General features: G+C 56.0%; 99 protein-coding genes and 1 pseudogene (1 of these 100 running past the window's edge). 29 read left to right on the top strand and 71 right to left on the bottom strand.

What is annotated here, in order from left to right; translation table 11 throughout:
• The 5 genes from BV390_RS19880 to dapA all read right to left on the bottom strand — a co-directional run.
• Positions 1–197: the 5' portion of a tRNA(Met) cytidine acetyltransferase TmcA gene (locus tag BV390_RS19880; protein WP_085397248.1), read on the bottom strand. 1,804 nt of this gene lie to the left of the window's left edge; only the first 197 of its 2,001 coding nucleotides appear in the window; its start codon is at positions 195–197; its stop codon lies beyond the left edge, outside the window.
• Positions 198–209: 12 nt separating this feature from the next.
• The gene (ypfJ, locus tag BV390_RS19875; RefSeq protein WP_032686532.1) at positions 210–1,079 is read right to left on the bottom strand and encodes a KPN_02809 family neutral zinc metallopeptidase; all 870 of its coding nucleotides are present in this window, start codon (positions 1,077–1,079) and stop codon (positions 210–212) included.
• A gap of 121 nt (positions 1,080–1,200) precedes the next feature.
• Positions 1,201–1,914 (bottom strand): phosphoribosylaminoimidazolesuccinocarboxamide synthase, encoded by a 714-nt coding sequence (gene purC / locus BV390_RS19870; RefSeq protein ID WP_004866167.1) that lies wholly within the window; start codon positions 1,912–1,914, stop codon positions 1,201–1,203.
• Positions 1,915–2,023: 109 nt separating this feature from the next.
• Positions 2,024–3,058 (bottom strand): outer membrane protein assembly factor BamC, encoded by a 1,035-nt coding sequence (gene bamC, locus BV390_RS19865; protein WP_032686530.1) that lies wholly within the window; start codon positions 3,056–3,058, stop codon positions 2,024–2,026.
• A gap of 16 nt (positions 3,059–3,074) precedes the next feature.
• Positions 3,075–3,953 carry a 4-hydroxy-tetrahydrodipicolinate synthase gene (dapA, locus tag BV390_RS19860; RefSeq protein ID WP_032686529.1) on the bottom strand — a complete coding sequence of 293 codons (879 nt, stop codon included), beginning with the start codon at positions 3,951–3,953 and terminating at the stop codon, positions 3,075–3,077.
• A 153-nt stretch (positions 3,954–4,106) separates the two neighbouring features.
• Between dapA and BV390_RS19855 the strand changes: the two genes are divergently transcribed.
• Both BV390_RS19855 and bcp read left to right on the top strand, forming a co-directional pair.
• Positions 4,107–4,676: a glycine cleavage system transcriptional repressor gene (locus BV390_RS19855; protein ID WP_004866176.1), complete on the top strand. Its 570-nt coding sequence runs from the start codon at positions 4,107–4,109 to the stop codon at positions 4,674–4,676.
• 3 nt (positions 4,677–4,679) lie between these two features.
• Complete coding sequence (gene bcp / locus BV390_RS19850) at positions 4,680–5,150, top strand: thioredoxin-dependent thiol peroxidase (RefSeq protein ID WP_032686528.1); 471 nt, start codon at positions 4,680–4,682, stop codon at positions 5,148–5,150.
• A 79-nt stretch (positions 5,151–5,229) separates the two neighbouring features.
• Here bcp and BV390_RS19845 read toward each other — a convergent pair whose 3' ends face one another.
• Entirely contained in the window at positions 5,230–6,300 is a 1,071-nt protein-coding gene (locus BV390_RS19845) for an AI-2E family transporter (RefSeq protein ID WP_032686527.1), read from the bottom strand.
• Between the two features lie 226 nt (positions 6,301–6,526).
• Between BV390_RS19845 and bepA the strand changes: the two genes are divergently transcribed.
• Complete coding sequence (gene bepA / locus BV390_RS19840; RefSeq protein WP_032699033.1) at positions 6,527–7,990, top strand: beta-barrel assembly-enhancing protease; 1,464 nt, start codon at positions 6,527–6,529, stop codon at positions 7,988–7,990.
• 9 nt (positions 7,991–7,999) lie between these two features.
• The gene (gene arsC / locus BV390_RS19835) at positions 8,000–8,359 is read left to right on the top strand and encodes an arsenate reductase (glutaredoxin) (RefSeq protein ID WP_032699032.1); all 360 of its coding nucleotides are present in this window, start codon (positions 8,000–8,002) and stop codon (positions 8,357–8,359) included.
• A gap of 90 nt (positions 8,360–8,449) precedes the next feature.
• Here the strand turns inward: arsC and BV390_RS19830 are convergent, their stop codons facing one another.
• The 5 genes from BV390_RS19830 to bglK all read right to left on the bottom strand — a co-directional run bounded on the left by BV390_RS19830 (position 8,450) and on the right by bglK (position 13,776).
• Entirely contained in the window at positions 8,450–9,151 is a 702-nt protein-coding gene (locus BV390_RS19830) for a DnaA inactivator Hda (protein ID WP_071824600.1), read from the bottom strand.
• A 94-nt stretch (positions 9,152–9,245) separates the two neighbouring features.
• A complete protein-coding gene (gene uraA, locus BV390_RS19825; RefSeq protein WP_032686524.1) occupies positions 9,246–10,535 on the bottom strand; it encodes a uracil permease in 1,290 nt (429 codons plus the stop codon).
• A 96-nt stretch (positions 10,536–10,631) separates the two neighbouring features.
• Positions 10,632–11,258, bottom strand: coding sequence for a uracil phosphoribosyltransferase (gene upp / locus BV390_RS19820; RefSeq protein ID WP_032686523.1), 627 nt, complete (start codon positions 11,256–11,258; stop codon positions 10,632–10,634).
• Positions 11,259–11,441: 183 nt separating this feature from the next.
• The gene (locus BV390_RS19815; RefSeq protein ID WP_046851974.1) at positions 11,442–12,872 is read right to left on the bottom strand and encodes a 6-phospho-beta-glucosidase; all 1,431 of its coding nucleotides are present in this window, start codon (positions 12,870–12,872) and stop codon (positions 11,442–11,444) included.
• Between the two features lie 10 nt (positions 12,873–12,882).
• Entirely contained in the window at positions 12,883–13,776 is an 894-nt protein-coding gene (gene bglK, locus BV390_RS19810; protein WP_032686520.1) for a beta-glucoside kinase BglK, read from the bottom strand.
• 265 nt (positions 13,777–14,041) lie between these two features.
• Between bglK and purM the strand changes: the two genes are divergently transcribed.
• From purM to ppx, 4 genes are all read left to right on the top strand, one after another.
• The gene (gene purM, locus BV390_RS19800; RefSeq protein WP_047663369.1) at positions 14,042–15,079 is read left to right on the top strand and encodes a phosphoribosylformylglycinamidine cyclo-ligase; all 1,038 of its coding nucleotides are present in this window, start codon (positions 14,042–14,044) and stop codon (positions 15,077–15,079) included.
• Positions 15,076–15,717, top strand: coding sequence for a phosphoribosylglycinamide formyltransferase (gene purN, locus BV390_RS19795; RefSeq protein WP_004866205.1), 642 nt, complete (start codon positions 15,076–15,078; stop codon positions 15,715–15,717). The genes purM and purN overlap by 4 nt, the downstream gene beginning before the upstream one ends.
• Positions 15,718–15,990: 273 nt before the next feature.
• Positions 15,991–18,051: a polyphosphate kinase 1 gene (gene ppk1 / locus BV390_RS19790; protein ID WP_032686518.1), complete on the top strand. Its 2,061-nt coding sequence runs from the start codon at positions 15,991–15,993 to the stop codon at positions 18,049–18,051.
• A 3-nt stretch (positions 18,052–18,054) separates the two neighbouring features.
• Complete coding sequence (gene ppx, locus BV390_RS19785; RefSeq protein ID WP_032686517.1) at positions 18,055–19,593, top strand: exopolyphosphatase; 1,539 nt, start codon at positions 18,055–18,057, stop codon at positions 19,591–19,593.
• A 42-nt stretch (positions 19,594–19,635) separates the two neighbouring features.
• On the opposite strand, the gene BV390_RS19780 is transcribed toward ppx, so the two are convergent.
• A complete protein-coding gene (locus BV390_RS19780) occupies positions 19,636–21,864 on the bottom strand; it encodes a sensor domain-containing phosphodiesterase (protein ID WP_046851972.1) in 2,229 nt (742 codons plus the stop codon).
• A gap of 370 nt (positions 21,865–22,234) precedes the next feature.
• Between BV390_RS19780 and BV390_RS19775 the strand changes: the two genes are divergently transcribed.
• Positions 22,235–22,408, top strand: coding sequence for a YfgG family protein (locus BV390_RS19775; protein ID WP_032686514.1), 174 nt, complete (start codon positions 22,235–22,237; stop codon positions 22,406–22,408).
• A 42-nt stretch (positions 22,409–22,450) separates the two neighbouring features.
• Here BV390_RS19775 and BV390_RS19770 read toward each other — a convergent pair.
• Positions 22,451–23,370 (bottom strand): annotated as a pseudogene (locus BV390_RS19770) (LysR family transcriptional regulator).
• 73 nt (positions 23,371–23,443) lie between these two features.
• Here BV390_RS19770 and BV390_RS19765 point away from each other — a divergent pair.
• The gene (locus BV390_RS19765; RefSeq protein ID WP_049268411.1) at positions 23,444–24,646 is read left to right on the top strand and encodes an MFS transporter; all 1,203 of its coding nucleotides are present in this window, start codon (positions 23,444–23,446) and stop codon (positions 24,644–24,646) included.
• Positions 24,647–24,672: 26 nt separating this feature from the next.
• Here the strand turns inward: BV390_RS19765 and BV390_RS19760 are convergent, their stop codons facing one another.
• Positions 24,673–25,557 (bottom strand): LysR family transcriptional regulator, encoded by an 885-nt coding sequence (locus BV390_RS19760; protein WP_032686511.1) that lies wholly within the window; start codon positions 25,555–25,557, stop codon positions 24,673–24,675.
• A gap of 94 nt (positions 25,558–25,651) precedes the next feature.
• Between BV390_RS19760 and BV390_RS19755 the strand changes: the two genes are divergently transcribed.
• Positions 25,652–26,644 (top strand): nitrilase family protein, encoded by a 993-nt coding sequence (locus BV390_RS19755; protein WP_032695546.1) that lies wholly within the window; start codon positions 25,652–25,654, stop codon positions 26,642–26,644.
• 65 nt (positions 26,645–26,709) lie between these two features.
• Here BV390_RS19755 and guaA read toward each other — a convergent pair whose 3' ends face one another.
• Both guaA and guaB read right to left on the bottom strand, forming a co-directional pair.
• Positions 26,710–28,287, bottom strand: coding sequence for a glutamine-hydrolyzing GMP synthase (gene guaA / locus BV390_RS19750; RefSeq protein WP_032686509.1), 1,578 nt, complete (start codon positions 28,285–28,287; stop codon positions 26,710–26,712).
• 65 nt (positions 28,288–28,352) lie between these two features.
• A complete protein-coding gene (guaB, locus tag BV390_RS19745) occupies positions 28,353–29,819 on the bottom strand; it encodes an IMP dehydrogenase (protein ID WP_032686508.1) in 1,467 nt (488 codons plus the stop codon).
• A 158-nt stretch (positions 29,820–29,977) separates the two neighbouring features.
• On the opposite strand from guaB, the gene xseA reads away from it, so the two are divergent.
• Positions 29,978–31,348, top strand: coding sequence for an exodeoxyribonuclease VII large subunit (gene xseA, locus BV390_RS19740; RefSeq protein ID WP_032695547.1), 1,371 nt, complete (start codon positions 29,978–29,980; stop codon positions 31,346–31,348).
• Positions 31,349–31,354: 6 nt separating this feature from the next.
• Here the strand turns inward: xseA and BV390_RS19735 are convergent, their stop codons facing one another.
• The 12 genes from BV390_RS19735 to BV390_RS19675 all read right to left on the bottom strand — a co-directional run bounded on the left by BV390_RS19735 (position 31,355) and on the right by BV390_RS19675 (position 49,485).
• Positions 31,355–31,573 carry a zinc ribbon domain-containing protein gene (locus BV390_RS19735; protein WP_032686505.1) on the bottom strand — a complete coding sequence of 73 codons (219 nt, stop codon included), beginning with the start codon at positions 31,571–31,573 and terminating at the stop codon, positions 31,355–31,357.
• Positions 31,574–31,622: 49 nt separating this feature from the next.
• Positions 31,623–32,714, bottom strand: a complete 1,092-nt coding sequence (locus tag BV390_RS19730; protein WP_085397247.1) for a Gfo/Idh/MocA family oxidoreductase — start codon at positions 32,712–32,714, stop codon at positions 31,623–31,625.
• 125 nt (positions 32,715–32,839) lie between these two features.
• Positions 32,840–34,318 (bottom strand): ribosome biogenesis GTPase Der, encoded by a 1,479-nt coding sequence (gene der, locus BV390_RS19725; RefSeq protein ID WP_004866324.1) that lies wholly within the window; start codon positions 34,316–34,318, stop codon positions 32,840–32,842.
• Positions 34,319–34,510: 192 nt separating this feature from the next.
• On the bottom strand, positions 34,511–35,689 hold the full coding sequence (bamB, locus tag BV390_RS19720; protein ID WP_004866328.1) for an outer membrane protein assembly factor BamB: 1,179 nt from the start codon (positions 35,687–35,689) through the stop codon (positions 34,511–34,513).
• Positions 35,690–35,699: 10 nt separating this feature from the next.
• Entirely contained in the window at positions 35,700–36,320 is a 621-nt protein-coding gene (locus tag BV390_RS19715; RefSeq protein WP_032686503.1) for a YfgM family protein, read from the bottom strand.
• Positions 36,321–36,354: 34 nt separating this feature from the next.
• Positions 36,355–37,629 (bottom strand): histidine--tRNA ligase, encoded by a 1,275-nt coding sequence (gene hisS, locus BV390_RS19710; protein WP_032695549.1) that lies wholly within the window; start codon positions 37,627–37,629, stop codon positions 36,355–36,357.
• Positions 37,630–37,720: 91 nt separating this feature from the next.
• Positions 37,721–38,842, bottom strand: coding sequence for a flavodoxin-dependent (E)-4-hydroxy-3-methylbut-2-enyl-diphosphate synthase (gene ispG, locus BV390_RS19705; protein ID WP_032695550.1), 1,122 nt, complete (start codon positions 38,840–38,842; stop codon positions 37,721–37,723).
• Between the two features lie 26 nt (positions 38,843–38,868).
• Entirely contained in the window at positions 38,869–39,846 is a 978-nt protein-coding gene (gene rodZ / locus BV390_RS19700; protein WP_085397246.1) for a cytoskeleton protein RodZ, read from the bottom strand.
• A gap of 272 nt (positions 39,847–40,118) precedes the next feature.
• Entirely contained in the window at positions 40,119–41,285 is a 1,167-nt protein-coding gene (gene rlmN / locus BV390_RS19695) for a dual-specificity RNA methyltransferase RlmN (protein ID WP_004866345.1), read from the bottom strand.
• A 332-nt stretch (positions 41,286–41,617) separates the two neighbouring features.
• A complete protein-coding gene (gene ndk / locus BV390_RS19685) occupies positions 41,618–42,049 on the bottom strand; it encodes a nucleoside-diphosphate kinase (protein ID WP_004866348.1) in 432 nt (143 codons plus the stop codon).
• Between the two features lie 161 nt (positions 42,050–42,210).
• Positions 42,211–44,535 (bottom strand): peptidoglycan glycosyltransferase PbpC, encoded by a 2,325-nt coding sequence (gene pbpC / locus BV390_RS19680; protein ID WP_064794216.1) that lies wholly within the window; start codon positions 44,533–44,535, stop codon positions 42,211–42,213.
• Entirely contained in the window at positions 44,536–49,485 is a 4,950-nt protein-coding gene (locus BV390_RS19675; protein WP_085397244.1) for an alpha-2-macroglobulin family protein, read from the bottom strand.
• A gap of 211 nt (positions 49,486–49,696) precedes the next feature.
• Here BV390_RS19675 and sseA point away from each other — a divergent pair, with 211 nt between their 5' ends.
• Positions 49,697–50,545 (top strand): 3-mercaptopyruvate sulfurtransferase, encoded by an 849-nt coding sequence (gene sseA / locus BV390_RS19670; protein WP_085397243.1) that lies wholly within the window; start codon positions 49,697–49,699, stop codon positions 50,543–50,545.
• 32 nt (positions 50,546–50,577) lie between these two features.
• Here the strand turns inward: sseA and sseB are convergent, their stop codons facing one another.
• The 11 genes from sseB to trmJ form a co-directional block, all read right to left on the bottom strand.
• Positions 50,578–51,354, bottom strand: a complete 777-nt coding sequence (sseB, locus tag BV390_RS19665; protein ID WP_032686493.1) for an enhanced serine sensitivity protein SseB — start codon at positions 51,352–51,354, stop codon at positions 50,578–50,580.
• 85 nt (positions 51,355–51,439) lie between these two features.
• Positions 51,440–52,726 carry an aminopeptidase PepB gene (gene pepB / locus BV390_RS19660; RefSeq protein ID WP_085397242.1) on the bottom strand — a complete coding sequence of 429 codons (1,287 nt, stop codon included), beginning with the start codon at positions 52,724–52,726 and terminating at the stop codon, positions 51,440–51,442.
• 178 nt (positions 52,727–52,904) lie between these two features.
• Complete coding sequence (gene iscX, locus BV390_RS19655; protein ID WP_004866369.1) at positions 52,905–53,105, bottom strand: Fe-S cluster assembly protein IscX; 201 nt, start codon at positions 53,103–53,105, stop codon at positions 52,905–52,907.
• Between the two features lies 1 nt (position 53,106).
• On the bottom strand, positions 53,107–53,442 hold the full coding sequence (fdx, locus tag BV390_RS19650; RefSeq protein ID WP_004866372.1) for an ISC system 2Fe-2S type ferredoxin: 336 nt from the start codon (positions 53,440–53,442) through the stop codon (positions 53,107–53,109).
• Position 53,443: 1 nt separating this feature from the next.
• Complete coding sequence (hscA, locus tag BV390_RS19645) at positions 53,444–55,294, bottom strand: Fe-S protein assembly chaperone HscA (protein ID WP_085397241.1); 1,851 nt, start codon at positions 55,292–55,294, stop codon at positions 53,444–53,446.
• A 15-nt stretch (positions 55,295–55,309) separates the two neighbouring features.
• Entirely contained in the window at positions 55,310–55,825 is a 516-nt protein-coding gene (gene hscB / locus BV390_RS19640) for a co-chaperone HscB (protein ID WP_032686491.1), read from the bottom strand.
• A gap of 193 nt (positions 55,826–56,018) precedes the next feature.
• Complete coding sequence (gene iscA, locus BV390_RS19635) at positions 56,019–56,342, bottom strand: iron-sulfur cluster assembly protein IscA (protein WP_004866380.1); 324 nt, start codon at positions 56,340–56,342, stop codon at positions 56,019–56,021.
• Between the two features lie 15 nt (positions 56,343–56,357).
• Positions 56,358–56,744: a Fe-S cluster assembly scaffold IscU gene (gene iscU, locus BV390_RS19630; protein ID WP_004866383.1), complete on the bottom strand. Its 387-nt coding sequence runs from the start codon at positions 56,742–56,744 to the stop codon at positions 56,358–56,360.
• Between the two features lie 26 nt (positions 56,745–56,770).
• Positions 56,771–57,985, bottom strand: a complete 1,215-nt coding sequence (gene iscS / locus BV390_RS19625; protein WP_032686490.1) for a cysteine desulfurase — start codon at positions 57,983–57,985, stop codon at positions 56,771–56,773.
• A gap of 177 nt (positions 57,986–58,162) precedes the next feature.
• Positions 58,163–58,654 carry a Fe-S cluster assembly transcriptional regulator IscR gene (iscR, locus tag BV390_RS19620; RefSeq protein ID WP_004866388.1) on the bottom strand — a complete coding sequence of 164 codons (492 nt, stop codon included), beginning with the start codon at positions 58,652–58,654 and terminating at the stop codon, positions 58,163–58,165.
• A gap of 235 nt (positions 58,655–58,889) precedes the next feature.
• Positions 58,890–59,624, bottom strand: a complete 735-nt coding sequence (gene trmJ, locus BV390_RS19615; RefSeq protein WP_032686489.1) for a tRNA (cytosine(32)/uridine(32)-2'-O)-methyltransferase TrmJ — start codon at positions 59,622–59,624, stop codon at positions 58,890–58,892.
• Between the two features lie 120 nt (positions 59,625–59,744).
• On the opposite strand from trmJ, the gene suhB reads away from it, so the two are divergent.
• Positions 59,745–60,548: an inositol-1-monophosphatase gene (gene suhB / locus BV390_RS19610; protein ID WP_004866394.1), complete on the top strand. Its 804-nt coding sequence runs from the start codon at positions 59,745–59,747 to the stop codon at positions 60,546–60,548.
• A gap of 39 nt (positions 60,549–60,587) precedes the next feature.
• On the opposite strand, the gene BV390_RS19605 is transcribed toward suhB, so the two are convergent.
• On the bottom strand, positions 60,588–61,568 hold the full coding sequence (locus BV390_RS19605; protein ID WP_085397240.1) for a nickel/cobalt transporter: 981 nt from the start codon (positions 61,566–61,568) through the stop codon (positions 60,588–60,590).
• The gene (locus BV390_RS19600; RefSeq protein ID WP_085397239.1) at positions 61,559–62,197 is read right to left on the bottom strand and encodes a DUF1007 family protein; all 639 of its coding nucleotides are present in this window, start codon (positions 62,195–62,197) and stop codon (positions 61,559–61,561) included. The genes BV390_RS19605 and BV390_RS19600 overlap by 10 nt, the downstream gene beginning before the upstream one ends.
• A gap of 124 nt (positions 62,198–62,321) precedes the next feature.
• Between BV390_RS19600 and csiE the strand changes: the two genes are divergently transcribed.
• Entirely contained in the window at positions 62,322–63,599 is a 1,278-nt protein-coding gene (csiE, locus tag BV390_RS19595; RefSeq protein ID WP_032686486.1) for a stationary phase inducible protein CsiE, read from the top strand.
• Here csiE and BV390_RS19590 read toward each other — a convergent pair.
• The 7 genes from BV390_RS19590 to BV390_RS19560 form a co-directional block, all read right to left on the bottom strand.
• The gene (locus tag BV390_RS19590; RefSeq protein WP_032699023.1) at positions 63,596–64,729 is read right to left on the bottom strand and encodes a 3-phenylpropionate MFS transporter; all 1,134 of its coding nucleotides are present in this window, start codon (positions 64,727–64,729) and stop codon (positions 63,596–63,598) included. The genes csiE and BV390_RS19590 overlap by 4 nt on opposite strands.
• 90 nt (positions 64,730–64,819) lie before the next feature.
• The gene (locus BV390_RS19585; protein ID WP_032695558.1) at positions 64,820–65,701 is read right to left on the bottom strand and encodes an aldose 1-epimerase; all 882 of its coding nucleotides are present in this window, start codon (positions 65,699–65,701) and stop codon (positions 64,820–64,822) included.
• Positions 65,702–65,710: 9 nt separating this feature from the next.
• A complete protein-coding gene (locus BV390_RS19580) occupies positions 65,711–66,772 on the bottom strand; it encodes a zinc-dependent alcohol dehydrogenase family protein (RefSeq protein WP_032686483.1) in 1,062 nt (353 codons plus the stop codon).
• A gap of 26 nt (positions 66,773–66,798) precedes the next feature.
• Positions 66,799–67,797, bottom strand: a complete 999-nt coding sequence (locus BV390_RS19575) for an ABC transporter permease (RefSeq protein WP_032686482.1) — start codon at positions 67,795–67,797, stop codon at positions 66,799–66,801.
• A gap of 27 nt (positions 67,798–67,824) precedes the next feature.
• Positions 67,825–69,339 (bottom strand): sugar ABC transporter ATP-binding protein, encoded by a 1,515-nt coding sequence (locus BV390_RS19570; protein WP_085397238.1) that lies wholly within the window; start codon positions 69,337–69,339, stop codon positions 67,825–67,827.
• A 32-nt stretch (positions 69,340–69,371) separates the two neighbouring features.
• Complete coding sequence (locus BV390_RS19565) at positions 69,372–70,355, bottom strand: substrate-binding domain-containing protein (protein WP_085397237.1); 984 nt, start codon at positions 70,353–70,355, stop codon at positions 69,372–69,374.
• 140 nt (positions 70,356–70,495) lie between these two features.
• The gene (locus tag BV390_RS19560; RefSeq protein ID WP_085397236.1) at positions 70,496–73,774 is read right to left on the bottom strand and encodes a DUF5107 domain-containing protein; all 3,279 of its coding nucleotides are present in this window, start codon (positions 73,772–73,774) and stop codon (positions 70,496–70,498) included.
• A 115-nt stretch (positions 73,775–73,889) separates the two neighbouring features.
• Between BV390_RS19560 and BV390_RS19555 the strand changes: the two genes are divergently transcribed.
• Both BV390_RS19555 and BV390_RS19550 read left to right on the top strand, forming a co-directional pair.
• Positions 73,890–75,083, top strand: a complete 1,194-nt coding sequence (locus BV390_RS19555; protein WP_085397235.1) for an ROK family transcriptional regulator — start codon at positions 73,890–73,892, stop codon at positions 75,081–75,083.
• A 73-nt stretch (positions 75,084–75,156) separates the two neighbouring features.
• On the top strand, positions 75,157–75,579 hold the full coding sequence (locus BV390_RS19550) for a DoxX family protein (protein ID WP_032686477.1): 423 nt from the start codon (positions 75,157–75,159) through the stop codon (positions 75,577–75,579).
• A gap of 68 nt (positions 75,580–75,647) precedes the next feature.
• Here BV390_RS19550 and glyA read toward each other — a convergent pair whose 3' ends face one another.
• Positions 75,648–76,901, bottom strand: a complete 1,254-nt coding sequence (gene glyA / locus BV390_RS19545) for a serine hydroxymethyltransferase (RefSeq protein ID WP_004866418.1) — start codon at positions 76,899–76,901, stop codon at positions 75,648–75,650.
• Positions 76,902–77,224: 323 nt separating this feature from the next.
• On the opposite strand from glyA, the gene hmpA reads away from it, so the two are divergent.
• Positions 77,225–78,415 (top strand): NO-inducible flavohemoprotein, encoded by a 1,191-nt coding sequence (gene hmpA, locus BV390_RS19535; protein WP_085397234.1) that lies wholly within the window; start codon positions 77,225–77,227, stop codon positions 78,413–78,415.
• 93 nt (positions 78,416–78,508) lie between these two features.
• Here hmpA and glnB read toward each other — a convergent pair whose 3' ends face one another.
• The 5 genes from glnB to purL all read right to left on the bottom strand — a co-directional run bounded on the left by glnB (position 78,509) and on the right by purL (position 87,019).
• Positions 78,509–78,847: a nitrogen regulatory protein P-II gene (gene glnB, locus BV390_RS19530; RefSeq protein WP_002914032.1), complete on the bottom strand. Its 339-nt coding sequence runs from the start codon at positions 78,845–78,847 to the stop codon at positions 78,509–78,511.
• 65 nt (positions 78,848–78,912) lie between these two features.
• The gene (gene glrR, locus BV390_RS19525) at positions 78,913–80,250 is read right to left on the bottom strand and encodes a two-component system response regulator GlrR (protein WP_032686475.1); all 1,338 of its coding nucleotides are present in this window, start codon (positions 80,248–80,250) and stop codon (positions 78,913–78,915) included.
• On the bottom strand, positions 80,237–80,941 hold the full coding sequence (gene qseG, locus BV390_RS19520; RefSeq protein ID WP_085397251.1) for a two-component system QseEF-associated lipoprotein QseG: 705 nt from the start codon (positions 80,939–80,941) through the stop codon (positions 80,237–80,239). Before qseG ends, glrR begins: the two co-directional genes overlap by 14 nt.
• Before the next feature lie 17 nt (positions 80,942–80,958).
• Positions 80,959–82,395 carry a sensor histidine kinase gene (locus tag BV390_RS19515; RefSeq protein ID WP_139156002.1) on the bottom strand — a complete coding sequence of 479 codons (1,437 nt, stop codon included), beginning with the start codon at positions 82,393–82,395 and terminating at the stop codon, positions 80,959–80,961.
• A gap of 736 nt (positions 82,396–83,131) precedes the next feature.
• Entirely contained in the window at positions 83,132–87,019 is a 3,888-nt protein-coding gene (purL, locus tag BV390_RS19510) for a phosphoribosylformylglycinamidine synthase (RefSeq protein ID WP_085397250.1), read from the bottom strand.
• Positions 87,020–87,193: 174 nt separating this feature from the next.
• Between purL and mltF the strand changes: the two genes are divergently transcribed.
• Positions 87,194–88,807 carry a membrane-bound lytic murein transglycosylase MltF gene (gene mltF / locus BV390_RS19505; protein WP_032686473.1) on the top strand — a complete coding sequence of 538 codons (1,614 nt, stop codon included), beginning with the start codon at positions 87,194–87,196 and terminating at the stop codon, positions 88,805–88,807.
• Here mltF and tadA read toward each other — a convergent pair.
• Positions 88,804–89,310 carry a tRNA adenosine(34) deaminase TadA gene (tadA, locus tag BV390_RS19500; protein ID WP_032686472.1) on the bottom strand — a complete coding sequence of 169 codons (507 nt, stop codon included), beginning with the start codon at positions 89,308–89,310 and terminating at the stop codon, positions 88,804–88,806. The two genes, mltF and tadA, sit on opposite strands and share 4 nt — an antisense overlap.
• Before the next feature lie 59 nt (positions 89,311–89,369).
• Positions 89,370–90,005: a phosphatidylglycerophosphatase C gene (gene yfhb / locus BV390_RS19495; protein WP_032686471.1), complete on the bottom strand. Its 636-nt coding sequence runs from the start codon at positions 90,003–90,005 to the stop codon at positions 89,370–89,372.
• 218 nt (positions 90,006–90,223) lie between these two features.
• Here yfhb and BV390_RS19490 point away from each other — a divergent pair, with 218 nt between their 5' ends.
• Both BV390_RS19490 and BV390_RS19485 read left to right on the top strand, forming a co-directional pair.
• Positions 90,224–91,072 carry a MurR/RpiR family transcriptional regulator gene (locus BV390_RS19490; RefSeq protein ID WP_032695564.1) on the top strand — a complete coding sequence of 283 codons (849 nt, stop codon included), beginning with the start codon at positions 90,224–90,226 and terminating at the stop codon, positions 91,070–91,072.
• A gap of 56 nt (positions 91,073–91,128) precedes the next feature.
• On the top strand, positions 91,129–91,389 hold the full coding sequence (locus tag BV390_RS19485) for a YfhL family 4Fe-4S dicluster ferredoxin (RefSeq protein ID WP_004866440.1): 261 nt from the start codon (positions 91,129–91,131) through the stop codon (positions 91,387–91,389).
• Between the two features lie 18 nt (positions 91,390–91,407).
• Here BV390_RS19485 and acpS read toward each other — a convergent pair whose 3' ends face one another.
• From acpS to rpoE, 11 genes are all read right to left on the bottom strand, one after another.
• Complete coding sequence (gene acpS, locus BV390_RS19480; RefSeq protein ID WP_004866442.1) at positions 91,408–91,788, bottom strand: holo-ACP synthase; 381 nt, start codon at positions 91,786–91,788, stop codon at positions 91,408–91,410.
• Entirely contained in the window at positions 91,788–92,519 is a 732-nt protein-coding gene (gene pdxJ, locus BV390_RS19475; RefSeq protein ID WP_032686469.1) for a pyridoxine 5'-phosphate synthase, read from the bottom strand. The genes acpS and pdxJ overlap by 1 nt, the downstream gene beginning before the upstream one ends.
• A gap of 8 nt (positions 92,520–92,527) precedes the next feature.
• The gene (gene recO, locus BV390_RS19470; RefSeq protein WP_032686559.1) at positions 92,528–93,271 is read right to left on the bottom strand and encodes a DNA repair protein RecO; all 744 of its coding nucleotides are present in this window, start codon (positions 93,269–93,271) and stop codon (positions 92,528–92,530) included.
• Between the two features lie 131 nt (positions 93,272–93,402).
• Entirely contained in the window at positions 93,403–94,308 is a 906-nt protein-coding gene (gene era / locus BV390_RS19465; RefSeq protein WP_004866448.1) for a GTPase Era, read from the bottom strand.
• Positions 94,305–94,985 carry a ribonuclease III gene (rnc, locus tag BV390_RS19460; RefSeq protein ID WP_004866451.1) on the bottom strand — a complete coding sequence of 227 codons (681 nt, stop codon included), beginning with the start codon at positions 94,983–94,985 and terminating at the stop codon, positions 94,305–94,307. The genes era and rnc overlap by 4 nt, the downstream gene beginning before the upstream one ends.
• 295 nt (positions 94,986–95,280) lie before the next feature.
• A complete protein-coding gene (gene lepB / locus BV390_RS19450; protein WP_032686467.1) occupies positions 95,281–96,255 on the bottom strand; it encodes a signal peptidase I in 975 nt (324 codons plus the stop codon).
• 14 nt (positions 96,256–96,269) lie between these two features.
• The gene (lepA, locus tag BV390_RS19445; protein WP_004866454.1) at positions 96,270–98,069 is read right to left on the bottom strand and encodes a translation elongation factor 4; all 1,800 of its coding nucleotides are present in this window, start codon (positions 98,067–98,069) and stop codon (positions 96,270–96,272) included.
• 186 nt (positions 98,070–98,255) lie between these two features.
• Complete coding sequence (gene rseC, locus BV390_RS19440) at positions 98,256–98,735, bottom strand: SoxR-reducing system protein RseC (protein ID WP_032686466.1); 480 nt, start codon at positions 98,733–98,735, stop codon at positions 98,256–98,258.
• On the bottom strand, positions 98,732–99,688 hold the full coding sequence (rseB, locus tag BV390_RS19435; protein ID WP_032686465.1) for a sigma-E factor regulatory protein RseB: 957 nt from the start codon (positions 99,686–99,688) through the stop codon (positions 98,732–98,734). The genes rseC and rseB overlap by 4 nt, the downstream gene beginning before the upstream one ends.
• Positions 99,688–100,338: an anti-sigma-E factor RseA gene (gene rseA, locus BV390_RS19430; RefSeq protein WP_004866460.1), complete on the bottom strand. Its 651-nt coding sequence runs from the start codon at positions 100,336–100,338 to the stop codon at positions 99,688–99,690. The genes rseB and rseA overlap by 1 nt, the downstream gene beginning before the upstream one ends.
• Before the next feature lie 31 nt (positions 100,339–100,369).
• A complete protein-coding gene (gene rpoE, locus BV390_RS19425) occupies positions 100,370–100,945 on the bottom strand; it encodes an RNA polymerase sigma factor RpoE (protein ID WP_004866461.1) in 576 nt (191 codons plus the stop codon).
• A gap of 421 nt (positions 100,946–101,366) precedes the next feature.
• Here rpoE and nadB point away from each other — a divergent pair, with 421 nt between their 5' ends.
• The gene (nadB, locus tag BV390_RS19420) at positions 101,367–102,986 is read left to right on the top strand and encodes an L-aspartate oxidase (RefSeq protein WP_032686464.1); all 1,620 of its coding nucleotides are present in this window, start codon (positions 101,367–101,369) and stop codon (positions 102,984–102,986) included.
• On the opposite strand, the gene trmN is transcribed toward nadB, so the two are convergent.
• Complete coding sequence (gene trmN, locus BV390_RS19415) at positions 102,971–103,708, bottom strand: tRNA(1)(Val) (adenine(37)-N(6))-methyltransferase TrmN (protein ID WP_064794228.1); 738 nt, start codon at positions 103,706–103,708, stop codon at positions 102,971–102,973. The genes nadB and trmN overlap by 16 nt on opposite strands.
• A 131-nt stretch (positions 103,709–103,839) precedes the next feature.
• Here trmN and srmB point away from each other — a divergent pair, with 131 nt between their 5' ends.
• Entirely contained in the window at positions 103,840–105,165 is a 1,326-nt protein-coding gene (srmB, locus tag BV390_RS19410; RefSeq protein ID WP_004866469.1) for an ATP-dependent RNA helicase SrmB, read from the top strand.
• A gap of 48 nt (positions 105,166–105,213) precedes the next feature.
• On the opposite strand, the gene grcA is transcribed toward srmB, so the two are convergent.
• On the bottom strand, positions 105,214–105,597 hold the full coding sequence (grcA, locus tag BV390_RS19405; RefSeq protein ID WP_004866471.1) for an autonomous glycyl radical cofactor GrcA: 384 nt from the start codon (positions 105,595–105,597) through the stop codon (positions 105,214–105,216).
• A 316-nt stretch (positions 105,598–105,913) separates the two neighbouring features.
• Here grcA and ung point away from each other — a divergent pair, with 316 nt between their 5' ends.
• A complete protein-coding gene (gene ung, locus BV390_RS19400; protein WP_032686462.1) occupies positions 105,914–106,603 on the top strand; it encodes a uracil-DNA glycosylase in 690 nt (229 codons plus the stop codon).
• A gap of 66 nt (positions 106,604–106,669) precedes the next feature.
• Here the strand turns inward: ung and BV390_RS19395 are convergent, their stop codons facing one another.
• Positions 106,670–107,740 carry a tRNA/rRNA methyltransferase gene (locus tag BV390_RS19395; RefSeq protein WP_032686461.1) on the bottom strand — a complete coding sequence of 357 codons (1,071 nt, stop codon included), beginning with the start codon at positions 107,738–107,740 and terminating at the stop codon, positions 106,670–106,672.
• Positions 107,741–107,943: 203 nt separating this feature from the next.
• Here BV390_RS19395 and trxC point away from each other — a divergent pair, with 203 nt between their 5' ends.
• The 5 genes from trxC (at position 107,944) to BV390_RS19370 (ending at position 113,666) form a co-directional block, all read left to right on the top strand.
• Entirely contained in the window at positions 107,944–108,369 is a 426-nt protein-coding gene (gene trxC, locus BV390_RS19390) for a thioredoxin TrxC (RefSeq protein ID WP_032686460.1), read from the top strand.
• A 70-nt stretch (positions 108,370–108,439) separates the two neighbouring features.
• Positions 108,440–109,138: a tRNA-uridine aminocarboxypropyltransferase gene (gene tapT / locus BV390_RS19385; RefSeq protein WP_032699013.1), complete on the top strand. Its 699-nt coding sequence runs from the start codon at positions 108,440–108,442 to the stop codon at positions 109,136–109,138.
• Between the two features lie 35 nt (positions 109,139–109,173).
• Complete coding sequence (locus BV390_RS19380) at positions 109,174–111,831, top strand: bifunctional acetate--CoA ligase family protein/GNAT family N-acetyltransferase (protein ID WP_032686458.1); 2,658 nt, start codon at positions 109,174–109,176, stop codon at positions 111,829–111,831.
• Positions 111,832–111,945: 114 nt separating this feature from the next.
• The gene (pssA, locus tag BV390_RS19375; RefSeq protein WP_032686457.1) at positions 111,946–113,301 is read left to right on the top strand and encodes a CDP-diacylglycerol--serine O-phosphatidyltransferase; all 1,356 of its coding nucleotides are present in this window, start codon (positions 111,946–111,948) and stop codon (positions 113,299–113,301) included.
• A gap of 41 nt (positions 113,302–113,342) precedes the next feature.
• A complete protein-coding gene (locus tag BV390_RS19370; protein ID WP_032686456.1) occupies positions 113,343–113,666 on the top strand; it encodes a YfiM family lipoprotein in 324 nt (107 codons plus the stop codon).
• A 2-nt stretch (positions 113,667–113,668) separates the two neighbouring features.
• Here the strand turns inward: BV390_RS19370 and BV390_RS19365 are convergent, their stop codons facing one another.
• A complete protein-coding gene (locus tag BV390_RS19365) occupies positions 113,669–114,967 on the bottom strand; it encodes an MFS transporter (protein ID WP_032695568.1) in 1,299 nt (432 codons plus the stop codon).
• Positions 114,968–115,343: the final 376 nt, after the last annotated feature.

Here is a 115,343-nt window from a genome sequence, read left to right as displayed (position 1 = left end):
AGGAGAGATTTGAGGGCTTGCGGCGAGATACAGGGCTCTTCCATAGGCTGCGGCCCCACCCACAGACCATCGCCGGCCAGCCGTTTACGCAGCAGCAGCGCCTGCTGCAGGCACCACGCGTCGTCGCCGCTGAGCACCAGCAGACGACGAATGCCCTGCTGCGCCATCCGCGCCGTCAGGTTAAGTAATTCATCCATTTACAGCGGCGGTCAGAGCGCATGACCAAATGTATTGCACTGCGCCGGGTCTCCACTGTCAAAACCGCGCTTAAACCAGGTATAGCGCTGCTGCGAAGTCCCGTGGGTAAAGCTGTCCGGGACAATGCGCCCCTGGCTTTGCTGCTGCAGGCGATCGTCGCCGATAGCCTCTGCGGCATTCAACGCTTCCTGCAGATCGCCGGTCTCCAGCACATCCTGATTCTGCATGCTGTGCCCCCAGACGCCGGCAAAGCAGTCCGCCTGCAGCTCCATTTTCACCGACAGGCGATTAACTTCAGCCTGCGACGCGTGTTGCTGCAACTGACGCACTTTGGATTCAATACCCAGCAGCTTCTGCACGTGATGCCCGACCTCGTGAGCAATCACGTAGGCCTGCGCAAAATCGCCATCCGCGCCGAGCTTGTTTTTCATCTCATCATAGAACGAGAGATCGATGTAGACCGTGCTATCAGCCGGGCAGTAGAACGGTCCCATAACGGACTGGCCGGTACCGCAGCCGGTCCGCGTGGCGCCGCGATAGAGCACCAGCTTCGGCTGCGGGTACTGACGGCCCATCTTTTGGAAGATAGCGCCCCAGGTATCTTCGGTATCGGCAAGAATCACCTTCGTAAACTTCGCGGCCTGCTCTTCCTGCGGGCTGACAGAACGTTGGGTGGTGGTTTGCTGCTGTGAAACGGGCTCTCCGGTCAGCATGCCGGTCAAATCCACGCCGTAATAGCCCGCAACCAGCACGATAATCAACAGGACGATACCGCCCTTCCCGCTGGGAAGACGGAAACCACCGCCGCCGCCCAGGGGCGAGCCGGAATCATTACGTCGATCTTCTACATTGTCGCTTTCGCGACGTCCTTGCCAGCGCATAGGCACCTCAATCCATCAAATTCTCGAATATGAGAGATCGTAGGCGGTTCGGCGTAGAATTACCACTGGAAACAACAAGAAGAGCGCCAGAAGGTAGAGCGACCTTCTGGCGAAGGGAGGATTAGTCGAGCTTAACGCCAAGGCGATGGGCCACTTCTTCGTAGGCCTCAATCAGGCCGCCGAGGCTCTGGCGGAAGCGGTCTTTGTCCATTTTGTCGAGGGTATTTTTATCCCACAGACGGCTGCCATCTGGCGAGAACTCATCGCCCAGCACCACTTCGCCCTTGAACAGACCAAACTCAAGCTTGAAATCGACCAGGATCAGGCCGGCATCATCAAACAGCTTTTTCAATACGTCGTTGGCTTTAAAAGTCAGTTCCTGCATGCGCGCGAGGTTCTTTTTGCTTACCCAGCCAAAAGTCTCGCAGTAAGACTCGTTGACCATCGGATCGTGCATCGCATCATTTTTCAGGAACAGATCAAACAGCGGCGGATTGAGTTCAATCCCTTCTTCAATACCCAGACGCTTAACCAGAGAACCGGCGGCGCGGTTACGGACTACGCACTCCACCGGAACCATCTCCAGTTTTTTCACCAGACATTCGGTATCGGAGAGCAGCGCTTCCATCTGAGTCGGGATACCGGCTTCTTCCAGTTTGCTCATAATGAAATGGTTAAATTTGTTGTTCACCATGCCTTTACGATCGAACTGCTCAATGCGCGCGCCATCCCCTGCTGAAGTATCGTTACGGAATTCGAGTACCAGCAGATCCGGATTCTCCGTGCTGTAAACGGTTTTCGCTTTACCACGATACAACTCAGCTTGCTTTTGCATCTTTGTCACTCCAGTGAAGATATAGACGATAAAAATTGCGCTTTCCTGCCGACGCACACGTTTGCGTCACTATACATGAAAAAGGGCTGGATTGCTCCAGCCCTGTTTATTACTTACTGAATGCGGCCTGGAATACGGCTACCAGGGCGTCATTCTGCGACTGCGTCAACGTATGGCCTTTCGGATCGATGAACTGCAGACTGCTGCGGTTATCGAGGTCACCGACCTGCAGTTTGTAGTCACCTGAAACCAGCTGCGGATCGCTGGCGCCCAGCGCCTGCCAGCTGCTGTCAGACAGCGGCTTGTAGGTCAGCGCCATGCTGCCTTGCGAGCGGGTGCTATCCGTCACCTTCATGCCCACTTTTTCCAGTGCGCCCGGCAGACGTTGCCACACCATGTTGAACGGTGCGCGAACAACCAGCATTGGCAGCCCCGTATCGTCGGCAGCGCTCTGCACATCGAAGGTGGCGCCGGCATTTTTCTGCGCCGCATTCTGCGCATTGGTGGCGTTCATATCCAGACCTTCGGAAATGACGTTCAGCATTGAGGTGCTATAGCGTTGCAGAGAAGCCGGATCGGATACCGGTTTCCCGGCCTGCTCCAGATTCACCAGCTTCACGATAACCGCCTGCTGATAACCCTGCGGTTTCACTGAGATTTGATAGCGACCACGATACTGCTGGTCTTCATCGAGGCGATTCCATTCAACCCAGTCGGTATTCAGCGTCTGGCTGGCATCGTCACGTTTGGTGATGACATAGTTCTTAGACTGTATGATGCTGGCTACCTGCGCCCACAGCGAACCACTACGACCGTTCTCGACCATCAGCGTGGCGGTATCACCATTGAACTGAGTACGAGCGCCGCTCACCAGTGCCAGAGGCTGAGCCGGTGGGCGGATGTCCAGAGCTTTGCCCACTGCGCCTGTGCTGGTCGCAACCGGAATATTATAATCACCAACCTGAACCGGCAGAATCATACCCGCAGGTGCGTGAAGTTCACTGAGCGGCGTAGCTTGCAGATAGACCTCATCGCCTCCCACCTGACGTTTGTAGCGTGAGTCGGAACTACAGGCCGCGAGAAGCAGGACCAATGAAACACCCGCAACCTTCGTCAGGCGCGACTTCTGTACTGAGTAAGCCATCAAATCTCCCTAAACTTTACAGCAAACCGGCATGCTTCAGCGCTGCGGTAACGGCCTGAGTACCCTGTTCGGTAATCGGCGTCATCGGCAGGCGCAGCGTATCGGTTGCCACAAGACCCAACGCCTTACATGCCCATTTCACGGGGATCGGGTTGGGTTCGACAAATAATTTTGTATGCAATGGCATCAGACGTTGGTTAATTGCACGAGCTTGCGCAAACTGGCCTTCTGCAGCCAGTCGGCACATATCCGCCATTTCGCGAGCCGCAACGTTCGCCGTTACGGAAATCACGCCCTGACCGCCGAGCTGCATAAAGTCCATTCCGGTGGCATCATCGCCGCTCAACAGAATAAAGTCATCTGAAACCAGCTCTTTGATCTGATGAACACGACTTAAGTTCCCCGTCGCTTCCTTAATACCAATAATATTTTTTACTTCCGCCAGGCGACCGACGGTTTCCGGCAGCATGTCGCAACCGGTACGGGACGGCACATTATACAGAATTTGCGGCAGGTCGGTGTGTTCTGCGATGGCTTTAAAGTGTTGGAACAGCCCTTCCTGGGTCGGACGATTGTAATAAGGAGTGACCGTCAGGCAACCGACAACACCGCTATTGTTAAAACGTTTGGTCAGGCTAATCGCCTCTGCGGTTGCATTTGCACCGGTACCTGCGATGACCGGGATACGCCCGTCAGCAAGTTCAAGCGTCATCATCACGACATCGCCATGCTCTTCATGGCTGAGGGTCGCGGATTCTCCGGTAGTCCCTACCGAAACGATCGCCGAGGTTCCGCTGGCGACATGGTAATCAATCAGTTTTTTCAGGCTTGACCGGCAGACATTACCGTTTTCATCCATCGGCGTGACAAGCGCTACAATACTTCCCGTGAACATGGGCCATCCTCAGAGCTGAAGTGCGACAAGATTCTCAATGTTACGTTTGGTGCCGTAATAAAAGCAAGAGACCCGATGCCATCAGGGATGTTGTATGCCGGTTTTTTTTATGCTTTCCTAATGTTACCTCACCTTTTTAAAGGAAGAACAGGTTTGACCGCCTCATTACAACACTATCTGGTTATTACCGCTTTGGGCGCTGACCGTCCCGGCATCGTGAACACCATCACCCGCCACGTCAGCAGCTGCGGCTGTAATATCGAAGACAGCCGGCTGGCCATGCTTGGTGACGAATTTACGTTTATCATGCTGCTTTCAGGTTCATGGAACGCGATTACGCTTATCGAATCGACCCTGCCGCTGAAAGGTGCTGAGCTGGATTTGCTGATCGTGATGAAGCGGACGACCGCGCGGCCTCCTCAGGCCATGCCAAACACCGTCTGGGTCCAGGTTGAGGTACCGGACTCGCCGCATATTATCGAGCGTTTCACTGCCCTGTTTGACGCGTGGAATATGAACATCGCCGAACTGGTTTCTCGTACCCAGGTCAGCGGTGATGACGATTCAGCGCAGTTGTTTATTCAGATAACCGCACACAGCCCTGCAACACAAAATGCATCAAATATCGAACAAGCGTTCAAAGCCCTATGTACAGAACTGAACGCACAAGGCAGTATTAACATCGTTAATTATTCACAACATGATGAACAGGATGGAGTTTGAGTAATGAATCCACTGAAAGCCGGTGATCTTGCACCGAAATTTAGCTTACCGGACCAGGACGGCGAGGAAGTAAATTTGACCGACTTCCAGGGACAGCGTGTTCTGGTTTATTTTTACCCGAAAGCCATGACCCCGGGTTGTACAGTTCAGGCCTGCGGCCTGCGCGATAATATGGATGACTTAAAAAAAGCGGGCGTTGAGGTGCTGGGTATCAGCACTGATAAACCGGAAAAACTCTCCCGTTTCGCCGAAAAAGAGTTGCTGAACTTCACGCTGCTGTCTGATGAAAATCACCAGGTGTGTGAGCAGTTTGGCGTCTGGGGCGAAAAATCGTTTATGGGGAAAACCTACGACGGTATTCACCGCATTAGCTTCCTGATCGATAGCAACGGCAAAGTCGAACACGTGTTTGATAACTTTAAAACCAGCAATCACCACGATGTGGTGCTGAACTGGTTGAAAGAAAACGGCTAACGTTCTACCTGACGCAGGACGCCGGGTCGCAATTCACTGACCCGGCGTCCGTTTTCTTCCCTGCGTTTTCCAGCGCGGACTATTTCTTCTCGTCTTCCACCGCCAGGCCATCCGGCCACGCATGCACCACCGCTTTGATCAGGGTTGCCAGCGGAATCGCAAAGAAGACGCCCCAGAATCCCCACAGCCCACCGAAGATAACCACCGACAGGATAATCACCAGCGGATGCAGGTTGACGGCTTCTGAAAACAGCACGGGTACCAGCAGGTTACCGTCCAGCCCCTGAATAATCAGGTACACCGCAAACAGGCTCCAGAACTCCGGGCCTGCGCCAAACTGGAACAGCGCCACGCCGACCACCGGAATGGTCACCACGAAGGCGCCGATGTAGGGAATCAGTACCGAGAAGCCGACCAGCACCGCCAGCAGCAGCGAATAGTTGAGATCAAACAGGATAAAGCCAATCCACGTTGCCACGCCGACGACAATCATCTCCAGCACCTTACCGCGGATATAGTTGGTAATCTGCTGGTTCATCTCTTTCCATACCTGCCCCGCCAGCCCGCGGTTGCGCGGCAGCACGCGGCGCACGGCATTCAGCATCTGCTCTTTATCTTTTAACAGAAAGAACACCATCAGCGGCACCAGCACCAGATAGACCGCCAGAGTCAGTAAACCGACCAGCGAAGCCAGAGAGTATTTGACCACCGAATCGCCGACGGTGAGCACGCGGTTGCGCATATTATCCGCCATGGCGTCGATAATCCCGGCGTCCATCAGCGCCGGGTAACGGCGCGGAACCGTGGCAGCAAAATCGGACAGCTTATTGAGCATGCCAGGCATATCGCGAATCAGATAGATACCCTGCTGCCAGGCAACGGGCATCACCACAAACGCCATCAGCAACAAGACGCCCACGAACAGAATCAGCACGAACGAGGTTGCCCAGGTTCGCGAAAGCCCTACGCGCTCCAGCCTGACGGTTGGCCATTCCAGCAGATAAGCCAGCACGATGGCGACCAGCAATGGCGCCAGCAGGCCGCTGAAAAAGAACATGATCCCGAACCCGGCCAGCAAAATAACCAGCAGCGCTATCGCTTCCGGATCGCTAAACCGACGACGGTACCACTGCATTAACATCTCAAGCATAAAACCCTTCCCTGAAGCGCGTAGCGGCAAAAAAACCGAGGGAATTGTATCTAAATGTCACCTGAAAGACTTCGCTTTTATTAGCAAAGCCACAAACATTCACGCTGGTGTGAATATCATATTTTCAATAGCCTCAACGCCAGCTAAACTCGCATGACGCGCGGAAATGGAACATTACGCCGCCCAATCGGTCAAACTGGCACACCCACATTACAGGACAGAGGTTATGTTCAGGCAGTTAAAGAAAACGCTGGTGGCAACCGTCATAGCGTCGCTGACGCTGGGTTCGATTTTGCCTGCTTTTGCTGACTCCGCAGATACCCTGCCCGATATGGGAACCTCTGCGGGAAGCACGCTCTCTATTGGCCAGGAAATGCAGATGGGGGACTACTATGTGCGCCAGCTACGCGGTAGCGCGCCGCTCATCAACGACCCTCTGCTGGTGCAATATATTAACGGATTAGGTATGCGTCTGGTCTCACACGCTAACTCTGTTCGCACCCCTTTCCACTTTTACCTGATTAATAACGACCAGATAAACGCCTTTGCTTTCTTCGGCGGCAATGTCGTGCTGCACTCCGCTCTGTTCCGCTATTCAGATACCGAAAGCGAACTGGCGTCGGTCATGGCGCACGAAATCTCACACGTCACCCAGCGCCACCTCGCGCGGGCAATGGAAGACCAAAAGCGCAACGCCCCGCTGACCTGGGTCGGTGCGCTGGGCTCGATTCTGCTGGCGATGGCCAGCCCGCAGGCCGGGATGGCGGCACTCACCGGTACGCTGGCGGGAACCCAGCAGGGGATGATCAGTTTTACCCGTCAAAACGAAGAAGAAGCTGACCGCATCGGGATTCAGGTGCTGCAGCGCTCCGGTTTTGATCCGCAGGCGATGCCGGCCTTTATGGGGAAACTGCTCGACCAGTCGCGTTACTCTACCCGTCCGCCGGAAATGCTGCTGACTCACCCCCTGCCGGAAAGCCGTCTGTCTGACGCCCGCAACCGCGCAAACCAGATGCGTCCTGTGGTTGTCCAGTCTTCCGCCGATTTTTACCTGGCCAAGGCCAGAACCCTGGGAATGTATAACTCCGGGGAAAATAAGCTTGGTGACGATCTGCTGAACGCGTGGGCGAAAGGCAATATCCGTGAACAGCACGCCTCCCAGTACGGGCGAGCGCTGCTGGCCATGGGAAGCAATAATTACGATCTGGCGCGCAAAACGCTGCAGCCTCTGCTGAGCGCCGATCCGCAGAACGCCTGGTATCTCGACCTGGCGACCGATATCGATCTCGGACAGAAGAAAACGGCCGATGCGATTAACCGGCTGAAAAATGCTCGCGAAATTCGTACCAACCCGGTTCTGCAGCTGAACCTTGCCAACGCATACTTACAGGGCGGACAAGCGGCGGAAGCGGCGCAAATCCTTAACCGCTATACCTTTAGCTACAAAGATGACAGCAACGGCTGGGATCTGCTGGCGCAGGCTGAAGCAAGCCTCGGCCATCGTGACCAGGAGCTGGCGGCGCGTGCAGAAGGTATGGCGCTGGTTGGCCAGCTCGATCAGGCGATTACTCTGCTGAGCAGCGCCAGCTCGCAGGTGAAACTGGGCAGTTTGCAGCAGGCGCGCTACGATGCGCGTATCGACCAGCTGCGCCAGCTGCAGGAACGATTCCGCCCCTATCAAAAAATGTAAGGAGACGACATGTCTGACGCGGTAAAAATCTATCACAATCCCCGCTGCTCCAAGAGCCGCGACACCTTAAGCCTGTTGAAGGCTAACGGTATCGATCCTGAAGTCGTGCTCTATCTGGAGACGCCGCCGGATGCAGACACGCTGCGCCAGCTGTTGAAAATGCTCGGCATGGTCAGCGCCCGCGAACTGATGCGCCAGAAAGAGGATCTGTATAAATCCCTGGAGCTCGCTGACCCGCAGCTTAGCGAGGACGCGCTGATTCAGGCCATCGTCGATAATCCGAAGTTGATGGAGCGCCCGATTGTCGTCAGCCATGGTCAGGCGCGGATCGGCCGACCGCCGGAGCAGGTTCTGGAAATCGTCAACTGATGCCGATGCGCCATCGTGGTTTTACCGTGATGGCGCAGCGAGTGAACGACGAGGGACGCGGATTTGGCAGATAGCCGAGATCCAGCCCGGCTAGAGCTTGAGGATCTCTTTCACGAAAGGAATGGTCAACTTACGTTGCGCGGTAATCGAAGCGTGATCGAGCTGATCGAGCGTCATAAACAGTGAGCGCATTTCACGATCTAACCGTTTAAGCAAGAAACGACAGACGTCTTCCGGCATCTCAAAACCCCGCAGACGCGCGCGCAGCTGTAGCGCCTGCAGCTTATCTTCATCCGACAGCGGCTGTAGCTTGTAGATTTGCCCCCAGTCGAGGCGCGACGCCAGATCCGGCAACCCGAGATTCAGCTGGCGCGGCGGACAATCGCCGGTAATCAACAAACGCGTTTTACCCGATTCGAGGATCCGGTTATAGAGGTTGAAAATGGCCATTTCCCACGGCTCGTCGCCGGCCACGCACTCGATATTGTCAATGCAGACCAGCGAAAGCTGCTCCATCCCGTCGAGCACTTCCGGTACAAACCACGTACGCTTATCCAGTGGAACATAGCCCACCGCGTCGCCGCGCTGGGAAAGCTCCGCACAGGCGGCATGTAACAAGTGACTGCGCCCCGCCCCTTCGCGTGACCAGATATAGATGTACCCGCTATGTTCCTGCCGCAACACATTCTGTAAGGCAGCAAGAAGAGAAGGATTATCACCCGGCCAAAAACTCGCGAAAGTTTCATCATCGGGAAGATACAGTGGCAGAGAGAGCTGTGCCGGTGCGTTCAGATGGACCTCATCATAGGCTTACAGAAAAACGCGAAGAGTTTATCACGAAGTATGCCTCGAGAGAACCGGGCGGGATCGCCGCCCGGTTGCAGGATCAATGTTTTACTTCTTCACTGTCGGCCGCATCCAGCACAACCTCTTCCGGACGCAGGACGCTGATCAGTTTGAAAATCAGACTCAGACCCACGCCGACAATTGTCGCCAGCGCCATGCCTTTCAGCTCCGCCGCGCCAATGTGCACTTTCGCGCCGCTGACGCCAATGATCAGAATCACGGAGGTCAGAATCAAATTCTGCGCCTTGTTGTAGTCCACTTTCGACTCGATCAACACGCGGATACCGGATGCGCCGATCACCCCGTACAGCAGCAGAGAAACGCCGCCCATTACCGGCAGCGGGATAATCTGAATCGCCGCCGCCAGTTTACCCACGCAGGAGAGCAGAATCGCGAAGACTGCCGCCCCGCCGATAACCCAGGTACTGTAGACGCGGGTGATCGCCATCACGCCGATGTTCTCGCCGTAAGTGGTGTTGGGCGTCGACCCAAAGAAGCCGGAGATCATCGTCGACAGGCCGTTCGCAAACATCGAACGATGCAGCCCGGGATCGCGGATCAGATCTTTTTTAACGATATTCGCCGTCACCACCAGGTGGCCGACGTGCTCGGCAATCACCACCAGCGCAGCAGGCAGAATGGTGAAGATAGCAAACCATTCAAAACGCGGCGTGTAGAACGTCGGCAGGGCGAACCAGTGCGCCTCGGCGATCGGCGTAGTGTCGACAACGCCCATCACGAAAGAGAGCGCGTAGCCGACCAGTACGCCGATGAGAATCGGGATAATGGCCATGAAACCGCGAAACAGCACCGAACCGAAAACCGTCACCGCCAGCGTCACCATCGAAATAATGATGGTTTTACTATCCGGCGACTGCCCGTCAGCCGGCAGCAGGCCGGCCATATTGGCAGCGACGCCCGCCAGTTCGAGGCCGATAACCGCGACAATGGCCCCCATGGCCGCCGGCGGGAACATCACGTCCAGCCAGCCGGTGCCGGCTTTTTTGACAATAAAGGAGACGATGCAGAACAGCGCGCCGCACATAATGAAGCCACCCAGCGCCACTTCATACCCCAGCGGCAACAGCAGCAGAACCGGGGAGATAAACGCGAAGCTCGATCCGAGATAGGCCGGGATTTTTCCCTTACAGATGAAAAGATACAGCAATGTCCCAATACCGTTAAACAGCAGGACGGTAGCCGGGTTGATATGAAACAGAACGGGCACCAGAACCGTTGCGCCAAACATAGCGAACAGATGCTGCAAACTCAGTGGGATAGTCTGTAAAAGCGGCGGTCTTTCACTCACCCCGATTGCGCGGCGCGTCATAGCGTTTTCCTCTAAGAGTCGTTTATTAGTTGCTGTGAGTTTGTTTTATTCAAAAAAAAGCCGACTCTTAAAGTCGGCTTCTTATTATCTATGCAATCACTTGGTACCAAAAATCTTATCGCCGGCATCGCCGAGCCCCGGAATAATGTATCCGTGCTCGTTGAGGCCCTGGTCAATGGATGCGGTATACATCTCAACATCCGGATGCGCTTTCTCCAGCGCGGCAATCCCTTCCGGCGCCGCCACCAGAACCAGCACCTTAATGCTGGAGCAGCCCGCTTTTTTCAGCAGGTCGATAGTGGCGATCATCGAACCACCGGTTGCCAGCATCGGGTCAACCACCAGCGCCATGCGTTCGTCGATATTCGACACCAGCTTCTGGAAATAAGGAACCGGCTCCAGCGTCTCTTCGTCACGATAGATCCCCACCACGCTGATACGCGCGCTCGGTACGTGCTCCAGAACCCCTTCCATCATCCCCAGACCGGCGCGCAGAATTGGCACAACGGTGATTTTCTTCCCTTTGATCTGCTCGATTTCTACCGGACCATTCCAGCCCTCGATGGTGACTTTCTCGGTCTGCAGATCGGCAGTGGCTTCATAAGTCAGCAAGCTACCTACCTCTGAGGCAAGTTCACGGAAGCGTTTGGTGCTGATGTCGTGCTCACGCATCAGGCCCAGCTTGTGTTTGACGAGCGGGTGTTTCACTTCCACAATCTTCATTCTCTTTCTCCTCTGAGGGGCAGCCACAAAAAAAATCGCGGGATTATACCGCTTTTTTCCATTTGCGCCATAGCCGATATGTTTGACCGGGATCAACCAAAATGCTTTGCGCTGCCTGAGCCAGTATAAAACAAAATAAAAAAACCCCGCGCAGGCGGGGTCGCACAAGGCTTGAGGGGAGTTTTACAGCGTTTCGCCGTTGCTGCTGATAACCTGTTGATACCAGGAGAAAGATTGCTTCCGGCTACGGTCCAGCGTTCCGTTGCCTTCGTTATCTTTATCGACGTAGATAAATCCGTAGCGTTTCTTCATTTCACCGGTACCGGCGGAAACGAGGTCGATACATCCCCATGGGGTATAGCCCATCAGGTCAACGCCGTCCTCAACCACCGCTTTTTTCATCTCGGCAATATGCGCGGAGAGATAATCGATACGGTAGCGATCGTTCACCGTGCCGTCAGCTTCGCGCACGTCGATGGCCCCAAAGCCGTTCTCAACAATAAACAGCGGCAGCTGGTAGTGATCCCAGAACCAGTTCAGGGAGTAGCGCAGACCCACCGGGTCAATCTGCCAGCCCCAGTCTGACTTCTGCACGTACGGGTTAGAGACCAGGCTTTGGGTCTCGTCATAATCCAGCAGCGGATTATCATCGGTCGCTTTAGTGGCAAACGACATATAGTAGCTAAAGCCAATATAGTCGACGCAGCCCTCGGCCAGCGCCTGACGATCTTCTGCGGTGATATCCAGCGCAAAACCGCGGCGCGCGAAGTAGTTCAGCAGATGCTGCGGGTACTTACCGCGGACGTGAACGTCGGTAAACCAGTAACGGCGATGCATGGCGTTCATTGCCATCATCATATCGTTCGGGTCGCAGGAGAACGGATAAATCGGGCACATGGCAATCATGCAACCCACCTGCAGCGATGGATTTATCTGGCGAGCGGCTTTTACCGCCAGTGCGCTGGCAACCAGTTCATAGTGCGCCGCCTGATACATCACTGGCTCGCGATCTTCATCCGGCAGATACTTCAGACCTGAGTTGGTAAACGGGGCAAAATCTTCATGGAAGTTAGCCTGGTTATTGATCTCATTAAAGGTCATCCAGTACTTCACTTTGTGCTGATAGCGATCGAACACCACTTTCGCAAAGCGGACGAAGAAATCGATCAGCTTACGGTTACGCCAGCCGCCATACTCGGTCACCAGATGGTAAGGCATCTCGAAGTGAGAGAGCGTAATCACCGGTTCAATGCCGTACTTCAGACATTCATCAAACAGGTCGTCATAGAACTGGAGCCCTGCTTCGTTAGGCTCCAGCTCATCACCCAGCGGGAAGATACGTGTCCAGGCAATCGAAGTGCGGAAGCATTTGAACCCCATTTCAGCAAACAGCTGAATGTCTTCTTTATAACGATGGTAAAAATCAATCGCCTCATGATTGGGGTAATTTTTCCCCGGCAGTACGCCATCGGTGATTTCACGCGGCACGCCGTGTGCGCCGGCGGTCATCACGTCGGCCACGCTGACGCCTTTCCCCCCTTCCTGCCAGCCGCCTTCCAGCTGATGCGCCGCCACCGCGCCGCCCCACAGAAAACCTTCTTTAAATCCAGACATGTTCTCTTCCTTATGAGCGATCGCCGTTAAGCGATCGGTTTTGCTGATTAAAATGGTAAACCGCCCCCATCAAACCGGCATCGTTGCCGTGGCTGACGGTGTCGAGATAGTCCGCGATACCGAACCAGGCCAGATGTTCGCGCAGCAGCGCCAAAAAGCCCGGCCGTTCCACAATGCCGCCGCCGATGAAAATGGCCTGCGGATCAAAAATGTTCACCAGGTTATACAGACCGGTACCGAGACCGTTGAAAAAGTCAGCCACCAGCCGCTGGCAAACCGCATCGCCCGCCTCGTAGCGATCGAAGATCTCTTCACCGGTTACCGCTTCCAGCGATTTACCGACATGCCCGGCATAGCGGTCGCGCAATACGCGCATCGTGCAGTTTTCATTCATTGAAGAGCGGCGCACATCGCGGGCGCCGGGGCGTTCGGTCTGCATATAGCCGAATTCGCCCGCGCGAAAACGCGCGCCATGCACCAGTTGGTTGTGACAAAAAATCGCGCCGCCGACGCCGGTGCCGATTGTCAGGACCAGAAAGTCACTCATGTCGACCGCCTTACCCTGCCAGCGCTCGGCAAGCAGGACGCAGTTAGCATCGTTTTCGATGGCGACCGGAAGCCCGGTCTGTTGTTCCAGCCAGCGCTTAATCGCAAAATTATCGAACTGACGGATTGCGCCGCCCATTTCGATAAAGCCGGTGTGCGGGTTGACATAGCCAGGCGCGCCGATCGCCACGCCTTCACACGTCGGGTGAGCGGCAATCCACGCCAGCATCGCTTGCAGTATCTGGTCGCCGTCGCTGTCAATAATCGACTGCTTACCTTTTTCAAGCAGTTCGCCCGCAGCGGTGCTGACGCCCATTTTTAACGCCGTTCCACCGATATCAAATGCGGCAATGTTCATCCCGTCTCTTCCTCCTGAATCCCCGCAGAATCAACCTTCGGCTCTCCTGAACAAAAAAAGAAACCGGTTTCAGTGGCATGATGGCTATTCCCGATGTCAGAGGCAAGTACAAGAATGTACCCGGTTTCATTTTCGTGAACCGCTTCAAATTTGTTCATATCACAGCCGATTAACGCCGACTGCAAAGCAGGCTCGCAAACGTTTGCTTTCCCTGTTAGAATTGCGCCGATTTTTCTTGCTACCGCAAATGTGTGGAGATTTCGCAGTGACCGATAAAACCTCTCTCAGCTATAAAGATGCCGGCGTAGATATTGATGCAGGCAACGCGCTCGTCGACCGTATCAAGGGTGTGGTGAAGAAAACCCGACGCCCGGAAGTGATGGGTGGACTGGGCGGATTCGGCGCACTGTGCGCATTGCCGCAAAAATACCGCGAGCCGGTTCTGGTTTCCGGCACTGACGGCGTCGGCACCAAGCTGCGGCTGGCGATGGACCTGAAGCGCCACGATACTATCGGTATTGACCTGGTGGCGATGTGCGTCAATGACCTGGTGGTCCAGGGGGCAGAACCCCTGTTTTTCCTCGACTACTATGCAACCGGTAAACTGGATGTCGATACGGCAGCCAGCGTCATCAGCGGCATCGCAGAAGGCTGCCTGCAGTCAGGCTGTGCGCTGGTTGGCGGCGAAACGGCGGAAATGCCGGGCATGTACCACGGCGATGACTATGACGTCGCGGGCTTTTGCGTCGGCGTAGTAGAAAAATCAGAAATTATCGATGGTAGCAAAGTTGCCGATGGCGACGTGCTGGTCGCGCTGGCCTCCAGCGGTCCACATTCCAACGGCTACTCGCTGGTGCGCAAAATTATCGAAGTCAGCGGCGTCGATCCGCAGACTACCGATCTGAATGGTTCGCCGCTGGCTGACCATCTGCTGGCGCCGACCCGCATCTACGTTAAGTCGGTGCTGGACCTGATTGCTAACGTTGAAGTCCACGCGATTGCCCACCTGACCGGCGGCGGCTTCTGGGAAAACATTCCGCGCGTTCTGCCGGATAACACCCAGGCGGTCATCGACGAGTCCTCCTGGCAATGGCCAGAAGTCTTCAACTGGTTGCAGCAGGCCGGTAACGTCAGCAGCCATGAAATGTACCGTACCTTTAACTGCGGCGTCGGCATGGTTATCGCCCTGCCGGCAGACGTCGCCGACAGCGCCATCGCGCTGCTGAGCGAGAAAGGTGAAAACGCGTGGAAAATCGGCTATATCAAAGCTTCTGATTCCGAACAGCGTGTGGTCATTGAATGAAAAACATTGTGGTGCTGATTTCCGGTAACGGAAGCAATTTGCAGGCGATAATTGATGCCTGCGCCCGAAAGCAGATTAACGGCACCCTGAGAGCGGTATTCAGCAATAAGGCCGACGCGTTCGGCCTTGAACGCGCGCGTGAGGCCGGTATCCCGGCCCATGCGTTGTCGGCCAGCCAGTTTGCCAATCGCGAAGCCTTCGATCGCGAGCTGATGCATGAGATCGATGCTTATGCGCCGGATCTGGTGGTGCTGGCAGGCTACATGCGGATCCTTAGTCCGGCGTTTGTCGCCCATTATCAGGGGCGCCTGCTGAATATCCACCCGTCGTTGTTGCCAAAATACCCGGGGCTGCATACGCATCGCCAGGTACTGGAAAACGGTGATGAGGAGCACGGTACCTCGGTGCATTTCGTCACCGATGAGCTCGACGGTGGTCCGGTCATTCTGCAGGCCAAAGTGCCGGTTTTTGCCGGGGATAGCGAAGACGAGATTACCGCCCGCGTGCAGACTCAGGAACATGCCATCTATCCGCTGGTGGTGAGCTGGTTTATGGACGGTCGTCTGCGCATGGAGGGGAATCAGGCCTGGCTTGATAACGCCCCTCTGCCGCCGCAGGGCCATGCGGCCGAAGAATAATCATCAGCGTCTCCGGCACTCGCCAGAGGCGCCTTTTATTGGTTCAGCGCCAGCCGCTTTCCCTCGGTTTTGTTCAAATCAGCGATGATTTTTGCCCTGTATATCTCCAGGCACGGCCTCGCTTTGCACACAATATGGGCACTCGCTCGCCATCGTTTTTGTTCACAGCACATTGAAAGAAAACTGTCATACTTCTTTGACATAGTTGGACATTCAATGGCAAAGCTCGCCATAATGAAAAAGCAACATCAATCAACCGGAGTGTGAGTTGTAATGGGCCAGGAAAAGCTATATATCGAGAAAGAACTCAGCTGGTTGTCCTTTAACGAACGCGTACTTCAGGAAGCGGCGGATAAAAGCAATCCACTGATTGAGCGCATGCGCTTTTTGGGCATCTACTCCAACAACCTCGATGAATTTTATAAAGTGCGCTTCGCTGAACTTAAGCGCCGCATCATAATTAGCGAAGAACAAGGGAGTACCGCCCATTCTCGCCATTTGTTAGGCAAAATTCAGGCCCGCGTTCTGAAGGCCGATCAGGAATTTGACAGCCTGTATAATGAGCTGCTGCTGGAAATGGCGCGTAACCAGATCTTTTTGATCAATGAACGCCAGCTCTCGGTGAATCAGCAGTCCTGGCTACGCAACTATTTTAAACAGTACCTGCGTCAGCACATCACCCCGATCCTGATTAACCCTGAAACGGACCTGATCCAGTTCCTGAAAGATGATTACACCTATCTGGCGGTCGAAATCATCCGCGGGGAGACCATCAACTACGCCCTGCTGGAGATTCCGTCAGATAAAGTCCCGCGGTTCGTCAATCTGCCGCCGGAAGCACCGCGTCGCCGCAAGCCAATGATCTTGCTTGATAACATCCTGCGTTACTGCCTCGATGATATCTTTAAAGGCTTCTTTGACTACGATGCGCTGAACGCCTACTCGATGAAAATGACCCGTGACGCCGAGTACGATCTGGTGCACGAGATGGAGTCGAGCCTGATGGAGCTGATGTCTTCAAGTCTGAAACAGCGTCTGACGGCGGAACCGGTGCGTTTTGTTTATCAGCGCGATATGCCGGACACCATGGTTGAAATGCTGCGTGAGATGTTCTCCATTTCACGCTACGACTCAATGCTGCCCGGCGGGCGCTATCATAATTTTAAAGACTTTATCGGCTTCCCGAACGTCGGTAAGGCTAATCTGGTCAACAAGCCGCTGCCGCGCCTGCGCCACACCTGGTTCGATAAGTTCCGCAACGGGTTTGATGCCATTCGCGAACGCGACGTGCTGCTGTACTACCCGTATCATACCTTTGAGCACGTGCTGGAACTGCTGCGCCAGGCCTCATTCGATCCGAGCGTGCTGGCAATCAAAATCAATATTTATCGCGTTGCCAAAGATTCACGCATCATCGACTCGATGATCCACGCAGCCCATAACGGGAAAAAAGTCACCGTGGTGGTGGAGCTGCAGGCGCGTTTCGACGAAGAAGCCAACATTCATTGGGCGAAACGTCTGACCGAAGCGGGGGTACACGTTATCTTCTCCGCGCCGGGGCTGAAAATTCACGCCAAGCTGTTCCTGATCTCGCGCAAAGAGGGAGACGAAGTCGTCCGCTACGCGCATATCGGGACCGGTAACTTCAACGAAAAAACCGCCCGTCTGTACACCGACTATTCGCTGCTGACGGCAGATGCACGTATCACCAATGAAGTGCGCCGCGTCTTTAACTTTATCGAAAACCCATATCGCCCGGTGAGCTTCGATTACCTGCTGGTTTCACCGCAGAACTCGCGTCGCCTGCTGTATGAAATGATCGACAGAGAAATCGCCAACGCCCAGAACGGTCAGCCTTCTGGCATCACGCTGAAGCTGAACAACCTGGTCGATAAAGGACTGGTGGATCGACTTTATGCCGCGTCAAGCTCCGGGGTTCCCGTTAACCTGTTGATTCGTGGCATGTGCTCTTTGATTCCTGGGCTGGAAGGGATCAGCGAAAATATTCGCGTCACCAGTATCGTCGACCGCTTCCTTGAGCACGACCGCGTCTATGTTTTCGAAAATGGCGGCGACAAACAGGTTTGGCTCTCCTCTGCTGACTGGATGACGCGTAATATTGACTACCGTATTGAGGTCGCCGCGCCGCTGCTGGATCCGCGTTTGAAGCAGCGCGTACTGGATATTTTTGATCTCTTATTCAACGATACGGTCAAAGCACGCTATCTTGATAAAGAACTGAGTAATCGCTATGTGCCGCGCGGCAATCGCCGTAAAGTGCGCGCACAGCTGGCGATTTACGATTATCTCAAATCACTCGAACAACCCGACTAACCTATGCCAATAAACGAAAAAACCCCTCGTCCGCAGGAGTTCGCTGCGGTCGACCTTGGTTCAAACAGTTTTCATATGGTGATCGCTCGCGTCGTCGACGGAGCCATGCAGATCATCGGCCGCCTGAAACAGCGGGTTCACCTGGCCGATGGACTGGATGAAAATTCCGTGCTCAGCGAAGAGGCGATCGCCCGCGGGCTTAATTGCCTGTCGCTGTTTGCCGAACGCCTGCAGGGTTTTTCTCCCTCCAGCGTCTGCATCGTCGGGACACACACCTTACGCCAGGCCGCCAACGCCGCGGAATTTCTCAAGCGCGCGGAAAAGGTGATTCCCTATCCGATAGAGATAATCTCCGGTAACGAAGAGGCGCGTCTGATTTTTATGGGCGTCGAGCATACGCAGCCGGAACGGGGCCGTAAGCTGGTCATCGATATCGGCGGTGGGTCGACAGAGCTGGTGATTGGCGAGGATTTCGAACCGCGTCTGGTTGAGAGCCGTCGTATGGGCTGCGTCAGCTTCTCGCAGATCTATTTCCCCGGCGGCACCATCAACAAAGAGAATTTCCAGCGCGCGCGTCTGTCGGCCGTGCAGAAGCTGGAAACGCTGGCGTGGCAGTTCCGCATCCAGGGCTGGAATGTGGCGCTGGGCGCCTCCGGCACCATTAAAGCTGCGCAGGAAGTGCTGGTGGCGATGGGTGAGAAAGACGGTTTTATCACCCCGGAACGCCTTGAAATGCTGGTGGATGAAGTGTTGAAGTATAAAAACTTTGACGCGCTCAGCCTGCCGGGTCTGTCGGAAGAACGCAAAGCGGTGTTTGCTCCTGGGCTGGCTATCCTCTGCGGCGTTTTCGATGCGCTGGCGATCAAAGAGCTGCGCTTGTCTGATGGCGCGCTGCGTGAAGGCGTGCTGTATGAGATGGAGGGACGTTTTCGCCATCAGGATATCCGCAGCCGCACCGCGCAAAGTCTGGCAAACCAGTACAACATTGACCGCGAGCAGGCGCGTCGGGTACTGGAAACCACCACCCATATATTCGAGCAGTGGCAGGAACAGAACCCCAAACTGGACAACCCGAATCTGTCGGCGTTGTTGAAATGGGCGGTGATGCTGCACGAAGTGGGGTTGAATATTAACCACAGCGGAATGCACCGCCACTCGGCTTATATTCTGCAAAACAGCGATTTGCCGGGCTTCAATCAGGAGCAGCAAATGCTGATGGCGACGCTGGTTCGCTATCACCGTAAAGCGATCAAGCTGGATGATTTGCCCCGCTTTACGCTGTTTAAGAAAAAGCAGTTCCTGCCGCTCATTCAGCTTTTACGCCTTGGTATTTTGCTGAACAACCAGCGTCAGGCGACCACCACACCGCCCACGCTCAGGCTGAAGACCGAAGCCAATCACTGGACGCTGGTCTTCCCGCACGACTGGTTCAGCCAGAATGCGCTGGTGCTGCTCGATCTGGAAAAAGAACAGCAGTACTGGGAAGGCGTTCCTGACTGGCTATTGAAAATCGCCGAAGAAGAGCCGGACAGCAAAAACTAGTCCCGAGGCCGGGTTGCTCTCACCCGGCCCGTTTCTTCCCCGTCAACTCGCTTCAGCCGTCACCAGAGACGCCAGTGGAACCGGTTGGCCAATCTCATACCCCTGCAGATAATCAATCCCCAATGACAGCGCCGCCTGTCGAATCTCCGGCGTTTCCACATACTCCGCAACCACCTGCATATTCTTCATCCGCGCCAGATGGCAAATCGATGCCACGACCTGATAATCAAGACTGCTGGAGTGCAAATTACGAATAAAGCTGCCGTCAATCTTCAGCAGATCAACGTTCAGAGTTTTCAGGCGCGCGTAGCTGGCATAGCCGGTACCAAAGTCATCGATTGCCACCCGACACCCCAGCGCCTGCAAATGCGCCAGCGTTTGCCGTGCCTGCTCAGGGTTGCTGAGCGAATGGTTTTCCGTTAACTCAAATAGTAACTGCCACGGTTCAACATGATACTGCGCCAGCAGTCGTTCCACCTCGCCAGGGAACTGGCTCCTGCTGACGGAGGCCGGCGAAAGATTCACCGCCAGCCGCAGCCCGGGTAAAACTTTTCGGTGCTGGTTCATAAAGGCGAGCGTATTCTCCAGCACCCACAGGTCAATACGGGATGACAGGCCAAACTCATGCGCCACCGGGAGAAAATCATCCGGGTAAATGAGCTTCCCGTCATCTCCCGCCATGCGCAGCAGAACTTCATAATAGTTGTCACCGCGAATACCGACGATCGGCTGCGCCATCAGACAAAAACGATTCTGCTCCAGCGCCTGCTGGATCTGGTTCATCATCGCCACTTTATCCCGTAAGCCATGCTGAATATGCACCGCCCCGCGACGCTGCATATTTTCTGGCTGGCCGCTGGTCAGAGACAGATCTGCAATATTATTCAGCTCGCCTAAAAGCAAATAGAGGTGCTTCACCGGTGAGCGGACGCTGCAGTAACTCATCCCTACCGCAGGCTGCAGAGGTATACCATCCCAGATAAAGCGAAACTGTCGTATACGCTCATCCAGCGCGGCAATACGCGCCTTATGATCGCCGCTGTTCAGACGGAGTACCAGCTCGTGTCCTGACAGATGGTGAACGGCCTCGTTCGGCTGGAGTAAGTCGCCCAGATGTTCAGCCAGTTTTTGTTTATATTGAATGCGCAGCATAACGCCATAATGGCGCCCCAGCAGCTCCAGCTCAGGAATGCGTAAAAAGCACAGCACCGACCACATTGAACTGTCCAGCGACCGACTCAGCGCCCGTAAATTGGGCATATGGACAACCGGATCGAGAAACGCCATCCGCCGTACCCTGGCATGAATCAGACGCTGCTGGGTCGCCAGCATGGCCATATAAGTAATAATAAATGAGAACACCAGATAGCTCGAAGAGGTAATGGCCAGCTGATTGTCATATCCCGGAGAAAAAGGCAAATAGCGATAATGAAAGTGAATAATGATGATTAAAACCGGCGTCCAAATCATTGCGATACAGCGATAGCCAAAGCGCATCGCTCCCCACAACATTACCGGCATGAGTAATGACAATGTATAGTTTGTGCTAAATATCGTACTCTGACCATTCAGCGGTATTAATAACAAACCCAATAACATTAACAATGTTATCGACCATAAAACAAATTCACCACATTTTATTTTTGGATCAACCTGTAACTTCGCTTGTGAAATAAAACTACGCAGATAAAAAGGATTGCGAAGAATACGAATCAAGAAATAGCACAGCGGAACACCGGTTAAACCGCCCACCATCAAGGCCTGAAAAGTAATCAGCGAGCGTAAACTTAACGGATCAACCCCAGCCAGTTCCGTCATCCGCGGGTGCATGCCAAGATACTCGGCAACCTGAGAAAGCACGAGAAAAATGAACGAAGGCAGCAGCATCTGCCAGAACAGACGATACGGCATCAGGCTCACGTTACCATGGTAAATATGCTGCCGGCGCGGCACAAAAATCCGATAGCCGCCCCAGCACAGAACCGCCGGGATAAGAAAATGAAAAACGACCACAATGGCTTCCCACGGACTCATTCCCCGGGCCACGGTGCACAGCAGGCCGATGATAATGCCGGGCAGCGCCGCCACATCAAAAAACAGCATAAGACTCTGGACCAGCGCCAACGGCAAATAGTAAAGCGAAACTTCACTACCGCCCAGCTCAGCATAGGTATTTGCCCCTCGTGCCAGAGGCAGTAAAAGCAGGGGTAAAATCAGCGGCAGCGCCCACCATTTATCCCGATATTGTCTGTATCGTTTAATTATTTTCATTGATGCTCGACAGATAACCCAAATTCCCGCAGGGTATATTCAGGCAGGCATCCAACCTAACCATCCTAGCCGCATAAGGAATACCTACGCGGAACAGGCAAGAGATTTTAGTTATCAGCACACGCGGACTGTTGATATAAATCAATAAACCTTTTAGCTATGATTAATAAAGCTTATTTTTATGCGTCTGTTCGAATGAAAGAAAAAGGATGTGAATGTGATAATTATCTTACATAACATTAAGTAATGTTTGAGCGGCGGATTTTTACATCCTCATCAATTGACCCTGCTGCATTCCTGTGCCTTAATACCCTTATCGCCCCAGTTGTGGGTATACCTCAAGGAACCTTTTGTGAGTCAGGCACCCAGTATGCGTAAACGACATCGATTTAACCGTCGCATGACCCGTATCGTACTGCTTATCAGCTTTATCTTCTTCTTTGGACGCTTTGTCTACTCTTCTATTGGCGCCTGGTATCATCATCAGGACAAGATCGAGTCCCAGCAATCGACGCTCCCGGTTGATACCACGCCGCGGGAATAAGCCAGCACATTACGGTGCCAGCCAGTACGGCATGACATTGCTTTAAACGGTAAACTGCACCTCTCGCAGCAGGCGCAGCATTTCGCCGATCCCTTTGCTGAGAATTTTATCCTGACGCATCACGACCCCCAACTGACGGTGGAGTACTGGCGTCAGCGATTGAACGCGTAACCCCTGCCGATCGTCATGATGCGCCACCGCCATGCGTGGAACAATGCTGTATCCCAGTCCGGCACGCACCATTCGCTTGATGGCTTCAATGCTGCCCAGCTGCATCACCGGCGAAATATCGCGCCCGCTAGCACGAAACCAGCCATCAATCAGCTCCCGGGTTCCGCTCCCGGCCTCAAAGGCAATCAGCGGCAGCGCCTGCAGCACCTCCGGCGTCAGCTCCAGCGGCAGCGCATCCTGTCCGCAGGCAAAAATAAACACAAACTCCTCTTCCACCAGCGGAGCTATTGCCAGGTTGCGCCCGTGCGCCGGAAGCGTGACCAGTCCGAGATCGAGTCGGTTCTCCTCCACGGCACGCACGATATCCAGCGTATTGCCGGTCGTCACGCCTACCGTCAGCAGCGGATGCGCCTGCCGCAACTGCTGTAAGACAGGCGGTAACAGATGAATGCAGGCCGTGGCCCCCGTTCCGAGCGTTATCGCGCCGCTGATTTCGCGACTAAACTCGCTGACCGACAGCACCGCCGCGCTGACCGCTCGTTCAATATTGTCACCGTGAGCCAGCAGAGCCATACCGGCCGCCGTCGCTTTAATCCCCCGTCCGGTCCGCTCAATCAACCGGGTCTGCAGAAACTGTTCCAGCTGACGGACCTGCAGGCTGACCGCGGGCTGCGATAGACCCAGGATATCCGCAGCAGCAGAGAAGCTCCCCCGCTGTACCACCAGCCGAAAAGTAGCCAGGTTTCCCAGATTAAGCGTCGTCATCTCAAAGTTTCTCTTATAAGGGTCATAAACGAACGAGTCTGCCTGCACAATAGCGCGCAGGTTATGCTGCCGACAACTGCATAACAGACTGAGATACGAATGAAAAATACGGAAAACAGACGCGCCGCGCCCGCCATGCTGACGCTTGCCGCTGGATGCAATCAGCTGATTAACTGGGGGATTTCATTTTATATGCCGGGCACTTTTGCCCGGGCTATCGGGCAGGACACCGGCTGGCCAGAGACACAAATCTACCTCGGCCTGACGATCGCCATGTTGATAATGGCGCTAATCTCCCCGTTTGTCGCCCGCCTGCTGGCCCGCTTTGGCGGCCAGCAAATTGTGGTCAGCGGCACGCTGGCGATCGCCGCAGGCTGTTTCATGATGGCCGCTGTACCTACCCTATCCGGTTGGCTGGGCGCCTGGCTACTTACCGGTATCGGAATGCGTCTGGCGCTGTATGATGCGCTGTTCGCCGCGCTGGTGAATCTGTACGGACAACAGGCGAGACGAACCCTTTCCCGCGTGACGCTGGCTGGCGGCCTGGCTTCCGCTCTGTTTTGGCCACTGGGCGCATTTTTGTTGACGATGATGAGCTGGCGGGAGGCGTTGCTGGTTTATGGCCTGCTGGGCCTGTTCAGCGCGCTGTTGCTCTGGCGAATGCCGAATGCCAGGCGACCGGCGGCGATACCCCCGAAAGCGCATCGGCCCACTTCTCACCAGCAGAGACGCGTTGGTCTGCTGTATGCGGCGCTGATCGCGCTGGTGACGTTTGTTTCTAACGGAACCTCCACCCATTTGCCGGAATTTATTGCCCACTACGGTCTGCCAGTGGCGGCGGGGATGCTCTGGGGCATTGGCCAGACCGGCGCCCGTTTTCTGGAGGTCGCCTCGGGTTCGGTGCTCACGCCGCTTCGACTTACGCTGCTGACCACGTTGCTGATGCCGGTCTGTTTCGCCCTCGGTCTGAGCGGGCCATATCTCATCTGGGCGGCCGGCGGATTTGTGCTGGGCTATGGCGCCATCAATGGGTTAACGACCGTGTTTAAGGCCACGCTACCGCTACAGCTTTTTGCCGCCGAGGATTACGCCAGCCGCACCGGTATCCTGTTGATCCCCGCCCAGCTGCTGGCCGCCGCCTCGCCGTTTGTCTACGCCTGGTTAAATCAGCAGTTCGGGGTGCAGGGGAGCTTAGGTGTTTCCGCTGCGCTGACGCTGGTGGTCGCCGGGCTGGCGCTGGCCATTGCCCGGAGCCAGTCCGACCAGCCTCCAGAGGCGATGCCGGCAGCCATTGATTCCTGAACTTCGTGGCGATACCTGCACGCGCCTTAGCGAGGAGGTATCTCCCCGTTCTTCCGACAGACCATCGCGATAAAACGATCGCGGACGGCGTCCACTACCTGTGGATTCCAGGCAACGCCAACCTGCCATTGCGCGCCCTCCCCCGTCACGGTAACGAGCGTTATGCCCGCCGGCAGGAGATGACATGCGCCGGCGGGAAGCAGCGCAACACCATTTCCGGCGGCAACCAGCGCCAGCAGCGTATGAATATCGTCAGCATCCGCCACAATGTCAGCGGTCAGGCGGTTGATTTGCAGGAAATGCGCCGTTTGCTGTGCCAACCCACGGCCGCGCCTTGGGTTAATTTGCAGCAGCGGGAACTGTCGGAGCACCGAGGCGATATCCGGGAGCGCCTGCGTTGCGCCAGCGGGCACGGCAAGCACCAGGCTCTCTTCCATCAGCGCCTGGGCCTCCAGCGCGTCCGGAACGGGCATCCGCACGAACCCGGCATGCAGCTGCCCCTCCAGCAGCATTCGATACTGCTCGTGGGAAGCGATATCGTTGAGGGAGACGTCAATATCGGGAAACTGCTGGCGAAAGGCTTTAACTTGCGCCGGGGCCAACTGGAAGGTTGAGATGCCGAATCCCAGCGCCAGCGTGCCGACGTTTCCGCGCCGGACCTGCTCCGTCCAGGCACAAAACTGGTCATGCTGCGCCACAAAATGGCAGGCCTGAGAATAGATAGCCTCCCCCGCCGCGGTTAGCTGTGCTCCCTGCCGACCCCGCTGAAAAAGGGTCATGCCCGTCAGATGCTCCAGGGTCTGGATTTGTTTCGTCAGCGCCGGTTGGGTCAAACAAAGCCGCTCCGCCGCCGCATGGTAGCGCCGCTGCTGGGCCAGGGTGACGAACGCCCGTATTAATCTGATGTCCATTCCAGTCCCTTATCAAACGCGGAGAAAGCGTGATTATACATCCTGTGTCTCTGCTGGCGTAATGCGCTCAGTTTTTAGCAACGAGAAGAGACCTATGAACAACGAACTTCAGGTAGCTACGGTACAGTTCTGCCACCGCGCTAATGATAAGTCCTATAACCTGGGCATTATGGAACGCTTTATTCATCAGGCAGCCGGCGAAGGTACCCGCATTCTGGCCTTTCCCGAAATGTGCATTACCGGCTACTGGCACGTTATCGATCTCAGCGCCGAAGAGGTGGGGTCGCTCGCCGAGCCCATTGACGACAGTCCTTCCCTGGCGAGAATTGCCCGCCTGGCACAAAGTTACCAGATGGCCATTGGCGTGGGGCTGATTGAAAGAGCGAGTGACGATCGCCTGTATAACACCTACGTCGTTTGTATGCCGGATGGCCAGAGACATATCCACCGCAAGCTGCACGCCTTTGAACATCCGGCGATAGACCAGGGGGATAGCTTCACCGTCTTCGATACGCCGTGGGGAGTGAAAGTTGGCGTTCTGATCTGCTGGGACAATAATCTGACGGAAAATGCACGAGCTACCGCGCTGCTGGGCGCGGATATCCTGCTGGCCCCTCATCAAACCGGCGGTACGAACTCCCGCAGCCCGTTCGGGATGAAGCCCGTACCCGTAGCCCTTTGGGAGAACCGGTATCAGGATCCTGACGCGCTGAAAGCCGCGTTCCAGGGCCGTAACGGTCGGGAATGGTTGCTCCGCTGGCTGCCCTCAAGAGCGCACGATAACGGGATGTTTATCTTATTCAGCAATGGCGTCGGGCTCGACAACGGGGAGGTGCGTACCGGCAATGCGATGATTATCGATCCCTATGGCCGTATTATTGCAGAAACCGATGCGTTTGAAGACACCCTGGTCTGCGCCACGCTGGATTTAAGCCTGCTGACCATGTCCACGGGCCGACGCTGGATTCACGGCAGACGCCCCGAGCTCTATGCGATTCTGAGCCAGAATCAGGGTTATGAACGCGATGCTCGCAGCGCGCGTTTCTCAACGGAAGTGCCCCAGTTCAGCGATAAAACTCAGCATTAATCCGGCGGCAGAAAAGAAAAAGCCCCCTGTAAAAACAGAGGGCTTCGTTTAACAACGCCGGGGAGTTATTCCCACTCGATCGTTGCCGGCGGCTTGCCGCTGATGTCATAGACGACGCGGGAAATGCCGTTGACTTCGTTGATGATGCGGTTGGAGACGCGGCCAAGGAAGTCATAGGGCAGGTGCGCCCAGTGCGCGGTCATAAAGTCGATGGTTTCGACCGCACGCAGGGAAACGACCCAGTCGTACTTACGGCCATCGCCCATGACGCCTACAGAGCGGACCGGCAGGAACACGGTGAACGCCTGGCTCACTTTGTTGTAGAGGTCGGCTTTATGCAGCTCTTCGATGAAGATAGCATCCGCCCGACGCAGCAGGTCGCAGTACTCTTTCTTCACTTCGCCCAGTACGCGCACGCCGAGACCCGGCCCCGGGAACGGATGACGGTACAGCATGTCGTACGGCAGGCCCAGCTCCAGACCAATCTTACGCACTTCGTCTTTGAACAGCTCACGCAGCGGTTCAACCAGCCCCATCTTCATCTCTTTCGGCAGGCCGCCCACGTTGTGGTGAGATTTGATGACGTGCGCTTTACCGGTTGCAGACGCGGCGGATTCGATGACGTCCGGGTAGATGGTACCCTGCGCCAGCCATTTAACGTCTTCCAGCTTCAGCGCTTCTTCGTCGAACACTTCGACGAACACGCGACCGATGATTTTGCGTTTGGCTTCCGGATCGTTCTCGCCTTTCAGCGCGTCCAGGAAACGCTTCTCGCCTTCCACGTGAACGATGTTCAGACCGAAGTGGTCACCGAACATGTCCATAACCTGCTGGGCTTCGTTCAGACGCAGCAGACCATTGTCCACGAATACGCAGGTCAGGTTTTTCCCGATAGCACGGTGCAGCAGCATTGCGGTCACGGAGGAGTCCACGCCGCCGGAGAGGCCGAGGATCACTTTGTCATTGCCAACCTGCTGGCGGATACGCTCAACGGCATCGTCGATGATTTTTGCCGGCGTCCACAGAGCTTCACACTGGCAGATGTCGCGCACGAAGCGCTCCAGCATACGCATACCCTGGCGGGTGTGGGTCACTTCCGGGTGGAACTGCACGCCGTAGAAGCGTTTTTCTTCGTTCGCCATAATGGCAAACGGGCAGGTTTCTGTGCTGGCAACGGTAACAAAGTCAGACGGGATCGCGGTAACTTTGTCGCCGTGGCTCATCCAGACGTCGAGCAGCGGCTTGCCTTCAGCGGTCAGGGAGTCTTCAATACCGCGCACCAGCGCGCTATCGGTAACAACTTCAACCTGCGCATAGCCGAACTCGCGCTCATTAGAACTTTCTACATGGCCGCCCAGCTGCATTGCCATGGTCTGCATACCGTAGCAAACGCCAAACACCGGTACACCGGCTTCGAACACATACTGCGGCGCGCGCGGGCTGTTATGTTCAGTGGTGCTTTCCGGGCCGCCGGAAAGAATGATGCCGCTAGGATTGAACTCACGAATCTGAGCTTCCGTTACGTCCCAGGCCCACAGCTCGCAATAAACCCCTAATTCACGTACGCGACGCGCAACCAACTGGGTGTACTGAGAACCGAAGTCCAGGATTAGAATGCGATGTTTATGAATGTTATCCGTCATTGACGTTTATTCCAGAGCAGTAGCGATTAAATAAAATCGCCCGGCGCATGACCGGGCGATGAAAATCAGGAGCCCATGCGGTAGTTCGGGGATTCCTTGGTGATCGTCACGTCGTGAACGTGACTTTCCTGGATGCCAGCACCGCTGATACGCACGAATTCCGCTTTGGTACGCAGGGTGTCGATGGTACCACAACCGGTCAGTCCCATACAGGAGCGCAGGCCCCCCATCTGCTGGTGAATGATCTCTTTCAGGCGACCTTTATAGGCAACGCGGCCTTCGATACCTTCCGGTACCAGTTTGTCCGCAGCGTTGTCGCTCTGGAAGTAACGGTCAGAGGAGCCTTTGGACATCGCACCCAGAGAACCCATCCCGCGATAAGATTTGTAAGAACGCCCCTGGTAGAGCTCGATTTCACCCGGGGACTCTTCGGTACCCGCCAGCATGGAGCCGACCATCACGGCAGCAGCGCCAGCAGCGATTGCTTTCGCGATATCGCCGGAGAAACGGATACCGCCATCGGCGATAACCGGAATGCCGGTACCTTCCAGCGCTTCTACCGCGTCGGAGACGGCGGTAATCTGCGGGACACCAACGCCGGTGACGATACGGGTAGTACAGATAGAACCAGGGCCAATACCTACTTTCACCGCGCTCACGCCCGCTTCAGCCAGGGCACGTGCGCCGGCACCGGTGGCCACGTTGCCGCCGATGATTTGCAGGTCAGGATATTTAGCACGGGTTTCACGAATGCGCTGCAGAACGCCTTCAGAGTGGCCGTGGGAGGAGTCGATCAGCAGAACGTCAACGCCTGCAGCAACCAGCGCATCTACGCGCTCTTCGTTGCCTGCGCCTGCGCCAACCGCTGCGCCGACGCGCAGACGACCATGCTCATCTTTACACGCATTCGGTTTACGTTCCGCTTTCTGGAAATCTTTAACGGTAATCATGCCGCGCAGATGGAAGCCATCATCAACAACCAGCGCTTTTTCAACGCGTTTTTCGTGCATTTTGGCAAACACGACTTCGCGGCTTTCGCCTTCGCGCACGGTAACCAGACGCTCTTTCGGCGTCATGTAAACGCTGACAGGCTGGTTCAGGTCGGTCACGAAGCGGACGTCGCGACCGGTGATGATACCGACCAGTTCGTTGTCTTCGGTCACCACCGGATAACCAGCAAAGCCGTTACGCTCGGTCAGCACTTTTACTTCACGCAGGGTGGTTGTAGGCAGTACGGTCTGCGGGTCGGAAACCACGCCGGACTCATGTTTCTTCACGCGGCGAACTTCTTCCGCCTGACGCTCGATGGACATGTTTTTGTGAATAAAGCCGATGCCGCCTTCCTGTGCCAGGGCAATTGCCAGGCGCGCTTCTGTTACGGTATCCATGGCTGCGGAGAGCATAGGAATATTCAGACGAATGGTCTTCGTCAGCTGGGTGCTGAGATCGGCAGTATTCGGCAGAACGGTAGAATGAGCGGGAACGAGGAGGACGTCGTCAAACGTCAGAGCTTCTTTAGCGATACGTAGCATGGGCAATATCTCGACCAGGGTGGATAAATATTGCCGTGGCATTATACAGAGCGTAACCGATTGCATCTACCCTTTTTTGAAAATAATACTTGCGATCGTCTATCATCAGGTTACTATCGACTGAATAACCTGCTGATTTAAAATTTGATCTTGCTCACATGTTGCCATCTCAATCCCCTGCAATTTTCACGGTCAGCCGCCTAAACCAGACGGTTCGCCTGCTGCTGGAACAGGAAATGGGCCAGGTCTGGATCAGCGGCGAGATCTCAAACTTCAGCCAGCCCTCTTCCGGCCACTGGTACTTCACCTTAAAAGACGATAACGCCCAGGTGCGCTGCGCGATGTTCCGCAATAGCAACCGTCGGGTTACTTTTCGCCCGCAGCACGGACAGCAGGTACTGGTACGCGCCAATATCACGCTGTATGAGCCGCGCGGCGACTATCAGATTATCGTCGAGAGCATGCAGCCTGCCGGTGAAGGGCTGTTACAGCAAAAGTATGAACAGCTAAAAGCGCTGCTGGCGGCGGAAGGTCTTTTCGATCAGCAGCATAAGCAAGCGCTCCCCTCCCCTGCGCGCTGCGTAGGCGTCATCACCTCGAAAAGCGGCGCGGCGCTACACGACATTCTGCAGGTGCTGAAAAGACGCGATCCGTCGCTGCCGGTGGTTATCTACCCAACGTCGGTTCAGGGCGACGATGCGCCAGGGCAAATCGTTCGCGCCATACAATTAGCCAACCTTCGCGAAGAGTGTGATGTGCTGATCGTTGGCCGCGGCGGCGGTTCTCTGGAAGATTTATGGAGCTTCAACGATGAACGGGTAGCGCGGGCGATTTTTGCCAGCCGCATTCCGGTCGTCAGCGCCGTCGGCCATGAAACCGACGTCACCATCGCCGATTTTGTCTCCGACCTGCGGGCGCCAACTCCTTCAGCCGCTGCAGAGATTGTCAGCCGCAATCAGCAGGAGCTGCTGCGCCAGCTGCAGTCCGGCCAGCAACGTCTGGAAATGGCGATGGACTATTTTATCGCCAACCGTCACCGTCGTTTTACCCAGCTGTTCCATCGTCTTCAGCAGCAGCATCCGCAGCTGCGATTAGTACGCCAGCAAACGGCGCTGGAAAGGCTACGCGAGCGGATGCGCCTTGCGCTTGAAACGCAGATGAAACGCGCCGATCAGCGTCAACAGCGCGTCATTCAGCGGCTGAACATGCAAAACCCGCAGCCGCGCATCCACCGTATTCAGTCACGCATTCAGCAACTCGAGTACCGCCTCGCCGAGAGCATCCGCTCGCGTTTAAGCGAGCGCCGCGAGCGCTTCGGCAACGCGGTTACCCATCTGGAGGCCGTGAGCCCGCTGGCAACGCTGGCCCGCGGCTATAGCGTAACCTCCGCCAGCGACGGCAAAGTGCTGAAGCAAACCAAACAGGTGAAGACAGGCGATCTGCTGACCACTCGTTTAAATGACGGCTGGGTCGAAAGCGAAGTCAGAACGATTACGCCGGTGAAGAAAACCCGGGCGAAGAAAAAGTAACACCGGTTATTCTACCGCCGCCCACTCCACGCGTTTTTTCGAAATCAGCCCGTGCCCGTTCTGGCAAAAATAATCCACTGCGCCACACGCTTTTAAAACCTCCAGCGGCTTGTGGCAATCCGGACAGCGGGCTTCCAGGGCAAAGTCTTTCGCACAGTGCTGACAGTGTGCATTGTGATCCTGTCGTGCCAGCGGCGCGCGACAGATGGGGCATGCGAGTTCCATGATGATTCCTTACCGAATGTTCGTCTATCCAGTTTACCACGGCGGCGGTTCAGTGTGGCCCACGTAATTGCTGCTGTAATTCAAGCAATAGCGCCACTTCGCCGATCCGTCGCTGCGTTAACCGGGACACCTCCTCGGGAGCGCGAACAAACAGGCTGTCTTTCCCCAGAATATGCTCGCCCAGGCAATGCTCATAGATAGCGCCCGGCCGCCGCCAGCGCTCAATACGATCGCCATCAATCAGCTCCACCACTTCGCAATTATCGCGCCGGTCCTGATTGATAATGCGTCCATCGCGTAACCAGATGCGCACTCCTTTTTGTCCTCCCGCCGGTCCGGCATATTTGTTTAGCCAGATATTGAGCGGGATACCGCTGAGTTCCCCCTGCAGATGGGCATTGCCTTCCGCGGTTTGCGTATCACCACGGGCAATGGCATGACCCAGCCGATCGCTGGCCTGCCGGATTTCAAGGTGCATCTCATCCGTGCCACCACAGTAGCGGATTGTTTCGCGCAACATCGCCAGCACATGCGTACCAATATCAAGAATCACGCCGTCAGGATGGCGCAACTGGCGCGTATCCGGCTCACCGGTGGCAAAATTGAGCGCCACGGGTTCGCCCTGGTCGTTAAATCCGCTGGGCTCCTGCAAAAAGCCGTCAATACGCACGATATCCTGGATTGACGACAGCAGAGGCCGACGGGACTGCAGCTCATCTTCCCCCTGCCAGCGATCGTCCAGCTCACCCAATGCCCGCTTCAGCGCGCCGTCCCGCGCCATCCAGTGATCGAGCGCCAGTACCCGCCGCGCATGCTGCGGCTCGCTGAGCAGCTCACGCAGACGGGTCATTTGTTCAAGGGTCGCCACAACCGGTTTTTCCACCACAATGCGCGGACAGGCTGATGCCAGCGCCGCCTCCAGCACCGGAAGATGCTGCAACGACGCGGTGGTGATAAATAGCAGATCTAACGGTTTTCCGAGCAGTGCCGCTAATGACTCACAGCGGGTTATCCCCGCTAATCTCCTGGCAGGATTCACATCGAAGCCCCAGCATTCGCTCATGGGGTTCCCCAGATGCCTCAGCGCGGGAAGATAAGCGGTTTCGACTACCGCGCCCAGCCCAACAAATCCAGTCTGCATAGTGACCTGCCAGTAAATTGGTGGAAATAATAGGGGTATTATACACATCGAACGGGCGACGAACGTGATTCACCAATATCACGGGTTGTTGAGAGATAAAAAAACCCGCCAGCGGCGGGTTTCTCTTATTTGCTTTTCTTGATGTGTTTAATCAAGCGCTTACGCTTACGCATCTGGTTCGGCGTCAGGGTATTGCGTTTGTTGGCAAACGGGTTTTCCCCTTCTTTGAACTGGATACGAATCGGCGTCCCCATGACGTCCAGCGACTTGCGGAAGTAGTTCATCAGGTAACGCTTATAGGAGTCCGGCAGGTCTTTTACCTGGTTACCGTGGATGACCACAATCGGCGGGTTATAACCACCGGCATGGGCGTATTTCAGCTTCACGCGACGGCCGCGCACCAGCGGCGGCTGATGATCTTCTGCCGCCATGGTCATGATACGGGTCAGCATCGCCGTCCCGACGCGACGGGTTGCGCTGTCATACGCTTCGCGTACGGATTCGAACAGGTTACCGACGCCGCTACCGTGCAGTGCGGAGATAAAGTGAATCCGTGCAAAGTCAATGAAGCCCAGACGGAAGTCCAGCGTCTCTTTAACCTGCTCTCTCACTTCCTGGCTCAGGCCATCCCACTTATTGACCACAATCACCAGCGAGCGGCCGCTGTTGAGGATAAAACCGAGCAGAGAAAGATCCTGGTCGGAAATCCCTTCACGCGCATCGATAACCAGCATCACCACGTTGGCATCTTCAATGGCCTGCAGCGTTTTGATGACCGAGAATTTTTCGACCACGTCGGTAATTTTACCGCGCTTACGCACGCCCGCGGTGTCGATGAGCACGTATTCACGTTCGTCGCGCTGCATCGGAATGTAGATACTGTCGCGCGTCGTCCCCGGCATGTCGTAGACCACCACGCGGTCTTCGCCGAGAATACGGTTGGTCAGCGTGGATTTACCCACGTTCGGACGGCCGACAATCGCCAGCTTAATCGGCAAATCTTGCGGGTTGAAGTCGTCTTCTGGCTCTTCCGCTTCTTCACCGTTCTGTTCCGCTTCAAACTGCGCCCAGTACGCCGCATCTTCATCGACCTCTTCCGACGGGTCGATCTCTTCGGCCCACGGCAGCAGGACGTGCTCCAGCAGGCTGGTCACGCCGCGACCGTGAGACGCAGCGATCGGATGGATATCGCCGAGGCCCAGTGACCAGAAGTCGGCAATCGCCTGATCGGCATCAATGCCGTCGGTTTTGTTCGCCACCAGGAAAGTCGGCTTTTCACGGGAGCGAAGATGTTTGGCGATCGCGGTATCAGCAGGCATCAGGCCCGCACGCGCATCGACCATAAACAGCACGACGTCCGCCTCTTCAATCGCCAACAGCGACTGTTCCGCCATTCGGGTTTCAACGCCATCTTCTGTGCCATCGATACCGCCGGTATCGATACAGATAAATTCACGACCTTCAACTTCAGCACGACCGTACTTACGGTCACGAGTCAGCCCCGGGAAATCCGCGACCAACGCATCACGAGTGCGCGTCAAACGGTTGAAAAGCGTGGATTTTCCAACATTAGGGCGCCCGACAAGCGCGACCACAGGTATCATGTTAAATGCCTCTTACAAATTGCTATGCAACATCGATTTAACGACGTTTTTAAAAAAGTCAAAACGGCCCCTGTCTGCCAGGAGCCGTTTCTCAATTCGCACTATACCCGTTGTCTCTCAGTGAACTTCGCTACCGGCTGCGTTGCCGGCCGCCGCGAAGAAACTCAAGAGCCGCGGGGTAAGCCGCCACGACTAACGCGTAATAGAATACAGCGTGCCGTCTGTTGCCTGGATCAGCAGTCGACCATCGGCTACCACCGCGTCGGTACGGAAGCCGGAGCTATCCACTTTCTGCTGAGCCACAAAGTGACCATCTTCCGGGTTCACCCAGTGCATATAGCCTTCGCTATCACCGACCACCAGGTTGCCATTATACAACACCGGCGCAGTCAACAGGCGATGCAATAGATCGCTTTGCGTCCACAGCGTCACGCCACCTTCGGTGGAGAGCGCCAGGATGCGGTCATTCTGATCGACCAGGTAGATACGGTTGCCGTCAACGATAAAGTCGTTCACGGAACCCAGCTCACGCTTCCACATGATCTGGCCGCTGCGCAGATCCAGCGCGGTCAGGTTGCCATTATACGCCAGCGTGTATACCACACCGTTGACGATAACCGGGGTCGTATCGACATCATTCAGACGATCGATTTCCGTCGGTCCGGTCGCTTGGGAGATACGCTGTTGCCAGATAATCTGCCCTTGTTGCATCAGCACGGCGCTCACGCGGCCGTTATCGCCGCCAACGATGGCTGCGCCATAGGCGGTCGCCGGTGCCGATTCACCGCGCAGAGACAGCGCCGGCATATCCAGGTTAACGGTCCACTTCACCGCCCCATCCGCTTCATTCAGCGCCTGCAGCTGACCGTTGCTGGTGTGAACCAGAACCATGCCGTCGCTGACTACCGGACGAGAAATCGCTTCGCCCGCAACGCGAGCCTGCCACGCCACGGTACCATCGCTGGTATTCAGGGCGAACAGCTGCGCTTTTTCGCTGCCGATATAGACATGACCGCCGGAAACGGTGATGCCGCCAGAGAGCAGCGCAGGCGTGCGAGAGAACCAGCCGTCTTTTTCAGCCAGGTTAACCGACCATACCTCTTTACCGTCATCAGCGTTCAGCGCTTTGACGGTGCCCTTACGATCGGCCGCATAGACGACGCCGTCGGCGAAAGCCGGGTGCAGGTTAGAATAGAAATCGCCGATACCATCGCCAACAGAGGTGCTCCAGGACGTGGACGGCGTAAACTGATTTTCCACCGTCGGCAGCGGTGACATTTTCACCACATCTTCTTCGCTGTTAAACAACGAACAACCGCTTAATAAGGTAACGGAAAGCAGCCCTGGCAAAAGTAATTTACGCAATTGCATCGAGTCCCTCTCAGATGGACAGATTATTTATTTTCATACGCATCATTTCGCTGAGCGCAGGTGAAGCATCGCTTTTCACGCCAGCTTCCCAGGCTGCGCGAGCGCCTTGCTTATCGCCTTTGTTAAGCAGAATCTCACCACGGAGATCGGCGACAATAGCGGCCCAGCCTTCACCTTTAATACCCTCAAGGGTTTTCAGCGCTTCATCAGGTTTCTTCAGCTGCAGCTGTACACGCGCAAGACGCATATTGATAACCGACTTCAGGTTATCATCCGGCGCGGCGGCCAGGCCCTGCTGAAGCTGCTTTTCGGCATTTTGCAGATCGTTCTTATCGACAAAACGCTGGGCCAGCTCCAGAGAAGCAAACGCGCCATAGCTGTTTTTGCTATCGGCGGCAAATTTTTCCGCCGAACCGATCGCTTCCGGCTTGTCTGATTTGAGCGCGGAAATGGCGTTTTCATAGGCTAAAGAGGATTCTCTCGCCGTATCCTGCTGATGAGAACTCCAGTAGCGCCAGCCAACCAACGCGCCAATCCCTAAAATCACACCAACGGCCAGCGCTTTGCCATTTTCGGCAAAGAAACGCTTGAGCGCATCGACCTGATCGTTTTCGTTGTTATACGTTTCCACGCAGTCCTTCTCCTGACTAATGATTCCCGGGAGATTAACCCAGAAGTGCGCGCAAATGCGCAGCAACGCTATCCTGCGTTACGGTAGTTTGCTCACCTGAGCGTAAATCCTTCACTACCACGTTTCCGTCAGCAATTTCTGATTCACCGACCACCAGAGCAACGCGAGCGCCCCATTTATCCGCGCGGGCAAACTGTTTCTTAAAGTTGCCGCCGCCGTGGTTGGTCATCAGCTTAGCGCCGGGCAGCTCATCGCGAACCCGCTCAGCCAGACGCATCGCTGCAGACTGGGTATCGGTTCCGGAAGCCACCAGGTATATATCGACAACAGGATCGGCTTTAAATTCCGGATTTACTGCCTGAACCAGTAAAACAAGACGCTCCAGCCCCATAGCGAAGCCTACGGCCGGCGTTGCACGCCCGCCCAGCTGCTCTACCAGACCATCATAACGACCGCCGGCACAGACCGTTCCCTGGGAACCGAGGCTGGTGGTGACCCACTCAAACACGGTACGGTTATAATAATCCAGACCGCGCACCAGACGCTGATTGACGGTATAGCGAATACCGGCATCGTCCAGCAGGGCACACAGGCCCGCGAAATGCGCTTTGGAGTCTTCATCCAGATAGTCGCCCAGCGCAGGTGCGTCGTTGAGCAGCGCCTGCACCTGCGGATTTTTGGAATCCAGGACGCGCAGCGGGTTGGTATACATGCGGCGTTTGCAGTCTTCGTCGAGCTTATCTTTAAACTGCTCAAGATAGGCAACCAGCGCATCGCGATAGGTTGCACGCGCTTCCAGCGAACCGATGGAGTTCAGCTCCAGCGCAACGTGGTCAGCGATGCCCAGCTCACGCCACCAGCGAGCGGTCAGCATGATCAGCTCAGCATCGATATCCGGGCCCTGCAGGCCAAAGACTTCAACGCCCATCTGGTGGAACTGGCGATAGCGCCCTTTCTGCGGACGTTCGTGGCGGAACATCGGCCCGACGTACCACAGGCGCTGTTCTTGATTGTACAGGAGACCATGTTCGATGCCGGCACGTACGCAGCCCGCCGTCCCTTCCGGACGCAGCGTCAGGCTATCGCCATTGCGGTCCTCAAAGGTGTACATCTCTTTTTCAACCACGTCGGTTACTTCACCGATCGCGCGTTTGAATAACGGGGTCTGCTCTACAATCGGCAAACGGATTTCGCTGTAACCGTAGCTGCCGAGCACCTGTTTCAGTGAGCCTTCAATGCGCTGCCAGAGAGCGGTCTCGCCCGGCAGATAATCGTTCATGCCACGGATGGCTTGAATGTTCTTTGCCACGTTTATTCTCTTTATCTATATACAAAAATGAACCCCGACGCCGCGCGTCTGCGGGTTCAATCATACACGGGAAGTGATACACCGCCCCGGATTATTTCTCTTCGACCTGCTGAACATTGATGCGACGCGCTTCATCGAGCATCGAGGCTTTCGCACGGATCCGCGCTTCCAGCTGATCGATCATATCGTCGTTGTCCAGCCTGTCTCTACGCACGCCATCTTCATAGAGGCCGCTTTTTTTATTGCCGCCGGTCACGCCAAGCGTCGAAACCAGCGCTTCGCCCGGACCGTTCACCACGCAGCCGATAATCGAAATGTCCATCGGCGTAATAATGTCTTCCAGACGTTGTTCCAGCGCGTTAACGGTGCCGATAACGTCAAACTCCTGACGCGAACAGGTCGGGCAAGCGATGAAGTTGATCCCGCGAGCGCGGATGCGCAGGGATTTCAGAATGTCGAAACCGACCTTGATCTCTTCAACCGGATCCGCCGCCAGGGAAACGCGCAGGGTGTCGCCGATCCCTTCAGACAGCAGCAGCCCCAGGCCGATCGCCGACTTCACCGCGCCGCTACGCGCGCCGCCGGCTTCAGTGATCCCAAGGTGCAGCGGCTGATCGATCTGTTTCGCCAGCAGACGATACGATTCTACCGCCAGGAAAACATCGGAGGCCTTCACACTGACTTTAAACTGATCAAAATTGAGACGATCGAGATGATCGACATGGCGCATAGCTGATTCCAGCAGCGCCTGCGGCGTTGGTTCGCCGTACTTTTCCTGCAGATCTTTTTCCAGCGAACCGGCGTTGACGCCGATACGGATAGGAATGTTTTTATCGCGGGCGCAATCAACCACCATGCGGATACGTTCTTCGTTACCGATGTTGCCCGGGTTGATACGCAGACAATCCACACCGTACTCCGCCACTTTCAGGGCGATACGGTAGTCAAAGTGGATATCGGCGACCAGCGGGACGTTGACCTGCTGCTTGATAAGCCTGAACGCTTCCGCTGCATCCATCGTCGGAACGGAGACGCGGACGATATCCGCGCCTACGCGCTCTAAGGCTTTGATTTGGTTTACCGTCGCAGCCACATCGGTGGTGCGAGTATTGGTCATCGACTGTACGGCGATGGGAGCACCATCGCCAATCGGCACATTCCCAACGTAAATACGTTTTGATTTTCTACGTTGAATCGGAGCCTGGTTATGCATGAAAAATCTCCCGCGTTACCCGTCTGTTACTGCGCCGGTGATGTTTCGGCATTAAGGGTCAGACGCGCAACCTGGTTAGTTCTGATAAAACGACTTAAATCGACGGGTTTACCCAGATACTGAATCTGTACCGCTGCCGGTGCGCCAATTTTCAGTTTATAAGGCGCCTGACCGCTCAGGTTCAGATTACCGCCCTTACGTTGCAAACCGCTGAACAGTTTCTTGCCGGTTGCATCGCTCACTTCCAGCCAGCAGTCGGCAGAGAAGTTCAGAACCAAATCCTGGGCCGCAGCGGCCGCAGCGGCCGTAGCGGCTGCATTAGCCGGGGCGGTTGGCAGTGGAGAAGTCGGCGCCGCGGCAGCCGGTGCGCTATCGACATTGGCCTGAGACGGCGCCACAACGGCGTTATTATCAACCGGTGCCTGGGTAGAGGCCGTCGGTGCAGGGGTGGTATCAACCGGCGCGCTGTTGGCAGTGCTATCCGGCGCCGTATTGCTGGCGCCGGTATCCAACGGAATACTCTGGCTGCTGTCGCCCGCATTCAGTTCAGCGGTTGACTGGTCGGCCATCGAGGTAATTTCTTCCTGCTGGGCCTTATGGTCTTGCCACCACCAGGCGCCGCTGAGGCCAATGACCACAAACAGTACCAGCCAGGTGAAGCTCATCAGCCAGCCGTCACGCTTTTTACGGCGTTTTCCCAGGGAGAAGCTCTGCATCGGCGCAACTTTCGCGGCACGAATCGGGGCCTGTTTTGCCATCATTGGCAGCAGTTCATCTTCCGGAATGTGCACAAGGCGCGCATAGGAGCGGATGTAGCCGCGCAGGAAGGTAGAGGCCAGGTCGGCCGGCGCCTTGTCGTCTTCAATATCACGAACCGTGGAAACTTTCAGGCATAAGCGCTCCGCCACCGCTTGCTGGCTGAGTCCGAGTTGTTCACGGGCATGACGTAGACGCGTGCCCGTCGTATTTGCTTCTTGATGGTCTTGAGTGGCTTCAGTGTTCATTCGACAACTACTGGTACGTGAATTTAAAGTTCAGCGCCGGTTTACCCCGCGCCGCGAAACATCTGCTAAACGTCACACGAAGAGTATAAGTCCGTATGACCCACTATCACAGATACTTATCAATATTGAATGCTAAGCGGTTGTAGTGCCGCTACATACTGCCTCAAAGTCGACAAAAACGCACCGTAATTATTGCCCGAATCAGCGTATTTCGCCTGGCGATTAGGCATAAATCCGCAGCGCATGCTTCATGGCGTGCGCTGCGTCATTTATCAGACCGTCTTCACATCAATGGCTTCGCCCTGCATGCGTTTACGCAGCGTACGTTTGGTCCGGTCGATAACGTCGCCGGCCAGCTGTCCACAGGCGGCGTCAATGTCATCGCCGCGCGTTTTACGCACGATAGTGGTAAAGCCATATTCCATCAGCACCTTGGAGAAACGGTCGATACGGCTGTTTGAACTACGGCCGTAAGGCGCGCCCGGGAACGGGTTCCAGGGAATGAGGTTGATCTTGCACGGCGTATCTTTCAACAGCGCCGCCAGCTCATGGGCATGCTCGGTACCATCATTGACGTGATCCAGCATGACGTACTCAATGGTGACGCGACCCTGGTTGGCATTGGACTTCGAAATATAGCCGCGGACCGAGTTCAGGAAGGTCTCAATGTTATATTTCTTGTTGATCGGCACGATCTCATCACGAATGGTATCGTTGGGCGCGTGCAGAGAAATCGCCAGCGCCACGTCAATCATATCGCCGAGTTTATCCAGCGCCGGGACCACGCCTGAAGTAGAAAGCGTCACGCGACGTTTCGACAGGCCAAAACCGAAATCGTCCAGCATGATTTCCATCGCCGGGACGACGTTAGTCAGGTTCAGCAGCGGTTCGCCCATCCCCATCATCACCACGTTGGTGATCGGACGTTGGCCGGTAATTTTGGCCGCACCGACGATTTTCGCCGCACGCCATACCTGGCCGATAATTTCTGAAACCCGCAGATTACGGTTAAAGCCCTGCTGCGCCGTCGAGCAGAATTTACACTCTAAAGCACACCCAACCTGCGACGAAACGCACAGCGTCGCACGATCGTCTTCCGGAATATAAACCGTTTCCACACGCTGATCGCCGACGGCAATCGCCCATTTAATGGTACCGTCGCTGGAGCGTTGCTCCTCAACGACTTCCGGCGCGCGAATCTCCGCGACTTCCTTCAGCTTGTTGCGCAGCACCTTGTTGATATCGGTCATATCATCAAAGTTGTCGCTGCAGTAGTGATACATCCATTTCATCACCTGATCGGCGCGGAAGGGTTTTTCACCCATGTTTTTGAAAAACTCGCGCATCTGCTGACGGTTCAGGTCCAGCAGGTTGATTTTGGCATCTTTGTTCGGCACCGTCAGAGCGGCGGTATCAGGTGTGACAATATGTTCAGACATAATCTATTCCGGCCTCGTTGTTACACGTTATGGCCCCAGGAGGGTTGAAAAAAGAAACGCCCCTATGAACGAGTGCTCGTCCAGGGGCGCTGCATTGTACAAATTCTGCTGCATCAATACCACGTTTGCACGCGGCAATGATGAAAAAATCTGTTACTGCGTACTTGAGCCTCTATGGCTTTTCGATTGTCGAAAAGATGAGGCTCTGAATCTCCAAAGTATTTCACGTCACGGCGAGGCGGTAAGTTCGCAAATCCCCGGGAGCATAGATAGCTATGTGACCGGGGGCGCGAATGAAGCCAACAAAGCGGTGGCGTGAAAGACGCAGGAGATTAACGAGTGCGCGGGCAAACCTCGCCTTCAGCGAAGAAGAACGCGATTTCGCGAGCGGCAGATTCAACGGAGTCGGAACCGTGGGTGCCGTTCTCGGTGAAGCTGTCGGCGTAGTCTGCGCGCAGAGTGCCTGCCAGCGCGTTGTCCGGGTTGGTTGCGCCCAGCAGGTCACGGTGACGCTGAACGGCGTTTTCGCCTTCCAGAACGGAGACCACGATCGGGCCGGAAGTCATGAACTCAACCAGACCGTCAAAGAACGGGCGACCTTCGTGCTCAGCGTAGAAACCGCGAGCCTGTTCAACGGTCAGGTGCAGCATTTTGGTGCCGACGATTTTGAACCCTGCAGCTTCAAAGCGAGAAAAGATGCTGCCAATAACGTTTTTTGCCACCGCGTTTGGTTTGATGATGGAAAAAGTACGTTCAATAGCCATGATTACCTCTAATAAAGTGTTCTGTTGTTGCGCATACGATCGTATGGCCTGGCGCGCATTATAATGAGCAACACCGACGCTGCCTATGGATGAAGGTAACATTTTGTTAAAATAAGACGAGTTTTAGCAACACATAAAACAGGGGAATTGGGCATCTGCCGCTATTGCAGCGTAAAATTCGCCGTCACCACCTGGCCACTCTCGTCCATAACCACCAGTTGATAACGATCGGGTCGCGCCAGCGGAAGCGTCGCACTGGCGCCGGCGGCGGTCTGGGGTTCACCATTAATAAACCACCAACGCCGCCCTTCGCCACCGGTTGTCTGCAACGCCAGCATGACCCGCGTCGTTCCCGGTAAACGTTTAATCACCGCCCCCTCGCGCACGCCCGACAGCACCAGCGGCGCCACGTCCGTCGCCTGCGGCGGCGGGCAGTCCGGTGAAACCGCGCCTGAGCGGGCAGCCCGCCGCTCCGCAGGAGGCAGCCAGGGCTCCAGCGGCAGCGGCCAGACATCGACGACCTTCCGCACCGCGCCAGGGCAATCCGCCGCCACCCGCCGTCCCTGTTCATCTAACCAGACAGGGAAGCGAATACCGCGCCCCTCTTCCTGGCCCGGTAACAGCAGCGTCGGCGGCTGGCTGTCATCCAGCAGCCATGTCGCCAGTCGACGTCGACAGTTGCTATCGCCTGGCGCCAGGCTCTGCCCGCCAGGCCAGCAGATCGTTGCCGCGCTGACCGTCTGCGGACGCGGGTCGGTGGGCAGGCCGCCGCGCCCCATAGCCGGTCGCGCCAGCAGCATATTATTGACCTGATTCAGTAGAGGCACCGCGCTGGCGAAACCAAACTGCCCCACCACCGGGGTGCCATCCGGCCGCCCGGTCCAGATCCCGATCAGGTAGCGGGCATTGACGCCAACGGCCCAGGCATCGCGGTAGCCGTAGCTGGTCCCGGTTTTCCACGCCAGCGGAACCACCTGCACCAACGAAGCGTCCGGCACCGGCTGGGCTTCGCCAGCCAGAATTCGCCGGATTATCCATGCCGCGCCCGGCGACAACAGCGGTCTTTCCACCAGCGGGTCGTCCGGCGTCATCCGCAATCGCGCGACCTTGCCATGGCGGGCGAAGGCGCTATATCCGGCCACGATATCTTCCAGTTTTGTTCCCGTCCCGCCGAGGATCAGCGACAGGTTGGGTTCCGCACCGGCCGGTAATGTCAGCGGCAAACCGGCATTGCGTAGGGTGGCGGCGAAGCGCTTCGGCCCGTAGGCTTCAAGCACCTGAACCGCCGGAAGGTTCAGCGAGCGCACCAGCGCTTCGCTGGCGCTGACCGGCCCATGAAAACCGCTATCAAAATTTCCGGGACGGTAATCGCTAAAGCGGCGCGGCACATCCTGTAATAAAGATGCCGGATGAATCAGCCCGTCATCCAGCGCCATACCGTACACAAACGGTTTTAAGACCGAACCCGGCGAACGCAGCGCCGAGACCATATCGATATGCCCGAAGCGGCTATCGTCGGAAATATCCGCCGAACCGACCCAGCCCCGCACTTTCATATTGGTGTGGTCGACGACCACCATCGCCAGCGAACTGCGCGGCGGCAGGCGCGCCTTCCAGTTGAGCGCCAGATCTTCCAGCTGACGCTGGAGCCCGGCATCCAGCGTCGTCACCACTTTCTCTTTACGGCTGCTCGCCAGTAGCCGACGGGAAAACAGCGGGGCCAGCTGCGGCATCTGTCGTGGAAACAGCCATACCGGTTCTTCAATTGCCTCTTGTACCGCCTTATCGGACCAGACGCCCTGACTGCGCATCCGCGCCAGGACTTTATCGCGCGCGGCCTGAGCCCGCAGCGGCCAACGGTCCGGACGTAAACGACTCGGCGCCTGCGGCAGCACCGCCAGCAGGGCCGCTTCGCCATAGCTCAGCTGCGCGGGGGGTTTACCGAGATAGGCCCAGCTGGCAGCGCCAATCCCCTGCAGCGTCCCGCCAAAGGGGGCGCGGTTAAGATACAGCGTCAGGATCTCGCTTTTTGATAAATGCCATTCCAGCTGCAGCGCGCGCCAGAGCTGACGCAGCTTGCCGCCGAAGGTACGGGGATGGGGATCGAGCAGCCTCGCGACCTGCATGGTCAACGTGCTGCCACCGGAGACGACTCGCCCGGCGGTCAGGTCTTGCCAGGCCGCGCGAATAACCGCAAACGGGTTCACGCCCGGATGCCGCCAGAACCAGCGATCTTCATACTGGATCAGCGCCTGCAGATAGCGCGGTGACACATCATCGAGAGCGACCGGATAGCGCCAGACCCCCTGCTTATCCGCAAAGCGCCACAGTGGCGTGCCATCTTCCGCTACCACCACCCGGGCCGGCGCCACTTCATGCAGCGGTAACGGCCACAGACGATCGGCCGCCAACACCGCCAGCCATAGCATAACGACCAACGCCGCCAGCCAGCGCCAGCGGCGTTTTACCTGTCGCAGCGGCCGCATTTACGGGGTAACAGTCAGCGGGCCGCTGGCCGTGCCGGTCGCCCGCCACTGCGGAATATACATCGACTCTACCTGCGGCTGCGGAACCTGATATGTTCCCGGCGTGACCGCGCGCGCCAGATACACCAGCGTCACTGGCTGCCCTTCGTTAATCGCCACGGCGGCGACGAAGCGATCGTCGCGGAACTCGATGTGCTGAATATCCGCCTGCTGCATCTGGTTAAGCAGGTTCTGTACCGCGTCGCCGTTCTCCTGCAGGCTGGCGCTGCTGTTCGCCAGGTTCTGGTTTTCCAGCTCGAGCCCCGCCGGTAGCAGGTCCACCACCAGCGCATCCGGAACGTTGCGTTTGGCGGTGACTTCCAGCTTCACCAGCACCAGCTCGCCGCTACGCAGCGAGGTCAGGGACTTCTGCTGACCGCGGGTATCAAAGATTTGGCGTTCAATGCCCAGTACGTTTCCCGTGGCCTGCGGCGCAGTGAGCGGGTATCCGCTGCTATCGAGACGCAACCAGAGCGGGCGATCGCCGGTGTTGCTGACCTGCAGGGTCGCCAGCTGTTCAGCGCTCAGAGTGCGGGTCTGCGCTTTATCCGCCGAGAGCGGCTGCGCCTGTAGCGACGTTTGCGCCTGCCAGCTGCCGGGTAAGTCCTGTAATGTCCGGCCGGCCAGGAACAGCGCATTGGTCTCCTGGGTTGAGAGCCAGCGCTGACCGTAGGCCTCTTCCGCAAGGTTGCTCAGTAAGGTGTTCTGCGCATCCGGCAGCAGTTGATTCTCCTCCAGCAGGGCCAGCTTCAGCGCATCATCGCGCAGCGCGCTGCCATAATCACCCAGCCAGCGGTCCGTATCCTGACGCGGCGTACTCATCGCCAGCGTCAACGCCTGCTCGGCGCGCGGCGCATCGCCCATCGCTTTGAGGGCGATCCCCAGCTGCAGCAGAGGCAGGCCAGAACGCGCCTGCTCATGACGGCTCCAGATTTCGCGGAGGGCGCCAAGGGGCGCTTTTTGCTGGCGGGCCAGCACCAGGGCGGCATAGGCCTGCGCGGCGAAACGGCTGGCCGCCGCGTCATCGCTGTAACGAACGGTCATCAGTCCCGGTTCCTGCAGATAGCGCAGCAGACGCTGGTTACCGTTATTCATCGCCTGAGCCGGTACGCTATAGCCCTGCTCACCTGCTCTCACGAGGAAATCCATAGCATAGGCGGTCAGCCAGTACTCTTCCGGCCCCTCTTTGTCCCACAGGGCAAATCCGCCATCGTCACGCTGCATATGCAGCAGTCGGGAAATACCGATGTCCACCGCCGCACGGCGTTTTTCATCGCTGTCGCCGGCGATGCCCAATGCTTTGAGCTGAGCGGCGTTGGTGTAAAGCGACGGGAACAGACCGCTGGCGGTCTGTTCCAGGCAGCCATACGGATAGGCTTTCAGGTCGCGAATATAGCGGGCGAGATTCAACGGCGGCTTACCGCTGAACACCAGTTGCCCCTGCAGCGTCGCCGGTGAGAAGCCCTGCGTCTGCCCGGCTGGCGCCTGCCAGCGTTCCCCCGGTTGCAGCACCGCGCCGCTATTCACGGTTTGCGCCGGGTAGGCCGGACGCACGCCAATTTTCCACTGTTTCTGCATCGGGGTGAAGGTCTCACCCGGCAGAGCCACGCCGGTAATCGTGGCGTTCACCTGACCATCGCCAAAACCATCGCGGGCGCTCACCGGGACAAACAGCGTACTGCGCGCGCCGGGCGCCAGCTGTAGCGGAGGAATGGCCGCGCCATCGAGCTGCAGCAAACCGCTGGCGCTCAGCGCCACGTTCAGCGTTTGCGGCCTGTCGGTGAGATTACGCAGATCCAGCGCCAGCCGGGTTGCATCGCCGCTGGCAAGGAAGCGCGGCGTATTCAGCTCGGCAATCACCGGCGCGGCCACCACCACTTTCTCGTCGCTGCTGCCAAAATCATCGGCGGTCCACGCCTGCGCCATCACCCTCAGCTCGCCGTTGAAATCGCCAATCGGCAGCGTTACAACCCCTTCACCACGCTCATCCAGGACCACCGGCTGCGCCTGTTGGGCAATAATCGTGACGTGGTTAACCGGCGGTTTACCGCCGCGTTTGAGTTCATCGCCGTCGCCGCCGAAACGCAGGCTGGCGAGACGCCCCTGCCCTTCAATCACCTGACCGTAGATATCATAAATATCCGCGCCGTAACGCTTCTGACCAAAGAAAGCCTTCCACGGATCCGGAGTGGCGTAATCGGTGATATTCAGCACGCCGCTGTCCACAGCGGAGAGCAGCACATTGACCTGTTTTGGTACTTCCCCCTGCGCCACGCTGGCTTTGATTTTCACCGTCAGCGGCTGATTCGGACGTATTTTTTCTGGTGCATCCAGCGCAAGCGTCAGGCGACGGTTTTCATCGCCCAGCGGCAGGTGCAGCAGACCCACCGCCCGTTTCGGCGTCGCCGAGCGAGATTTATCTCCGGGGCGAATCACCAGGGTGCTGAGGTAGAGATCGTGACGGTTCCAGGCTTTATCGACCGGAATCGATAGCGCCATGCCCTCCGCCGGGACGTCAATTTCCTGCCACCACAGCGGCCCTTCGCTGGATTCGACCATCGCATAGCCTTTCCCCGCCGCAGGCGCCGCGATGTGCAGTTTGATAGTGTCGCCCGGTTTATAGGCCGCTTTGTCCAGTTTCATGGTGACCCGATCCGGACGCGCAGCCCCTGTGCCATCGCTGTTATCCTGCCAGCTGTAGCCCGCCCAGAAACGCACGCTGCTGATGACGTCATTGGGGCCTTTCACTTCCAGGCGGTAGGACCCCCACTCCACCGGGAAACTCACTTTCGCCGTTTGCCCGGCCTGCAGATCGAGAGATTGTTCGCCTTCCTGCAGATCTTTTTGATCGAACTGCGACTGCCAGCCTTCGCTGTCAGACCAGTTCCAGTAGTAGTCGCGGCGCTCGCGAATCAGCCGCACCTGTAGCCCAGAGACCGCTTTTTTCTCGCCTTTGGCATCGGCATAGACAATCTCAAACGCCGCGCTGCTGTTTTCTTCTACCACCGGCTGTTTCACCGTACTGTCGGTGCGGTAGTCGTAGACCTCTTTAAGGGCAAATTCAGGGCGGATCCCCGGCAGCGTATCGGCCGGCCAGATCGGCTGCTGTACGGTACGGGTAACCGGGCGGCCACCTGACTCCAGCAGGCTGGCCTGTAAAACCACCTGCAGCGGCGAATGGCTATCCTGCCACTGGCTGGCGGTAGTCACGTCGGCATGGCCTTTTTCATCCAGCGTCGTCTGGACTTCATCCAGGCTGCGGGAGACGTTTTCTTCGGCAATATCACCAAACTGGAAGCCCGGCAGCGCAGCAACCGCATCGCGCAGCGGGCGCAGGAACAGTTTCCCCTGCAGCTGATTGCCGCTGGCCGGGGCGCCATACAGATAGGCGCCGGCAACGTTAAAGTGCACATCGGCATCCATGGCCAGCGGTCTATTTTGCGGCGTCAGATTCAGCGCCATACGCTCAGGCATAAAATCTTCAACGTGGAAATCCCACTCGCGCGGCTGATTGTCGCCGGTGCTGGCGCGGATATGCCACATACCGGTCGCCGCCCCACTATCAAGCGGCCAGGTAAACTGATACAGACCGTTGAGCGGTTTGCTGACCAGCGAGCGGATCACCTGACCATCCGGCTGCACCACCTCGAACTTCACCGGCTGCTCGGCCAGCGGTTTGCCGTCGCCGTCACGGAGCAGCGCGTTAAGGATCACCGTTTCTCCCGGACGATAAAGATCGCGCGGACCAAACATAAAGAGCTGCTTGCTGAATCCCGGAGCGCCGGCAATCGAGAACTCGGCCAAATCCAGTGCGGGAAGTTTGAGATCCAGCAGGGTGGTCTGCCCGTCTTTTCGCGCCAGCAGCAGCGCCGCGTCTTTATCATCGTTTTGCAGGGTAACATGCCCCTGGGCGTCGCTTTTCGCCTCGGCGAGGGTTTGCCCTTTCGTATTCAGCAACTGCACATCGATACCCGATTGCGCCGCACCGTCTTCGAGGCTCTGGGTAAAGACATCCAGCCGGTTGTGATAACGGTGCGCCGACACGCCGATATCGCTCAGCGTAAACAGCGTTGCGGCGTTGCTATAGCTGTAGCGTCCCGCCGGATTCATCACCGCTACGTAAACACCCGGCTGCTGCAACGGCTTAATATCCGCCAGCGGCAGCAGCAGTTTCTCCCGCGTGTTGCGCGCCGGATTGAGATCGAAACGCCCGGTATAGACCAGATCGGCCATTTTCAACAGCTCGTCAGACTCCCAGTTACTCAATGAGTTACGGTATTCCCATTGGCTGACGAAAGCGGACAGCGACTCCGGCTTGATACGGAAAAAGTTTACGTCGACGTTATCGACGTTCAGCGCCATCACCGGCAGCCCGGCGACCACTTTGCCCGGCAGCAGCGAACCGCGGCTGGCGAAGCCAATACTCGGGGCAATGTCGCGGGTCGCGATGGTTTTTTCAAAATGGGTGTCAAAGGTGGCGGCGTTCAGCGCGCTCAGCGTCGGGTCAACGGAGACAATCAGTTCGCGTTTCGGCTCAAGATGGCGCAAGCGTAGCTCTTTCAGATTCGGCGCCAGTTCCCATGCGCCGTCAACCTTGCCGCTTTTTTTGTCGACAAGATGCACGCTGCGGGAGAAATCCTGATCGGGATTAAGCGGCACAGAGAAGGTGAGCACCATCGCCGCCGCGCCGTCCAGCTGGATTTCCGAGGCATCAAGCAGCGTCAGCGCCTTACCTTTGCTTTTTTCCGCCAGCGCCGCCAGTTGGGTGCTATCGAGCTTTGCCCCGCCTTTGTCTGCAGAGGAAGAGGCGGCCGGTGCGACGGCCTGCGGTTTACCGCTGTCATCACAGGCGGTCAGCGATAGTGCAGTCAGTAGCGCCAGAGACAATGCCGCTAAACGAAATGGTTTCATCCTTTAACCCCTCGGCCGAAAGACCGGATACCAACAGTGAACACAGTATTATGCGCCAACGACGGAATTACCAATAGCCACCATAATAGAATCTGGCTAAGCCTATTTTAAGGAACGTCGCGGCGTCGCAACTCCGGTGCTCTGAGCTTGTCAGCCGTCGGGAAAACGTCGACAATTCATTGAATGATGGATAATAAAACGGAGGCCCCCCATGTCCACCTCGTTTTTTGTCGCCGCCGACTGGCTGGCGGAACATATTGATGACCCGGAAATTCAGATTATCGATGCGCGAATGGCGCCGGCAGGTCAGGAAGCCCTGCGTGATATGGATGCGGAGTATCGCGCGGGTCATATTCCCAACGCCGTATTTTTCGATATCGAAGCCCTGTCGGATCACACCAGCCCGCTGCCGCATATGATGCCGCGCGCGGAGGCTTTTGCCGTGGCGATGCGCGAACTGGGGGTCAGCAGCGATAAACATCTGGTGGTTTACGATGAAGGCAATCTCTTCTCAGCCCCGCGCGCCTGGTGGATGCTGCGCACATTTGGCGTCGAAAATGTCTCGATTCTCGCCGGCGGCCTGGCCGGCTGGCAGCGCGATGAACTGCCGCTTGAGCAGGGAGTTCCCGAGATTCCGGAAGGCGAATTTGACGGACGCTTCGATCCGGAAGTGATCAAACGGCTGACCGATGTGCTGCTGGTTAGCCATGAGGGATCGGCGCAGATCGTCGATGCGCGTCCGGCCGGGCGTTTTAATGGCCTGGTGGATGAGCCTCGTCCGGGGCTGCGTCGTGGCCATATTCCCGGCGCGCTCAACGTACCGTGGACCGATCTGGTGATTAACGGCGAACTGAAAACCGTTGATGAGCTGAATGAGATTTTCATTCGCCAGGGCGTGGATTTCGAGCGACCGATTATCGCCAGCTGCGGCTCCGGCGTCACGGCGGCGGTGGTGGTGCTGGCGCTGACGACGCTGGGCGTCAACGGCGTCTACCTGTATGACGGCTCGTGGAGCGAATGGGGCGCACGTAGCGACCTGCCGATCGAACCGGCGCAATAAGAACAACAGCGGGGGCCTCGGCCCCCGCGGCTTTAGATAATGCGGTTCTGTTTGAAATCGCGCAGGAAACTGCCCCAGCGCTTTTCATAGAATGGCGTGATATGGGCCATCATAAAATGACTGATCCCCTTTTCACCTTCAACCACCTGACAGATATCAATCGGCTCATCACCCGGTAACGTATCGGTCGCCACGCTGCCTGCCGCCTGGATCACCTCTTCGATATCGCCTTCTGCTTCAATCCCGATCAGCAGGTTTGCCGGCGCATCAGCGCTATCTTTAATTGAGCACAGAAACGCCCGTCTGACGGTCTTCATCGTTTTAAACAGCGTCGTCAGCGAATCAATCATCTGCGCCGGTGGCTCGGCGACTTCAGACAACAACAAAGATTCGCCGCCTTCGAGCACGGTTTGGGTGCTGAGCGGGCTGCCCTCTTCCCCCAGCAGATGGCGGATCTCATTGGGCATAAACTCTTTACCGGTTGCCAGCTTCGCATTGAGGAACAGCGTTTCGCCGAGCGTCATCGCAAACAGCGTCCGGGCCGGCATCACCACAAACGATTGTTCATCTTCCACCGCCTGCTGCAGCGCTTCCAGAGAAGTGAAAAACGGTATCACCGAGGCGCCATCGTCTTTCTCCCAGTGCTGCAGATCGACGGCGCTCTCTTCGACAATCTGTTCGCCTTCCGCCGCCGCCCCCGGAACCCACACGGTGGATTCCAGCAGCGTACGGAAAAATGCGGGGCGGTGGCCCGGCTCGGTCGCCGCCTTTTCCAGCAGAGTTTCTAATTCATTTTTAGTTTCGGACATAGTTTGGCTACTTCACAATTGCCCGCTTGCGCGGGCCTACGGGTTCTGTAGGCCGGGTAAGCGTAGCGCCACCCGGCAAAAAAGATTACTCAGCCGTCAGCAGGTTCGCTATGGTACGTACGCCGAGGCCGGTGGCGCCGGCAGACCACTGCTCAACCGCCGCTTTGCGGTAGGTCGCCGAGCAGTCGATGTGCAGCCAGCCCTGATGATAATTTTCAACGAAATGCGACAGGAAACCGGCTGCGGTGCTGGCGCCAGCCGGATAGGCTGCGCTGCCGGTGTTGTTCAGCTCGGCGAAGTTAGACGGCAGTTGACCACGGTGGAACTCGGCCAGCGGCAGGCGCCAGAAGGCTTCATTTTCCGCCTGCGCGCTCGCCAGCAGACGGTTAGCCAGCGGGTCATCAAAGCTGAACAGCGCGTGGTAGTCATTACCGAGCGCGGTTTTCGCCGCCCCGGTCAGGGTCGCGGCATCGATGATCAGCTCAGGTTTCTGCGCCGAGGCGTCAATCAGACCATCCGCCAGCACCAGACGGCCTTCAGCGTCGGTGTTCATGATTTCCACGGTCTTGCCATTGCGGTAGCGAATGATGTCGCCCAGTTTAAAGGCGTTACCGCTGATCAGGTTGTCTGCACAGCACAGATACAGCTTCACGCGTTTGTTCAGGCCGCGGGTAATCGCGAACGCCAGCGCGCCGGTAACCGTTGCCGCGCCGCCCATATCGGACTTCATCGAATCCATAAACGCGCTTTGTTTGATGCTGTAGCCGCCGGAATCGAAGGTGATACCTTTGCCGACCAGGCAGGCATGCACCGGAGCTTCTTTATCACCGGTTGGGTTGTAATCCAGCGCCAGCAGTACCGGCGGCCGCTCGGAGCCGCGGCCAACGGTATGCAGGCCAAGGTAGCCCTGCTCGCGCAGGTCTTCACCTTTCGTGATACGGTAAGTCACGTTGTCGCAGGCGACGCTGCACAGCAGATCGACGGCGCGCTGAGCCAGCTGTTCCGGACCGAGCTCTTCCGCCGGCGCGTTAATGGTATCCCGCACCCAGTCAATAATCGTCAGGCGATTGTCCAGCTCGCTTTTCTGCACGTCGTCCAGCGCCGGCCATTCCACCTTGCGGCTGCCTTTCGGCCCTTTGTAGCCGGCCCAGAATGCCCACGCGCGGTCGGTATTCCAGCCTTCGCCGCTCAGCGCAACGTGTTTGATCCCCATCCCGTCGACTTTACGCGCCGCACGCTGAATCAAACCGAGATCGTCTTTACCGTTCAGATGCAGGGTGATGCCGTCATTATTAATGCTGTAAGCCGCTTTTTCTCCCCAGCGCGCGTCGGCGGGTTGGGTCGTCAGCGTAATCCTCATGGCTTCGGTCATTTTATCTTTATCCTTATTTGGCAAAAGGGCCGCCAAAAGGCAGCCCATATTATTTTCCGATGTTTCACGCTGCAGGAGAAGGCGGTCAGCCGCTCATTCGCCGGGCCCACAGATGACTGTGTGGCGGGAGTGAGCAAACATGAACCACGCATCTGCAGCGTGAAGCATGTTGCGGAAATTATTCTGCTTCATCTAACCAGACTAGCAGAATCGCCTCCAGAATTTTTTCATTGGATGCGGTCGGATTGTCATCAAAATCTTCCAGCTCGCAAATCCACTGATGCATATCGGTGAAGCGAACGGTTTTCGGGTCGAGATCCGGGAAGGCGTCATACAGCGCTTCGCCAATTTCACGACTATCGGTCCATTTCAGTCCCATATTAATGCTCGCGTGCGTGGTTGATAGTATAACGCGGGATCTCGACGACCAGATCATCGTGGGTCACGCGCGCCTGGCAGCTCAGACGGCTGTCGGGCTCCAGCCCCCAGGCCTTATCCAGCATATCATCTTCATCTTCGGTACTTTCGGCCAGCGAGTCAAAACCTTCACGCACGATGCAGTGGCAGGTGGTGCAGGCACAGGATTTTTCGCAGGCGTGTTCAATCTCAATGCCGCTACGCAGAGCAGCATCCAGAATGGTCTCACCGATCTCAGCTTCCACAACTACGCCATCCGGGCACAGGTCCTGATGGGGCAGAAAAACAATCTTTGGCATATTAAACCTCGTCCACGGATTGGCCTTTCAGCGCAGTACGGACCGACTGGTCCATGCGGCGTGCGGCAAATTCCTGGGTTTGTGTGTCTGTATTTTTAATCGCATCTTTAATCGCGTCGGCGTCATCGCCTGCGGCAACCGCACGCAGCTGCGCCGTTGCTTCATCGATAGCCTGACGTTCTGCGGCGCTTAGCAGCGCGGCATCGGCGGCCAGCGCACTTTCCAGGCTCTCAAGAACGCGCGCGGCTTCCACTTTTTGCTCGGCCAGCATACGCGCCTTGATATCCTGTTCGGCGTGACTCATCGAATCTTTAATCATGGTGGCGATTTCGCCGTCGGTCAGACCGTAGGAGGGCTTGACCTGAATGGAGGCTTCGACGCCGGTCGATTTCTCCATCGCGGTCACGCTCAGCAGGCCATCGGCGTCCACCTGGAAGGTGACGCGAATGTGCGCTCCGCCCGCCGGTAACGCCGGAATACCACGCAGCGCAAAACGCGCCAGCGAACGGCAGTCCTGCACCAGTTCGCGCTCACCCTGCATGACGTGGATAGACATCGCCGTCTGACCATCTTTAAAGGTGGTGAACTCCTGCGCACGCGCCACCGGAATCGTGGTGTTGCGCGGAATCACTTTCTCCACCAGGCCGCCCATCGTCTCCAGCCCTAAAGAGAGCGGAATAACGTCGAGCAACAGGAGTTCGCTATCGGGTTTGTTGCCCACCAGGATATCGGCCTGAATCGCGGCGCCAATGGCCACCACTTTGTCCGGATCGATAGTGGTCAGCGGCGTGCGGCCAAAGAACTCACCGACGCGCTCACGAACCAGCGGCACGCGGGTTGAACCGCCGACCATGACCACTTCCAGTACCTCTTCCGCCGCCACGCCCGCATCTTTCAGCGCGCGACGGCAGGCTAACAGCGTGCGTTTCACCAGCGGCGCAATCAGCTCGTTAAACTGGTCACGGGTAATAGCGCCTTGCCAGCCGCCGACGTTAACGCTGACGGAATCGGCATCGCTGAGGGCAATTTTCGCCGCGATGGCCGCATCCAGGAGTTCACGTTGCAGGCGATTGTCGCTACGATCGCTCAGCCCGGCCAGTTCACGGAGATAATCCGCCAGCAGATGGTCAAAGTCATCGCCGCCCAGCGCGGAATCCCCGCCGGTGGCCAGCACTTCAAATACGCCGCGGCTTAAGCGCAGCACCGAAATATCAAAGGTGCCGCCGCCGAGATCGTAAACCGCGATCACCCCTTCCTGACCGGAGTCCAGGCCGTAGGCAATGGCCGCAGCGGTCGGTTCGTTCAACAGGCGCAATACGTGCAGACCGGCCAGACGCGCGGCGTCTTTGGTGCCCTGGCGCTGAGCATCGTCAAAATAGGCCGGGACGGTAATCACTACGCCGTCGAGTTCGCCGGACAGCGCTTCCGTTGCCCGGGCGGCCAGCGCCTTCAGGATGTCGGCGGAGACGCGAACCGGGTTGAGCAGACCGCCGGCGGTCTGAATCATCGGCAGACCATTTTCGCTGGCCTGCAGTTGGTAAGGCAGATGGGGATAACGAGTCTGGATATCGGCCAGCGAGCGCCCCATCATCCGTTTCACGGAACTGATGGTATTAACCGGGTCGAGGGCTGCATTGTGTCGGGCATCGTAACCGACACTCAGGCCAGATTCATGGTAGTTCACCACGGAAGGCAGCAGGTAGCGCCCCTGATGGTCGGGCAGAGTTTCGGCCTGACCGCTACGCACGGTAGCGACCAGAGAATTGGTGGTGCCCAGGTCAATACCCGCCGCCAGACGACGCTGGTGCGGCGCGGCACTCAGACCAGGCTCACTAATTTGTAATAAGGCCATAATTGCTTCCGAAAATTAAAAATCGAGCAGCTTTTCTTCGAGTTGTTCTGCAACGCTCTGAAGTTTATCGAGAAAACGCAGTTTACGCACGGTATCCGCCGCCGCGTCCCACGTCTCGCTATTTAATTGTTCGACAACCTGCTGATGACGAACGTCGTACATCCCCTTCACGCGTTTGATAAATGCCGCCAGACGTTCTTCATCCTGCGATTTTTCAATCTCATCCAGCTCTTCACGCAGCTCCAGCTGTTCCATCAGAAAGGCGGTATCGCGCACGGTGTGCTGTTCGCTGGCTAAGTCATAGCCATGGAGCGAAAGGAGATATTCGGCGCGGGTCAGCGGATGACGGAGCGTTTGCCACGCCTGATTGATCGTTGCGGATTGCTGCACGGAGGCGAGCTGTTCGGCCGCGCTCGCGCTGGCGAACTTGTCGGGATGATACTGGCGCTGCAAATCCTGGTACCGGACAGCCAGCTGTTCTTGCGAAAGGGTATAACTGACCGGTAACCCGAAGAGGGTGAAATAGTCCATAGTAACCTCAGGGTTAACGAGATAAAGCAAACCCCACTCACGATTCACCGCGGTGGGGTCCTCTACCCGTGCACATCGGGCCGCCTCTGCGTGGGCTGTCGTCGCTTACCCGCTGGGCCGACTGCTGTCAGCCTCCGGGATTCACGCGTTTACCGCCCTGATGCGGCCGGAAATACGTCGGATAGTGTCGGGATTATACGTTAAAGCTTTCGCCGCAACCGCACTCATCTTTCACATTCGGGTTGGTGAATTTAAACCCTTCGTTCAGGCCTTCTTTGACGAAGTCCAGCTGAGTGCCGTCGAGGAACTGCAGGCTTTTGCCGTCGATCACTACCTTGACGCCTTTATCTTCAAACACGGTGTCTTCTGCCGCCGGCTCGTCAACAAATTCCAGCACGTAGGCCATACCTGAGCAGCCGGAAGTGCGGACACCTAAGCGCAGACCGAAGCCTTTGCCACGGTTGGCCAGGAAGGAATTAACTCGCGACGCTGCGCTGTCGCTAAGAGTAATCGACATACAATAACCTCTTAATTATTTCGCTTCACGTTTGCTTTTATAATCCGCAATCGCGGCTTTAATCGCGTCTTCCGCCAGGATGGAGCAGTGAATTTTCACCGGCGGCAGTTCCAGCTCATCGGCGATATCGGTGTTCTTGATAGCCTGAGCTTCGTCCAGAGATTTCCCTTTCACCCATTCGGTAACCAGGGAGCTGGAGGCGATAGCAGAACCGCAACCATAGGTCTTGAAGCGCGCGTCTTCAATGATACCTTCATTGTTGACTTTAATCTGCAACTTCATCACGTCGCCGCACGCCGGTGCGCCAACCATGCCGCTGCCGACGCTGTCGTCGCTGTTGTCAAAAGAGCCGACGTTGCGCGGATTCTCGTAATGATCGATAACTTTTTCGCTGTATGCCATGATGAATTCTCCTTATACCCTACCGATTAATGATGTGACCATTCGATGCTGTTCAGATCTACGCCCTGTTTGAACATATCCCACAGCGGAGAAAGGTCGCGCAGACGGCCGATGGATTTACGAACCAGATCAATGGTGTAGTCAATCTCTTCTTCGGTAGTGAAGCGACCTAAAGAGAAACGGATAGAACTGTGTGCCAGTTCGTCAGTCATGCCCAGTGCGCGAAGCACATAGGACGGCTCAAGGCTTGCGGAGGTGCAAGCAGAACCGGAGGAAACGGCCAGGTCTTTCAGCGCCATAATCAGCGACTCGCCTTCAACATAGTTGAAGCTGACGTTGAGAATGTTCGGTGCGCCCTGCTCGAGGTCACCGTTGAGGTAAACCTCTTCCATATCTTTTACGCCGTCCCACAGACGGTTACGCAGACCGCGCAGACGCGCCATCTCGGTTTCCATCTCTTCTTTCGCGATACGGTAAGCTTCACCCATACCGACGATCTGGTGGACTGGCAGAGTACCGGAACGCATGCCGCGCTCGTGACCGCCGCCGTGCATCTGCGCTTCAATGCGGATACGCGGTTTGCGACGAACGTACAGTGCGCCAATACCTTTAGGACCATAAATTTTGTGACCCGAGAAGGACATCAGGTCAACTTTCAGCTGGCTCAGATCGATAGGCAGTTTGCCCACGCTCTGGGTGGCGTCAACGTGGTAGATGATGCCACGCGCGCGGCACAGTTCGCCGATGGTGGCGATATCCTGCACAACGCCGATTTCGTTGTTCACGTGCATGATGGAGACCAGGATGGTGTCGTCACGCATCGCGGCTTCCAGTTCTTTCAGATCGATAATCCCGTTGCGCTGCGGCGCCAGGTAGGTGACCTCGAAACCTTCACGCTCCAGCTGGCGACAGGTATCCAGAACCGCTTTATGCTCGGTTTTGCTGGTGATAATGTGCTTGCCTTTTTTCTGATAAAAGTTGGCAGCACCTTTAATCGCCAGGTTGTCGGATTCCGTTGCACCGGAGGTAAAGACGATTTCACGCGGATCGGCACCGACCAGTTCAGCAATCTGATTACGGGCGATATCTACCGCCTCTTCAGCCTGCCAACCGAAACGGTGTGAACGAGAGGCCGGGTTACCAAAGGTCCCGTCCAGGGTCAGGAACTGCATCATTTTCTCGGCAACACGCGGGTCCACCGGCGTTGTTGCGGAGTAATCGAGGTAAATCGGTAATTTCATTGCTCTTTAACTCCGTACATCACTCAATGCAAGGAACCAGGCAACCGGCTTGATGTACGACCGGGGACACGGGATGTCGCAACATCCCGGCCTGATTCTGAAATCTCTTTTTTATCGTTTTTACTCTGACTATTTCAGCCTGCTGCAGCGGAGCCGCAAGCTGAAACAAGACGAGTATTATGCACGCAGCTTGACGTCAATTGCGTCCTGAGTGCGGGTATTGCGCTGGGATTCATGGCTATGCTGACGACCTGAAACATCGAGGATTTCCTGGTTATTCACCAGTTCACCCAGGGTGATATTGTTCAGGAAGCCGGTCAGACGTTCGCTCAGGTCGCGCCACAGCGCGTGGGTCAGGCATTTATCGCCGCCCTGGCAGCCGCCTTTACCCTGACAGCGGGTCGCGTCAACCGATTCGTCTACTGCGCTGATCACTTCGCCTACGGCGATGCTGCCAGCTTCTTTACCTAACAAATAACCGCCGCCTGGGCCACGAACGCTGGATACCAGACCATTTTTACGCAGGCGGGAAAACAGCTGTTCCAGATAGGACAGCGAGATTCCCTGACGTTCAGAAATATCAGCCAACGGAACCGGGCCCGATTCAGAGTTGAGCGCAACGTCCAGCATCGCGGTCACAGCATAACGCCCTTTAGATGTCAGTCTCATGTCTTACTTAACCTCAAACTCGCCCCTGCCCGGGCTTTTTATTAATATGGGTATTGCATAGCAGGGCCAAGTCTGACATTCCCGAGTAATTTGGTCAACTATTTACTTGACTGTTTTAGTCAGGTATTTAACCATCCGTGCGGTCTGTATTTGCCCGGCGGCGCTACGCTTGCGCGGGCCTGTGGCAATGCAGGCCAGGTAAGCCAGAGCCGCCCCCGTCAAGGGATGCAGACGCTTACTTCTCTTTCTTTAATTGATCGATAGACGCCAGCATACCACGCAGGATATTCAGCTCCTGGCTTTCCGGACGCGCGCGGGTAAACAGACGACGCAGTTTGTTCATCACCTGTCCCGGGTGGCTGGCGCGAATAAAACCGGTAGCAAGCAGGGTTTGCTCGAGGTGGCCATAGAAACGTTCTAAATCATCAACCAGCGGATACGGCGTCTCTTCGTGCTCTGCTGCCGGTTCGTCCTGTTCCTGGGTGGCCAGCCACGCCATACGTACTTCGTAGGCGATAACCTGCACCGCCATTGCCAGGTTCAGCGAGCTGTATTCCGGGTTTGCGGCAATAGCCACGTGATAGTGACATTTCTGCAGTTCATCGTTGGTCAGCCCAACGCGTTCGCGGCCAAAGACCAGTGCGACCGGCGCATGCTGCCCTTCCGCCACGCTCTTCAGACCGCACTCGCGCGGGTCAAGCATCGGCCACGGCAGAGTACGTGAACGGGCACTGGTCCCCACCACCAGGCTGCAGCCGGCCAGGGCTTCATCCAGGGTATCAACGATCTGCGCGTTACCAATCACATCACTGGCGCCAGCGGCCAGCGCGATAGCCTGAGAGTCAGGTTTAACCAGCGGGTTAACCAGCCACAGGTTGGTTAATCCCATGGTTTTCATTGCCCGGGCGACGGAGCCCATGTTTCCGGTATGTGATGTTTCTACCAGTACAATTCGAATATTTTGTAGCATTATGGTTCTTCGGCTAAAGATTATTCACGCATGCTATCATAAAACGGAGACATAGGCAGATTTCACTGTTACTATGTGCGCCGTTTTTTCCCGTTCTTTAACATCCAGTGAGAGAGACCGATGCATCCGATGCTGAACATCGCCGTGCGCGCAGCGCGCAAGGCGGGTAATTTAATTGCCAAGCACTACGAAACCCCAGACTCCGTAGAAACGAGCCAGAAAGGCAGCAATGATTTTGTGACCAACGTCGATAAAGCAGCTGAAGCGCTGATTATTGAAACCATTCGCAAATCTTACCCGCAGCACACCATTATCACCGAAGAAAGCGGTGAACACGCAGGTGAAGATCAGGATGTTCAATGGGTTATCGATCCACTGGATGGCACCACCAACTTCGTCAAACGTCTGCCGCACTTCTCTGTTTCTATCGCCGTACGCATCAAAGGCCGTACTGAAGTCGCGGTGGTTTACGATCCAATGCGTAACGAACTGTTCACGGCTACCCGTGGTCAGGGCGCACAGCTGAACGGTTACCGTCTGCGCGGTAGCAACGCTCGCGACCTGGATGGCACGATTCTGGCGACCGGCTTCCCGTTCAAAGCAAAACAGCACGCGACGGCGTACATGAATATTCTCGGTAAGCTGTTTACCGAGTGTGCTGATTTCCGCCGCACCGGTTCTGCTGCTCTGGATCTGGCTTACGTGGCCGCAGGCCGCGTTGACGGTTATTTTGAAATCGCGCTGAAACCATGGGATTTTGCGGCAGGCGAGCTGATTGCTCGTGAAGCAGGCGCGCTGGTCTGCGATTTCACCGGCGGCCACAACTACATGCATACCGGCAACATCGTTGCCGGTAATCCGCGTGTCGTTAAAGCTATGCTGGCGAATATGCGTGACGAACTGAGTGAAGCGCTGAAGCGTTAATCGTTCTCCCCTCCCCCGGTTCACGGGGGAGGGGATTCTTCAAAATGGTCGTAAGCCCCCACCAACAGGCGCCGCACTGCTCCACATCACCAGCGCCGCAACCAGTAAAATCACACCGCCCGACAATGCCAGCGTCGCCCAACCAACGTGTTGCCACAGCGGTGGCGTCTTATTGCCGCTGAGCTTAACGGCCAGCTGCCGGAAACCATGAACCAGCAGCGCCAGCGCGCTAATGGTCAACGACGTGCCTGCTGCCATCGCCAGCGCCGCCGCCATTCCCCAGTTAAATACGCCAATCACTTTACTAAACAGCAGGACCATAATCGCCCCGGAACAGGGCCGCATCCCCATCGAAAGGATAATGACCAGCCGCGCGCGCCAGTCATCGCCGCCCTGTAGCTGTTCCGGTGCGGGCATATGCTGATGTCCGCATCCGCACTGCGCATGATGAATGTGGTGCGGCGTAAATGCGATAAACGTCGGTCGTCGCAGTACCGAGCGTAGCTTTTTTACCGCCCGCCAGCACAACAGCAGGCCCAGCGCCCCCACCAGCAGATAGCTGCCTTTCTCCAGCCAGAAGCTGCTGAGGTGCAGCTGTCTGGCCGGTAGCTGCAGGAGGGTTAACACCACCACGACCAGCGCAATCGCCACTACGCCCTGCAGGAGCGAGGCCGCCAGGGTCAGCATGATACTGGATTTAAGTTTTGCCGGATGTGTTGCCAGCCAGGTGGTAATCACGATCTTGCCATGCCCAGGCCCCAGGGCGTGCAGCACACCGTAGATAAAACTGAACGCCAGCAGCGATAATCCCGCCGCTGAAGGGTTGTCCGCAACCGCTTTCAGCAGACGGCTGAGCTCAAGATTCAACGCCCGCTGCCAGACGGCGCTTTGCAGCAAGACCTGCGGCCAGGCCTGCCACAGCCAGATCCCCGCCGCGGTTGCCAGCAGCAAAAAAAGCGCCAGCGGCCACATCTGGCGCAGACGCGAAGTGCGTGCGGTGTGAGAGAAAATTACGGACATGTCAGCGTCACCTTCTGCGCAAAGTAGGTTCCCAGCGCCATATCTTCCGGCGGCGCGTCGGCTTTATCGAGAGACTGGGCAAAAGCCGCCATTTTTTCATTCGGTTCCGGCGTGACCACCTTAACCTTGCACGTCGTACTCAAGGCGGCGGGCAACGTGACATCGCTCGCGTTGTCATAGTGCATATCGACATAATAGGTCGGGTCAAATGTCGATAACGTCAGCGTTTGTCCGGCCAGCGGCTGAGGCTTTGCCAGCGGCAGGGTAAACGTCAGCACCGCCTGGTGCCCCTCGCGTTCGAGACCATAGCCATCAGGTCGATTATCAAACTTCACCCGCTGGCCGTTATGCCATAGCTCGCTGAAATAATGCTGGCCGAGCACATTGGCCATCACTTCCGCCGCCAGTTTTTTCCACACCTCATCCCCTGGCTTTGCTTTCCCCGCATCGTAGAGCAAGTCTGCCGAAGTGATTTCATCCATCATCCAGCGCATTTTAAAACCGGTGAGCAGCCCGTTGTCCGCCACGACTTCCGTTTTCAGGCTAATGAAGCTATGCGGGTGCGCTAGCACACTAAATGATAAAACCATGAAAAATGCCGCACTGGTGCATTGTTTCACTCTCTTCATCCGATCCTCACGTGAAAAATTCTGTGAACTTAGCCAGCAATCCTGACGTAAAGGCGCCGAACTGCCCTGATCTCCATTCATCCATTAGCTATTCTTAGCAAAAACCCTAACTGGAACTCACCAGATGATGACCGTCATTGAACCACCATCTGCGCTTTCCAGTCCACAGCGCCGTAGCCAGGTACTGCTGATGTTTTATCTGCCCGGGCAACCGGTGACGCCAGAACGGCTTAGCCACATCAACCAGGTTGATGAGTCAACGGCCCGGCAGGATATCGCAGAGACCGCACGCGAAATTCAGCGTTACCACCGACTGACCCTTTCGTCACAGGTGGACGGCAGCTACCGGATTGAAGGTGCTGTCATCGATCAACGTCTGTGTCTGCTGCACGGTCTGCGGCGGGCATTACGTCTATGCCCGCATTTTATCGCCCACCATTTTACGCCGGCATTAAAAACGCAGCTTAAACTACAGGGCATTGCGCGGACGCTGTATGACGACACCAACCTGCAGGCGCTGGTCAACCGCTGCTCGCGGATGCTCAACCGGCAGTTTGACTGTCGCGATGTTCATTTCCTGCGTCTGTATCTGCAATATTGCCTGCTGCAGCATCATCTTGGACTCACCCCGGATTTTACCTATGAGCAGCAGCGCTGGACGCAACAAGCGGTGGAGTTCACTCTCGCCCAGGAGATCGTTCGCCACTGGCAACGCCGGGTCGCCAGCGCGCCGCACGCGGGCGAACAGCTGTTCCTGACGCTGCTCTTTATGTTGTTGAAAACGCCCGATCCCATCCGCGACGGCCATCACCAGGATCGGCGGCTACACCTGGCAATCGACCGCCTGATTCATCGTTTCCAGGATCTGGCAGGCCGGCCGTTCAGTGATGACCAGGGACTTAGCGATCAGCTTTATATTCATTTGTCGCAGGCGCTCAACCGTAGCGTTTTCGCTATCGGTATTGATAACGCGCTGCCGGAAGAGATTAGCCGTCTCTACCCGCGGCTGATGCGCACGACCCAGGCCGCGCTCAGCGAGTTTGAAGCGACGTACGAGATTACGTTTAATCAGGAAGAGGTGGGACTGATCGCGGTGATTTTTGGCGCATGGCTGATGCAGAAAAGCGATCTGCATGAAAAACAGGTCGTGCTGCTCACCCATGATAATCCCGTTCTTGAACAGGCGCTTGAACTCCAGCTGCGCGAACTGACGCTGCTGCCGCTGAATATTAAATATCAAAGCGTGCAGGCTTTTGAGAAGGAAGGCGCGCCCAAAGGCGTGGCGCTGGTCGTCACCCCTTACGCCACCGCGTTACCGCTGTTTTCACCGCCGCTGTTTCACACTGAAGAGATGTTCAGCGATCACCAGCGGCAGCATATTTGCAAAATGCTCGAGGATTAGGCAACCGCTTTTGGCCGCAGCACCAGCGCCGGGAGGGCCACCAGCGCCATCACCCAGAAGACCCCCTGATGCAGGTGCTGATAGAGGAAGCCAGCGAAAACCGTCATGACCGCAATGCTGCCGCCCATCGCCACGGCAGAATAGACCGCCTGCAGGCGTATCACTTCGCTGCCCTGGCGCGCGGAGATATAGCGCATCGCCGCCAGGTGGCAGACCGTAAAGGTGCCGCAGTGCAAAATCTGCGTGACGATAAGCCATGGAAGAGCCGTGGTCGCGCCCATCAGCGTCCAGCGAATCAGACCGCACACTGCCGAAAGCAGCAGCAGCTCCCGGGCACTGAAGCGACTGAATACTTTTTTACTCAGTGCAAAGATAACCACTTCCGCCACCACGCCCAATGACCATAAATAGCCCACGGCAGAGGCAGAGTAACCGGCTTCCTGCCAGTAAATCGCGCTGAAGCCGTAGTAGGCGGCATGCGCCCCCTGAAGCAGACAGACGCAGGCGAGAAAACGCCAGCTTTGCCGTATCAGCGACAACCAGGCCGCCACCCCCGCCGCTTCCTGATGACGAGACTCCCCTTGCGGCATCACCGAGGGTTTCAGCAGCATCCCCAGCAGCATAGAAGCAACGCCGAGGCTGAGCAGCAGCAGAATCGCCCGATAGTCAAACAGGCTGACCAGCTTACCGGTAAGCGCCGAACCGATAACAAACGCCACCGACCCCCACAGACGCACGCGCCCGTAGTCCATGGTTATCTGTTTTTGCCAGGTGTTGGCCAACGCATCGGTCAACGGCACCAGCGGAGAGAAAAAGAGGTTGAACCCCACGATCACCACCGCCAGCCAGGCTACGTGGTTCCCGGCCCAAAAGGCCAGGGCAAACAAGAGCACCAGTAACGCGAGGATCCGCAGGGCGGAAATCAGCCGGGAGGGATCGCTGACCCGCGGCGCGATAAGCAGGCTTCCCAGGAAACGGGCCACCAGCCCGGCGCCCAACAGCATGCCGATGGTTTCCGGCGTTAAGCCTGTTCCCGCCAGCCAGACGCTCCAGAAAGGCAAGAAAATACCGTAGCTGAAAAAATAGGTGAAGTAACTAAGCGCCAACCAGCGCGTGGAGTGCAAGACCATGATTCCCTCCCGAATGGAGTCGATAGTCTGGCGATAAAGCATGAATGCCGCAAGGTGAAGTTTACCTGCCCGTTTCCGGGCAGGTCGGGCTTAAAGCGCACGAACTTTCAGCACCATTTTTTGCCGCATGCTTTCACCGCGTGCCAGCACGGTTAGCTGGCCAAATCCCGGACGATGATGATCGTCAGGCGCGTGGCTCATCGGCTCAAAACAGAAGAAATCAAATTTATAGCCTTTATCAAACGCCGGTTCGGACACAAAAACAAAATAGCATGGCGCCGGCGGCTCGGTGGTCATGGAGAGTTGGTACCCCAGTTCCGGTTGCCGGATCGTCGCGATGCCATCCCAGCCGGAGAACCCATTATTCACCCAGTGCTCGGGCAGCGGCGCGGGCTGATTGAAATCCAGTTCCTGCGGCAAACTCTCCTGATACTCTCCGGTGAGCCAATGTTCTTTCTCCAGCCAGTAACCCGTGGTCCGTGCCTGCACCCGCGTCTCCTGTGACAGCGGCAGATAGGGATGCCATCCCAGGCCAAACGGCAGGGCGTCGCCATCATTCGTCACGCACAGTTCCACCTCAACGCCGCTCTCGCTTAGGGTAAAGCGCTGCTGCGCGGTATAGTGATAGACCCCCTGGCGGTGAATATACTCTAGCGTGAGGTGCGTGGGAGATTGATCCATACAGCGCCAGCTATTCAACCAGCCGTCGCCGTGAAGATAGTGGCTATCCCACTCCACGTTTGGCGCCAGCCGGCGCTCCCCAGCCGGCGAAGAAAACTGATTACCACTCACCCGGTTGCCAAACGGCACCAGCGGAAAGCAAGAGGACTCCACCGCCACGCCGCTATTCAGACCAGGGCGCAGCACCGGTATCGTTTTCCCCTGATGCTGCCACCATAACCCCTCGATCGCGCCGCCGCGCTCCGCAACCTGCAGCCGTACCCGATCGTTATCCAGTGTAAAAAGCGTCATCATGGCTCCTTAATCGGGGAAATTAATCACCACTTTGCCACATTTACCGCTGGCCATCAGCGCGTAGGCCTCCCCCGCCTGGGCAAGAGAAAAACGATGGGTAATCGCGCTATGCGGCCACAGTTTCCAGTCGGTCAGATCGCGAGCGCATTTCTCCATATGGAACAAACTGGTCACCCAGGAGCCGATAATACGCCGCTGGTGATGCATCAGATCGGCGCTCACCTCGAACTCAACCTTACCCGTTTCGCCGATGTACACCACTCTTCCCCAATCCGCCGTAGACTGTAATGCCAGTAAACGCCCCGCGGCATTGCCAGAACAATCCAGCGCCACATCCGCGCCGCCCCGCGTCAATTCGGCAATCAGTGCCGGAAGGTTCTCCGTTGTCGCCAGGAAGCCGTTATCCATTACTCCCAGTTGTTTTGCTGTCGCCAGACGATCCGGCAGCATATCGACGCCAATAACGCGTTTTGCACCGCGTCCTTTCGCCAGCATCATCGCCATCATGCCAACAGGCCCTAACCCGACAACCAGAACGTTGTCACTGCCGGAAACCTCGCCACGCAAAATGCCTTCATAGGCGGTACCTACCCCGCAACTAATGAATGCGCCATCTTCATAGCTCAGCGCATCCGGCAGATGAATAAGGTCTTTTTCCTCCGCCAGTAAATATTCTGCATGGCCGCCATCGCGCTGCCAGCCATAGGCCGCTTTGCCCTCTCCGGTGCAGGAGATAGGAAAACCGCGGCGGCAGTTGGAGCAAAAACCGCAGCCGGAAATATGGTAAACCAGCACCCGGTCCCCTGCTTTAAAGTGTCGGCATCCGGCCCCGGTCTCTATAATTTGCCCACAGGGTTCATGGCCATTAATAAAGCCTTGATACAACGGTTTATCCGGCGCGGCGGCGGTACCACGATGCTGATGGTAAATATAATGGACATCACTACCGCATATTCCTGAGGACTTCATTTTAATCAGAACCTGGTTAATCCCCGGGGTTGGCACAGGAACTTCTCGCAGCTCAACGCTTGAGTTCCCTGGTAAAAAAGCAGCTAACATTGTTTTCATAATTCCCTCTAACAAATTAATGAATATTAATGTTTAAATTTACTGTTGCGCTGAGTCAGCAATATATTTGCCAGAACAGCAACCACGATAATTAATCCGCGAACAACCTGCTGGAAGAATGAGTTAATACCCAGAAGCACCAGCCCATTGCCAATAAGGGTAATAACCAGCACGCCTAATAAGGTGCCAAATAGCGAACCGCGGCCGCCGGACAGTGCGGTACCGCCGACCACCACCGCGGCGATAACATCAAACTCGAGGCCATTGGCGGCCCCCGCATTGCCCGAACCAAGACGCGCCGCCAGCAGAATGCCGGTAATCGCCGCCAGCAAACCTGAAAGCGTAAAAATCAAAATACGCACCCGCTTAACGTTAATCCCGCAGAGCTGTGCTGCGGTTGCGTTGCCCCCGGTGGCAAACACGGAACGGCCAAAGGCGGTTTTGCGGCTGATAAAAACAAAGATGACGAACAAAATCAGCATAATTAATGCCGAAACGGGTATGCCAAAGAGCTGCCCGCCAAGCCAGTCCAGCACCTCATTTTCATCAATGGGAACCGGCAGCGCATTGGTCATAAAGAGCCCCATGCCACGTAATGCACTCCATAAACCTAAGGTTGCGACAAAGCTCGGCACGTTGAATACGCCTCGCAGCACGCCAGCGAGAGTCCCTAACGCAGCACCGAGGATCAACACCAGCAGGCAGGCAATACTAAGCGGAACCTGAAACTGCAGCAGAAAAGCCAGACAGACGGAGATAAATGCCACCATCGGACCGACGCTGACATCAATCTCACCGGAGATAATAATGAGCGTCATCGCCCATGCGGCAATACCAATCGTCGCCGCATCGCGCAGCACGTTCATTTGATTGTTTAAAGAAATAAATCCCGGAGCGTTAAATGAAAACACCAGATATAAAATAGCGATCACCACCAGCAGACCAATTTCGTTAATATGACGACTGATAAACTGCTTGGGCGTGGCACGTTTGCCTTGCGGCAGCGTTAATGATGAGGCAGACATCTGTTAATTCCTCAATAAACGTAATAGCTAATGCGTGGATAAAATTGCCGACATTAATTCATCGACATTTACGGGGGCTAAAAGCTCGCGGGTAAATTCACCGTTTTGCAGCAGCAAAATACGATCGCAGACTAAGGGCAGCTCCTCTATTTCACTGGAAATGAATACGACGCTTTTTCCTTCAGCGGCGAGTTCCCTCACAATTCGATAAATCTGCTGCTTAGCTTCGATATCAACTCCGCGCGTAGGCTCATCAAGCAGTAAAATTTCACTTTCGGCGTAAACCCAGCGGCCAATCACCACTTTTTGCTGGTTCCCCCCCGATAACGTCCCGATAGCCGTCTCTGTATTTGCCGCCTTGATCGTCATTCTGCTCATGACGGCGGCGGTCAACTGCTGAATCCGCTGCCAGTTCAGTACGCCACGGCGGCTAACTTTGTGCCGGTTGGTCATCACCGTATTTTCATCTACGCCCAGCAGCGGAATAATGCCCGCTTCCTTACGGTTTTCCGGGGTATAGCCCACGCCACACTTGAGCATCGAGGTATACCGTGGACGCGAAATGTGCACACCATTGAGCGTGATTTCCCCCTCAGCAAACGTTTCTAAGCCGATGATAGCCTTGAGTAGCTCACTACGGCCCGACCCCAGCAACCCGGCGATACCCAGGACTTCGCCACGGTGCAGTGTAAAATTAATCTGCTGAAGTTTAGGTGGATGGCGTAGCCGGGCCACCTGAAGTACCGGGGTTGTCAGTGCGATTTCAGATTTTACCAGCGGAAGATCGATGTGCTCCCTTCCTAACATCAGCGATACGATTTCCTGCGTTGTCGTACTCTCCAGAGTGACATCACCTGCCACCTGGCCATCGCGCATGATGGTGGCGCAAGAGGCGATGCGGCGTATCTCCTCCATTCGATGACTGACATAAATCACGGCAACGCCCAGAGCTGACATTTTCTTTACCGCGTTGATCACCAGTTCGACCTCCGTATTGGCCAGCGAACTGGTTGGCTCATCAAGAATCACCACCTGAGGTTGACCTTTCATCACACGGGCGATTTCTACCAGTTGCTTTTGCGCCGGACTCAGCGTGTCGACCAGCGCATCTGGCGGGACATCAACCCCCAGAGAGGCGAGAGCCTCTGTGGCCTGGCGGACCATGGCGTTTTTGTCGATCGTGCCATTGCGGCGCGGCCACTGGCCAAGACATAGGTTCTCTGCCACCGTTAATCCCTCGACCAGGCTTAACTCCTGGTATACGGCTCTGACGCCCAGCTCCGCTGCCCGACGGGTTAGCGTGGCGTCGTTACCTTCAAGACGAGTCCCGGCCAGCCAAACCTCGCCGCTATCAGGACTTTCGCTTCCAGTCAGCATGCGGATTAAGGTGGACTTTCCCGCGCCATTTTTCCCCAGCAGCGCGCGAACTTCACCTTTTGACAGGGTAAAATCAACGTTATCCAGTGCGACGACGCCAGGATAGCGCTTATTTCCCCTGAGGATCTGTGCCACCGGCACCACCGTGTTTTCTGTTGCCGTCATCGAGTCTTTACCTCAGTTATTCGACAGGGGAATTAAGGCAAGCCATCAACATGCGTAGCCAGCCACTGCTTACCGTCTTCAGATTTGGTATAGGTATCGATAGCCACAGGGATAATTTTATTTGCGGGCGGAGTTTTATTAATCACATTCAGGGTTTGCGCGAAAACGGCGTTACCCATTTTCTTGCCGGAAATATCCACCACCGCTTTTAGTACCTGATAGCTGTTTAACTCCTGGGCTATTTCCGTGGTCATATCAGAGCCAAATACGGCGATTTTTCCGGCCTTATTTTGGTTGCGGACCGCTTTTACCGCCCCCAGCGTTGCCCCTCCAGACTCTCCCATGATGGCATCCAGATCAGGCGCGGAGATAATCAGTTTCTCACCAACTGAGATAGCCTTATCCAGCACGGTCCCCTCCTGATTGGCGACAATCTGCATATCCGGAACTCGCGCCTTTAGCGCGGCTTCAAAACCTTTACGCCGCTGTACGCACACTTCAAACGCTTCACAGTTGATGACTGCAATTTTCGGTGCGCTAATTTTGTTGGCAATAAAATAATCAGCTGCCGCCTCGCCAAGCTTTTTACCGAACTCTAGTGGATCGCCAACCAGGTAGGCAGAGACATATTTGTCGACACCTTTCTCATTAATACAGGTGTTGTAGCAAATCACCGGAATACCCGCTTCATTGGCCCGGCGCACCGCGCGGCTACTGCCATTTTCTGAAACGGCGGATAGAATGATGGCATCCACGTTACGCGCGACCAGCGTATCGATAAATGAACTCTCTTTAGAAATATCGCCTTGCGCGTTGGTTTCAATCAGTTGAATTTTCGCATCGGTGCTTTTTGCCGCATCCTGAACCCCCTGCCGTACGCCAGCGTAATAGCCCTGGGTATCGAGGTAGATAGCACCAATGGTGATATCCTTTGCCGCGCTATAGCCGGGGAATAAAATACTCAACGACGTTAACAGTAAACATAAAAACCATGAGACTGTCTTACTTTTAGACATACGTGCCTCCTGTAGGGTCAGGCATTTATTGTTGTTTGGATTCTGCGGCATTCGGGCCTGCCGCAGAACGATTTCACATATTCTAAACATCTCGAGAAGCGCGGCGGGTCAGACCGCTCATAAATTACAGTAAACGCTCTTTAGTTAACGAGGTGCAGTACAAACGGCAGTGTTTTCCGGAATAATGCCGCCTTCGCCCAGGCCGGGTTGAGCGCTTCCAGCTCAGACAGCGCCTGTTCATAGCTCGCTCCGCCGCCTAATCCCGCCGTCGCCAGAACGCGCACCAGCAAACACTTCTCCTGATGCTGTTTTTGGATATCAGCATAGAGCGCCAGCAGGTCAGGCTGTGACACCGCGAAGAAATCGGCCTCTATCTGTGCCGCTTCCATCTGCTCAGCCCACTGCAACATTTCAGTGAAAAGCTGTTCGCTGCTCAGACGATCGCCGAGCATCCGCAGAGCCACACCTTGCCAGAAGAGATAGTCCACCGGCTGATCGTTGTAGTAGCTATGAATATTGATCGTCCGATCGCCTGACGCCGCCTTGCGGAAGCACTCAAGCGCGCGTTCTTCCATCCCCTGCTGCCTGGCGCAAATCCCCAGCCAGAACCAGATATCGTTATCTGTCTGTCCCGGGAGACGCCCTTCGCTCAGGTTTTCCGGATAGCACAGCGCCGATAACAACAGCGCTTCCGCCTGCTGTGGCTGCGGCTGGAGAAGCTGCCAGGCACGTAATAACTGATTGATAACAAACTGGCTGGTCACTTTACCTTCACCACCTTCCCAGGGGTGAAATTTACGCGAAGCAAGCACGGTTGCCGCCTGCTCAACGTTGCCCGCCAGGTGCCAAAGATGGAGCAGCTCCGCCGTTAAATCATCGCGTTTCAATGCGGTCGCGAGATTGGCCTCCAGCCGGGCAAGGCGTTTTTCCGGCTCAATGGCCGTCAGCTTATCCAGCAGGTCGCGTTCAAAAAGCAGGCGTGCGTCCTGCGGCTGCTGAGCGTAGGCTTTATCCAGATACTCCGCCGCCAGGCGAGCGTTACTCTGCTTATTCCACGCATGAATCGCCAGCCCTCGCCAGGCATCGGCAAAATCGGGGGCCATTTCAACGCAGCGATGCCATAGCTGCGTCGCTTTCTCATAATGACGCCGGCTATAGTGGAAACAGGCGAGCAGATGCTGGGCAAAATAGCACTCGGGTATCTCCTCCAGAGCAGCTACTTCCACCAGCAGATTGGGAAAACGCACGAAATCAGGGAACACTTCGCGTGCGCGGTTGATCAGCGCGATGCGCTCGTTACCTTCGGCCAGAGTAGCCTGTAAATAGAGCGGCAGCGTTTTTTGACAGTGAAGCGCCGTCAGTACCGCTTTCGCCCGCGCCGCCATCCCCCAGCTCAACAGCAGCCCGGCCGTCAGCAATGCGTTAATATCCCGCGACTGGCATACGGCTAACCATCGCGCCGTATCCGCTTCAGTCTCTGAGATTGTTGCGTTGAGCCACCACAAGGTGGGATTTAGCGGATAGTCGCCCCGCAGCCTTTCAATCTGCTGTAAGGCCTGACTGCGACGGCCGGTGAGATGTAGCAAGAGGGTTTCCAGCGACAGGACATCCTGGTTGGTAGGACACGCCAGCAGGCTCTGCCGGCAAAATGCCAGCGCATCATCGTAGCGCTCGCTGCGCGTCGCCAGACGGGCAAGTCCGTAATATCCCCCGGCTTTGCTATTGCCGCTCCACACCGCGCGCCAAAAATCCTCCTGCGCATCATGCCACTGCTGTAAACGCTCTCTCGCACTGGCACGAATCAAACTTGCCTGTCCACACTGCGGATTTTTGTTTAACCGATGCGCGCGCGACAATGCCCGAGTCGCATACTCGATGGTTTGCGAGTAATCCGCGCGGTTGTATTCCAGCATCGCCAGCGCCAGATTGCAGCGGTAGTCCTGCGGATCCAGCTCAATACCCCGCAGGTAATAATCAAACGGCGAGCGACTGGCGTGATGATACTGCTCCAGATGCTGGCCGATAAACCATGCCTCATCCACGCTGCTTATCGCACCTGCGCTTAAGGGCGTAACCGCCACTTCCGGCAGCGGCAACTCCTGTGGCTGATGCTCCTGATAGCGCAAAACGCACCTGCCGTGACTGTCCAGCAGTTCCATCGTCAGACGAGATGGGTCAATACCGGCTAAGGCTCCCTGAACGGCAGCGCATGGCGCCAGCTCAATCATTTCGTCAAGCAGCGGCTGCGGGTTGCCCTCCTCACGAACCGTAAGCCGGTGGGCGACCAGAGGAGAAATAGCATAGACACCCCATATAATGCTGCCCTCTTCGCGTTGCAGTTTGATCACCGCATCGCGCGAAGCGTTCTGTACCATGCCCAGCGAATGGTAAGGCAGGAAGTATTGTTCAAAGCGCTTTTCTTCAAACGGATCGAGCCAGGTAAAATCCGGTTGGTTATCGGCAAAAATGCCGGTCATCAGCTCGATGTAAGGACCATTCTCATCCGTCAGATTTTTATCCCACGCCTGACCAAACTCGCTGTAACCCCAGCTCCACTGTTTTTTTCCTGGCGCAATGTGATGATCCGCGACGTGCAACAGTCCACCGTTTTCATCGTGGCACCAGGCGCCGACGAAATCGTACTCTGACTTTTCCGCCATATAGGAGGTCGGGACAGGGACATTTTTATAACGTGAAATATCGACGCCAGCCGAATAGTCCACCTTATAATAGGTGCCGGTAGCAATCGGAAACGCTGAAACCGCGCGCTTACCGTGATCAAATACCGCCGTCACATCCGGCGGGAATACGCTTTGATGTCCATCGCCCCCCTTGACCGCAGGGTTCGCCCACCACAAGAAATGGCGCGGCGTGGCGTTACCGTTGTAAACCCGGCTACCAATCTCTAGCGCCGCGCGCTGCGGACGCAGAGTAAACCCGGTCATCACCTGGAGACCGTGCATCGGCTCCGTCTCGCCAACCCAAACGGTTTTCGAGCCATCGTCATTTTCGCCAATCGTAAAATCAACCGGCATATAAGTGGTGGGGCGATGATGCTGCGGCCAGTTAAACTCAATCCCTCCGGAAATCCATGGGCCAAGTAAGCCAACCAGCGCAGGTTTGATAACATCGTTGTGGTACACAAAATCGCGCTGCCGGACCTTATCCCACGCGCGATGCACGCGGCCTCCCAGCTGGGGGAGGATCATGATTTTGATGTAATCATTTTCCAGCCACACTGCCTGCCAGGCCTTTAGCGTTTTTTCCTCACTCAGCGTATCCGTCACACCATAGGGATACACCGCCCCGGAAGACCCCTGATAAACCCGATTTTCCAGAAACATAGGATGAACATCCTGCGCCCCCGTTTCATAGGTTGGAATATGTACCGTTTCCTGCCAAACATTTACTGAACTCATAATGCCCTCAAAGTTAACAAGACATACTGAAGTGAAATAATGAGAGCAGTTTAATAGACAGAATCAGCGTATTTACGCACAATAATCACGCAATTTAGTTAACAAGGTTTAGTTTATGAAAGCCTGCATTAACAATCAGCAAATTCGCCATTACAACAAGGGTGTGCTGCTGGAGTACCTGTACCGGAAGAAACGAGCCAGTAAATCGTCGCTCGCGCGGCTGGCGCAAATCTCAATTCCCGCGGTCAGTAATATCCTCCAGGAGCTGGAAGAGGAAGGACGCGTGGTCAACGTGCAGGACGACCATCTTGCCCGCGGTCATAGCAGCGGCGCGTGGCTTATTGCGCCCGATGGCGACTGGACCCTGTGCATGAACATCACGCCCACCAGTATCGAGTGTCAGCTTGGGAATGCCTGTCTGAGTGCGAAAGGCGATGTCGAATACCACACCATTGACGCCCCAACGCCCCAGTCATTACTGGCAGCGATTGAGAAATGCTGGCATCAGTACCGCAAGAACTGGCCCAGACGTAAAATCAATCTGGCGCTGGCGGTGCATGGGCAGGTTGATGCGGGAACCGGAGTATCACAGACCATGCCGCAAGCGCCCTGGAAGCAACCCGTGGAGATGAAGTACCTGCTGGAAGAAAAGCTCAATGTCCGCGTAATGGTCGACAACGACTGCGTCATGCTGGCGCTGGCGGAAAAATGGCAAAATGAAGGACAGTATCGGGACTTCTGCGTCATCAACGTCGATTACGGCATTGGCTCGTCATTTGTCATCAACGACCAGGTCTGGCGCGGTAGCCTTTACGGTAGCGGCCAGATTGGACACACCATTATCAATCCTGATGGCGTTGCCTGCGACTGCGGACGCTATGGCTGCCTGGAAACGGTGGCATCACTCAGCGCATTGAAAAAACAGGCGCGGATATGGCTTAAAACACAGCCCGATCTCGCAAATAATCCTGATGCGCTGACCATCGATGCCCTGATCGAAAAATGGCAGCAGGGTGATTCTCGCCTTCATACGTGGGTGGAGGACTCCGCAAACGCCATCGGGCTCAGCCTCTACAACTTTCTGAATATCTTAAATATAAACAATATCTTATTGTACGGACGTAGCTGCGGTTTTGGCGAAGAGTGGTTGAATACCATCATCAGGCAGACAGGCTTTAACCCTTTCGATCATCGTGACACACCGCGCACCAGAGCAACGCAAATTGGCTTCGGACAGTTGAGTCGTCAACAGCAGCTACTCGGCATTGGCTATCTGTACGTGGAAGAGCAACTGCAGACACTACGTTGATCGCACAAGGTATGTGGCAGATCACAAAATTGTGTATTACGTTTAAATCACGCACCTTCACAACGGATTGATTATGAACACACTACGCTATTTCGACTTTGGCTCTTCCCGTTCCGTTCTGCTGCTGATCGCCCGTATTGCCGTCGTACTGCTGTTTATTATATTTGGCTATCCCAAACTGATGGGTTTTAGCGGTACGGTACAATATATGGCCTCCTCCGGCGCGCCGCTTCCGACGCTAGCGGCTATTATCGCGATTGTGATGGAGGTTCCGGCGGCGATCCTGATTGTCCTCGGTTTCTTCACCCGTCCGCTGGCGGTGATCTTTATTTTTTATACGCTCGGTACCGCCGTCATTGGCCATCATTACTGGGATATGACCGGCGATGCAGTACTCCCCAATATGATTAACTTCTACAAAAACATCAGTATAGCTGGAGCCTTCCTGCTTCTGGCCATCACTGGCCCAGGCGCAATCTCCCTCGACCGTCGTTAATCGCTGAACGCCGGACGTAAAAAAGGCCGCACTGGCGGCCTTTTTCTTTACGCTTGCGTCGTTAAACGTTACGCATAAACTGGGAAGCGTGCACAGATATCCAGCACTTTACCCTTCACGCGCTCAATGACCGCTTCGTCATTGATGTTGTCCAGCACATCGCACATCCAGCCGGCCAGCTCTTTCACTTCCGCTTCTTTAAAGCCGCGACGGGTTACCGCCGGAGAACCGATACGGATACCGGAGGTCACAAACGGGCTCTTCGGATCGTTTGGTACGCTGTTTTTATTGACGGTGATGTTAGCACGGCCCAGCGCAGCGTCAGCTTCTTTACCAGTCAGGTTTTTATCGACCAGATCCAGCAGGAACAGGTGGTTTTCAGTACCGCCAGAAACCACTTTGTAGCCGCGATTCAGGAACACTTCAACCATCGCTTTAGCGTTTTTCGCCACCTGCTGCTGGTAGACTTTGAACTCTGGCTCCATTGCTTCTTTCAGCGCAACCGCTTTACCCGCGATAACGTGCATCAGAGGGCCGCCCTGAGCGCTAGGGAATACGGCAGAATTCAGTTTTTTGTACAGCTCTTCGCTACCGCCTTTCGCCAGGATCAGGCCGCCGCGCGGACCCGCCAGGGTTTTGTGGGTAGTGGTCGTCACAACGTGAGCATGTGGCACCGGGTTCGGGTAAACGCCCGCCGCAATCAGGCCAGCAACGTGGGCCATATCGACGAACAGGTATGCGCCGATGCTGTCAGCGATTTCACGCATTTTTGCCCAGTCAACGATACCGGAGTAAGCAGAGAAACCACCGATGATCATTTTCGGCTTATGTTCCTGAGCCTGCTTCGCCATGTCTGCATAGTCGATTTTGCCGGACTCATCGATGCCGTAAGGAATGATGTTGTACAGTTTGCCTGAGAAGTTAACCGGGGAGCCGTGAGTCAGGTGACCGCCCTGCGCCAGGTTCATACCCAGAACGGTATCGCCCGGTTGCAGAAGAGCAGTATAGACCGCGAAGTTAGCCTGGGAGCCGGAGTGCGGCTGTACGTTAGCGTAGTCAGCGCCGAACAGCTCTTTTGCACGGTCAATCGCCAGTTGTTCAACGATATCTACATATTCGCAACCGCCGTAGTAGCGCTTGCCCGGATAACCTTCGGCATATTTATTGGTCAGCTGAGAACCCTGTGCCTGCATAACACGCGGACTGGTGTAGTTCTCGGAGGCGATCAGTTCGATGTGCTCTTCCTGACGTACTTTTTCCTGCTCCATAGCCTGCCACAGTTCGGCATCATAATCGGCAATGTTCATTTCACGCTTTAACATCCGCATCTCCTGCTCAGCTAACAATAGATTACAGCTCTAAAAGAGGGGCCTTTTTGGGCGACGGCCCACAGTATAACCGAATCGTTCTGTGATAACAGGTCTTGACAAAGGATTTTACGCAAACGATTGGCTCCCCATTACACAAGGCTTTGAGCAATAACGACTCAACGATTATCAACGGATTTCTTTTCAGGTTTGTGATGCGAATTCTTCATGTTGTTACCACTACGGGGAAAAGTGTTAAGGAACCATTTACAGTGCAGGGTTATTTTTATAAGATGCATATAAAATACATCATTTAAATAACACCGAAGGAAGCTGCTATGCTCGACGCCCAAACCATCGCAACGGTTAAAGCCACTATTCCCCTGCTCGTCGAAACAGGTCCTAAGCTGACCGCCCATTTTTACGATCGCATGTTTGCCCATAACCCGGAGCTCAAAGAGATCTTCAACATGAGCAACCAGCGTAACGGCGACCAGCGTGAAGCGTTGTTTAATGCCATTGCCGCTTACGCCAGCAATATCGACAACCTGCCAGCCCTGCTGCCTGCCGTTGAGAAAATCGCGCAGAAACACACCAGCTTCCAGATCAAACCAGAACAGTACAATATTGTCGGCGGCCATCTGCTGGCGACGCTCGACGAAATGTTCAGCCCGGGCGAGGAAGTGCTTGAGGCATGGGGTAAAGCCTACGGCGTGTTGGCCAATGTCTTTATTCAACGCGAATCTGAAATCTACCAGGGTAACGCCAGCAAAAACGGTGGTTGGGAAGGCACGCGCGCGTTTCGTATCGTGAAGAAAACCCCGCGTAGCGCCCTGATTACCAGCTTCGATCTGGCGCCGGTAGACGGTCAGCCGGTGGCGGATTATCAGCCGGGCCAGTATCTGGCGATTTGGCTGAAGCCGCAGGAGTTTGAATATCAGGAAATTCGTCAGTATTCGCTGACCCGCAAACCAGATGGCAAAGGCTACCGAATTGCGGTTAAACGCGAAAACGGCGGCCAGGTATCAAACTGGCTGCACAACGCATCGCAGGAAGGGGATATTGTGCATCTGGCTGCGCCGGCAGGAGACTTCTTCCTCGCCGTTGAGCCGAAAACGCCGGTTACGCTGATTTCCGGCGGCGTCGGACAGACACCGATGCTGGCCATGCTCGACACGCTGGCAAAAACGCAGCATGCGGCCCAGGTGAACTGGTTCCACGCGGCGGAAAATGGCGATGTCCATGCGTTTGCCGACGAGGTGGCAACGCTCGGCGCCAGCCTGGCGAAATTCACTTCCCATATCTGGTATCGCACGCCGACAGAAGCCGACCGCCAGGCGGCACGCTTTAACAGCGAAGGTCTGATGATGTTATCGGTTCTGGCTGACACGCTGCGTGACCCACAAATGCAGTACTATTTGTGCGGTCCGGTAGCCTTTATGCAACATGCAGCGAAACAGCTGGTGGCGCTGGGCGTCAATAGCGACAACATTCACTACGAATGTTTTGGCCCGCATAAGGTGCTGTAATGAAATAACCCGGAAGAGGCAGAGATGCCGCCATTCGGGGATATCCCCGGTCGGGCAAAGCTGACCGGGGGATGCATCAGAATACGGCCCGGCTTAAATTGCCGCGTCGTCCTCTTCCCCGGTACGAATACGAATCACGCGGGCGACGTCAAAGACGAAGATCTTACCGTCACCGATTTTACCGGTCTGCGCCGTGCGGATAATGGTATCCACGCAGGTATCAACGATATCGTCAGTGACTACGATTTCGATTTTCACTTTCGGCAGAAAATCCACCATGTACTCCGCACCGCGGTACAGCTCGGTGTGGCCTTTCTGACGGCCAAAGCCCTTCACTTCCGTAACCGTCATCCCGGTGATGCCGACTTCGGCCAGCGCTTCGCGCACGTCATCCAGTTTGAAAGGTTTAATAATCGCATCAATCTTTTTCATGTTGTTCCTGTCTTTGTCGCGTAACCGGTTGCTTACCGTATCATAACTTGCGTCATGCTGCGGAGCTACTCTTTAAAGTCGTTGGCGTCGAGCTCGTGGCGCGACAGCAGCTTGTAGAATTCAGTACGGTTGCGCCCCGCCATTCTTGCCGCGTGGGTGACGTTACCTTTGGTAATTTGCAGCAGCTTGCGCAGATAGTTGAGCTCAAACTGATTGCGCGCTTCGACGAAGGTCGGCAGCGCGGTATTTTCCCCTTCCAGCGCCTGTTCCACCAGCGCATCGCCGATCACCGGCGAGGTGGTCAACGCCACGCACTGCTCAATCACATTCACCAGCTGGCGGACATTGCCGGGCCATTTGGCGGCCATCAGCCGTTTCATCGCATCGGTTGAAAACGCCCGAACAAACGGCTTATGCCGATCGGCAGACTGACGCAGCAGATGGTTTGCCAGCAGCGGGATATCTTCCGCGCGCTCGGCCAGCGGCGGGATCTTCAGGTTCACCACGTTCAGGCGATAAAACAGATCTTCACGAAACTCGCCGCGCGCCATCGCTTTCGGCAGATCGCGGTGAGTGGCCGAGATGATACGCACATCGATATCGATATCGCGGTTGCTACCCAGCGGGCGCACTTTGCGCTCCTGCAGTACCCGCAGCAGCTTCACCTGCAGCGCCACCGGCATATCGCCGATCTCATCGAGAAACAGCGTCCCGCCCTCCGCGGCCTGGAACAGCCCTTCCCGGTTGCTCACCGCGCCGGTAAACGCGCCGCGCGCATGGCCAAATAGCTCGGATTCCAGCAGTTGTTCCGGCAGCGCACCGCAGTTAATGGCGACAAAAGGCTTGTCATGGCGCGGGCTGGCATTATGAATCGCCTGCGCGACAATCTCTTTCCCGGTCCCGCTCTGGCCGTTAATCAGCACGCTAACATCCGACTGCGCCACCATCCCGGCCTGCTCCAGCAGACGCAGCATCAGCGGACTGCGGGTTACGATTGCCTGACGCCAGCGCTCATCCGTCGCTGGCGCACTGTGTTCCAGCGCATCGTCGATGGCTTTATACAGCGCGTCTTTGTCCACCGGTTTGGTCAGGAAACCAAACACCCCTTGCTGGGTGGCCGCCACCGCATCGGGAATCGAGCCGTGAGCGGTAAGAATAATCACCGGCATCCCCGGATGAACTTTCTGGATTTCGCTGAACAACTGCAGGCCGTCCATCTCATCCATGCGTAAATCGCTGACCACCAGTTCGACTTTGTCTCGCGCCAGAATGCGCAGCGCCTCCGCGCCGCTTTCGGCGGTCACGACGCTGTAGCCCTCGCTGGTCAAACGCATTCCCAGCAGTTTTAACAGGCCCGGATCGTCATCCACCAGCAGCAGATGCGCAGGTTTACGGATCGTCATGTATGACCTCCGGAACTTTATCGCTGCTGTGGCTGCCGTCGGCATTAAAATTGCCTCCGGGTTTGCGGCTGGAAAGCTGGCGTTCAATATCGGTGAGGTTTTCCAGCTTGCGGGTCGTTAGCTCCAGCTGGCCGCGCAGCTGCTGTTCCTGCAGGCGCAGCGCCTCCAGCTCGCTATCGCTGGACTGCTGCAGCTTCGCGTAACGGGCGCGTTCATCCACCAGCTGCAGCTGCCTGTTCTGACCATCACGCCAGAGCTGATACAGCGGACGCACCTGCACGGCGATTTGCGGACTGAAGGTATTCAGGCGGGATACCAGTTCGCGGCGTTCATCCGGCGTAATCTTCGCATCCGCCAGTAAAATGCCGCGCTTAAAGGCGTCCTGCCAGCTGTCATCATCATGCCGTTTGGCTTCCGCCCGCGCCTGAACCGGTGCCAGGCGGTCGGCACAATCTATCCCGCGCAGCCAGTACAGCGGGTTTTTATCGCTGGCTTCGCTCTTCAACGACCAGATATCGGCACAGTCGACTGAAAGAAAATCCGCAACCTGGTGCTGCGGCAGCTCGGGTTGTGCTTTGTCATTTGCCGTGTGCGGCGAAAAAGCGGCGGAACACCCCGCCAGCGCCAGGCAAGAAACTCCCGGCAACAGCCATCCTTTGAAAGCACGAACCACTACGAAAAAGTGGGACATATTCACCCATTGTTGATTCATGTGTTGGTTTTTTCCGGCTCCGCGGCGGGCAGCGTTATGCGAAAACAGATAAGCCCGGACTCACTCTCTTCCAGGCTTAGCTCACCCTGCATTTGTCGGACGCAGTCGCGGGCAATACTCAGGCCCAGACCGCTGCCTTTTACCGCCCCTTTACGCTGATGGCTTCCCTGATAAAAAGGCTCGAGAATCATATTTTTTTCCGCCTGCGGGATCGGTTCGCCGCTGTTTATCACGTCTATGCGAACCTGCTCGCCGTGCCGGTAGCTATGAATACGAATGTTACCGGATTCAGCCCCATAGTGCACCGCATTGGAATAGAGATTATCCATCACGCTGATCAATAATGCCGGTTCTGCCAGGCAGGTACGTTCCGCCAGTTGAATCGCGGTATGCATCATTTTTGCGCGCGCGGGCAAACTGTGAGCGGCCACGACGTTATCAACCAGCTCAGCAAGATCAACGATTTCACGCGGGACCGGGCCATCGGCCTGTTTACGATTGTAGTCCAGCAGTTGCTCAATCAGTTTTTGCAGATTGCGGCTGCTGTTATCGAGAATTTCGACGATCTCCTGCTGTTCCGCGGTCAACGGCCCGGCCACGCGGTCGGCCAGCAGTTCCGTGCCTTCCCGCATGCTGGCGAGAGGCGTTTTCAGTTCGTGTGAAAGGTGGCGTAAAAACTGATGGCGCTGCGACTCCAGCCAGGCCAGACGTTCGCTCAGCCAGATGATACGCTCGCCGACGGAACGCAGTTCGCGCGGACCGGTAAACAGCGCCGCATTATCCAGCGACTTCCCCTCCCCCAGGCGGTTAATCATTTTCTCGATCCCTTTAACCGGGCCGATAATCATCCGGGTAAACAGCAGCACCAGCGCCAGGCTCAGCAGAAAAAGAACCAGCGCCTGCCAGCCAAAAAACTGTCCGCGTTCGGCAATCTCCTGCTGGAGCTGTTGTCCACGCGAGTAAACCACCGTTCGGGTGGCCTGAACCATTTCGCTGTTGGCGGCGGCAAAGGCTTCAAGGCTGGCTCCCGATTGCACATCCGGACTGCTGTTTTTACACCTGAGCTGTGCCAGATCGTTCAGCTGCTGGCTCAGCGCCTGCCAGATTTTTTCGTCCGGGAGCACCCCGGCATGAGCGTCAAGCATCTCGCTGTAGCGTTTACGCTGATTTTGATAGACCTTCGCCAGCGTCGGATCGTCGAGTACGCAGTACTGCCGGTAGCTGCGTTCCATTTCCAGCGACGCGTTCATCATCGCCTCACTGCGCCGGGCATCGACAAGCGTGGTGCGGTTAATATGCGCGGCCTGCGCGCTAAGCGCATTCAGGCTCTGCCACGCCTGCCAGGCCAGAACCAGCAGCGGCAGCAGAATCAACACAAACGAGAGCGTGACCAGCTGACGCAACGAACGGGGGAAAAGAGAGATTCGCTTCAAGGATAGGGTCTCAATCATTAGCTCATCACGATGCTAACTGAGGACGCCGCAGAGTAACAGGTGCAATCGACCTTTCTGTCGTGGAGAGTCGAAAAATAGCCCGACGCGGCTGATAAGAGAATCCGCGACGCGTCGATAACGGCAAACGGACTGGCATGGCAAGCCGCCAGTAGCGTTCGCTAAATTGTCGTCCTGCGGATATAACAAAGCCAGGCACAGGCCTGGCTTTGTTATGGAATAAGGCGGTGCCTAACTCGACGTTTCGCCCGATGGTTGATAAAGCAAAGCTGTTATCAGAAGTTGGACGGCAGGCACCTTGTTGTGCGTCATTCGAAGTTTATGTAGCGCGTCCCGAAGGGGCTGACATAAGAAGGTGAATGAGCCACTGCGTATTATTATGCATTAACTATGCCACATAGCAAAACAAATTATTAACACAATGAAATATAATGAATTTATAGCATTTTACCCGCACCGTGGTGGCGATGCTTTTTTAACCAGAGTGTCGCTGTTTAGCAACACATAGCGACCTGTTTTCCCACCTCATTATAAATCAACAAGTTAAATGTCTCCAATTAGCGACACTCCTCAGAGGCGTTTGTCGGCAATTCCCGACACCTTCAGGCGACCGCCGTCACAAACGAAAAGCCCCCGCTCAAAGGCGGGGGCCTGATACATTACGCTTCAGCCGGGAAGGCTTTGCGAACGCGGCGGATCCTGCACAACTCGCCGGATATTAACCCAGCTGTTTACGTGCGTTGCGGAAGATACGCATCCACGGGCTATCCTCGCCCCAGTTTTCCGGGTGCCATGAGTTAGCCACCGTGCGGAATACGCGTTCAGGATGCGGCATCATGATCGTCGCACGACCGCTTTCGCTGGTCACGGCGGTGATCCCGTTCGGTGAACCGTTCGGGTTAGCCGGATAGCTCTCCGTCACCTTACCGAAGTTATCGACAAAGCGCAGCGCCACCAGACCTTTGCTCTCCAGCTGGGCCAGATGCGCGCTGTCACGCACTTCCACCTGCCCTTCACCGTGAGAAACGGCAATCGGCATCATCGAACCGGCCATGCCCTGCAGCAGCAGAGACGGGCTTTGCGTGACTTCAACCAGGCTGAAGCGCGCTTCAAAACGGTCGGAATAGTTACGCACAAAGCGCGGCCACAGGTCGCTTCCCGGGATCAGCTCACGCAGGTTGGACATCATCTGACAACCATTACACACGCCCAGCGCCAGCGTCTGCGGACGGTGGAAGAAGGTGGCAAACTCATCGCGCACCCGCTCGTTGAACAGAATGGATTTCGCCCAGCCTTCGCCGGCGCCTAACACGTCGCCATAGGAGAAGCCGCCGCAGGCAACCAGCGCCTGGAAATCAGCCAGCCCGGTACGTCCCGCCAGCAGGTCGCTCATATGCACGTCAATCGCATCAAAGCCCGCGCGGTGGAACGCTGCCGCCATCTCAACGTGGGAGTTAACGCCTTGCTCACGCAGTACCGCCACCTTCGGACGCGCGCCGGTGGCGATGTACGGTGCGGCAATGTCTTCGTTGATATCGAAGGAGAGCTTCACGTTAAGGCCCGGATCGTCCTCACGACGTTTCGCTTCGTGCTCGCTATCGGCGCACTCCGGATTGTCGCGCAGGCGCTGCATCTGCCAGGTGGTTTCTGCCCACCAGATACGCAGCGTGGTGCGGCTTTCGCTGAACACCGGATGCCCTTCGGCGGTGATGACAAAGCGGTCACCTTCCGTCGCCTGGCCCAGATAGTGGACACAGTCCGCCAGGCCGTGAGAAGCCAGCAGCGCTTCAACCGCTTCGCGATCCGCGGCACGCACCTGGATAACCGCCCCCAGCTCTTCGTTAAACAGCGCCGCCAGACGATCGTCGCCCAGCGCGGCGATATCTGCCGTCAGGCCGCAGTGGCCGGTAAAGGCCATCTCAGCCAGGGTGACCAGCAGGCCGCCGTCAGAGCGATCGTGGTAAGCCAGCAGCTTACGATCGGCCACCAGCGCCTGCATCGCATCCCAGAAGCCTTTCAGCTGTGCGACATCGCGCACGTCGGCCGGAACATCGCCCAGTTGACGGTAAACCTGCGCCAGCGCGGTGGCACCGAGCGCGTTACGGCCTTTACCTAAATCAATCAGCAGCAGGGCGTTATCTTCCGTGGAGAGCTGTGGCGTCACGGTATGGCGCACATCTTCCACGCGAGCAAAGGCGGAAATCACCAGCGACAGCGGCGAAGTCATCTCGCGCTGCTCGCTGCCTTCCTGCCAGCGGGTTTTCATCGACATCGAGTCTTTACCCACCGGAATGGTCAGTCCCAGAGCCGGACACAGCTCTTCGCCAACCGCTTTTACCGCTTCATACAGACCGGCATCTTCACCCGGGTGACCGGCCGCGGCCATCCAGTTTGCGGAAAGTTTCACGCGATTCAACGCGCCAATTTGCGTTGCCGCGACGTTGGTCAGCGCTTCACCGACGGCCAGGCGAGCGGAGGCGGCAAAGTCCAGCAGCGCAACCGGCGCACGTTCGCCAATAGCCATCGCTTCGCCGTAGTAGCTATCGAGGCTGGCGGTGGTTACCGCGCAGTTCGCTACCGGGATCTGCCAGGGGCCGACCATCTGATCGCGCGCTACCATCCCGGTCACGGTACGGTCGCCGATGGTGACGAGGAAGGTTTTCTCCGCAACCGCCGGCAAATGCAGCACGCGATTCACCGCGTCGGCGAGAGTGATATCCTGGCGATCCAGCGCATCACCTTTCACTTTCAGGGTCTGCACATCGCGGGTCATTTTCGGCGTTTTACCCAGCAGTACATCCAGCGGCAGGTCGATCGGCTGGTCGTTGAAGTGAGCATCGCTCATGTTCAGATGCAGTTCTTCGGTGGCTTCGCCGATCACCGCGTACGGTGCGCGCTCGCGGCGGCACAGCTCGTCAAACAGCGGCAGCTGTTCCGGCGCGACCGCCAGCACATAGCGTTCCTGGGATTCGTTACACCAGATTTCCAGCGGGCTCATTCCCGGCTCATCGCTCAGAATATCGCGCAGCTGGAATTTACCGCCGCGACCGCCGTCGCTGACCAGTTCCGGCATGGCATTAGACAGGCCGCCGGCGCCGACGTCGTGGATAAACAGAATCGGGTTCGCCTCGCCCAGCTGCCAGCAGCGGTCGATCACTTCCTGGCAGCGGCGTTCCATTTCCGGGTTATCGCGCTGTACAGAGGCAAAATCGAGATCCGCATCGGACTGGCCGGATGCCATCGAAGAGGCTGCCCCGCCGCCCAGGCCGATATTCATCGCCGGGCCGCCGAGGACAATCAGTTTCGCCCCAACGGTAATTTCGCCTTTCTGCACGTGCTCACCGCGGATGTTACCAATACCGCCCGCCAGCATGATCGGCTTGTGGTACCCGCGCAGCTCTTCGCCATTGTGGCTGGTCACTTTTTCTTCATAGGTACGGAAATAGCCATTCAGCGCCGGACGACCGAACTCGTTGTTAAACGCGGCGCCGCCCAGCGGGCCGTCGGTCATGATATCCAGCGCGGTCACAATGCGCTCCGGCTTACCGAAATCTTCTTCCCACGGCTGTTCAAAGCCGGGAATCCGCAGGTTAGAGACCGAGAAACCGACCAGACCGGCTTTCGGTTTCGCGCCGCGACCGGTTGCCCCTTCATCGCGGATTTCACCGCCGGAGCCGGTCGCCGCACCCGGCCAGGGAGAGATGGCCGTCGGGTGGTTGTGCGTTTCCACTTTCATCAGGATATGGGCGTCTTCCTGATGGTAGTCATAGCGGCCTTTTTCGCGATCGGCGAAGAAGCGCCCTACCTGAGAACCTTCCATGACCGCGGCGTTGTCTTTATAGGCGGACAGGACGTAGTCCGGGGTCTTCTCAAAGGTGTTTTTGATCATCTTAAACAGCGACTTCGGCTGCTGTTCGCCATCGATGACCCAGTCGGCGTTAAAAATCTTGTGGCGGCAGTGCTCGGAGTTCGCCTGGGCGAACATATACAGTTCGATGTCGTTCGGGTTACGACCAAGCTTGTTAAACGCATCCTGCAGATAGTCGATTTCGTCTTCCGCCAGCGCCAGCCCCAGACGGAGGTTGGCGTCAATCAGCGCCTGACGTCCCTGCCCCAACAGATCGACGCTGGTCACCGGCGTCGGTTGATGCTGAGCAAACAGCTTTTCGACCTCTTCCAGCGCGTCAAAGACGCTTTCCATCATCCGGTCATGGAGTTCACTCGCGACAGCCGCCCATTGTTCTTCGCTCAGCGTACTGGCTTCCACATAGTACGCCACGCCGCGTTCAAGACGCACTACCTGCGACAGGCCGCAGTTATGGGCAATATCGGTAGCTTTAGAAGACCAGGGGGAGATGGTGCCAGGGCGGGGGGTGACGAGCAGTAATTTACCGGTTGGGGTATGGCTGTTTAAGTTTGGGCCATACTTGAGCAGTCGTACCAGCCTCTCACGTTCATCACCGCTTAACGGCGCGTTCAGTTCGGCAAAATGAACATACTCTGCATATATTGTGCTAACCGGCAGGTTGGCCGCCTGGAAACGTGCCAGCAGTTTATTAACACGAAATGCCGACAGTGCAGGTGAACCACGCAAAATTTCCATCATAAGTCTCTCGTCTTCGCAGCTTTCAATATGAGCCAGGGGGGAAACGGGCGCCATTATAGTGAATCCTGAGCCTCGACGAAACCGTTTGCGTGGAAATAAAATCATTCCCCTGGTTTATCAATTAATGTGACCTTCCTCGCGAATAAGTTGCCAACTGACGCATTCTTAAGCAAAATGCCGCTCATTCGAGGACTCTCTTTTAACTTTTCCGCTAATAGCCTGCTGAGGAACACAGAGCTGCAGAAGATTAACTCTCTGAAAAAATTAAAGATTAATTATCTGCTCATCGGCATTGTGACCTTATTGCTGGCGGCCGCCCTGTGGCCGTCGATCCCATGGTCAGGAAAGCCGGAGAACCGTGTCGCCGCAATTATGGCGCGCGGTGAGCTGCGCATCAGCACCATCAATTCGCCGCTCACCTTCGCGACCATCAATAACAAGACCTACGGGCTGGATTACGAGCTGGCGGAACAGTTTGCCGATTACCTCGGCGTCAGGCTGAAGGTGACCGTCCGCCAGAATATCAGTCAGCTGTTTGATGACCTGGATAACGGTCATGCCGATATGTTAGCGGCCGGGCTGGTCTACAACTCAGAACGGGTCAAAAACTATCAGGCCGGACCGGGCTACTATTCGGTGTCGCAGCAGCTGGTCTACCGGGTGGGCAACACGCGCCCACGCAGCCTCGCTAACCTCACGGCAGAACAGCTGGTGATTGCCCCGGGCCATGTCGCCATTAACGACCTGCAGACGCTGAAAGGAAATAAATACCCGGATCTCGGCTGGCGCGTGGATGAAAAACGCGGGACGACAGCGCTGATGCAGGCGGTTATCGATGGCGAAGTGGATTACACCATCGCAGATTCGGTGGCGATTAGCCTGTTCCAGCGCGTGCATCCGGAACTGGCGGTTGCTCTGGATATCAGCGATGAACAGCCGGTGACCTGGTTTAGCGCCAGGAGCGAGGACAACTCGCTCTCCGCGGCGATGCTGGATTTCTTCAACAACATGAATGAAGACGGCACCCTGGCGCGACTGGAAGAAAAATACCTCGGACACGGCAACGATTTCGATTATGTCGACACCCGGACGTTCCTGCGCGCCGTCGATAATATTCTGCCGGACCTCCAGCCAATGTTTGAAAAATATGCGCGCCAGATCGACTGGCGCCTGCTGGCGGCCATTTCCTGGCAGGAGTCACACTGGGATCCGCAGGCCACTTCGCCCACCGGGGTACGCGGCATGATGATGCTGACCCGCAATACCGCGCAGAGCCTGGGATTAACCGATCGTACCGATGCGGAGCAGAGCCTTAGCGGCGGTATGCGCTACTTGCAGGATATGATGAATAAAATCCCGGACTCGGTCCCCAAAGATGAACGCATCTGGTTTGCGCTGGCGGCTTACAATATGGGGTACGCCCATATTCTGGACGCCATCTCGCTGACCAAAAAACAGAAGGGCAATCCCGACAGCTGGGCGGACGTGAAGCAGCGCCTGCCGCTGCTCAGTCAGAAACCGTATTACAGCCGGCTGAAATATGGCTACGCCCGCGGTCATGAGGCATACGCCTACGTCGAGAACATCCGCAAATACCACATCAGCCTGGTGGGCTACCTGTCGGAGAAAGAGAGGAAGGATGAACAGCGGCTGGCGCTTGCCGGGGACTATCCGGCGGTGATGCCGGATGAACTGGATAAAGAACAGCGGGCGCTCCCCTTTTTCCAGTTTCGCGCGGAATCGTTAGTCGACAACACCAGACTGAAGATTCCCGGATTGGGGCACTAAGCGCCTTCGACCCGACGCGCCTTTTTTAAGGCTTTTTTCTCTTCCCGCCGCCAGCGGAAAAATTCGCTGAGCATGCCTGAGCACGACTCCGCCAGAATCCCCTCACTGATCTCCACCCGATGATTCATCCCCGGATGGTGCAGGACATCCATTAGCGAGCCGGCCGCGCCGGTTTTTGCATCCCGGGCACCAAATACCAGCCGCGAAATCCGGCTATGCACCATCGCCCCCGCGCACATCACACAGGGTTCGAGCGTGACATACAGCGTCGCGTCAATCAGGCGATAGTTTTGCAGTACCAGTCCCCCCTGACGCAGGGCCATAATTTCGGCATGCGCCGTAGGATCGTGACGCCCGATAGGCCGGTTCCACCCCTCGCCGATAACCTGATTGTTGTGCACCAGCACGGCGCCAACCGGCACTTCGCCCTCTTCCCAGGCGCGTTTAGCCAGCGTCAGGGCGTGACGCATCCAGTATTCATCGTTCAGTTCATGGTCAGACAAAACGGGCACTCCTGCGGAAAAAGCGGGCCGCATTATACATGGCCGACAGACATTGCACACTATTCTAACTGGTGGAGATCGCCCTGCGGGGTGACCCGCCAGCGGTGCTGGCAAAAATGAAGCAGCGGATTATCCTGCTCGCTATCGCTATAGCCGCTGTACAGCTGCAGCGGCGCACCGATCTTCTGCTCCAGTTGCACCACCTTTTCATGGCCCAGACAGCGTAGCGACAGCCCCCAGCCTCCGCAGCGACGTTCCATCCGACTGGCGATGATGTTCACCCTGGGCAGCCAGGCGGTATCCCCGTAGACCTGTTCCACCAGCGATTGCGGCGATCCGGTAATCAGCCAGACCTCAGCATCGCGCCGGGTCAGGTAGTCCGACAACCGGGCCTGCACCACCGGAAAGGCCGTCACGCGCTGGCGAAACCAGCGGACAAAATCGGCCTCAAGGCGTTTTAACCGGCGCTCACTGCGCCCGAAGGTCGATGCCCACAGCAGCAGGCTCATTGGCCAGCGCGCCGCCCGGCCGTTTACCGCCAGTCCTGCCAGGATAACCGGCAACAGCGGTACAACCAGCAGCAGATTCAGGGGCTGGTGACGCAAGACGTAGCGTAAGAAGCTGCCGAACATATCCTGTTGATGCAAGGTTCCATCGAGATCAAAAAAAACCACTCGCTGCGTGCTGCTCTTCAAACCGGACCTCTTTTTATCGAATTTTGTCTCTGATACCGCTAGCTTAACAGTCTTGTGCCATGAACAGAGAAAACATCCGCCGACGTTAAGCCTGGGTTGAGGCAGTTACTCTGCCGTGAATAAATCTCAGCGGTAGAATTTTTAATTCGCCGCAATCCTCTTATAATCGAATACAAAATTCTTTCAGCAGAGGGCGAAGGTTGTCCTGAGGAAAACCGATGAACTGTTTAATCCGCATCCGCCAGCGCTACCCGTCGCTGGCAGCAAGCGATAAGAAGCTGGCAGACTTTATTCTGGCTCAGCCGGACCAGACCCGCCACCTCAGTTCGCAACAGCTGGCAGGCGAGGCAGGCGTCAGCCAGTCCAGCGTTGTGAAATTCGCGCAGAAGATGGGGTTTAAGGGTTTCCCGGCGCTGAAGCTGGCATTAAGTGAAGCGCTGGCCAGCGCGCCCGATCCTCAGTCGGTGCCGGTGCATAACCAGATCCGCGGCGACGATCCGCTGCGCCTGGTCGGCGAGAAACTGATTAAGGATAACGTGGCCGCCATGCACGCCTCGCTGGATGTGAACAGCGAGGAGAAGCTGCTGGAAGCCGTGGCGCTGCTGCGTAATGCGCGCCGGGTGATTATTACCGGTATTGGCGCATCCGGCCTGGTGGCGCGTAATTTCAGCTGGAAGCTGATGAAGATCGGCATTAACGCGGTTGCCGAACAGGATATGCATGCCCTGCTCGCCACCGTACAGGCCATGTCGTCAGACGATCTGCTGTTAGCCATCTCCTACTCTGGCGAACGTCGTGAAATCAATATGGCCGCCGGAGAAGCGCTGCGCGTGGGCTGTCGGATCCTGGCGATCACTGGCTTCACCCCCAACGCCCTGCAACAGCAGGCCACGCAGTGCCTGTATACTATCGCCGAAGAACAGGCGACCCGCAGCGCGGCGATCTCCTCCACCAGCGCGCAGATGATGCTCACCGATCTGCTGTTTATGGCGCTGGTTCAACAGGATCTGGAACATGCGCCGGAGCGAATCCGCCACAGCGAAGCGCTGGTGAAAAAACTGGTGTGAGCAGAAAATGGGCGTATAATGCCCGCCCTGTTTGTGTTGTTTCTGAGAATTTCCTGATGGCGCTGTTAATCACCAAAAAATGCATCAACTGCGATATGTGCGAACCGGAATGCCCTAACGAGGCCATTTCGATGGGTGACAGCATTTATGAAATTAACAGCGACCGCTGCACGGAATGCGTGGGCCACTATGAAACGCCCACCTGCCAGAAAGTGTGCCCGATCCCGAATACGATTCTGAAAGACCCGGCACACGTCGAAAATGAAGAACAGCTGTGGGACAAATTCGTGCTAATGCATCACGCGGACAAAATCTGATGCCGCGAGCAGCGGGCGCTAACTCTCCACGATAACCGTCGCACAAGCGTAATGACGCTCATCGGCCAGCGTCACGTGAATGCTTCTGACTCCCAGACGCTCCGCCAGATTCTTCGCCTCGCCCCACAGCCGTAGCTTAGGCTTGCCCAGTTCGTCGTTGTAAACTTCAAACTGATTAAAAGCCAGACCGTTACGGATACCGGTCCCCAGGGCTTTCGCCGCCGCCTCTTTCACCGCAAAACGCTTCGCCAGAAAACGAACCGGCTGCTGGTGCTGTGCCCATATCGCCCACTCGTTGTCGCTGAGAACCCGCCGGGCGAGACGATCGCCGCTGCGGGCAATCACCGCTTCAATACGGGCAATTTCAACAATATCGGTGCCCAGCCCCAGAATAGCCATTACGCGCGCGCTTCCTGCATCAGGCGTTTCATCTCGGCAACCGCCTCTTTCAGGCCGCTCATCACCGCACGACCGATGATCGCGTGGCCAATGTTCAGCTCATGCATCTCCGGAATGCGGGCGATCGCCTGCACGTTATGGTAGGTCAGGCCGTGACCGGCATTGACCTTGAGGCCAAGGCTCGCGGCATAGGTGGCCGCCTTCGCGATCCGCTCAAGCTCTGTTGCCTGCCGGGCGTCGGTTTCGGCATCCGCATAGCAACCGGTATGGATTTCGATATACGGCGCGCCGACGTCCGCCGCAGCCTTAATTTGCTCCTCATCGGCATCGATGAACAGCGAGACCAGAATACCGGCATCGGCAAGACGGGTGCAGGCATCGCGCATTTTGTCGCGCTGACCCGCGACATCCAGACCGCCTTCCGTCGTCACTTCCTGACGTTTTTCCGGCACCAGACAGCAGAAGTGCGGTTTGGTCTCACAGGCGATGGTCAGCATCTCTTCGGTAACCGCCATCTCCAGGTTCATGCGGGTATCCAGCGTCTGGCGCAGGATACGAACATCGCGGTCGGTAATATGACGGCGGTCTTCGCGCAGGTGCACGGTAATTCCGTCGGCGCCAGCCTGCTCGGCGATAAAGGCCGCCTGCACCGGATCCGGATAGGCAGTGCCGCGCGCGTTACGCAATGTCGCAATATGGTCAATATTGACCCCTAACAGTAATTCAGCCATGACAATCCTCATTGATCGTTATTCGTTTTATCTGCTGCCCGCGCCGCGCGGGCGGGCATAAACTGGCGAAACAGCTCCCGGCTCTTTAGCGGTTTACCGCCAAGATACGGTTTCAGGGCGATACGGGTAAAGCGCTTTGCGGCACGTAGCGCATCGCTATCCGGGAACTCACGGTTAGCCAGCGCCTTCAAATGGTGCCCGGTAAAGGTGTTGTTATCAATAACCACGCTGGCAATAAACCCTTTTTCTTCACGGTAGCGATAGGTCATGGTGTCATCTACGGCTTCGCCGCTGCCGGCGCAGTGGAGGAAATCAACGCCATAGCCCAGGTGTCCCAGCAGCGCCAGTTCAAAACGGCGCAACGCCGGCTCTGGCGTACCGCTTGCGCCAGCCAACGCCTGCAGGCAATGCAGGTAATCGAAAAAGAGTTCGGAGAAGCGCGTTTCATGTTCGAGCACGCGGGACAGCAGTTCATTGACATACAGCCCGCTGTAAAGCGTGATGCCGCTAAGAGGAAGAGCCAATGAAACGGCTTCGGCGCTGCGTAGCGTTTTCACTTCGCCACGACCGCCAAAGCGCAGGAGTAAGGGGGTAAAAGGCTGGAGGGCGCCTTTGAGGTTGGAGCGTCTGGAACGTGCGCCTTTTGCTACCAGGCGCACGCGACCCGACTCTTCCGTGAAGACATCCAGCATCAGGCTGGTTTCGCTCCAGGGACGACTATGCAGAACGAAAGCGCGCTGCCAGCCTTCCATCATACGCGTCGTCTTTCAGGTTGCAGGTGCGTTGGCCGCACCTTTTCAGCCGAATCACTGACTAAAGTCAGCTCCCGGGGACTCACGGTGTTGCCGCCGGCTTGCACCACGAAAGCCATGGTGTGTCAAACTCAGAGATCGTCAACGTAACCGAGGCTGCGCAACGCGCGCTCGTCGTCGGCCCAGCCGGATTTGACCTTCACCCACAGTTCAAGGTGTACCGGCGCTTCAAACATATCCTGCATGTCTTTACGCGCTTCAATCCCGATAGTTTTGATTTTGGCGCCTTTGTTGCCAATCACCATCTTCTTCTGACCTTCACGTTCAACCAGAATCAGACCGTTAATATCATAACCGCCGCGTTCGTTGGTCTGGAAACGCTCGATCTCAACCGTCACCGAATACGGCAGCTCGGCGCCAAGGAAACGCATCAGCTTTTCACGGATGATTTCAGAGGCCATAAAGCGCTGTGAGCGGTCGGTAATATAATCTTCCGGGAAGTGATGAATCGCTTCCGGCAGATGTTTGCGTACGATCCCGGCGATGGTATCGACGTTCATGCCTGTTTCCGCAGAAATCGGCACGATATCGAGGAAGTTCATCTGGCTTGCCAGGAACTGCAGGTGCGGCAGCAAATCAGCCTTCTCCTGCACGTTATCCACTTTATTGACCGCCAGGATCACCGGCGCTCTGGCATCACGTAATTTGCCCAGCACCATTTCGTCATCGGCCGTCCAGCGCGTGCCTTCGACAACGAAAATCACCAGCTCAACGTCGCCAATCGAGCTGCTCGCCGCTTTGTTCATCAGGCGGTTGATCGCACGTTTCTCTTCCATATGCAGGCCCGGGGTATCAACATAAATTGCCTGATACGGCCCTTCGGTATGGATACCGACAATGCGGTGACGCGTGGTCTGCGCTTTACGGGAAGTGATCGAAATCTTCTGCCCAAGCAGTTTGTTCAACAGCGTGGATTTACCCACGTTCGGGCGGCCAACAATGGCGACAAACCCACAATAACTTTTATCGATGCTCATTCCAGCTCCAGCTTTTTCAGCGCCTGTTCGGCGGCAGCCTGCTCCGCCTTGCGACGGCTGGAACCTGTGCCTACCACCGGTTCACTCAGGCCACTGACCTGGCAGTGGATAGTAAATTCCTGATCGTGTGCTTCACCGCGCACCTGCACCACCAGATAGGAAGGCAGCGGCAGGTGGCGACCTTGCAGGTACTCCTGCAAACGAGTCTTTGGATCTTTTTGCTTATCGCCTGGGCTGATTTCGTCCAGACGAGTTTGGTACCAGGTGAGAATCAGGCGCTCAACGTTCTGGATATCGCTGTCGAGGAATACCCCGCCAATCAACGCTTCAACGGTATCTGCCAGAATAGACTCGCGACGGAAGCCGCCGCTTTTCAACTCACCCGGGCCAAGGCGCAGACACTCACCCAGTTCAAACTCGCGGGCGATCTCCGCCAGCGTGTTGCCTCGTACCAGCGTTGCGCGCATGCGGCTCATATCGCCTTCGTCCACCCGAGGGAAACGATGATAGAGCGCATTCGCGATCACAAAACTCAAAATTGAGTCACCTAAAAATTCCAGGCGCTCATTGTGTTTGCTGCTGGCACTGCGGTGAGTTAATGCCTGTTGCAACAGCTCCTGATGATGAAAAGTGTAGCCCAGCTTCCGTTGAAGCCGATTAATTACGATGGGGTTCATGCTTTACCAATAAATGAATGCGTCAAAAATGCAGCACACGAAACCGACCTGGGCAGCCCTGTCCCCATTTAGATTGCCTGTGCGCTTGCCTGCCGCCTTTCTGCAACCCAAATTATTCAGAGTAAAATCAACCAACGCGGTTTCGTGTGCAGTGTCACTCTTACGAGAGACAACCAAAACTTCGGGGGGATATTCTATACGCAACGACAATAGATGTCGTTAGTTTGAATGGATTTAAATATTAAATAATTCACGCTGCCAATATTGCAGCGGCAGCGTGAATTAGGCAGGGAAATTACTGAATGCTACCAATACGCGATAAACGCACGCCGGTCGGCCATTCACCTTCCTGTTTTTCGAAGCTCATCCAGATGGCCGTGGCTTTACCCACCAGGTTGGCCTCTGGCACAAAGCCCCAGTAACGGCTGTCGGCGCTGTTATCGCGGTTGTCGCCCATCATGAAGTAATGACCCGGCGGCACGATCCAGGTGGCCAGCGGCAGGCCGGACTGGCGGTAATACATTCCAACCTGATCCTGAGCAATCGGCACGGTCAGAATGCGGTGAGTCACCTCACCCAGCGTCTCTTTGCGCTCGGTCAGACGAATACCATCAGCCTTGCTTTCGCCTTTCGGCAACTGCCAGAAGCCGCTGGTCGCTTCCCCGCCGTTCTGACGAGAGAAGGTCTGGACGAAATCGCTGGGCTCAACGTTGGAGTAAGTTACCGGCAGTGCGTTGCCGCATGCCTGACCGGAACTGCAGCCCGGCTGGATAGTGACCTGTTTTGCTACCGGATCGTAGGTGATCTTATCGCCCGGTAAGCCAACAGCCCGCTTAATGTAATCCAGACGCGGATCTTCCGGGTATTTAAACACCACGATGTCGCCGCGTTTCGGATGGCCGGTTTCGATCAGCGTTTTCTGGTAGATCGGATCTTTGATGCCGTAGGCAAACTTCTCAACCAGAATAAAATCGCCAATCAGCAGCGTTGGCATCATCGAACCTGACGGGATTTGAAACGGCTCATAAATAAATGAGCGCACCACCAGGACGATAGCCAGCACCGGAAATACCGAGGCTCCCGTTTCCAGCCAGCCCGGTTTCGGACCGACTTTCTTCAACGTTTGCTTGTCGAGGCTATCACCGGTCGCTGCCTGAGCAGCGGCCTGACGTTCACGACGTTTTGGTGCAAAGATGAATTTATCCAGGCACCACAAAAGCCCCGTCACCAGGGTTGCAATCACCAGGATCAGGGCAAACATGTTCGCCATGCCAACTCCTTAAATTATTTTCCGTCTTTACCGACGTGCAGAATGGCGAGGAACGCTTCCTGCGGCAGCTCAACGTTACCCACTTGCTTCATACGTTTCTTACCGTCTTTCTGCTTCTGCAGCAGCTTTTTCTTACGGCTGACGTCACCGCCGTAGCATTTCGCCAGGACGTTTTTACGCAGCTGTTTGACGGTGGAACGGGCAATAATGTGGTTGCCGATAGCCGCCTGAATCGCGATATCGAACTGCTGGCGTGGGATCAGCTCTTTCATCTTCTCCACCAGCTCACGACCGCGGTACGGCGCATTATCGTTGTGGGTGATCAGCGCCAGCGCATCTACACGCTCGCCGTTGATCAGCACGTCCACGCGCACCATGTTGGATGCCTGGAAGCGTTTGAAGTTGTAATCCAGCGACGCGTAGCCACGGGAGGTGGACTTCAGGCGGTCAAAGAAATCGAGCACCACTTCCGCCATCGGAATTTCATAGGTCAGCGCAACTTGTTTACCGTGATAAACCATGTTGGTCTGCACGCCACGCTTCTCAATACACAGCGTGATGACGTTGCCCAGGAACTCCTGCGGTAGCAGCATGTGACATTCCGCGATCGGCTCACGCAGCTCCTGAATGTTATTCAGCGGCGGCAGCTTGGACGGGCTATCGACATAGATGACTTCTTTCGACGTGGTTTCCACTTCGTAGACAACCGTCGGCGCGGTGGTAATCAGATCCAGGTCGTATTCGCGTTCCAGACGCTCCTGGATGATTTCCATGTGCAGCAGGCCGAGGAAGCCACAGCGGAAGCCGAAGCCCAGCGCCGTGGAACTTTCCGGCTCATAGAACAGAGACGCATCGTTCAGGCTCAGTTTACCGAGCGCATCACGGAAGGCTTCATAATCATCGGAGCTCACCGGGAACAGACCGGCATACACCTGCGGTTTCACTTTCTTAAAGCCTGGCAGGGCCTTGTCCGCCGGGTTACGTGATGTCGTCAGGGTATCCCCAACCGGCGCGCCGAGGATATCTTTAATGGCGCACACCAGCCAGCCTACCTCGCCGCATTTCAGCTCAGTACGGTCAACCTGTTTTGGCGTAAAGATCCCCAGTCGATCGGCGTTATAGACCTGACCGGTGCTCATCACTTTAATTTTGTCGCCTTTGCGCATCGTGCCGTTTTTGATACGCACCAGCGAAACCACGCCAAGATAGTTATCGAACCAGGAGTCGATGATCAGCGCCTGCAGCGGGGCATCCGCATCACCTTCCGGCGGCGGGATATCTCGCACCAGACGTTCCAGAACATCGGGAACGCCGACGCCGGTTTTCGCCGAGCAGCGCACCGCATCGGCCGCATCGATACCAACGATGTCTTCGATTTCATCGGCTACGCGCTCCGGATCGGCAGCAGGCAGGTCGATTTTGTTGAGCACCGGCACCACTTCCAGATCCATTTCCATGGCGGTATAGCAGTTGGCCAGCGTCTGAGCTTCTACCCCCTGACCCGCATCGACCACCAGCAGCGCACCTTCACATGCGGCGAGCGAACGTGACACCTCATACGAGAAGTCGACGTGCCCCGGGGTATCGATGAAGTTCAGCTGGTAAGTTTCGCCGTTGGTCGCCTTGTAATCCAGGGTGACGCTTTGCGCCTTAATGGTGATGCCACGCTCGCGTTCAAGATCCATGGAGTCCAGTACCTGGGCTTCCATTTCACGATCGGAAAGGCCACCGCAAATCTGGATGATACGGTCAGACAACGTCGATTTACCGTGGTCGATATGAGCGATGATTGAAAAGTTACGTATATTCTTCATATTTAGAGTTAATTATGCCTTACGCGTATCATGAGGCCGCTGTTCTGTGCCTGACGTTTTTTAATCCGAAAACGCCGCATTCTACACTACATCCGCGAAACCAGGAAATGCTCTTACCAGCAGCATAACCGTAGCAAATGATGTGTTCAGGCGGGGGTAATAAATCAAAAATAAAGGCCAGTGGAATCACTGGCCTGGTTCTGAAGAGGGTGTCTCTACACGCACCAAATCTGGCGGCAGGCCAACGCTAATAATAACGGGCTGCCACGACTGGCGAGCGGCTAATCCGGGCGAAAGCCCGCGCGCCACCAGAAATCCGCCGACGCCGCCGAGTAGCGCACCGCACAGCGAAGCGAAATCATTGGCAAACAAGACCTGAAAAACAGACGCCATAACAAACAGTCCAACCAGCGGCGCCATATAAACTAAAACCGCCGAGCCCAGCAGGCTGCTTTCAGCAATCCCCAGCTCGACTTTTTGCCCGGCGGACAGCGGCTGTTCGCTGGGAACGCTGATCGTGTGGCTGGTTTGCGGTCCCAGTTTGTTCAGCACCCGACTGCCGCAGCCAGCGCGCGAGGCGCAGCTGCTGCACGAGGCTTTCACGTCACAGTGCACTTGCGCCATACCGTTATGCCAGGAGACGACCGTGGCCCACTCTTTAATCATTGCACAGCCCTGAATTTGATGCTGTCGGAGATGCGTTTAGCCGTTTGCGGCGGCAGCTCGCCAACCACGGTTATCTCGGCGTTATCACGTACCGTCGTGCTCACGGTACGACGCCCGGTACGCAACAGCTGATCGCTGCTGTTTGCCGAGGCGCGATTCACGTTAATCGAGAAGCTAAACAGCCCATCAGAATACAGGCGGGATTCAACCGGACCATCAAAGGTCGGCAGACGGCGCTGACTGCTGGAGACTTCGGAAACGCCCTGCGGTAGCCAGGCCGGCGCCCAGTTAAAGTTGGCTTTATCGCCCCCTTCCGGCACCGACAGCTGAGGAGGCAGACTGGCTTTCGCTAATGTCTCCATGCTGCTGCTGACCTTGTCGCCAACGTTAAAGGATACGACCCGGAACTGCTCCAGCGTTTCCCCGTCGCGGTCAAGCAAATCGACGCGCATGGGCAGTTTGGTTTCCGCATCCAGCCAGACGATATAGCTATAGCGCGTACCGTCCCGCGCGACGACGCGAATCACTTCGCAAAGTCTGTCGGCAATACGGGTTCGCCCAACGGAGATAAAATCGTAGTAGGCAGCCAGTCGCTTAAAATCGGTGTAGGCCAGCGAGGGTAACGAATCGACGATATAGTCGCCGTTCAGCGTGAACGGATCGAGCCCCGGTTCAAAATAGCTGATTTCATTACCGCGCAGTACAACTTCCCGGCGTGGGCCATCGAGTTGTAAAAGCTGGGCAAGAGGTTGATTGTTCAGCCGCGCGTGACGATAACGCAGCGACTCAACGCCCTGTTTGTTGATGCTGACGAAAGACAGCTCATAATTGAGGGACTGGCTGGCCAGGTTCATTTGCTGCAACAACGCCCCGGACGATGTATCAGCCGAGGCGTTGACAGAGAAGAACAGGCTGCCTGCCATGAGCGACATGGCACACCAAAGTTGCTTCATTACTGCGATTGCGTTCCTAAAGTTTGATAGCCTGGCACCTGAACAGCGGCTTGCTGAGTCTGGGCCTGACCAAACTGCAGCTGTTCTGCGTGCAGGCGACGCTGCAATTCATAGTCCTGCAGCATAGCATTAATACGGCGGCGCTGTTCTTGCACCTGAGCCTGCTGGCCGCTTCCTGCGGAAGCATCAGCCGGAACGCCAAGACTTACCGGGCTGGCTTTACCCATCATCGGCATGGTGTTGAAGACAGGCGCTTCGGGCTGCTGAGCTGATTCGCTATGCCCATTATACTGCTGGACGCCGACGATAACCGCAAGCGAAACGCACGCCGCAACCCCCATCTGAGTCAGAGAACTGGCCCACGGGCGGACTTTCTGCCAGAAAGGCATCTGACGCCACTGATGTGGTGCTGGCTGAGATTCAGGAATAAGCGGCACCGCCTGACGAACGGGCTCGTTCTCAATGGCGGCCATGACGCGGGCTGAGATATCAAAATGGAGCATCTCAGCGGTATCGCCTCGCAGCGAATCACGGATGAGATGGTAGCTCTCCCAGGTCTTTTGCATTTCAGAAGAACGGCTCAGCTCATTGAGCAGCTCGTTATCCAGCGTTTCACCATCCATTAAGGCCGAAAGTTTTTCTTTCTGCATGCCTGATACCCTTTTCAGTATTCCGCTATCGTCAACGCCTGATAAGCGGTTGAACTTTATTATCAATAGCTTCTCGTGCCCGGAAAATGCGTGAACGTACCGTTCCTACCGGGCAATCCATGATAGCGGCTATCTCTTCATAGCTCAGGCCATCCAGCTCCCGCAACGTGATTGCCATGCGTAAATCTTCCGGGAGTGATTCAATGGTACGAAAAACTATTTGTCTCAGTTCTTCTGACAACATTAAGTTCTCAGGGTTCGAAATTTCTTTCAGCGCCCCACCACTTTCGAAGTTTTCTGCCTCATTGGCGTCAACATCGCTGGACGGTGGGCGGCGTCCCTGAGCTACCAGATAATTCTTCGCCGTATTTACGGCGATGCGATATAACCAGGTATAAAAAGCACTATCCCCCCGGAAGGACTCCAGCGCGCGCCATGCTTTTACGAACGATTCCTGAACAACGTCAGGAATATCGCCCGGTGGCACATAGCGGGAGACCAGGCTCGCGACCTTATGCTGATAGCGCACCACCAGCAAGTTAAACGCTTTCTGATCTCCTTTCTGGACCCGTTCGACGAGGACCTGATCCGTTAACTGCTCGCTCATCCGAGGTAATGTCTCCCCAAACCCAATTCCCATGCGTCTTCAAAGCACTACCCAATCACTGCAATATGAGCAAGCAGACGATTGGAGTGTCTGAAAACAATAAAGTTCCGTTACGCCTTTGATTTTTGTCTGGCAACGGCGGACGATTTGTTATCTCTCATTATATGTCCCGCAACTCAACGCCAGGTAAGATGATGAAGAAAAAGCGTAAGGTCCGCCAGAAGGGTAACGTAACATCGCTTTTATTTCACTATAAAATCTGAAGCTAACGATCTGCTTCGCAAATATTTTCTTTCGTTTACCCTGCTCCGTCCCAGCCGCTTATGTTTAGTTTCCACAACGATCAGTAAAAAAAATGTACGATTTATCACAACCTGGTGCTATTGTGGCAAAAATGTGTTTAGTAAATTAAACAAAGACAATGAATACGACTCCTGACTTCTCCTGTGATGTGCTGATTATCGGCAGCGGCGCTGCCGGTTTATCCCTTGCGCTACGTCTGGCGGAGCACTGCTCCGTCGCCGTACTGAGCAAAGGCCCCGTCAGCGAAGGTTCAACGCTCTACGCGCAGGGCGGTATTGCCGCCGTTTTTGATGAAACCGACAGCGTGGAATCTCACGTTGAAGATACGCTCATCGCCGGGGCCGGCCTGTGCGATCGCCATGCTGTCTCTTTCGTCGCCAGCAACGCCAGACCTTGCGTGCAATGGCTTATCGACCAGGGTGTGCTGTTTGATACTCAGACCCAGGCCAACGGCGAACAGAGCTACCACCTGACCCGTGAAGGCGGCCATAGCCATCGCCGTATCCTCCACGCTGCCGATGCCACCGGTAAAGCGGTGGAAACGACGCTGGTTGGCAAGGCGCTTGCGCACCCCAATATTCGTATTCTGGAGCGGAGTAACGCCGTCGATTTGATCATTTCCGATAAAATCGGCCTGCCGGGGACGCGGCGTGTGGTTGGCGCCTGGATCTGGAACCGGAATAAAGAAAAGGTTGAGACCTGCAGCGCGAAATCCGTGGTGCTAGCCACCGGCGGGGCGGCGAAAGTCTATCAGTACACCACCAATCCGGATGTCTCCTCCGGCGATGGTATTGCTATGGCCTGGCGCGCCGGCTGTCGCGTGGCCAACCTCGAATTCAACCAGTTTCACCCCACCGCCTTGTACCATCCACAGGCGCGCAATTTCCTGTTAACCGAAGCATTACGCGGCGAAGGCGCATACCTGAAACGTCCGGACGGTACCCGGTTTATGCCCGATTTTGACGAACGTGGCGAGCTGGCCCCACGCGATATCGTCGCTCGTGCGATTGACCATGAGATGAAACGCCTCGGCGTCGATTGTATGTATCTCGACATCAGCCATAAGCCTGAAGCCTTTATCCGTCAGCATTTCCCGATGATCTACGAAAAACTGCTCGGCCTGGGTATCGATTTGACAAAAGAGCCTGTGCCGATTGTCCCCGCCGCCCACTATACCTGCGGCGGCGTAATGGTTGATGACAACGGACGTACCGATGTTGACGGGCTGTATGCAATTGGCGAAGTGAGCTATACCGGGCTGCACGGGGCTAACCGCATGGCGTCAAATTCGCTGCTCGAATGCCTGGTCTACGGCTGGTCCGCCGCCGAGGATATTCTCCAGCGCATGCCGCTGGCCCAACCGGTTAACGGCCTGCCGTCCTGGGATGAAAGTCAGGTTGAGATCCCCGATGAACTGGTGGTGATTCAACATAACTGGCACGAGTTGAGACTGTTGATGTGGGACTATGTGGGGATTGTCCGCACCACCCGTCGGCTGGAGCGTGCGCTACGACGAATCACCATGTTGCAGCAGGAGCTCGACGAATATTACGCCCGCTTCCGCGTGTCGAACAATTTGCTGGAGTTGCGCAATCTGGTACAGGTGGCCGAACTGATCGTGCGCTGCGCCATGCAACGTAAAGAGAGCCGCGGGCTACACTATACCCTGGATTACCCGGAACAACTTGCGGATAGCGGCCCGTCAATTCTGTCACCTCTGGCTCACATAAAGAGGTAAAAATCCTGGGTCAGGGCAGTAAACCCTTCGGAGTATTGCTGCTCAGGCCCACGGACAATCAGCCGATCGCTGAAACACTCCCCCGCGGTCGGCGAGAAAGCCAGCAGTACGCGGTGCGGCGGGCGCATTTCCGTCTCCGCGACATCGGTGCGTAAACGCAGATGCCAGCCCATGGTTTGGGCACGTTGAACAAACGTATTGCCAATATCCACCGGTAACACCACGCAGAAAAAGCCCTCTTCGGTAATCAACTCTGCGGCGCAGGTTAAGAGCGTGACGTGATCGAGCGTCGTCGTATATCGCGCCTGTTCGCGCTGCGATGTTGCGCAGGGCACACCTTCTGCAAAAAAAGGCGGGTTGCTGACAATCAGTTCATAACGTCGGGTTTGCGCAGGTTGCCACCGTTGAATATCCCCCAGATGCACCTGGATCCGCGCCCCCCACGGGGAGGTTGCCACGTTTTCGCGCGCCTGCGCCGCGGCCTCTTCATCGAGTTCGACCGCATCCAGCATGACCCGATCGTCGGTTCGCTGAGCCAGCATTAAAGCCAGCAAACCGCTACCGCTCCCGATATCCAGCACGTGTTTTACTTGCGCAATCGGCGCCCACGCGCCAAGCAGAATGCCGTCGGTGCCCACTTTCATCGCACAGCGGTCGTGGGCAACAAAGAACTGTTTAAACGTAAAACCATTGCGCGGCAGCGCAAACTTCGATTGAGACATCCTGAATAACCTTGCGAACAAAAACTCCTGAGACTGAAGCTATGCACAATACCGGAGAACAGATAGCCTTACAAACAGATGAACATTACGCCCGTAACGTCTATAATCGTCGGTCCACTCAGAGGTAGATCATGACTGTAACGACTTTTTCCGAACTTGAACTCGACGAAAACCTTCTGGAAGCCCTCCAGGAAAAAGGTTTCACACGCCCGACAGCCATTCAGGCCGCCGCTATTCCGCCTGCGCTTGATGGCCGTGATATTCTCGGTTCAGCCCCGACAGGTACCGGTAAAACAGCGGCGTATCTGCTGCCAGCGTTGCAGCACCTGCTTGATTTCCCGCGTAAGAAGTCGGGGCCGCCGCGTATTCTTATCCTGACGCCGACCCGTGAGCTGGCGATGCAGGTTGCCGACCATGCCCGTGAGCTGGCCGCACACACGCATCTGGACATTGCCACCATCACCGGCGGCGTCGCATACATGAACCACGCGGAAGTCTTCAGCGAGAACCAGGATATTGTGGTCGCCACCACCGGCCGACTGCTGCAATATATTAAAGAAGAAAACTTCGACTGCCGGGCGGTCGAAACGCTGATCCTCGATGAAGCGGACCGTATGCTGGACATGGGCTTCGCTCAGGATATCGAGCACATTGCCGGTGAAACCCGCTGGCGTAAGCAGACCATGCTGTTTTCCGCGACCCTCGAAGGCGATGCGATTAAAGACTTTGCCGAGCGCCTGCTGGAAGAGCCCGTTGAAGTTTCCGCCAGTCCCTCCACGCGCGAACGTAAGAAAATTCACCAGTGGTACTATCGCGCCGATGACATTAAGCATAAAACCGCGCTATTGGTTAACCTGCTGAAACAGCCGGATGCGACCCGCTCTATCGTCTTTGTGCGTAAGCGCGAGCGCGTTCATGAACTGGCATCCTGGCTGCGCGAAGCGGGAATCAATACCTGCTGGCTGGAAGGCGAAATGGTGCAGGCAAAACGTAACGAAGCAATCAAACGTATGACCGACGGCCGTATGAATGTGCTGATTGCCACCGACGTCGCTGCCCGCGGGATAGATATTCCGGACGTTAGCCATGTTTTCAACTTCGACATGCCGCGCACGGCTGATACCTATCTGCATCGTATCGGACGCACCGGCCGCGCGGGGAAAAAAGGCGTTGCCATTTCTCTGGTTGAAGCCCATGACCATCTGCTGTTGGGTAAAATTGGCCGCTATATCGACGAGCCGCTCAAAGCGCGCGTTATTGATGAACTGCGCCCGACAACCCGTGCACCGAGCGAGAAGCTGACCGGTAAGCCGTCCAAAAAGGTACTGGCTAAACGCGCCGAGCAGAAAAAAGAGAAAGATAAAGAGAAACCGCGAGTGAAGAAACGTCACCGCGATGCCAAAAATATTGGCAAGCGCCGTAAACCAAGCGGTAGCGCGGGTGAAAATCAGCAGTAACAAAAAAAACGCCGGGATATCCCGGCGTTTTTATATTTAAGCGTCGACTTACAGGCTTTCAGTAAAGGTACGGGCGATAACGTCGCGCTGCTGTTCTGGTGTCAGGGAGTTAAAGCGCACCGCGTAGCCGGAGACACGAATAGTCAGCTGCGGGTATTTTTCCGGATGTTCAACCGCATCCAGCAGCGTTTCGCGACGCAGCACGTTAACGTTCAGGTGCTGACCACCTTCTACGCGGACTTCCGGTTTCACATCGAGCGGAATTTCGCGGTATTCGATTTCACCCAGTTTATTGACCGCAACCACGTCATCTTCAGCAAAACCCCCTTTGGCACACAGGCAGCGGGCTTCGCCTTTTTCGCTGTCCAGCAGCCAGAAAGAGTTCAGCAGGTCGTCGTTTGCAGCTTTAGTAATTTGGATACCAGTAATCATTTGATGCCTCCCTTAGGCAATATTTATTCGTTTTCTTGGCCCGTTCCCGGCCAATTGGTAAAACCATTGTTGTCTGAGTGTATGTATATCAGCCAAACAACCGGCATTCATTGACTTAAATCAATAAAAACCACGCAATAAAAATGGGTATAGGAGGATATTATTGTTTTACATCAAGTTACGCCAGAGCCAATGCAAAATATTTTTGTAAATTTTCAATTTTTTTTGCATACAAAACGTCAGTCAGACACCGTGGATTTTGTTATGCAGAAAGAAGCAGTTAAGCTATAGCGATGACACTTTGCAGGAGAGCAAGATGACCACCCCATTGACCTGGCACGACGTGCTGGCGGAAGAGAAGCAGCAGCCCTATTTTGTGAATACCCTCAAAACTGTCGCCGAAGAGCGCCAGTCGGGCATGACGATTTATCCGCCGCAAAAAGATGTCTTCAATGCCTTTCGTTATACCGAACTTGGCGATGTCAAAGTGGTTATTCTTGGGCAAGACCCTTATCACGGCCCCGGACAGGCCCACGGCCTGGCCTTCTCCGTGCTTCCGGGAGTTCAGACGCCGCCATCGCTGTTAAATATGTATAAAGAACTGGAAGGGACGATCCCGGGATTCAGCCGTCCGACGCACGGTTACCTGGAGAGCTGGGCGCGACAGGGGGTGCTGCTGCTCAATACGGTCCTGACGGTGCGGGCGGGTCAGGCCCATTCGCATGCCAGCCTTGGCTGGGAAACCTTTACCGATAAGGTCATTTCATTGATCAACGAACATCGGGAAGGGGTGGTGTTTTTACTGTGGGGCGCCCATGCCCAGAAAAAAGGGGCGATTATCGACAGGCAACGTCATTGCGTGCTGAAAGCACCGCATCCTTCGCCGCTTTCCGCCCATCGCGGCTTCTTTGGTAGTAATCACTTCGTCCAGACTAATCAGTGGCTGGCCGAGCGCGGCGAGTCTCCCATTGACTGGATGCCGGTATTACCGGCCGGGGATGCCTAGCCTTCGCCTTTCGCAGCAACAAAAATGCCAGCGTAGCGCTGGCATTTTTTCAGCTGAACCCGGCCATCAGGCCTTGTTCTGACGCCACCACTCGGCCAGCAATACGCCGGTCGCCACGGAGACGTTCAGGCTTTCTACATTGCCGGTACCTTCAATGGCAACGTTAAGATCGGCACTGGAGATCGCCGCATCAGACAGGCCATCACGCTCCTGACCTAATGCCAACACCATTTTCTTCGGCAGCTCAGCCTTATGCAACGGCGTACCGTTGTGGCTGGAGGTCGAAACAATGGCGTAGCCCGCTTTGCGGAACTGCTCCAGAGTGTCGATAAAGCTGTCGCCGGTGATCGGTTCGACGTGTTCTGCACCACCTTCTGCGGTACGGATTGCCGCGCCAGATTCCAGCATGCCGGCATCCTGCACCACTACACCCTTCACACCAAAATGCGCACAGCTACGCATGATCGCGCCGAGGTTGTGCGGGTTACCGACATCTTCCAGTGCCAGAACGCAATCTTCGGCATCGGCTTTGGCGACCCACTGAGCCACCGAGGTACCGTTACGTTTCTTAATCAGGAAGCAAACGCCGCCGTGGTGTTCAGTGCCGGAGGCTTTTGCCAGCTCAGCTTCATCAACCACGTGATAGGCTTTGCGGTTCGCCGCCATCCAGCGCAGCGCTTCTTTGAAACGTGGGGTGACGCTCTGGACAAACCAGGCGCGAACAATCGCTTCCGGACGGCTCTGGAACAGCGCCTGACAAGCATTCTCACCGTAAACGCGGGTCTCTTCCGCGCGCTGACGACGTAATACTTCCGGATCGATAAAGCTTTTACCGCTGATCCCGCCGTGATCCGGCTTCACCGCCGCATCATCGTTTGGTGCACGCGAGACGGTACGCCACGGAGAAGAGCTATCACGATCGAAATCATCGCGTTTACGATCGTCACGTTTGCGGTCATCACCGCGGCTGTTACGTTCGTCGCGGGCAGGGCGGCTACGGCCGTCAACACGAGATTTTCCTGGGCGCCCTCCCCCTTTCCCGGTACGCGGGTTATGGGTGCGTCTGTCAGAATCATCATCACTGCGGACATACATCACTTTGACCTTGCCGCTTTTATTTTTCAGTTCGTCGCTCATCAATTTTCTCCACCTGCGCTGCGCGAAGCGCGAAGATTACCCGATGTGTCACCGCTGCGCCATGATTTCGTTTAAAAGATAGGGTCTATCGTATTCATCGAACAAAACGCATTGTTGTTTAATAGCTGCTAATCGATAATATGTAACATTAAAGAAACAAATCGGCCACGTGCCACGCTGCAACCCATAACCAGAGGTTAGTTATGAATACCGTTTGTGCCAGTTGTCAGGCTCTGAACCGCATCCCCGACGATCGTAGTGCCGATGGCGCTAAATGCGGACGCTGCGGCCACGATCTTTTTGACGGCGACGTCATCAACGCGACCGGGGCAACGCTGGATAAACTACTGAAGGACGATCTGCCCGTTGTTGTCGATTTCTGGGCGCCATGGTGCGGTCCTTGTCGTAATTTTGCGCCGATCTTTGAAGACGTCGCGGAAGAACGCAGCGGCAAGATGCGCTTCGTAAAAGTGAACACCGAAGCAGAACGCGAGCTGAGCGCGCGTTTCCGCATCCGCAGCATTCCAACCATTATGATGTTTAAAAAAGGCGAAGTCATCGACATGCTTAACGGCGCGGTACCAAAAGCACCGTTCGACAGCTGGCTCAATGAGGCCAACGCGCAGTAAACCTACCGGGGCACAGCTTGTGCCCCTTTTTCACCTCTGCGACAATGGCGTTTTTTCTTAGCGACCCTTTATGATTGATAACGCCGTCCTTCGCCTTCGTGCCGAACGCCTCGCTCGCGCGACCCGGCCTTTTCTCGCGCGTGGTAACCGAGTCCATCGCTGCCAACGCTGTCTGTTACCGCTGAAGCAGTGCCTGTGCGCGACCCTGACGCCTGCGCAGGCCACCAGCCGTTTCTGCCTGGTGATGTTTGATACCGAGCCGATGAAGCCCAGCAATACCGGTCGGCTAATCGCGGATATCTTGCCGGACACCGAAGCCTTTCAATGGTCGCGAACCGAGCCGCCGCAGGCGTTACTCGATCTGGTCGCCAACCCGGATTACCAGCCCATGGTGGTCTTCCCGGCCTCGTATGCAGGTGCGGAACGCCAGGTGCTGAGCATCCCACCGGCGGGGAAACCACCGCTATTTATCATGCTCGATGGAACCTGGACGGAAGCGCGCAAAATGTTTCGCAAAAGCCCGTATCTGGATGCGCTTCCGGTTATCTCCGTCGATCTGTCACGCATCTCCGCCTATCACCTGAGAGAAGCCCATGCGCAGGGGCAGTACTGCACCGCCGAAGTCGCCATTGCGCTGCTCGACCTTGCAGAAGACCGCATGGCCGCGCGCGCGCTCGGGGACCACTTTAGCCTGTTCCGCACCCGCTATCTGGCGGGAAAAACGCAGCATAAGGGCAGCATCACAGCACAAATGGCAGAAAGCGTTTAAAATCATTCGGTCACTGGGGATCAAAGGAGACCGGTATGAGCCAACGAGGCCTGGAAGCACTACTGCGGCCGAAGTCGATCGCCGTTATTGGCGCATCAATGAAACCACAGCGCGCCGGTTATCTGATGATGCGTAACCTGCTGGCCGGGGGGTTCAACGGCCCGGTCCTGCCCGTCACCCCGGCCTGGAAAGCCGTTCTGGGCGTGCTGGCCTGGCCGACTATCGATAGCCTGCCATTCACCCCGGATCTGGCCGTGCTCTGTACCAACGCCCGGCGAAACCCCGAGCTGCTGGACGCGCTGGGGCAAAAGGGGTGCAAGACCTGCATAATTCTCTCCGCCCCGCCGGAACAATATCCCGTACTACTCGAATGCGCCGCACGCTATCAAATGCGCCTGCTTGGCCCCAACAGCCTGGGCCTGCTTGCCCCATGGCAGGGACTGAATGCCAGCTTTTCGCCGGTACCGATTCATCGCGGCAAGCTGGCGTTTATCTCCCAGTCTGCAGCAGTTTCAAATACCATTCTTGACTGGGCGCAGCAGCGCGAGATGGGCTTCTCGTACTTTATTGCGCTTGGGGATAGCCTGGACATTGATGTCGACGACCTCCTCGACTTCCTTGCCCGCGACAGTAAAACCAGCGCCATTCTGCTCTACCTTGAGCATCTGAGCGACGCCCGCCGCTTCGTGTCCGCGGCGCGCAGCGCATCGCGTAATAAGCCGATCCTGGTGATCAAAAGCGGCCGCAGTCCCGCCGCGCAAAAGCTGCTCCATGTCAATTCGGGTATGGATCCGGCCTGGGACGCCGCGATTCAACGGGCGGGCTTACTGCGCGTGCAGGATACTCATGAGCTGTTCTCTGCGGTTGAAACCCTCAGCCATATGCGCCCGCTACGCGGTGAGAAACTGATGATCATCAGCAACGGTGCCGCCCCTGCGGCGCTGGCGCTGGACGAACTGTGGCTACGAAACGGCAAGCTTGCCACTCTCAGCGAAGAGACCTGTGAAAAACTACGCCAGGCGCTGCCGGGCGGTATCGGCATCGCTAACCCGCTGGATCTCCGTGACGATGCCAGCAGCGAACACTATCTCAAGGCGCTGAACGTTCTGCTGGATAGCCAGGATTACGACGCCCTGCTGGTGATTCATTCCCCCAGCGCCGCCGCACCGGGAACCGAAAGCGCCCTCGCCCTGATCGACGCGCTGAAAAACCATCCGCGCGGTAAATATGTCACGGTACTGACGAACTGGTGTGGCGAATACTCTTCTCAGGAAGCCCGCCGCCTGTTCAGCGATGCAGGCTTGCCAACCTACCGCACGCCGGAAGGAACCATTACCGCTTTTATGCACATGGTGGAGTACCGACGTAACCAAAAACAGCTCCGGGAGACGCCGGTTCTGTCGGATACGGTGACCGCCAATACCGCAGAAGCCCATATGTTGTTGCAACAAGCGATTCGCGAAGGCGCCCGTTCGTTAGACACCCATGAAGTAAGTCCGGTATTGCACGCTTACGGGATCCACACCTTACCGACATGGATTGCCGCCGACAGCGCCGAAGCGGTGCATATCGCCGAACAAATTGGCTACCCGGTGGCTCTGAAACTGCGTTCACCGGATATTCCGCACAAATCGGAAGTTCAGGGCGTGATGCTCTATTTGCGTACCGCCACCGAAGTGCAACAGGCAGCGGATGCTATTTTCGACCGCGTGAAAATGGCCTGGCCCCAGGCACGGATTCACGGTCTGCTGGTACAAAGCATGGCCAACCGCGCCGGCGCGCAGGAGTTGAGGGTCGTCGTTGAGCACGATCCGCTGTTCGGTCCGCTGATTATGCTGGGTGAAGGTGGCGTCGAATGGCGCGCAGAAGATCAGGCCGCCGTCGCCCTTCCACCGTTAAATATGAACCTGGCTCGGTACCTGGTTATCCAGGCGATCAAAAGTAAGAAGATCCGTGGCCGCAGCGCGCTGCGCCCGCTGGATGTCTCTGGCCTGAGCCAACTTCTGGTCCAGGTATCAAATCTCATCGTCGATTGTCCGGAGATCCAGCGGCTGGATATTCACCCACTGCTCGCTTCGGGTAACGAGTTCACCGCGCTTGACGTCACGCTAGCCCTTGCCCCGTTTAGCGGCGACAGCGAAAGCCGGCTGGCAATACGTCCTTATCCGCAGCAGCAGGAAGAGTGGGTGGTGATGAAAAATGGCGAGCGCTGTCTGTTCCGCCCGATCCTGCCGGAAGATGAGCCGCTGCTTCAGGCCTTTATCGGTCAGGTAACGAAAGAAGATCTGTACTATCGTTATTTCAGCGAAATCAATGAATTTACTCATGATGACTTAGCCAATATGACGCAGATCGACTACGATCGAGAAATGGCGTTTGTTGCCGTGCGCACAAGCGCCGAGGGCAATGAGATCCTTGGCGTAACGCGAGCTATCTCCGATCCGGACAATATTGATGCCGAATTTGCCGTACTGGTTCGATCCGATCTGAAAGGGTTAGGTTTAGGCCGGCGGCTGCTGGAAAAGCTGATTGCCTACACCCAAAGCCACGGTCTGCAGCGGTTAAATGGCATCACCATGCCCAATAACAGAGGCATGATCGGCCTTGCCAGGAAGCTAGGGTTCGCGGTTGATATTCAGCTGGAGGACGGGATTGTGAGTTTGTCCCTGCAACTGGTACCACAACAATCATAAACTGGCGACCGCAATTGTTGACCACATTCGCGAACAGTAATGTTATTATTGCCCGCTTACGTCGTCTGCATGGTACAGAAGACCCTTCAATAAACAGAGAAGAAACGCACTGTGATGTTGTCAAAATTTAAGCGTAATAAACATCAACAACACCTTGCCCAACTCCCTAAGCTTTCTCAGTCAGTTGATGATATCGAGTTCTTTTACGCTCCTGCGGATTTTCGGCAAGCGTTACTGGCAAAGATAGCCCACGCCACCCAGCGTATTTGTATTGTTGCGCTCTATCTGGAGCAGGATGATGGCGGCAAAGGAATTCTGCAGGCACTTTACGATGCCAAGCGTCAGCGTCCGGAGCTAGATGTTCGCGTACTGGTTGACTGGCATCGCGCCCAGCGTGGACGCATTGGCGCAGCGGCAGCTAACACGAATGCCGACTGGTACTGTCGCATGGCGCAGGAAAACCCCGGCGTCGATGTCCCGGTTTATGGCGTGCCGGTCAATACCCGGGAAGCCCTCGGCGTGCTGCACTTCAAAGGTTTTATTATCGATGATTGCGTTCTGTACAGCGGCGCAAGCCTGAACGATGTCTATCTGCATCAGCATGATAAGTATCGTTACGACCGCTATCAGTGTATTCGCAATGGCAAAATGGCCGATGTGATGTTCGATTGGGTCGAGCACAATCTGGTTGAAGGCCGCGGTGTAAACCGTCTCGACAGCGCCGCTCGCCCGAAAAGCCCGGAAATCAAAAATGATATCCGCCAGTATCGCCAGGAACTGCGTGACAGCGGCTACCATTTCTCTGGCAATGCGGATGACGATCGGCTGTCGGTCACGCCGCTGGTCGGTCTGGGCAAATCGAGCCTGCTGAATAAAACCATCTTCCATCTTATGCCCTGCGCTGAGCGTAAGCTGACGATTTGTACGCCCTATTTCAACCTTCCGGCTCTTCTGGTGCGTAACATTATTCAGCTACTGCGTAGCGGGAAGCAGGTAGAGATTATCGTTGGCGATAAAACTGCGAATGACTTCTATATTCCTGAAGATCAGCCGTTTAAAATTATCGGCGCCCTCCCCTATCTGTATGAAATCAACCTCCGCCGCTTCCTCAGCCGACTGCAGTATTATGTTAATACTGACCAGTTGATCGTTCGTCTGTGGAAAGATGACGACAACAGCTATCACCTTAAGGGAATGTGGGTTGATGATGAGTGGATGCTGCTCACCGGTAATAACCTCAATCCGCGCGCCTGGCGCCTGGACCTGGAAAATGCGATTCTGATTCACGATCCGCAGCATCAGCTCGGCGCGATGCGTGAAAAAGAGCTGCATCTGATTCGTCAGCACACGACGGTCGTTAAACACTATCGCGATCTGCAAAGCATTGCGGATTACCCGGTCAAGGTACGCAAACTGATTCGCCGCCTGAGGCGTATCCGTATTGACCGCTTGATCAGCCGTATTCTCTGAATATCTGCCCCGCATCGTCGGGGCTTTTTTCTGGAATGTGTATGCGTACTTTCATCATTATTGCCCCGTTGCTGCTCACCGGCTGTAGCCATATGGCGCATGATTCATGGAGTGGCCAGGATAAGGCCCAGCATTTTCTGGCCTCGGCGATGCTCTCAGCGGCCGGTAACGAATACGCCCAGCATCAGGGCTACAGTCGCGACCGAAGCGCGGCCATTGGCCTGATGTTTTCCGTCAGTCTGGGGGCTTCGAAAGAACTCTGGGACAGCCGCCCGGCAGGAAGCGGCTGGAGCTGGAAGGATTTTGCGTGGGATGTGGCCGGCGCCACGACAGGTTATGCCGTGTGGCAGCTGGCGCACCAGTAGACCTAAAGTCGTAATCCCTTGCCCTTACGATGCAGCATCAGAGATACCAGAAACGCAATCGCACTCATCACGGTGACGTACCAGTAAAAGACATGTTCAACTCCGACCGATTTTAGCGACAGCGCGACGTATTCCGCCGAGCCGCCAAACAGCGCATTTGCCACGGCATACGACAAGCCAACGCCTAAAGCGCGTACCTGAGCCGGGAACATCTCCGCCTTCAGAATACCGCTGATCGAGGTATAGAAACTCACGATCATCAACGCACAGATAACCAATCCAAATGCGGCATAGGGTGAGGTTACGCCCTGCAGCGCACTCAAGATCGGCACGGTAAAGAGCGTCGCTAATGAGCCAAAGCAGAGCATTGATGTCCGGCGACCTATTTTGTCTGATAGCGCGCCAAATAACGGTTGGGCCAGCATATAGACAAACAGTGCCGCAGTCATAATCACACTGGCTGTACCGGCGCTCATGCCCGCCGTATTGACCAGGTATTTCTGCATATAGGTCGTGAAGGTGTAAAAGCTTAACGACCCGGCGGCGGTGAAACCCAGGACCATCAGAAATGCTTTACGATTGCGCCATAATCCTTTGAAGGAGCCAGCCTCTTTTAATGCCCGCGTCTCCTGCTTAGATGTTTCATCCAGCTGGCGACGTAGCCACAGGGCCACAACAGCAAGTACCGCCCCAAGCGCAAACGGTATCCGCCATCCCCAGGCATGCAGCTGCGCATCGCTTAGAATTTGCTGTAGGGCCACCACCACAAGCACCGCCAGAAGCTGACCACCGATGAGGGTCACGTACTGGAATGAGGCATAGAAGCCTTTCTTGCCCTCTACGGCGACCTCACTCATGTAGGTTGCACTGGTACCGTACTCTCCCCCGACGGATATCCCCTGAAACAGGCGCGCCAGAAGTAATAATGCCGGCGCCCATGTGCCAATCGTCGCATAGCCGGGCAGGCAGGCAATCACCAGCGAGCCCATGCACATCATGCATACGGAAATAAGCATAGAGGCTTTGCGTCCGCGGCGGTCAGCAATACGACCAAACAACCATCCGCCAATCGGGCGCATCAGGAAACCCGCGGCAAACACACCGGCGGTTTGTAATAGCTGAGTGGTGGTGTTTCCGGAAGGAAAAAAGATATGGGCAAAATAGAGAGAGCAGAATGAATAGACATAAAAATCAAACCATTCAACCAGATTCCCCGAAGATGCACCTACAATCGCCCATATGCGGCGGCGGGTATCGCTTTGTTCCAGCGCTCCCCGTTCATTCATACTGCTTTCTGCCATTGTCATCCTGCTCCAGCAAAGACTGCAATCTGTCTTGTCGGGCGTGCCACGTCACTGAGACAAATCAATTAGTAAACTAAATGTTATATAATTGTTATTTATTTATGTGTGATTAAACTCACATTTTTTTTCGTCGTGTGGTTTTCGGGATTAACGCTAAAGCATGAACGAGGATAAAGTGAAATATGGTGAGGTGGTGGCCACAGCAGGCTTTTATGTTGTATGAACAAACAGATAGATTGCTGCTGAGCGCCTGATCGCTTTGCATCTGGACAAAAACGCAAAAAGCCCATCCGTCAGGATGGGCTTCTTACTGATTTGATGCCTGGCAGTTCCCTACTCTCACATGGGGAGACCCCACACTACCATCGGCGCT

Origin of the sequence: Klebsiella sp. YJ, from assembly GCF_002108615.1 — a bacterium.
GTDB classification, from domain to species: domain Bacteria; phylum Pseudomonadota; class Gammaproteobacteria; order Enterobacterales; family Enterobacteriaceae; genus Klebsiella; species Klebsiella planticola.
Note: the sequence above shows the minus strand (reverse complement) of the source record. Positions and strands in the feature narration are given on the sequence as shown.

Bases quoted from the DNA above. Each gene is read 5' to 3' on its own strand.
- BV390_RS19730 (WP_085397247.1), bottom strand. From the start codon at position 32,714: ATGCAGACTGGATTTGTTGGGCTGGGCGCGGTAGTCGAAACCGCTTAT.
- bepA (WP_032699033.1), top strand. From the start codon at position 6,527: ATGTTCAGGCAGTTAAAGAAAACGCTGGTGGCAACCGTCATAGCGTCG.
- iscA (WP_004866380.1), bottom strand. From the start codon at position 56,342: ATGTCGATTACTCTTAGCGACAGCGCAGCGTCGCGAGTTAATTCCTTC.
- iscX (WP_004866369.1), bottom strand. From the start codon at position 53,105: ATGGGACTGAAATGGACCGATAGTCGTGAAATTGGCGAAGCGCTGTAT.
- bcp (WP_032686528.1), top strand. From the start codon at position 4,680: ATGAATCCACTGAAAGCCGGTGATCTTGCACCGAAATTTAGCTTACCG.
- bamC (WP_032686530.1), bottom strand. From the start codon at position 3,058: ATGGCTTACTCAGTACAGAAGTCGCGCCTGACGAAGGTTGCGGGTGTT.
- recO (WP_032686559.1), bottom strand. From the start codon at position 93,271: ATGGAAGGCTGGCAGCGCGCTTTCGTTCTGCATAGTCGTCCCTGGAGC.
- BV390_RS19550 (WP_032686477.1), top strand. From the start codon at position 75,157: ATGAACACACTACGCTATTTCGACTTTGGCTCTTCCCGTTCCGTTCTG.
- ndk (WP_004866348.1), bottom strand. From the start codon at position 42,049: ATGGCTATTGAACGTACTTTTTCCATCATCAAACCAAACGCGGTGGCA.
- qseG (WP_085397251.1), bottom strand. From the start codon at position 80,941: ATGTCCCACTTTTTCGTAGTGGTTCGTGCTTTCAAAGGATGGCTGTTG.
- BV390_RS19590 (WP_032699023.1), bottom strand. From the start codon at position 64,729: ATGGTCTTGCACTCCACGCGCTGGTTGGCGCTTAGTTACTTCACCTAT.
- ppk1 (WP_032686518.1), top strand. From the start codon at position 15,991: ATGGGCCAGGAAAAGCTATATATCGAGAAAGAACTCAGCTGGTTGTCC.
- fdx (WP_004866372.1), bottom strand. From the start codon at position 53,442: ATGCCAAAGATTGTTTTTCTGCCCCATCAGGACCTGTGCCCGGATGGC.
- trmJ (WP_032686489.1), bottom strand. From the start codon at position 59,624: ATGCTACAAAATATTCGAATTGTACTGGTAGAAACATCACATACCGGA.
- BV390_RS19395 (WP_032686461.1), bottom strand. From the start codon at position 107,740: ATGAGCGACGAACTGAAAAATAAAAGCGGCAAGGTCAAAGTGATGTAT.
- sseA (WP_085397243.1), top strand. From the start codon at position 49,697: ATGTCCACCTCGTTTTTTGTCGCCGCCGACTGGCTGGCGGAACATATT.
- iscS (WP_032686490.1), bottom strand. From the start codon at position 57,985: ATGAAATTACCGATTTACCTCGATTACTCCGCAACAACGCCGGTGGAC.
- dapA (WP_032686529.1), bottom strand. From the start codon at position 3,953: ATGTTCACGGGAAGTATTGTAGCGCTTGTCACGCCGATGGATGAAAAC.
- csiE (WP_032686486.1), top strand. From the start codon at position 62,322: ATGATGACCGTCATTGAACCACCATCTGCGCTTTCCAGTCCACAGCGC.
- glrR (WP_032686475.1), bottom strand. From the start codon at position 80,250: ATGACGATCCGTAAACCTGCGCATCTGCTGCTGGTGGATGACGATCCG.
- purN (WP_004866205.1), top strand. From the start codon at position 15,076: ATGAAAAACATTGTGGTGCTGATTTCCGGTAACGGAAGCAATTTGCAG.
- glyA (WP_004866418.1), bottom strand. From the start codon at position 76,901: ATGTTAAAGCGTGAAATGAACATTGCCGATTATGATGCCGAACTGTGG.
- BV390_RS19570 (WP_085397238.1), bottom strand. From the start codon at position 69,339: ATGACGGCAACAGAAAACACGGTGGTGCCGGTGGCACAGATCCTCAGG.
- hscB (WP_032686491.1), bottom strand. From the start codon at position 55,825: ATGGACTATTTCACCCTCTTCGGGTTACCGGTCAGTTATACCCTTTCG.
- era (WP_004866448.1), bottom strand. From the start codon at position 94,308: ATGAGCATCGATAAAAGTTATTGTGGGTTTGTCGCCATTGTTGGCCGC.
- purL (WP_085397250.1), bottom strand. From the start codon at position 87,019: ATGATGGAAATTTTGCGTGGTTCACCTGCACTGTCGGCATTTCGTGTT.
- bglK (WP_032686520.1), bottom strand. From the start codon at position 13,776: ATGAACATTGCCGCATTTGATATCGGTGGAACGGCGTTAAAAATGGGC.
- ung (WP_032686462.1), top strand. From the start codon at position 105,914: ATGACCACCCCATTGACCTGGCACGACGTGCTGGCGGAAGAGAAGCAG.
- BV390_RS19555 (WP_085397235.1), top strand. From the start codon at position 73,890: ATGAAAGCCTGCATTAACAATCAGCAAATTCGCCATTACAACAAGGGT.
- BV390_RS19605 (WP_085397240.1), bottom strand. From the start codon at position 61,568: ATGTCCGTAATTTTCTCTCACACCGCACGCACTTCGCGTCTGCGCCAG.
- BV390_RS19565 (WP_085397237.1), bottom strand. From the start codon at position 70,355: ATGTCTAAAAGTAAGACAGTCTCATGGTTTTTATGTTTACTGTTAACG.
- bamB (WP_004866328.1), bottom strand. From the start codon at position 35,689: ATGCAATTGCGTAAATTACTTTTGCCAGGGCTGCTTTCCGTTACCTTA.
- BV390_RS19575 (WP_032686482.1), bottom strand. From the start codon at position 67,797: ATGTCTGCCTCATCATTAACGCTGCCGCAAGGCAAACGTGCCACGCCC.
- guaB (WP_032686508.1), bottom strand. From the start codon at position 29,819: ATGCTACGTATCGCTAAAGAAGCTCTGACGTTTGACGACGTCCTCCTC.
- rpoE (WP_004866461.1), bottom strand. From the start codon at position 100,945: ATGAGCGAGCAGTTAACGGATCAGGTCCTCGTCGAACGGGTCCAGAAA.
- BV390_RS19485 (WP_004866440.1), top strand. From the start codon at position 91,129: ATGGCGCTGTTAATCACCAAAAAATGCATCAACTGCGATATGTGCGAA.
- iscU (WP_004866383.1), bottom strand. From the start codon at position 56,744: ATGGCATACAGCGAAAAAGTTATCGATCATTACGAGAATCCGCGCAAC.
- arsC (WP_032699032.1), top strand. From the start codon at position 8,000: ATGTCTGACGCGGTAAAAATCTATCACAATCCCCGCTGCTCCAAGAGC.
- pepB (WP_085397242.1), bottom strand. From the start codon at position 52,726: ATGACCGAAGCCATGAGGATTACGCTGACGACCCAACCCGCCGACGCG.
- rlmN (WP_004866345.1), bottom strand. From the start codon at position 41,285: ATGTCTGAACATATTGTCACACCTGATACCGCCGCTCTGACGGTGCCG.
- xseA (WP_032695547.1), top strand. From the start codon at position 29,978: ATGTTGCCATCTCAATCCCCTGCAATTTTCACGGTCAGCCGCCTAAAC.
- BV390_RS19760 (WP_032686511.1), bottom strand. From the start codon at position 25,557: ATGGACATCAGATTAATACGGGCGTTCGTCACCCTGGCCCAGCAGCGG.
- ispG (WP_032695550.1), bottom strand. From the start codon at position 38,842: ATGCATAACCAGGCTCCGATTCAACGTAGAAAATCAAAACGTATTTAC.
- BV390_RS19845 (WP_032686527.1), bottom strand. From the start codon at position 6,300: ATGCTTGAGATGTTAATGCAGTGGTACCGTCGTCGGTTTAGCGATCCG.
- hscA (WP_085397241.1), bottom strand. From the start codon at position 55,294: ATGGCCTTATTACAAATTAGTGAGCCTGGTCTGAGTGCCGCGCCGCAC.
- trmN (WP_064794228.1), bottom strand. From the start codon at position 103,708: ATGTCTCAATCGAAGTTTGCGCTGCCGCGCAATGGTTTTACGTTTAAA.
- tapT (WP_032699013.1), top strand. From the start codon at position 108,440: ATGATTGATAACGCCGTCCTTCGCCTTCGTGCCGAACGCCTCGCTCGC.
- BV390_RS19370 (WP_032686456.1), top strand. From the start codon at position 113,343: ATGCGTACTTTCATCATTATTGCCCCGTTGCTGCTCACCGGCTGTAGC.
- pdxJ (WP_032686469.1), bottom strand. From the start codon at position 92,519: ATGGCTGAATTACTGTTAGGGGTCAATATTGACCATATTGCGACATTG.
- pbpC (WP_064794216.1), bottom strand. From the start codon at position 44,535: ATGCGGCCGCTGCGACAGGTAAAACGCCGCTGGCGCTGGCTGGCGGCG.
- grcA (WP_004866471.1), bottom strand. From the start codon at position 105,597: ATGATTACTGGTATCCAAATTACTAAAGCTGCAAACGACGACCTGCTG.
- suhB (WP_004866394.1), top strand. From the start codon at position 59,745: ATGCATCCGATGCTGAACATCGCCGTGCGCGCAGCGCGCAAGGCGGGT.
- BV390_RS19780 (WP_046851972.1), bottom strand. From the start codon at position 21,864: ATGAAAATAATTAAACGATACAGACAATATCGGGATAAATGGTGGGCG.
- hmpA (WP_085397234.1), top strand. From the start codon at position 77,225: ATGCTCGACGCCCAAACCATCGCAACGGTTAAAGCCACTATTCCCCTG.
- rnc (WP_004866451.1), bottom strand. From the start codon at position 94,985: ATGAACCCCATCGTAATTAATCGGCTTCAACGGAAGCTGGGCTACACT.
- lepB (WP_032686467.1), bottom strand. From the start codon at position 96,255: ATGGCGAACATGTTTGCCCTGATCCTGGTGATTGCAACCCTGGTGACG.
- glnB (WP_002914032.1), bottom strand. From the start codon at position 78,847: ATGAAAAAGATTGATGCGATTATTAAACCTTTCAAACTGGATGACGTG.
- BV390_RS19735 (WP_032686505.1), bottom strand. From the start codon at position 31,573: ATGGAACTCGCATGCCCCATCTGTCGCGCGCCGCTGGCACGACAGGAT.
- sseB (WP_032686493.1), bottom strand. From the start codon at position 51,354: ATGTCCGAAACTAAAAATGAATTAGAAACTCTGCTGGAAAAGGCGGCG.
- lepA (WP_004866454.1), bottom strand. From the start codon at position 98,069: ATGAAGAATATACGTAACTTTTCAATCATCGCTCATATCGACCACGGT.
- pssA (WP_032686457.1), top strand. From the start codon at position 111,946: ATGTTGTCAAAATTTAAGCGTAATAAACATCAACAACACCTTGCCCAA.
- guaA (WP_032686509.1), bottom strand. From the start codon at position 28,287: ATGACGGATAACATTCATAAACATCGCATTCTAATCCTGGACTTCGGT.
- uraA (WP_032686524.1), bottom strand. From the start codon at position 10,535: ATGACGCGCCGCGCAATCGGGGTGAGTGAAAGACCGCCGCTTTTACAG.
- BV390_RS19775 (WP_032686514.1), top strand. From the start codon at position 22,235: ATGCGTAAACGACATCGATTTAACCGTCGCATGACCCGTATCGTACTG.
- rseC (WP_032686466.1), bottom strand. From the start codon at position 98,735: ATGATTAAAGAGTGGGCCACGGTCGTCTCCTGGCATAACGGTATGGCG.
- der (WP_004866324.1), bottom strand. From the start codon at position 34,318: ATGATACCTGTGGTCGCGCTTGTCGGGCGCCCTAATGTTGGAAAATCC.
- BV390_RS19600 (WP_085397239.1), bottom strand. From the start codon at position 62,197: ATGAAGAGAGTGAAACAATGCACCAGTGCGGCATTTTTCATGGTTTTA.
- BV390_RS19380 (WP_032686458.1), top strand. From the start codon at position 109,174: ATGAGCCAACGAGGCCTGGAAGCACTACTGCGGCCGAAGTCGATCGCC.
- trxC (WP_032686460.1), top strand. From the start codon at position 107,944: ATGAATACCGTTTGTGCCAGTTGTCAGGCTCTGAACCGCATCCCCGAC.
- rseB (WP_032686465.1), bottom strand. From the start codon at position 99,688: ATGAAGCAACTTTGGTGTGCCATGTCGCTCATGGCAGGCAGCCTGTTC.
- rodZ (WP_085397246.1), bottom strand. From the start codon at position 39,846: ATGAACACTGAAGCCACTCAAGACCATCAAGAAGCAAATACGACGGGC.
- BV390_RS19365 (WP_032695568.1), bottom strand. From the start codon at position 114,967: ATGGCAGAAAGCAGTATGAATGAACGGGGAGCGCTGGAACAAAGCGAT.
- nadB (WP_032686464.1), top strand. From the start codon at position 101,367: ATGAATACGACTCCTGACTTCTCCTGTGATGTGCTGATTATCGGCAGC.
- ypfJ (WP_032686532.1), bottom strand. From the start codon at position 1,079: ATGCGCTGGCAAGGACGTCGCGAAAGCGACAATGTAGAAGATCGACGT.
- BV390_RS19560 (WP_085397236.1), bottom strand. From the start codon at position 73,774: ATGAGTTCAGTAAATGTTTGGCAGGAAACGGTACATATTCCAACCTAT.
- BV390_RS19765 (WP_049268411.1), top strand. From the start codon at position 23,444: ATGAAAAATACGGAAAACAGACGCGCCGCGCCCGCCATGCTGACGCTT.
- upp (WP_032686523.1), bottom strand. From the start codon at position 11,258: ATGAAGATTGTGGAAGTGAAACACCCGCTCGTCAAACACAAGCTGGGC.
- iscR (WP_004866388.1), bottom strand. From the start codon at position 58,654: ATGAGACTGACATCTAAAGGGCGTTATGCTGTGACCGCGATGCTGGAC.
- acpS (WP_004866442.1), bottom strand. From the start codon at position 91,788: ATGGCTATTCTGGGGCTGGGCACCGATATTGTTGAAATTGCCCGTATT.
- BV390_RS19815 (WP_046851974.1), bottom strand. From the start codon at position 12,872: ATGTCTGGATTTAAAGAAGGTTTTCTGTGGGGCGGCGCGGTGGCGGCG.
- purC (WP_004866167.1), bottom strand. From the start codon at position 1,914: ATGCAAAAGCAAGCTGAGTTGTATCGTGGTAAAGCGAAAACCGTTTAC.
- BV390_RS19755 (WP_032695546.1), top strand. From the start codon at position 25,652: ATGAACAACGAACTTCAGGTAGCTACGGTACAGTTCTGCCACCGCGCT.
- BV390_RS19675 (WP_085397244.1), bottom strand. From the start codon at position 49,485: ATGAAACCATTTCGTTTAGCGGCATTGTCTCTGGCGCTACTGACTGCA.
- ppx (WP_032686517.1), top strand. From the start codon at position 18,055: ATGCCAATAAACGAAAAAACCCCTCGTCCGCAGGAGTTCGCTGCGGTC.
- BV390_RS19490 (WP_032695564.1), top strand. From the start codon at position 90,224: ATGAACTGTTTAATCCGCATCCGCCAGCGCTACCCGTCGCTGGCAGCA.
- srmB (WP_004866469.1), top strand. From the start codon at position 103,840: ATGACTGTAACGACTTTTTCCGAACTTGAACTCGACGAAAACCTTCTG.
- BV390_RS19585 (WP_032695558.1), bottom strand. From the start codon at position 65,701: ATGACGCTTTTTACACTGGATAACGATCGGGTACGGCTGCAGGTTGCG.
- rseA (WP_004866460.1), bottom strand. From the start codon at position 100,338: ATGCAGAAAGAAAAACTTTCGGCCTTAATGGATGGTGAAACGCTGGAT.
- mltF (WP_032686473.1), top strand. From the start codon at position 87,194: ATGCCGCTCATTCGAGGACTCTCTTTTAACTTTTCCGCTAATAGCCTG.
- BV390_RS19580 (WP_032686483.1), bottom strand. From the start codon at position 66,772: ATGAAAACAATGTTAGCTGCTTTTTTACCAGGGAACTCAAGCGTTGAG.